Origin of the sequence: Winogradskyella haliclonae, from assembly GCF_014635865.1 — a bacterium.
Taxonomy (GTDB): domain Bacteria; phylum Bacteroidota; class Bacteroidia; order Flavobacteriales; family Flavobacteriaceae; genus Winogradskyella; species Winogradskyella haliclonae.
In genome coordinates, this window is the sequence record NZ_BMDQ01000003.1 from 173,014 (window position 1) to 288,356 (window position 115,343).

Here is a 115,343-nt window from a genome sequence, read left to right on the forward strand (position 1 = left end):
TTTCTTTTTATCTCTAATGATTGGGTTGCTTTATGAAGTGCCTCTTGAAACGAGCGTCCAATACCCATTACTTCTCCAACGGCCTTCATTTGCAAACCTAGAGTCCTGTCTGAACCTTCGAACTTATCAAAATTCCAACGAGGTATCTTTACAATAACATAATCTAACGTTGGCTCAAATAAAGCTGAAGTTGACTTTGTAATTTGATTATCTAACTCATCCAAAGTATAACCGAGCGCTAACTTTGCAGCAATTTTAGCAATTGGATATCCTGTTGCTTTACTTGCTAGTGCAGAAGAACGTGATACACGCGGGTTAATTTCTATTGCAATAATCTCTTCTTGATCATCAGGACTCACTGCAAACTGAACGTTACATCCTCCTGCAAAATCACCAATACTACGCATCATGTGTATAGCCATATCACGCATTTTTTGCTGCGTTTTATCTGATAATGTCATTGCAGGTGCTACAGTAATAGAATCTCCTGTATGGATACCCATAGGATCCATGTTTTCTATAGTACAGATAATAACAACATTATCATTTTTGTCACGGAGTAGCTCTAACTCATATTCTTTCCAACCCATCATAGCCTTATCAATCATGACTTCATGAATTGGTGATATTTCTAATCCTCTTGTTAGTGCTTCATCAAATTCTGCTTCGTCATATACAATTGAAGCTCCTGCACCACCTAAAGTAAAGGAAGCTCTAATACATAACGGAAAACCAAATTCTTGAGCAATTTCTTTTCCTTTTAAAAAAGAGGTTGCAGTTTCTTGTGGAGCCATACCTACTCCAATCTCTAACATTAATTCTCTAAACTTCTCTCTATCTTCAGTAATATTAATTGCATCAATATCTACACCAATAATATCAACACCAAAGTCTTCCCAAATTCCTTTCTCATCAGCCTCTATACAAAGGTTTAATGCTGTTTGTCCACCCATTGTAGGTAAAACAGTATCTATTTGTGGATGTTCCTTTAAAATCTGAATGATTGATTTTGTCGTCAATGGCAATAAATACACGTGATCCGCCATTGATGGATCAGTCATAATTGTTGCTGGGTTAGAATTTATAAGAATGGTTTCAATTCCGTCTTCACGTAACGAACGTAAGGCTTGTGAACCTGAGTAATCAAATTCGCAAGCTTGACCAATGACAATAGGTCCAGAACCAATAAGTAAAATAGATTTGATGTTTTTGTTTTTAGGCATGTTATTAGTTATTTGGTTTACAAAAATAAATATCGTTTGGGTACAAAAAAAGGCGTTACACCTAAGTAACGCCTTTAAAATATTAACAATTGTTAATCATTATTTTTTATGTCTTAAATCTGAAGATACAGATAATCTTTTTCTTCCTTTAGCTCTACGACGTGCTAAGACTTTTCTACCATTAGCAGAAGCCATTCTTTCTCTGAAACCATGTTTGTTTCTTCTCTTTCTTTTTGACGGTTGAAACGTTCTTTTCGGCATGTCTTATATATTTAAAATCTTATATTATTATTGATATTTAGGTGCTATCCCAAAACTGCGTGCAAATATACAACAACTTTTTACTTTACCAAGCTTCAAATTAAAATAATTTTTAATTGTTTTTCTTACCTTTGCCAACCGCAAATTATAACACTATATATGTTTAATAAAAATATAAAACTAGTTATTGCTGCTGCTATTATTGCATTTGCAGTTTATCAATTTACCGAAGGCCAAATAGGTAATGGTATCATGTATATATTACTATCATTGATATTCATTTTCTTATATTTTAAAAATGAAATGATTTTACTTGCTTTTTTAAGATTAAGAAAGCAAGATTTTCCTGGTGCAAAAAAGTGGTTAGATAAAATTAAAAATCCCAAAGGTTCTTTAGTCAAAAAACAGCAAGGTTACTTAAATTATCTATATGGTGTTATGGTTTCACAAACCAATATGAATGAAGCTGAAAAATATTTCAAGAAAGCCATTAATCTTGGTCTTTCTATGGACCATGATTTGGCTATGGCAAAACTAAATTTAGCTGGAATCGCTTTTAGCAAACGTAGAAAGCAGGAAGCACAAAAACTATTAGCTGAAGCTCAGAAACTAGATAAACGTGATATGCTTGTTGACCAGATAAAGATGATGAAGCAACAAATGAAAAAAGCTGCTATCCCAAAACAACAATACGGGCAACCTACTTCTTCAAGACAAAATAGACGCAGTAGACGATAAATAAAAAAGCTCAATTCTATGAATTGAGCTTTTTTATTTTATTTGTAGTATCCTTCTTTAGGAATTTCTACAGTATATAATTTTCTCGACTTATTATTTAAGTGTTTCTCTCGTAACCAAGGATTGTGAATTTTTAGAATCTTATAATTTATCCCAAAACGTTTAGCAAATTGGGCAAAATCTGTAACTGCTGTATCAACTTCAACTTTATAGGTAGGAATATGATTGTATAAATCATTTTTATTGAAGTTGAAGCCATACTTAGATGGATTATTCATAATCTCTTTTAAAGCTAAAATTCTAAAAACATATCTCTCAGTTTCATCTGGTAATAGCGCATCATAATAACTATCGACCTGCTGTGCTTTTAGACGTTTAGACACACCATAAATTCCTGCGTTATATGAAGCAGCAGCTAAAGTCCAACTTCCAAAACGCTCTTTTGCCTTTTTCAAATATTCAGCAGCAACTTTTGTTGATTTTTCTATGTGATAACGTTCATCAACATTTTTATTTATTTCTAAACCATATTCTTTACCTGTTTCACGCATAAAATGCCACATTCCTGCAGCACCAGCACTAGAGGTTTCATCAATAAATCCACTTTCTGCCAAAGCTAAAAATTTAAAATCTTCTGGTATACCATGTTTTTCAAGTAATGGTTCTAACACAGGGAAATATTTTTGAGCTCGTTTTAATAAAAGTAACCCATTAGATTGCCAATATGTATTTACCAAAAGTTCCCTATCCATACGTTCATAGATGTCTGGATTCTCAATAGGAACTGATTCACCTGCAAAATTTAAATCTTCTGGCATTTCTAGAGCATAAACATTATAATCATTAACCAATGGCGCTTTTTTCTCTATCATTACCTCATCTGTGGGTGCCTTCTGCATACCAAAAATGAAGAAACCAGAAACGGCAACTAAACCTATAGCTGAAAGTATATTTTTAATAATTTTCATAAGAATTTCTTTTGTTTTAAATGTATTAAATAAACAGCTGTTTATCAAGATTCTTGCAATATAAGTTTTGGTAAATTTTCGTTAAACCACTTATACTTATTTATAATCATAATATGTGTACCTCCTTTAATAATAATGCAATTATCTTCAGTGGAATGAGGAAACACAAAATCTTTATCACCATGGATATAGATAGCTTGACTATTAGGAGTCTCTTGATTCCAACAAACCACTTCCTTAATGGCCCAATCTAAATACACCTTATCGTTTACGGAAAGGTATTTTTTATAGAGCTCTACACGCTTTTTAATAGTTTCTCCAAAAGCATATTTAGCTAATAAATCTACATTACTAACAAGCTGTGTTGGCAATATTTTATACGCTTTTGTGTATTTAAGAAGTTTCAATCGCTTTGGAAGTTCATGATGAGATTTTACACTTGATACAACCAAAAGCTTTCGTAAAGACATATGCTTACTCATTTCTTGAACTAATATCCCTCCAAAAGAAACACCTAAAAGCACCGGATTATCATGTTTAATGTCCTTAATCATACGTTTTGCATAGGACTCAAGAGATTCGTTTTTAGTGGGTATCTTCCATTCCAACCAATGTATCTTAAATTGGTCCTCAGGTAATTTTATGTATTCAAAAATTGAAGGATTGGCAGCCATTCCTGGCATTAAATACACATGTATGATTTTATTGTTCATCTTAATATTAAAATCCTAAGGTCAATACTTAAATGTTACAAAAAAACAAATAGCTAAACATCTGTTATAGTGACATTTAACACAAAAACCCCTTAAAATTGCTAGATTTTTTGTACATTTGCACAAATCTATCGAAAATATAGAATCTACCCTAGCCAACCGCTAATTTAAAACACAAAAGATTATGACAGAGACCGCTGAGTTAATTGACAATGAATTTTTACGTCAATTTGAATTAAAGGTTGAAAATGAAATGGCAGTTATTGAATATTCTTTGCAAGAACGCAAGATATTCTTAACTAAACTTATTATCCCCGAAACTATTAGAACTAGAGAATTTGAGCTTGAATTTATTGATTTGGTGTTTAGTAACATTAAAGAACGTAACATCTGTGTGGTGCCAACAAGCCCAGAAATAGCAAAATTTGTTAGAGCTAACAGAAAATATAAGCGTATGTTACCTGTAGGTATAAGAATATAGATAACACATAACCTTTAATAAAAAAACCGAAGCTAATACTTCGGTTTTTTTGTTTTATATCAACTTTAGTTTTTTATGTAGTTTAAAACCAAATCTTTAGTTTCAACAGCTTCTGTAAAGTCCGTATTGTAAATAGTTATAGCATCCTTAAAAATACGTGTCAATTGTTTACCATTAAAATGGTATTCTTCTCCATTGGGCTCAATGATGACTTTTTTATCCAAAATTTTATAAGTCGTTGCAAAACCTACACTTCCTTTATTACATTCTACATCGAAGATATACTCATCTTCCTTCTTAGAAATCTTTACTATTGGATTATAAGTGTTAACGGCATTTATAGTTCCATTTGCATAAATGGTTAACACTTCTTTGTTTTTACAATTGGCTTCATCTAGTAAATTAGACGTTCTAATAGTGTCCTTATTTAGGTCCATTTCTATATCTATATACCAAGAAGATAATTTCCATTCTCCTAATAAAGGATTCTCGTCTCGACAAGAAAGATTAAGAAAAATAGCTAAGAGAACAAGAGTAGTTTTAAGAGTGCTTTTCATGGTGTTGAAAACCTACATGCTGTTTTTTTAATTAATCCTTGGCAAATCTAATTTTTAAAATCGAAACGGACCAGTCCGTCATCATCAATTTTTGTAAGCTTTACTTTATGAATGGTATTTACATATTCTGGATTCCACGGTGTCTTTATTTTTACATAGTTTTCAGTAAATCCATGAATATAGCCTTCTTTATTTTCACCTTCGAATAAAACAGTGCGCTCAGTACCTAACTGACTTTCATAAAAAGCACGACGCTTTTTTGCTGAAAGGCCGCGTAACATTTTACTGCGTTTAGCTCTAACATTTTTTGGCACAACACCTTCAAAATTAGCAGCTTCGGTATTATCACGTTCAGAATAAGTAAATACGTGTAAGTATGAAATATCTAATTCATTTAGGTAATTGTAAGTGTTTAAAAATAAGTCATCTGTTTCGCCAGGAAAACCAACAATGACATCAACCCCTATACATGCATGAGGCATGACCTCTTTTATTTTTGAAACTCTATCGGTATATAGTTCACTCATATAGCGACGCTTCATCTTCTTAAGCAATACATTACTCCCACTTTGTAATGGGATGTGAAAGTGTGGTACAAACGCTCTTGATTTTGAAACTAAATCAATGGTTTCATTTTTTAAGAGATTTGGTTCAATGGATGAAATTCTTAAACGCTCTATTCCTTCGACCTTATCTAATTCAGATACGAGGTCTAAAAACGTATGCTCATGTTTTTTGTTACCAAATTCCCCTTTACCATAATCACCGATATTAACTCCTGTTAATACAATTTCTTTAATCCCTTTTTGAGATATCTCTCTAGCATTATCAAGTACATTTTGCATGGTATCACTCCGCGAAATACCTCTGGCTAATGGAATTGTACAATACGTACATTTATAATCACATCCGTCTTGTACTTTTAAAAACGCACGTGTTCTATCGCCTATAGAATAGCTACCTACATAAAAATCAGCTTCTTCAATCTCACAAGAATGGACTTCCCCAAAGTCATTTTTGGACAAGTCATTGATATAATCTGTAATTTTGAATTTCTCTGTTGCGCCTAGCACCAAATCTACGCCATCAACCTCAGCTAATTCTTCTGGTTTTAACTGAGCATAGCAACCCACAGCTGCAACAAATGCGTCTGCATTTGCCTTTTGTACTTGCTTTACTATTGTTTTAAAACGCTTATCTGCATTTTCTGTAACAGAACATGTGTTTATAACATAGATATCTGCTTTTTCTTTAAACTCTACTCTATCAAACCCTTCATTATCAAAATTACGGGCAATCGTAGACGTTTCAGAAAAATTTAGCTTACAACCTAAAGTATAAAATGCAACTTTTTTTCTAGCGTTCATTCTTGTATTTTTACTCGGTAATCGAGTTTTAATATTTTAAAGCTTTTGTAAGTTTTGTAAAGTCTTTTTCTTTATTAATACTTTAGTTAGCTTCAAAAGTTTATTTCAAGGCCACAAATTTACAACTAATACACAAAATGCTAAAACAAATACTAGGCTTTAGTTCTCATAAAACCAATAAAATAATTTTTGCTTTACTATTAGTTTTAGCCTATTCCTGTTCAAAAAGTAAATCGTCTATTGAAGACCACTTAGTTTTTAGATATAACGAACACCGCAATATAAGCTCACTTGACCCAGCATTTTCAAAAGATTTAGCAGACATCTGGGGCACAAATCAACTTTTTAATGGTTTGGTGCAAATGGATGATGCGCTTAATGTAAAGCCGGCTATAGCAAAATCTTGGAAGATTACAGATAGTGCAAAAACCTATACATTTAATTTAAGGAAAGGTGTATACTTTCATAAACACACACGTTTTGGGAGTGATTCTACAAGAGTCGTTAGGGCTTCAGATTTTCAATATAGTTTTAATAGACTAAAAGATAAAAAAATAGCGTCTCCCGGAAGCTGGACCTTAAATAAGGTAGACAGCTTTTATGCTGAAAACGATTCGACTTTTATTATTAAACTCAAGCAACCATTTCCAGCATTTTTAGGATTATTGACTATGAAGTACTGCTCTGTTGTCCCTAAAGAGATTGTTGAATATTATGGTTCTGATTTCAGGTCTAATCCTATTGGCACAGGACCATTTACATTTAAGCGATGGGAAGAAAACATCAAATTAGTCTTAAGACGAAACCAAAACTATTTTGAAAGTTCACCTGATGGAACCCAATTACCTTACCTTGAAGCTGTAGCCATTACTTTTTTACCAGATAAACAAAGTGAGTTTTTACAATTTGCACAAGGGAATATTGATTTTGTATCTGGCTTAGATGCTTCATACAAAGATGAAATACTGACTTCGAAAGGCACTTTAAAGGCTAGTTACTCAAGTGACGTAAATATGATTCGTGGTCCATATTTAAATACTGAATATTTAGGTTTTTTTATGGAAAGTGATTTAAGTGAAGTACAATCTAAAAACATCAGACAAGTTGTAAACTTAGGCTTTGACCGTAAAAAAATGATTACTTATTTACGTAATGGCATTGGTATACCTGCAAATGGAGGATTTATACCAAAAGGTTTACCTGGTTATGACAGCACTATTGGTTATCATTACAATCCCAAAAAAGCAAGAGCATTACTCAATGCATTTAAAAAAGAAACAAACATTACTTCTCCTAAAGTAACATTAACAACCACTAGTAACTACCTGAATTTTTGTGAATATATCCAGAGAGAGCTTCAAAAAATAGGCCTAGATATTACAGTAGACGTTATTCCTGCCTCTAGTTTAAAAGATCTTAAAGCCAATGGTCAGCTAGATTTTTTTAGAGCTAGTTGGATTGCTGATTATCCTGATGCTGAAAATTATTTATCGCTTTATTACAGTGAAAATTTTGCGCCAAATGGTCCAAACTACACGCATTTTAAGAACACTATTTTTGATGAATTATATGAGCAAGCTTATTTAGAAACTAATACTGAAGCACGTACTAAGCTTTATACAAAAATGGATAGTTTAGTAATACAATCCGCACCTATTATTCCTCTGTTTTATGACGAAGTTGTTAGATTTACAAGAAAAAATGTGGAAGGCTTGGGTATCAATGCTACCAACTTACTTGACCTTAAAACTGTAAAAAAGACTATAATTCAATAGAGTGCTTAATCTCTTCTATATTTCTGTGTAATTTCAAATACATGCTCTAAAATAGATTTATCTAATTGCGTAAAGTTAATAGCTCTTCTTTTCATAACCACTTCAGCAACTTCAAAAGCTTTATTGGTTTTGTATGTTACAAAACCTTTGCTTCCGCCCCAAGAAAAGCTTGGCACAAAGTTACGTGGAAAACCACTTCCAAAAATATTAGAACTTACACCAACAACAGTACCTGTATTAAACATAGAGTTAATACCACATTTACTATGATCGCCCATCATTAATCCACAAAACTGTAACCCTGTTCTAGCAAAACCTTCGGTGTTGTAATCCCATAAACGCACCTCAGCATAGTTATTTTTTAGGTTAGAATTATTAGTATCTGCTCCTAAGTTACACCATTCGCCTAAAACAGAATTTCCTAAAAATCCATCATGTCCTTTATTTGAATAGCCAAAAATCACTGAATTATTGACTTCTCCTCCAACCTTACTGAAAGGCCCAATAGTAGTAGCCCCATAAATTTTTGCGCCTAATTTTAATACGCCATTACTACACAATGCAAATGGTCCCCGAACCAAACTGCCTTCCATTATTTCAGAATCTCTTCCTATGTAAATTGGTCCAGAACTAGCATTAAGAGTAGCGAAATTAATTTTTGCGCCTTTTTCAATAAAGATTTGCTCTGAGTTTATTGTATTTACTGTGGATGGAATGGGTTGCGATTTTCTATTTTTAGTGATTAATTCAAAATCGTCCGTAATAGCCTCTCCGTTTTTTGAAAAAATATCCCAAGTGTGTTCTATTTTTACAATATCGTTTTGAAATTCTATAGCTTCAAAATTTGAAAAATCATCATGTTCTGCACCTTCTTCAACACAAAATGCAATAACGTCTTCGTCTTTAAAAATCGCTTGATTGATTTTTAATTCTCTTACTAGAGCAACAATTTCATGATTTGGCAAATAGGAAGCATTTATCATTGTATTAATCTCCATTTCTACCATTGGAAACTTTTCAGATAAATAATCTTCCGTAACTGTAGTTGTCGTATAATCCAGATAAGACTCCCACTTTTCTCTAATAGTTAAGATACCAACTCTTATGTCAGCAACTGGTCTTGTATATGTAAAGGGCAACAGATTATTTCTGTTAGGACCATCAAAAAGAATATAATTCATTGATTATTGAATTTATGTAAAAATAAAAAAGCCTTTCTGTTAAGGAAAGGCTTTTTGTAAATATCTATAAACTAGGCTTATTTTTTAAACTTAGCGTATTTGTTTTTGAATTTATCAATACGTCCAGCAGTATCTACTAATTTAGATTTACCAGTGTAATAAGGATGTGAAGTTCTAGAAATTTCTAGTTTTACTAATGGGTACTCAACACCATCAACCTCAATCGTTTCTGCTGTATCTGCAGTAGATTTAGTTAAAAACACCTCATCGTTAGACATGTCTTTAAATGCTACTACTCTATAATTTTCTGGATGTATACCTTTTCTCATCACTAAATGCTTTATAATATTTTCGATTTTTTCGAGGTGCAAATTTAATTATTTTTTATAATTCTACAATGTTTTTCTCCTTTTTTATTTTTAAGATTTTTGTAACAATTATCTATCTTTGAGTACTAACTAACTGATTAACTAATAAACTCTATCAACTCATGGAAAAATCTTTAAAATCTTCAGCTATTAATTACGGTCTTTATCTTGGATTAACTTTAGCCGTAGTTAATATCATTGCTTATGTCGTAGACATAAAACTCTTTAACAGTATATGGGTACTAGTAGCTATACTTGTTTCTATAATAACATTTGGAATCATATCAATAAACTCATCTAAAAAAATGCTAGGTGGTTTTATCTCTTTTAAAAAAGCATTTACATCTTATTTTATAACTGTAGCACTAGGACTTTTTATAAGTACGGTAGTGTATTTCTTAATTTTTAATGTTGTCGATACCGAATCAGCTCAAGTTTTAGCCGAAATGCAAATTGAAAATCAAGTAAAAATGATGGAAAATTTCGGTGCACCACAAGCATCAATTGATGAAGCAGTAGCCAAACTAGAACAAAACAATCCTTTTTCAATTGGTAATCAATTTTTAGGTTATGCTATATTTTTAACTATAATGAGCTTAATTGGACTTGTAATAGCGGCAGTAACTAAAAAGAATGACCCTAACGAAGCTTAATTATTTTATTTACATTTGATGTCTAAACATTAGATAACAAACACATGAATATATCTATAGTCATTCCGCTTTTAAACGAAGCTGAGTCGCTAACAGAATTACACGATTGGATTGTATCAGTGATGCAATCCAATTCGTTTTCTTATGAAATTCTGTTTATTGATGATGGCAGCACAGATAATTCATGGGAAATTATATCTACACTTTCCAAAAAAGATAATAACGCAAAGGGTATTCGATTTTTACAAAATTTTGGAAAATCCCAAGCACTACATGCAGGTTTTGCAAAAGCAAAAGGTGATGTCGTTATTACCATGGATGCTGATTTGCAAGATAATCCTGAAGAAATTCCAGAATTATATCAAATGATAATCAACGATGATTTTGATTTGGTTTCTGGCTGGAAGAAAAAACGCTACGACTCAGTAATCGCTAAAAATTTACCTTCAAAATTATTTAATTGGGCAGCCCGTAGGACTTCTGGAGTAAAATTGCATGATTTTAATTGCGGTTTAAAAGCCTACAAAAATGCTGTTGTAAAAAATATTGATGTCAATGGTGAAATGCACAGATATATTCCTGTACTAGCCAAAAATGCTGGTTTTAAAGTTATTGGAGAAAAAGTTGTAAAACATCAGGCTAGAAAATATGGAACGACTAAGTTTGGGATGAATCGTTTTATAAACGGTTTTTTAGACTTATTAACCATTTGGTTTATTTCTAAATTTGGTAAGCGCCCAATGCATTTGTTTGGCGCACTTGGAGTTATCATGTTTTTAATTGGATTTACATTTGCATTTTACATGGGTATCGATAAACTTTTTATTAATCCAACTGGCAGATTAATTACTCAACGGCCAACATTTTATATTGCTTTAGCCACAATGATAATAGGCACACAATCCTTTATTGCTGGCTTCCTTGGAGAGCTAATTTTGCGTTCTAAACGAGATAGCAAACGCTATCTCATAAAAGAGAACTTAAATCTCGATTAAAATACATCTACATTCTGCTTACTCATTATTGTAATTATGTACTTTTGCACACAGAATACAATTGATTATGCTATATATAGAACCAGAATTATTAGAAAAAGTAAATGTTTGGTTAACACCAACTTTTGATAACGATACTCAAGAGAAAGTTAACCGTATGATTGCTGGTAACCCCAAAGAACTTAAAGAAAGTTTTTATAAAAACTTAGAGTTTGGAACTGGAGGAATGCGCGGTATTATGGGTGTTGGCAACAACCGAATCAATAAATATACTCTTGGAAAAAACACGCAAGGCCTAAGCAACTATTTAAAGCAAACGTTCTCAGGAGAACAGCTAAAAGTCTCTGTCGCCTATGACTGCAGACACAATAGTAAAGCATTTGGTCAAGTTGTTGCGGATGTCTTTTCTGCCAATGGTATTCAAGTGTATTTATTTGAAGATTTAAGACCAACCCCAGAACTATCATTTGCTTTAAAACACTTAGGATGTCATTGTGGTATTGTATTAACCGCCTCTCACAATCCTCCAGAATATAATGGTTATAAAGTATATTGGCAAGATGGCGGACAACTAGTACCGCCTCAAGATGCAGAGATTATAGCAGAAATAAATCGCTTGGATTATTCTGAAATTAAGTTTGATAGCAATTCTGATTTAATAGCATATATAGGCAAAGACGTTGATGATGTTTTTATCAATGCTTCAGTAAATAATGGAAGCTTCAATACAAGTCAAGATGCTAAAGACAATCTTAATATTGTATTTACATCATTGCATGGCACATCAATTACTTCAATTCCTGAAACCTTAAAACGTGCAGGTTATAACAATGTAAACATTGTTGAAGAACAGGCAGAACCTAATGGTGATTTCCCAACAGTAGCTTCTCCAAACCCTGAAGAACCTGCTGCACTAAAAATGGCTATGGAATTAGCAGAAAAAGTTAATGGTGATATTGTTATTGGTACAGACCCAGATAGTGATCGCGTTGGTATAGCTGTTAGAGATTTAGACGGGAAAATCTCATTACTTAATGGCAATCAAACTATGATAGTCATGACTGAATTTCTTTTAAAACAATGGCAAAATAAAGCAAAACTAAAAGGAAAAGAATTTATTGGTTCTACTATAGTTTCTACGCCAATGATGAGTGTTCTTGCTGATGCTTACAATACCGAAATTAAAATTGGATTAACTGGTTTTAAATGGATTGCCAAAATGATTAAAGACTTCCCAGAATTAGATTTTATTGGTGGCGGAGAAGAAAGTTTTGGTTTTATGGTTGGTGATTTTGTTAGAGATAAAGATGCAGTAACCTCCACATTATTAGCATGCGAAATTGCAGCCCAAGCTAAGGCTAATGGGAGTTCTTTTTATAAAGAGTTGATTCAGCTTTATACTAAGCATGGTTTTTACAAAGAACGTTTGGTATCACTTGTTAAAAAAGGAATTGAAGGTGCAGAGGAAATTAAACAAATAATGATTGATGCAAGAGAAAACCCTCTAAGAGTAGTCAATGGAGAAAAAGTAGTGTTAATTGAAGACTATAAGCTGTCTATAGCGAAGAACCTACAAACGCATGAAGACTACAACCTTGACGTTCCAAAATCTAACGTCTTAATTTACTATACGGAAAATGGAAGTAAAATAGCATTGAGACCTAGTGGTACAGAACCAAAAATAAAATTCTATATTAGTGTTAATACGACACTTGACAATATGTCTGACTTTAGCAAAACGGAGCAGTTATTGGAATCTAAAATTGATGCTATCTTAAAAGACATGAACATTTAGATGAATTATTTCAAACAAATTATTCGCTTTGCGTTACCTTATAAATCATATGCTGTTCTAAACGTCATATGCAATATTTTTTACGCACTCTTTTCTGGACTCTCTTTTATGGTGTTGATGCCTTTATTAGAGGTTTTATTTAATCCAGAAGCGGAAAAACCAACTGTAAAACCTAGCTACGAAGGCTTTACAGAATTTGGTAACTATTTTAGTAATAGCCTTAACTATTACATATCAGAAATGGCAGGTTCTGACGCTTCAAAAGCATTAATATTTGTAATAGCTCTTATAATCAGTGTTTTCTTTTTAAAGAATCTTTTTAATTATTTAGCGATGTATTTTATTACATTTTTGCGCAACGGTGTATTAAAAGATTTACGTAACGACCTTTATGACAAAACTTTAGAACTACCTGTTTCATTTTATTCTGAAAAACGTAAAGGAGATGTTTTGGCACGTTTTGGCACTGATGTGTTAGAGATTCAACATTCTTTCCTTTCAATTTTAGAATTAATATTTAGAGAGCCACTAACTATAATTTTTACCATATTGTTCATGCTCACAATCAGCGTGAAACTCACAATATTTGTTTTCATTTTTATTCCTATTTCAGGGTTTATAATTTCATTAATCGGAAAAAGCTTAAAACGAAAATCAGACAAGGTCCAAAAAGAACAAGGCACATTTCTATCCATATTAGAAGAAACACTTAGTGGTCTTAAGGTTATTAAGAGTTATAATTCTGAACGTAATTTTGCTGGAAAATTTCAAAACTCAACAAGTAGATTCTTTAAATTTTCAAATTCATTATTAAACCGAACTAACCTAGCAAAGCCAACAAGTGAGTTTTTAGGTATTGGTGTAATAGGTATTTTACTTTGGTTTGGTGGACGAATGGTATTGGTTGACGGCTCTCTAGATGGTAAGCAATTTATCGTATTTATGGGCTTAGCCTATAATATTTTAACACCTGCAAAAGCAATAAGCAAAGCGAGTTATAGTGTTAAAAAAGGTAATGCCGCTGCCGAACGTGTTTTAGAAATTTTAAATACCAATTCACCACTAGAAGACAAATCAAAAGCAAAAACGAAAGACGATTTTACGTCAGAAATTGGCATTAATAATATTTCATTTAAATACGAAGATGATTTAGTTTTAAAGAACTTTTCACTCAAAGTTCCAAAAGGAAAAAGTGTTGCTCTTGTGGGGCAATCTGGAAGTGGGAAAAGTACTATTGCCAATTTGGCAACACGCTTTTATGATGTAAACCAAGGCAATATTAGTATTGACGGTGAAGATATTCGAGACTTAAAAAAGTCTTCACTTCGCGGATTAATGGGACTAGTAACCCAAGATTCTATTCTATTTAACGATACTGTAAAAAACAATATCCTAATTGGTAAAGAAGAAGCGTCTGATGATGAAGTTATTGACGCACTTAAAATTGCCAATGCCTGGGAGTTTGTAAAAGATTTACCAAATGGTATTGAAACAAATATTGGTGACGCTGGCGGCAAACTATCTGGCGGACAAAAACAACGTTTAAGTATCGCCCGCGCAGTACTTAAAAACCCACCAATTATGATTTTGGATGAGGCCACTTCTGCTCTCGATACAGAAAGTGAACGTTTGGTACAGGTAGCATTGGAAAATATGATGAAAAACAGAACATCTATTGTTATTGCTCATCGTTTATCTACGATACAAAATGCAGACCAAATTGTAGTGATGTCTAAAGGCGAAATTGCCGAACAAGGGACTCATGAAGAGCTATTAGCAAAAGGTGGCGTCTACAAAAAGCTTGTCGAAATGCAGAGTTTCGAGTAATTCTACAAAAATTCAACATTTTTTAAACCTTTTCTAATTACCTTAGTCAAAGCAACAAATCAAAAGTTTTTGACGGACGAATTAGACCTAATAACGCGCTTAAAAGATACCGCTACCAAAGAGACTGCTTTTAGAGAGCTTTTAAGCCTCCATAAAGAACGGTTATATTGGCATATTCGTAAAATTGTTATTAGTCATGATGATGCAGATGATGTGCTACAGAATACGTTTATAAAAGTCTTTAGAAGTATCGATAAGTTTAAGGGTGAAAGCAAACTGTTTTCTTGGATGTATCGTATTGCTACAAATGAGTCGATTACACATATAAACAAGAATGCTAAGCGATTAAAAATTTCTAATGAAGAAGCACAAACTAATGCTATCAATAATCTAAAAGCCGATGTATATTTTGAAGGTGATGACATTCAGTTAAAACTTCAGAAAGCTATAGCAACTCTGCCCCATAAACAGCAAATGGTGTTTAACATGAAATACTTTGACGATATGAAATACAAAGAAATTTCAGAAATCTTAGAAACAAGTGAAGGTGCATTAAAAGCTTCGTATCATATAGCAGTTAAAAAAATAGAATTGTTTTTAACTTCAGATTAAACCTTTTAGTAATCTAGAAGTCATAGAAATAGAAAATGAAAAAAGATAAATTACATAACATTAATTCAACTGGGTTTAAGGCTCCAAAAGATTATTTTGAATCCTTTGATGAGAAGCTAATGCAGCGCTTAGAAGAAAATATTTCTATAAAAGGTATTACTGCTACTGGGTTTAATATCCCTAAAGATTATTTTGATACCGTCGAATCAAAAATTCTTGATAAAGTTAATGAAGAGAACAAAACGAAAGTCATTAGCCTATTTTCAAGAAAACACATGTATTATGTTTCTGGTATCGCGGCTTCTCTCCTATTCTTATTTGCCATTTTTATAAACAACTCAAATGCTGAGGAATTATCTGTAGAAATGGTAGAAAGCTACTTTGCAGATAGTGATTTGGACAGTTATGAATTGGCCGAGTTATTATCTGACGCAGATGTATTAGAAGATAACTTTACCTTAATAGAAACAGAATACAACGAAGAAAATCTAGAGGAATACCTATTAGAAAACGCAGATATAGAAGCTTTTTTAGAATAAAAAAACAATATTAAAAATGAAACAAATAATTACCATACTTTTAATTTTTACAGGGCTTTTAAGTCTTGCACAACCGCCGAAAGACGGAAAAATGAAGGAACGTATAAGAACTCAGAAAATAGCTTTTATTACTGAAAAATTAGCATTAACTGCGGATGAAGCTCAGAAATTTTGGCCAATCTACAATCAATTTGACGACACTTCGAATAAAATCAAGTCTGAATACTTTAGACCAATAATGCGTAAAATGCGTAGGAATCAAGACGTATCGGATAGTGAAGCCAATTCTTTTTTAGAACAAATAATTGAGGGCGAAAATAAAATGCACCTAGCAAAACAAAAACTTTTGAAAGATTTAAAATCTGCAATCCCTGCAAAAAAAATCATTCGATTAAAAGTAGTTGAAGATGAATTTAATAGACAATTGTTAAAACGTCTCGAAAAGTTTAAAAATAGGAGAAAGAAAGATTAAAAAAGAAGCCCAGTGAGGCTTCTTTTTTTATCTAAATATCAGTTTACTTATACGTCCACGACCTGCAGCATAGGCAATAGAATCGTTTAAAAAACGTATGATATAAAAACCTTCGTCACTAAGGTGTTCCCATGATTTCCCTCCATCATTACTATAATCAATACCTTTAAAACCAACGGTCACCAATTCTTGCGCATTGCTATTAGGTATGTACTGCACACAACTTCTATAACCCGGTGATTGTCCGTCAGCTAAAACTTGCCATGTTTTCCCACCGTCTTGTGTTCTTATCTTGTTAGATAGTGTGTCATTTGGCTTTGTATAATCTCCTCCAATAGCAAATCCGTTTTTAGCATCATAAAAATCCAGAGAATACATTCCGGTAGTTGGTTTGCCCTGTACAATTGGTGTATCATATACTTCCCAAGACTTACCTTTATCAGAAGAATACATAATACGACTAACCATACCACCAGTAGCAATCCAAGTCTCATCACCAACTATAGTGATATTAGTATCGCTTGCAGCAAACGCCGCTTCACCTTCAATTGCTTTTGGTAAATCATCACAAGATAGTTTAGTCCATGACTCACCACCATCACGTGTTATAATTATACTTATACAACCATCTGTTGGGTCACCCATAGCTATACCTTCTTGCTCATTCCAAAAGCTCATAGAGTCATAGAATACGTTTTCATGCAATTCTTCATAAACCAATTTTGGGTTAGTAGACTTCCTAGCAAGCTTATATAACCTTGCGGGATTACCAATAGTTACAGCAAACATAGTTCCGTTAACAATTTCTATAGCTCTAAAATTTAGCGGTTTATCATCATAAGTCATTACATTTTTAAAATGCTGTTTTCCGTTACTTACTTTAAAGTCATCCAAACTCAACTTTAATTCTTTATTTAAAGCACGTTTTCCAATGTGGTCTGAAGCCCCATAAAATAAATACTCTTCATTAAACTCTAATGCTCTAATGCTAACTGTAGAATCTTTGAGAATAGGTGTAATCGCAACCTTCGAAATTTTTTCTGGTCTTTTATAATCGTCTTTACAAGAAACAATTGCAACAAAACATAACAGTAGAATAAGGTTTTTCATCATATAGGATTTTCTGGACTAAAACTACATAAAATAGTTATTAATTAATGTTTCATCATAAACATTTGTGTACCTTTGCACGCTATTATTTAGTACTATGCGACTACACAGAAATTTATGCTTTGCCGTAATTGATGGATTACACCTTATTTTTAATGAAGGTGAATATGCCGATAAGGTTGTACAACAACTTCTAAAGCGTGATAAACGCTGGGGAAGTCGTGATAGAGGTTTTGTTGCAGAAACAGTTTATCAAATTGTAAGATATAAGAGATTATATGCCGAAATAGCAGATGTAAAAGAGCCTTTTCATCGTGATAGCTTATGGCGAATTTTTGCTGTATGGGCCACTTTAAGAGGCATCAAGCTTCCTGATTGGAAATATTTTACAGATACGCCAACAAGAAAGATTAAAGGGCGATTTGATGAGCTTTCAAAAACCAGAAAACTCAGAGAGTCTATTCCTGACTGGATGGAAAACTTAGGTCTTGAAGAGTTAGGTGAAAAATTATGGACTGCAGAAATTGCAATGCAAAATCAGCAAGCTGATGTAATTCTTAGAGTAAACACATTAAAGACCACTAAAAAAGACCTTCAACTCAAACTACAATCAGAAGACATAGAAACAGAGTTTCTATCAAATCATCCATCAGCATTAAAATTAGTGGAGCGTGCAAATGTTTTTAAAACTGAAGCCTTTAAAAATGGTTGGTTCGAGGTTCAAGATGCGTCTTCACAGTTAGTTGCTGACTTCTTGGATGTAAAACCGGGCATGAAAGTTGTAGATGTATGTGCAGGTGCAGGTGGTAAAACATTGCATTTGGCATCTTTGATGGAAAACAAAGGACAAATCATTGCGATGGATATTTACGAAAGTAAATTGAAGAAACTTAAAATTAGAGCACGTAGAAATGGTGTTCATAATATTGAGCTTAAAGCAATAGAGTCTACAAAACCTATTAAGAAATTACATGGTAAAGCCGATAGATTATTAATCGATGCACCGTGTTCTGGTTTAGGGGTTTTAAGACGTAATCCTGATGCAAAATGGAAATTACAACCTGAGTTTATAGATAATATCAAAAAAACTCAAGAGGAAGTTTTAGAGCAATACTCTAAAATGGTAAAAGATGGAGGAAAGATGGTGTACGCTACATGCTCTATTTTACCCTCTGAAAATGAAAAACAAGTTGAAAAATTCTTAACTTCGGAAAATGGAAAGAATTTTAAACTTATAAAAGATAAAAAAATATTAGCCCACAAATCTGGCTTTGATGGTTTTTATATGGCCTTGCTAGAAAAAAACAATTAATTATGAAACACATCTACCTGCTCTTTTTATTAACTATTTCTTTTGGTTTTTCCCAAATACCTTCTGATTATTACGATTCAGCCAATGGTCTAACTGGTTATGCCTTAAAAACACAACTAAAGAATATTATTAGTGCAGGTCATGTTGACCAAGGTTATGGAGCATTGTACACAGGTTATTTAACTACTGATAATGATGACTTTTTTGAAGACGACGATACCGTTCTAGACATGTATTCAGAAAGACCAAGTGCTAGTGACCCATATAACTATGACCATGACACAAATGGTGGTAGTCCAGGAGGTGATGCATGTGGTAATTTTAATGGTGAAGGTCAGTGCTATAATAGAGAACACCTTTTTCCTCAAGGTTTTTTTGACAGTGCTAATCCAATGCGAACTGATATTCATCATGTAGTACCTACTGATGGAAGAGTTAATGGCTTTAGAAGCAATTTTCCATTTGGAGAAGTAGGAACAAATTTAGTTTCACAGAACGGTATTACAAATCCAACTCAAAATGGATCTAAGTTAGGTAATTGTATTTCGCCGGGTTATACTGGGACCGTTTTTGAACCAATTGATGAGTTTAAAGGTGATATTGCTAGAATGTTATTATATTTTGCTGTAAGATATGAAGATAACTGGGATGATTCTGGTTGGGACTCTCATACAGTTCCTAATAATCCTTTAAATGGAACAAGCGACCAATTTTATGAAACTTGGTACATAAACTTATTGTACAAATGGCATACTGAAGACCCTGTTAGTCCTAGAGAAATTGCCAGAAATACTGCAGCATATAATTTTCAAGGCAATGCCAATCCATTTATTGACCATCCTGAGTATGTATTAGAAGCATGGTTTAGTGTTTTGTCAATAGATAACTTCCAACAAGCAGAAATTAAAATATATCCAAATCCGGTAAGTGGAAATGAAATTACAATTACTTCTACTCAGGATATTTTAGTCGAGGTTTACGATGTATTAGGTAAAAGAGTGAAACAACAAAACATCATAGCTAATCACAAAAAGCTAAATATTGCTGGACTTAAAAAAGGCATTTATCTTCTTAGGTTAAAAACTGATAGCGGTACTATAACTAAAAAATTAATTAGACAATAACGTAAAAGCGACCAAATGGTCGCTTTTTTATTTAATAACTTAGTGTATAACTATCCATTTTCATTAAAATAAATTATAATAAATACACTTAAAAAAAGTAAATTTACAGCTTCAAAACACAACATAATCTTACATAATGATTCACTTCTTCGGAAACCAAAACAGTAAAGTATTTGCTGTTCAAGCAACAAAAGAATTATCAACAGAAACCATAGCAAAATTGGTATGGTTATTTGGCGACCAACCAAAATTAGAGCAAGCATCAATCGATGCTTTTTTTGTTGGACCACGCGCCGCTATGATTACACCATGGAGCACAAACGCAGTAGAAATTACCCAAAATATGGGTATTGATGGCATCATCAGAATTGAAGAATTTCAGGCTTCAACAGAAGCTTCAAAGGATTATGACCCAATGATTTCTGAAAAATTCAACGGATTACATCAAGATGTTTTTACAATTAATATTCAGCCTGAAACTATTTTAGAAATTGAAGATATTTCTGCTTATAACAAACAAGAGGGTTTAGCCTTAAGTAATGAAGAAATTGAATATCTAAACAATGTTTCAAAAAAAATTGGTCGTCCATTAACGGATTCTGAAGTGTTTGGTTTTTCTCAAGTCAATTCTGAGCACTGTCGTCATAAAATTTTCAATGGAACATTTATCATTGATGGCGAAGAAAAGCCGACTTCGCTTTTCAAAATGATTAAAGAAACCTCGAAACAAAATCCCAACGATATTGTCTCGGCATACAAAGATAATGTTGCCTTCATAAAAGGACCTAAAGTGGAACAATTTGCACCAAAACGAGCAGATATACCAGACTATTACACAACTGAAGATTACGAATCTGTTATCTCATTAAAGGCTGAAACTCATAATTTCCCAACGACTGTAGAACCGTTTAACGGTGCTGCTACTGGTTCTGGTGGTGAAATTAGAGATAGACTAGCAGGAGGAAAAGGTTCTTTACCTTTAGCAGGTACAGCTGTGTATATGACCTCTTATTCACGCTTAGAAGAAAATCGCCCTTGGGAACAAAAATTTGAAGCTAGAAAATGGCTTTACCAGACACCAATCGATATTTTGATAAAAGCATCAAATGGTGCGTCAGACTTTGGAAACAAATTTGGACAACCGCTTATATGTGGATCAGTTCTAACTTTTGAACATGAGCAAGACAATCGTAAACTTGGTTATGACAAAGTCATCATGCAAGCTGGAGGTATTGGTTACGGAAAAGCTGACCAAGCACTAAAAGACACACCTAAAGAAGGCGATAAAATTGTGATTCTTGGTGGTGAAAATTACCGCATTGGTATGGGTGGTGCTGCAGTATCTTCTGCAGATACTGGCGAGTTTTCAACCGGAATTGAATTGAATGCTGTACAACGCTCAAACCCAGAAATGCAGAAACGTGCCGCAAACGCTATTCGTGGTATGGTTGAAAGCGAAGACAACTATATTGTTTCTATTCACGACCATGGCGCAGGAGGGCATCTTAACTGTTTATCTGAATTGGTAGAAGATACTGGCGGGAAAATAGACTTGGACAAATTACCAGTAGGTGACCCAACTTTATCGGATAAAGAAATAATCGGTAACGAATCTCAAGAACGCATGGGATTAGTTATTGCCGAAAAACATCTAGATACACTTCATAAAATTGCAAAAAGAGAACGTTCTCCAATTTACCAAGTTGGTGATGTTACTGGTGATGACCGATTTACATTTGAATCGAAATCTAATGGAAATAAACCAATGGATTTAGGACTTGAGGATATGTTTGGTAGTTCGCCACAAACGATAATGACAGATAGTACTGTTGACCATAATTATGGAGTAATTTTATACAATCCTGATGATTTTTACAACTATTTAGATCAAGTCCTTCAACTCGAAGCTGTGGCTTGCAAAGATTGGCTTACAAACAAGGTTGACCGTTGTGTAGGTGGAAAAGTAGCTAAGCAACAATGCGCCGGCCCTTTACAATTGCCGTTAAATAATGTTGGTATAATGGCATTAGATTATAATGGAAAGGAAGGTATTGCCACTTCAATTGGACACTCACCAATTTCAGGATTAATTAATCCTGTTGCTGGAAGTAGAAATAGTATTACCGAAGCCTTAACAAACATTATTTGGGCACCGCTTAAAGATGGACTTAAAAGTGTATCGCTTTCTGCAAATTGGATGTGGCCATGTAAAAATGAAGGTGAAGATGCTAGACTTTATGAAGCTGTAAAAGCAATTTCTGAGTTTTCTATTGATTTGGGAATTAATGTTCCAACAGGAAAAGATTCCCTGTCAATGAAGCAAAAATATTCTGATGGCGAAGTCATTTCTCCAGGTACGGTTATCATTTCTGCAGCTGCAAATTGTAACAATATTACTAATGTTATAGAACCCGTTTTACAAAAAGGAAAAGGAAATATCTATTACATTAATATTTCTCAAGACGCGTTTAACTTAGGTGGAAGTAGTTTTGCACAAATCAATAATAAAATTGGTAACGAAACACCAAATGTAAAAAGTGCTACTTACGTTAAAACAGTTTTTAATACTATTCAAAAGCTTATAAAAAATAAAAAAATTGTTGCGGGTCATGATGTAGCTTCAGGTGGTTTAATAACAACATTATTAGAATTATGCTTTGCTGAAAATAATATTGGAGCTGAATTAGATATTACAGGATTGCAACAAAAAGACAGTATAAAAGCGCTTTTTGCGGAAAATGCTGGTATTGTTTTTCAAGCTGAGGATGATTCAATTGAGACCATTTTATCTGAAGCCCAAATTGATTTTTTAAATATCGGAAAAGTCACTGAAAGTGATGTCCTAAGCATTATCAATCATGAAGAAGTCTATACCATGACGGTCTCACGTTTAAGAGATATGTGGTACAAAACCTCTTTCCTCCTCGACCAAAAACAAACGGCTAATGGTTTGGCAACAGCAAGATTAGAAAACTATAAAAATCAGCCATTAAACTATAAATTTCCTTCAGGTTTTGATGGTGTTTTAAAAGATTATAGGTATCATTCAAATAAACCAAAAGCTGCTATTATCCGTGAAAAAGGAAGTAATTCCGAACGCGAAATGGCCAACGCCATGTATTTGGCTGGTTTTGATGTTAAAGACGTACATATGACCGATTTAATTTCTGGTCGTGAAACCTTAGAAAATATTCAATTCATAGGTGCTGTTGGTGGGTTTAGTAATTCTGATGTTTTAGGCTCAGCAAAAGGATGGGCAGGCGCATTTAAATACAACGAAAAAGCCAATAAAGCTTTGAAAAATTTCTTTAAAAGAGAAGACACATTGTCTGTTGGTATTTGTAATGGTTGCCAATTATGGATGGAGTTAGACCTCATTAATCCTGACCATGAAAAACACGGTAAAATGACGTATAATGATTCTGGAAAACACGAAAGTGCGTTTACTTCTGTAAAAATTCAGGAGAATAATTCGGTAATGCTATCATCTCTAGCAGGTACAACTTTAGGTGTTTGGATTAGTCATGGTGAAGGTAAATTTAGTTTACCATATACTGAAGAAAAATACGATATTGTTGCAAAATACACATACGAAGCTTATCCTCACAACCCAAATGGATCAGACTTTAATGCGGCTATGATGACAGATAAAACTGGTCGTCACTTAGTTACCATGCCACATATTGAGCGTTCAACCTTCCCTTGGAATTGGGCACACTATCCAAAAGACAGGAACGATAAGGTTTCTCCCTGGTTAGAGGCTTTTATAAATGCTCGAAAGTGGATTGAAAAAAAGTAAATCTTTGTTAAAAACAATAGTCAAATTTTTAATACAACAAATTCCTAATGTTAATTTTCATATTTTCGTAATATTGCTACGCTAAAATTGAAAATTGACAATGACAGAAATTAAAAGGCTTTTTGACTTCCCTTATCACCAATTAGAACATAACCCAACTGATACTGCATTAGTAACTAAATATGATGGGGAATGGACACCAATGTCTACTAAAGACTATCTTGATAAAGCCAATGCTATAAGTAGAGCGCTTTTAAGGATGGGTGTGCAAAAAGGGGATAAAATTGCACTTATATCTTCTACTAATCGCACCGAATGGAATATTATGGATATTGGCACCTTACAAATTGGTGTTACTAATGTCCCTATTTACCCAACAATTTGTGCAGAAGATTACGAATATGTACTCAATCATAGTGAATCAATCTATTGTTTTGTTTCAGACGAAGAAGTCCTTGAGAAAGTCAATAAAATTAAAGCCAATACAAAACTAAAAGACGTCTACTCTTTTGACCATATAGACGGTTGCAAGCACTATTCTGAATTGTTTGAATTAGGTAAAGACAAAAGTAATCAACCAGAAGTTGAAGCATGTAAAGACAAAGTAAAGCCTGAAGATTTAGCAACCATTATTTATACATCAGGTACTACCGGAAAGCCTAAAGGTGTCATGCTTAGTCATTGGAATATTACTAGTAATGTTTTAGCAAGTTCACCAAGGGTGCCGCTTCCAGATTCAGGAGAAACAAGAGTATTAAGTTTCTTACCAATCTGTCATATTTTCGAACGCGTCCTTATTTATGTCTATCAATATGCAGGCACATCTGTTTATTTTGCTGAAGCTCTAGATAAAATTGGAGATAATGCCAAAGAAGTGAAACCAAATCTCATGAGTGTTGTACCTAGACTTTTAGAGAAAGTGTTTGATAAAATTATGCTTAAAGGTGAAGAACTAACAGGTATTAAAAAAGCATTATTCTTTTGGGCTGTAAGCTTGGGTGAAAAATGGGAGCCTTATGAAAAGAATGGTGCTTGGTATGAATTTAAATTAAAAATTGCTAATAAATTGATTTTTAGCAAATGGCGTGACGCACTTGGCGGAAACTTATATACTATGGTATCTGGCAGTGCAGCTTTACAACCTCGTTTAGCACGTATTTTCGGTGCTGCAGGCATGAAAGTTATGGAAGGTTATGGTCTTACTGAAACCTCTCCTGTAGTTTCTGTAGGCTTTTATGATAATAATATGTATCAAATCGGTACAGTAGGCAAGCCAATACCAGATGTTGAAGTAAAAATTGCTGATGACGGAGAATTACTTATCAAAGGCCCTAATGTGATGATGGGTTATTATAAAGACCAAGAAAAAACAGACAGTGTTATGACTGGAGATTATTTCCATACTGGAGATAAAGGAGAAATCACACCTGAAGGTTTCTTAAAAATTACAGGTCGTAAAAAAGAAATGTTTAAAACCTCTGGTGGAAAATATGTCATTCCTCCTCTATTAGAAAACGATATGAAACAATCGCTTTTCATAGAGCAAATTATGGTCGTTGGTGAAGGAGAAAAAATGCCTTGTGCAATAATTCAACCTAATTTCGACTTTGTTAGAGACTGGATAGAACATAAAGGACATGACATAGCAACAAGTAACGAAGACATAGCTGCTTCAGAAATTGTAATAAAGCGCATCCAAAAAGAAGTGGAAAAATATAATGTCAATTTTGGTAAGTGGGAACAAATCAAAAAGTTTGAATTAACCCCAACAGTTTGGTCTATTGATACTGGTGAATTGACACCTACTATGAAGATGAAACGCAGCGTAGTAAAAGAGATATACATAGATCTCTACGAGAAAATGTACCGCGGTTAGTCGCTCAATTTACTACAACTTAAAATTGATTTAGTAATATTTTATTATCTTGGAATAACTAACAAAATCAATTTTCTTATGAACACTAAATCATTTATTGCCGCCGGCTTAGTTGGTGGTATTGTAGATTGGCTATTAGGATGGCTGTTTTACGGAATCATTTTTGCAGACAAATTTCCTCAACCTGATGCGGAAAGTAATGCAATGATTTACATTACATTAGGCTGTCTTGCCTTCGGTTTTTTCATTTCTTACATTTACAATAAATGGGCTAATATATCAACATTTGGTACTGGCTTAAAAGCAGGTGCAATTATTGGTCTTTTTATGGGTCTGATTTCAAACTTTTTTAGGTTAGCAGAACAAGCTTCAGAAAATTTTGAGATGTTTGGGATTGACTTAGCAATTTCAATCGTAATGGCTGCCCTAGTTGGTGGTGTTGTAGGATTTGTTAATGGCAAAGTAGGAAGTAAATCCTAAACTCATAAAGAACTTATTTAAAACGCCTCAGGTATTCTGGGGCGTTTTTTATTACAAATCCTATCAAAAATAACTTTTTACTATGCATGCATAATTTTTTTAATTTACTATGCGTGCATAGTATTTTTTAGTATATTTGAAATCTAAGAATTTAATATGAAAGATAAAACTATAGATTATGTTCTCAGAACTACATGGTTAGCAGTTAACAAAATGTATAATGAGGAAGCAGCTCAGTTCGATACAACCATGGCAACAGGTTTTGCATTATTAAGTATTGATCCAGAATTTGGGACACCTTCTACTTCGTTAGGTCCAAAAATGGGAATGGAAGCCACTAGCCTATCTCGCACATTAAAAACAATGGAAGAAAAAGGTTTAATTATTCGTAAACCTAACCCAGAAGACGGCCGTGGCGTATTAATTCACTTAACCGAATTTGGTAAAGAAAAGCGTGATTATTCAAGAGATCGTGTATTGACTTTTAATGAAGCAATTAGAGAAAATGTTTCTAGTGACCAGCTTAATGGTTTTTATGAAGTTGCTAAAGTCATCAACCATATGATATCCAATAAAAAAATATATAAACAAAAAGAACATTCATTAAAATAATATGAGTAAGCGTAGAATTAAAAAAGTAGCCATTATTGGTTCTGGAATCATGGGAAGTGGTATTGCTTGTCATTTTGCCAATATTGGTGTAGATGTACTACTATTAGACATCGTTCCAAGAGAACTTAATGCTAAAGAGCAAGCCAAAGGTCTTACTTTAGAAGATAAAGTAGTGCGCAATCGATTAGTAAATGATGCCTTGACTACATCTTTAAAATCGAAACCTTCTCCTATATATAACCAATCTTTTGCATCAAGAATTACAACAGGTAATCTAGAAGATGATATCGCAAAAGTTGCTAATGTAGATTGGATCATGGAAGTTGTAGTCGAAAGACTAGACATAAAAAAGCAAGTTTTCGAAAAACTTGAAAAGTACAGAACTCCTGGTACATTAATCACATCAAATACATCTGGAATTCCTATTAAATTTATGAACGAAGGACGCTCAGAAGATTTCCAGAAACATTTCTGTGGTACACACTTTTTTAACCCAGCACGCTACTTAAAATTATTCGAAATTATTCCTGGACCAAATACTTCTCAAGAGGTCCTTGATTTCTTAAATGGCTATGGTGAACAATTCTTAGGAAAAACCTCAGTAGTTGCTAAAGACACACCTGCTTTTATTGGAAATCGTATTGGTATTTTCAGTATTCAGAGTTTATTTCACGCCGTTAAAGATTTAGATTTAACGATTGAGGAAGTTGATAAATTATCAGGACCAGTCATTGGTCGTCCAAAATCTGCAACCTTTAGAACTGTAGATGTGGTAGGCTTAGATACATTAGTGCATGTTGCAAATGGTATTTATGAAAACTGTAAAGATGACGAGCGTTTAGAGTTGTTTAAACTACCTGATTTCATCAATACTATGATGGAAAACAAATGGTTAGGAAGTAAAACTAAGCAAGGGTTTTATAAAAAGACGGTTTCCGCAGAAGGTAAAAAAGAAATATTAAGTTTAGACCTAAATACTTTAGAATACCGTTCAGCTAAAAAAGCAAAATTTGCAACATTAGAGTTAACAAAAACTATTGATAATGTAGCAGATCGTTTTAAAGTCTTAGTTAAAGGGAAAGATAAAGCAGGAGAATTTTACCGTAAGAGTTTTGCGGCATTATTTGCATACGTATCTAACCGTATTCCAGAAATTACAGATGAGCTTTACAAAATTGACGATGCTATGAAAGCTGGTTTTGGATGGCAACATGGACCATTCCAAATCTGGGATGCTATTGGTGTTGAAAAAGGTATCGAAATGATGCAAGCAGAAGGTTTAAAGCCTGCAGATTGGGTAGCAGATATGCTAGCCTCAGGTAGTGATAGCTTCTACTCTATTAAAGATGGTGCAACATATTTCTATGATATCCCAAAGAAAGAACAAGAAAAAATTCCTGGACAAGATGCGTTTATCATCTTAGATAATATTAGAAAAACAGCAGAGGTTTTTAAAAACTCTGGTGTGTCAATTCAGGATTTAGGAGATGGCATTCTAAATGTAGAATTCCAATCAAAAATGAATACCATTGGCGGTGATGTTTTAGCAGGAATTAATAAAGGTATAGATTTAGCCGAAAAAGATTTCGCTGGACTAATCATAGGCAATCAAGGTCCAAATTTCTCAGTTGGAGCAAACATAGGCATGATTTTCATGATGGCTGCAGAACAGGAGTATGATGAGCTTAACATGGCCATCAAATATTTCCAAGACACGATGATGCGTATGCGTTATTCTGCAATCCCAACAATTTCTGCACCTCACGGCATGGCACTTGGTGGTGGTTGTGAGATTTCATTACATGCCGATAAAATTGTAGCAGCAGCAGAAACTTACATGGGACTTGTAGAGTTTGGTGTTGGTGTAATTCCTGGCGGAGGTGGTTCTAAAGAAATGGCTTTAAGAGCATCAGATACTTTCAAAAAAGGTGATGTCCAATTAAATACACTTCAAGAGTATTTCCTAACTATTGGGATGGCTAAAGTATCTACTTCTGCATACGAAGCGTTTGATTTAGGCTTAATGCAAAAAGGAAAAGACGTTGTTGTGGTTAATAAAGACCGCCAAATAGCAACTGCTAAAGCACATGCTAAATTAATGGCTGACGCAGGTTATACACAGCCTGTGAGACGTAAAGATGTTTTAGTTCTTGGTAAACAAGCATTAAGTATGTTTATGGTTGGTACTGATTCTATGGAAGCCTCTAATTACATCAGTGACCATGATCGCAAAATTGCAAATAAATTAGGCTATGTAATGGCTGGTGGTGATTTATCAGAACCTACCAAAGTAAGCGAACAGTACTTGTTAGATATTGAGCGTGAAGCGTTCTTATCACTTTGTACAGAGCGTAAGACCTTAGAAAGAATTCAGCACATGTTAACCAAAGGTAAACCATTAAGAAACTAAGAAAAATGAAAACAGCATATATAGTAAAAGCATATAGAACAGCCGTTGGGAAAGCACCAAAGGGCGTGTTTCGTTTTAAAAGAACAGACGAATTGGCAGCCGAAACCATCAAATACATGATGAAAGAATTGCCAGCTTTAGACCCAAAACGTATTGACGATGTTATTGTTGGTAATGCAATGCCAGAAGGTTCTCAAGGCTTAAATATGGCGCGTTTAATCTCTTTAATGGGATTAGAAGTGATAGATGTCCCTGGTGTAACCGTTAACCGTTTTTGCTCTTCAGGAGTTGAGACTATTGGTATGGCAACAGCAAAAATCCAAGCCGGTATGGCAGATTGTATTATTGCTGGTGGTGCTGAAAGCATGAGTAGCGTACCAATGACAGGTTTTAAACCAGAACTAAACTATGACGCAATTGTAAAAGCGGGTCATGAAGATTATTACTGGGGCATGGGAAATACAGCCGAAGCAGTAGCTCAACAATTTAACGTATCGCGTGAAGACCAAGATGAGTTTGCCTATAATTCGCATATGAAAGCTTTACGTGCTCAAGCTGAAGACCGTTTTAAAGACCAGATTGTACCCATAGACGTAGAACAAACTTATATTGATGCCAACGGAAAAAAAGCAACAAAATCATATACAGTAACTAAAGACGAAGGCCCAAGAAAAGGGACTAACAAAGAAGCATTAGCAAAACTAAGAGCTGTGTTTGCGCAAGGTGGAAGTGTTACTGCAGGCAACTCATCTCAAATGAGTGATGGTGCTGCTTTCGTTATGGTAATGAGTGAAGATATGGTTAAAGAGTTGAATCTCGAACCTGTTGCACGTATGGTAAACTATGCTGCTGCTGGTGTAGAGCCTCGTATCATGGGTATTGGACCAGTAAAAGCGATTCCAAAAGCCTTAAAACAAGCGGGTTTAAAACAAGATGATTTATCATTAATAGAATTAAATGAAGCTTTCGCTTCTCAATCTCTTGCAGTTATTAGAGAATTAGATTTAAACCCAGATATCATTAACGTTAATGGAGGTGCCATAGCATTAGGTCATCCTCTAGGATGTACAGGTGCTAAGTTATCAGTACAGCTGTTTGATGAAATGCGTAAGCAAAACATGCAAGGTAAATATGGAGCAGTGACCATGTGTGTTGGAACTGGACAAGGCGCTTGTGGATTATTCGAGTTTTTAAATTAAGAAAAAAAGAAATTAAGATTATATAGTAGTTATGGAAGCAACTCAAGAAAAAGAATTATTAAGAGGTGGACAATTCTTAGTAAAAGAAACAAAATGTGAAGACGTATTCACTCCTGAAGATTTTTCAGAAGAACAGAATATGATGAAAGAAGCGGTAATGGAGTTCAACGAACGTGAGATCATTGCGCACAAGCCTCGTTTTGAAGCTAAAGATTACGCGCTAACTGAAGAAGTCATGCGAAAAGCTGGAGAATTAGGATTTTTAGGTGTCGCAGTTCCTGAAGCCTATGGTGGATTAGGAATGGGATTTGTTTCTACATGCTTAACATGTGACTATATTTCTTCAGGTACTGGTTCGTTTAGTACAGCATTTGGAGCACATACTGGTATTGGTACTATGCCAATAACACTATATGGTACTGAAGCTCAAAAGCAAAAGTATGTCCCAAAGTTAGCTACTGGAGAATGGTTTGGGGCTTACTGTTTAACTGAGCCGGGTGCAGGGTCTGATGCTAATTCTGGTAAAACGACTGCTGAGCTTTCAGCAGATGGAAAGTCCTATAAAATCAATGGGCAGAAAATGTGGATTTCTAACGCTGGTTTCTGTAGTGTAATGATCGTTTTTGCACGTATTGAAGATGATAAAAACATTACTGGTTTCATTGTAGAATACGATAAAAACAATCCAAACGGAATCACTCTTGGCGAAGAAGAACACAAATTAGGTATCCGTGCTAGTTCTACACGTCAAGTATTCTTTAACGATACAGTTGTACCTGTAGAAAACATGTTAGCTGGTCGTGGAGAAGGCTTTAAAATTGCCATGAATGCTTTAAATGTTGGACGTATTAAGTTAGCAGCTGCTTGTTTAGATTCTCAAAGAAGAATACTCAATACTGGAGTACAATACGCTAACGAGCGTAAGCAGTTTAAAACACCTATTTCAGATTTTGGTGCTATAAAAACCAAGCTAGCTAAAATGGCAACTGATGCATATGCAGGTGAATCTGCTACGTATAGAGCTGCAAAAAATATTGAAGACCGTATTGCCTTACGCGAAGCTGCAGGAAATACACACCAAGAAGCAGAACTTAAAGGCGTTGAGGAATATGCTATTGAATGTTCAATCTTAAAGGTTGCTGTATCTGAAGATGTACAAAACTGTGCTGATGAAGGTATCCAAATCTTTGGTGGTATGGGCTTCTCTGAAGAAACACCGATGGAAGCGGCTTGGAGAGATGCTCGTATTGCACGTATCTACGAAGGAACTAACGAGATTAATAGAATGCTATCTGTTGGTATGCTAGTAAAGAAAGCCATGAAAGGTCATGTTGACTTATTAGGCCCTGCGCAAGCAGTTCAACAAGAATTAATGGGCATTCCGTCTTTTGAAACACCTGATTATTCAGAATTGTTTTCTGAAGAAAAAGCAATGATTGCTAAGTTGAAGAAAGTATTTTTAATGGTCGCTGGTGCCGCTGTTCAAAAATATGGCCCAGATATGGAGCAACACCAACAGCTATTAATTGCTGCTGCAGATATCTTAATTGAAATCTATATGGCAGAATCGACGATATTAAGAACTGAGAAAAACGCAAAACGTACTAGCGAAAAAGAACAAGCCGTACAAATTGCCATGTCTAAGTTATATCTATATAATGCTGTAAGTATTGTAGAAGGAAAAGGAAAAGAAAGTATCATTTCTTTTGCTGAAGGTGATGAGCAACGTATGATGCTTATGGGACTTAAGCGTTTTACAAAATATACAAACTACCCAGATATCGTTGACTTACGTAACGAAATCGCAGAAAAAGTTAAAGCAGAAGGGAAGTACTGCTTTTAGTTAAGTTTAATTAGATGTAGAAAGTCGGATTGTTTTGTTATAATCCGACTTTTTTATTTGTGTATATTTAGGTCTCAAAATCTAGAAATAAATGAAATCTATACTATATCTTTTTGCATTTGCCTTCACGACCACTACTCTAGCCCAAAACACTGAAGTTTACCTTTTTGACATTTCAAATTCTAATGGAGAATTATCACTAAGCAATCAACGAAATGTGTCTAGTAATGACGGCTATGACAATCAGCCTAGTTTTTATAACGATAATATTTTAGCATTTGCTTCTACAAGAAATGGACAAACAGACATTGCCAAATACAGCATTAGAGACAAAGCCATTACATTTTTAAATAGCACACCAAATGGTGGTGAATATTCGCCATTAAAAATCCCAAATTCTAAAGATATCTCAGCAGTTAGGCTCGATAATGATGGCAAGCAACGTCTGTACCGCTACGATTTTAAAACAGGAAAATCTACAGAAATCATTAAAGATTTGGTTGTAGCTTATTACTCTTGGTATGATGAGAATACAGTTGTTTCTGCAGTTATTGAAGATGATGGATTAAACCTATTTGTAACAGATATCAAAGCCCAAAAGAGTAGAAAATATGCTACAAATGTTGGGCGCTCATTTCATAAAATACCAAATTCAAAACTGGTAAGTTTTGTCTCTAAAGAAGCGGAAGATAAATGGACATTAAAATCTTTAAATCCTCATACTGGAGAAACTAAAGTCATTATGCAATTACCAAATAAAATTGAGGATGTATGTTGGTTAATAGATGGTAGTGTCATTATTCCTATCAATAATGTGGTTTACAAATTCAACCCAAAGAAAGATGAACGCTTTAGTACATTAGCTAATTTTCAAGACGACAATCTTCAAAAAATAACACGCATTAGCACTAACGAGATTGGTACCATGTTAACACTAGTCTCAGAGGTATCTCCAGAGGTAATTGTACAAAAACAATTAGATGCTTACAATGCCAGAGATATCGATGCGTTTATGGCAACGTACTCTAAGGATATAAAACTATATAACTTCCCTAACGAACTACGTACCGAAGGCCAAGAGGCTATGAAAAACTCATACAAAGGCTTTTTTGAAACTACACCAGACCTCAACTGTAAAATTTTAAAACGTATAGTAACTGGTAATAAAGTTATTGACCATGAATTTATAACTGCCAATGGTAATACCTTTAAAGCCGTTGCCATTTACGAAGTTGAAAATGGATTAATAAGCAAAGTCACTTTTGTGAGATAGTGTAACATTATACTATCTTTAAACACAAATAGTTAACCAACCTCAACTACACCATCAACCTAACGTACTTGTTTATTCTAAACAAGTGACTGTACCTTTTGTATCATTTTTTACTTAAATGCATTCTAAATATGAAACTTAATATTTTCTATTTATCAGCTTTCTTATGTTTATTCATGTCTTGTAATAAGACACAAGAGAAAGTAATTACCAAAACTAAAATTATTGATTTAAGTCATACCTTTTCTGAAGAGACCGTGTATTGGGTAACAGCTAAGGAATTTAAATTAGATATCGTAGCCAAAGGAGATACAGACAAAGGTTTTTTTTATGCTGCTAATAATTTTGAAACTGCCGAGCACGGCGGCACACACATAGATGCACCGATTCACTTCTCAAAAGGCAAGCAATCCGTTGAAGAAATCCCATTAAATAAACTCATAGGCCAAGCCATTAAGGTTGATGTTACCGCAAACGCTTCAAATAATCCTGATTATTTAATCAGTGTGAAAGATTTTACCAATTGGGAAAAAACAAATGGCACAATCCCAGAAGGTGCTATAGTACTTCTAGAAACTGGTCATTCTAAGCACTATCCTGATAAGCTAAAATATTTAGGTACTGACCAACGTGGTCCTGAAGCCGTAAAGTTGTTACATTTTCCTGGGCTTTCATCAGAAGCAGCCACATGGCTAGTAGAAAATAGAAACATTAATGCCATTGGTATAGATACGCCTAGTATAGATTATGGGCAATCAGAGTACTTTAAAAGCCATGTTATCTTATTGTCAGAAAATATTCCTGCTTTTGAGAACATCACTAATCTGGATCAACTACCGTTGAAAGATTTTGAAGTTATTGCCTTACCCATGAAAATTAAAGATGGTAGTGGCGCACCATTACGAATTATTGCTAAAGTAAAAGAAGAAATATGATTAAGTTCTTCCGTCATATCCGTCGCTCATTAATTAACCAAAACAAAATAGGAAAATACTTTAAATATGCCATTGGTGAGATATTGCTTGTAGTTATGGGAATACTTATAGCCCTTCAGATTAACACGTGGAACACTCAAAGATTAGATGGTTTAAAGGAAAAGGCAATTCTTAAAGAATTGCATAAGGAGTTTTTAGGTAATAAAATTCAGTTCGATACTGTTAAGTTGGTTCATACAAGATCTATGAAATCTCTTAATACCATTATTGATGCTATGCCTCTCACCAAAGAAAATGTATTTAACTTAATAGATACTTTCGAATATGCTCTACATACGTTTACCTTCAATCCTTCCAGTGGTGTTGTAAACTCTTTGATTGCTTCTGGGAATTATGAACTTATTAAAAACGATACTTTACGAAATTATTTGGTGACTTGGAATGATGTTTATCAAGACTTTTTAGAGGAAGAGCTTAACCATCAAAAATACAGGTATGAAGTTATGGACCCTCATTCTGCACTGAATACAGATGCAATTATGCTTAATAAAGGGGATCAAAAAGCAATAGATTATACTATAGACTATGTAGTATCTCGTGAATTTAGAGGTCATCTCACTGTTATTAAAGGAAGGCTTCAAAATATTATAACCGACTTAGAACAAAAGACAGTAGAAAATCATATAAACGAAATTATTAGACTTACCCAGACCAATGATTAAATTCTTCCGACATATTAGAAAATTCTTAATAGAACAAAACAAAATGAGAAAATACTTTAAATACGCTATTGGAGAAATAATACTTGTAGTTATTGGGATTTTGATTGCTTTACAGATTAATAATTGGAATGAAAAAAATAATCAAAATAATACGCTTCAAAATACATATAGTATGATTGTTAATGATTTAGAGACAGATATTACAAAGGTTAGACAAACTCTAGAGTTCTATAAAGAAAAAGAACCTTATTTAAAGCATGTACTTGATGGTAAACTTACTAAAAAAGACTATTCTGATTCTTCGTATTTTAATTTAATCACCTATTCACCCGATTATTCTGTAACCACCAGAGGATTTAATTTACTCCATAGTTCTGTAGATAATGGTGTAATAAAAGACAGTCTGCAAATTTCTATTACAGAGTTTTATACGTCAACAATTAATAGGTTTGAATTTCTTAGAAATTATATCATAGAAGATATTGGAGATAATTTTGCGTACTGGAAAACTAATTTTGATTGGTATCCTGACTACATCATGCGTAATAATTTAGCTGGATTTACAGAGTATACCATAAACAACCCTGATTATAAGAATAGAATTGCTAACTATTATTTTGTTCATTATGATATTGCCATCAAGTATTTAAATGAATTTTTAGAAAATGCCGATAAAGTCATTAAAGCGCTAAAACAATGATTAAATTCTTCCGTCATATTCGCCGTTCACTCCTAAATGAAAACAAAATGGGTAAACCAGCCTTGCCAGACTCGACGTCAGGCAGACTAGGCAGGTACTTTAAATATGCTATTGGAGAAGTTGTTCTTGTAATGATCGGGATTTTGTTGGCATTACAAATTAACAACTGGAATCAGAATCGTCTTAATGCAAACATAGAATCACTATACTATAAAAGACTTTTAGATGATGTTAGAGAAGAAGAACAAATTCTTCAGGCTATTATTAATTATTCTAATCAAGTTACTTTTCATGCAAAAAAAGCAATAGCAGTTTTCGAAAACTCTTCAAAGGCTTCCGATAATCCTGTTGAAAATATAGTAGACCTGTATCAAGCAAGTCAGTTTACAGATTCATATTCTGCAAAATCAACTTTTAAAGAGTTAATTGCTTCTGGTCAAATTAACCTCCTGCAAAATGACAGTATAAAAACTGCATTAATTAGGTACTATGATGCGGAATGGTCTGAATCTGGAACCTTTACATTTGAAAATAGGTATAGAGAAAATTTGAGAGGAAAAATGCCAGATGATATTCAAACCCAGATTCGATTGAATTGTGGCGATATATATCTAAAAAAAGGTAACAGTTATCTTATAAGCTTACCTGACAAGTGTAATATTGATCTCGATCTTAATATTGCAAAATCCGTTATAGACGAGTTGCGTATGGACGAGAGTTTAAAAAAAGATTTAAGGTATTTGATTGGTAACGAGGTAGGAAAAATGAATGATTTAAAACCAATACAAAAGCAACTGAATAACCTTATTTCACTTTTAGAAGAAATTAATAATGAAAATCAATGATTAAATTCTTCCGTCATATTCGTCGCTCACTTTTAGAACAAAACAAAATGGTTAAACCAGCCTTGCCAGACTCAACGTCAGGCAGACTAGGCAGGTATTTTAAATATGCTATTGGTGAAATACTCCTTGTCGTCATTGGAATTCTATTAGCGCTTCAGATTAACAACTGGAATGAATCTAACAAAGCCAAGAAAACAGAAATTTATGTGTTAACCGAAATTCTAAACAACCTTGAAGAAGATGGCGATATACTTAAACACATGATACAAAAAAGAGAGAAGGCAAAAACTTCTGTATCAAAAATGATATCTTATTTAGAAGAGTCGATTATTTCGCAGGATTCCTTAGAAGCTGATTTACTAAATATGTTAACTTTTGAACGTTATTTTCCAATAAATAATGGTTATGAAATATGCAAATCAAAAGGATTAGAGCTTTCAAACAACTTACTAATTTCAAAAATATCACGCTACTACAATTATGAGCAGCCTAAGGCAAACAAAAGCATTATCGATGTGGAAAATGCTATTTTGGAGATCCTTGAAGACACAAAAAGTATAAGCCGTTATATTGAAGTGTTAACGCTTAACGAAGAAATAAAACTCACAAATTACCAAGACACCCAGTTCTTGGCGGAACTCAAAACAGAAACTGTAGCCTTTAAAAACAATAATGTAGGGACATTGTCAGTCATTAAAGATTTATATGACATTAATAAATCATTGAGAAATGAAATTAGAGATGAAATAGGACATGATTAAATTCTATAGAAAATATGGATGGATTTGACATTGTAATGGTCATTGCCATTATCCTTTTTGCAAGATTAGGCGTTCGCTTAGTTACAGGATATATAAAACTTAAAAAAGACGAAGAAAACTATAAAGAAGACTAAATTGTCCTCTAATAACATTACATAAACGTTATAATAGTAGAACTATAAACGCATTAAAAAAATGAAATCTTTATCCACGCTAATTTTATCGCTATTTACTTTAGCACTATCTGCTCAAGACAAAACCTTAGAACCTAAGCTAGAAAACATCTCTTGGATTGCTGGCACATGGCACGGTGAGGCATTTGGAGGTAAAACCGAAGAAATCTGGAGCAAACCATCTGGTGGCTCAATGATGGCAACTTTTAAACTCATAAGTGAAGGCAAAGTCATGTTTTATGAGATTGAAGTGATTCGTGAAATAGAAAATAACCTCATTCTTCAGTTAAAACACTTTAACAACGATCTTAAAGGTTGGGAAACCAAAGATGAAACCGTAGACTTTCCGCTAAAATATATTACCGAAAACAAAGTGGTATTTGAAGGTATGTCTTTTGAAAAAGTCTCTGAGAACGAAATGAATGTCTATGTTGACGTCAAGGAAAACGGCAAAGTAGAAACTGTAAAATTCAATTACAAAAAAGATTTACCTCTAACAAAGCCTGTGAAACAGCTAATAGAAGTAAAAAAAGCAAAAGCACAACCAATTATAGACGGAAAAGCAAATGAGCCAATCTGGAAGAATTCGCAATGGCATCCAATTGATCAATTGTGGTTAGGTGAACCATATACAAAAGACGATTTTCAAGGACGTTATAAGCTCACATGGACCAAAGAAGCACTTTATTTGTTGGCAGAAATTAAAGACGATAAGCTTGTAGATAACTACAAAGACCCCCTAAAAAGCTGGTGGGATGAAGATTGCTTAGAAGTTTTTATTGACGAAGATAATAGTGGCGGTAATCATCAATACAATCATTCTGCATTTGCATATCATATAGATTTAGAAGGTAATGTGGTAGATGTTACACCACAAAAGGAAGGCAAACTATACAATTCTCATATCGCATCTCAAAGAACTACAAATGGCAATACATCCATGTGGGAAGTCAAGATTCTACTTTTTGACAAATCGTATAAAGACAACAGTAATAATACCTCTGTAGAATTAAAAAGTGGTAAAAATATAGGTTTTGCTTTAGCCTATTGCGATAATGATAATAGTGAACATCGCGAAAATTTTATTGGATCTATACCAGTAGAAGGTGCCGATAAAGATAGAGGTTGGATTGATGCAACTATTTTTGGGACTTTGCTCTTATTAGAACACTAATAGAAACGTAATTAACAAATATTTAAAAGCGATTCTTTAGCTAAAGACTTATTTTTAAGGCTGAAAAACAACCACCATCCTTATGAAAAAAATAATTCTTGCTTTAGCACTAATCAATTTTGCTTTTAGTCAATCGCAAACAGACTCAAAACTATACGATATTATTGATGCTGTTTCTGAAGAGCGTTTAAGAAATGATGTCAAAACTTTAGCAGATTTTGGCACACGTCATACATTAAGTGATACCCTATCAGATACCCGTGGTATTGGCGCTGCACGTCGTTGGATAAAAGGACAGTTTGATGCTATTTCAAAAGATTGCAACAACTGTTTGGAGGTTTTTTACCAACAAGATTTAGTCAAAAAAGGCACAAATCAGCGTATTATTAAAGATGTTATGGTTGTCAATGTAGTTGCCATACAGCGAGGTACAAAATACCCAAATCGTTTTATCATAATGAGTGGTGACATAGATTCTCGGGTATCAGACCCAACAGATTTTACTTCGGATTCACCGGGTGCTAACGATAATGCTACCGGAATGGCTGGAGCTATTGAAGCAGCACGTGTATTGTCTAAATATCAATTTGAGAGTAGTATTATCTATGTTGGTCTTTCGGGAGAAGAGCAAGGCTTATTTGGCGGACAAGGTTTAGCAAAATATGCTCAAGACAACAATTGGGATATTATTGGCATACTTAATAATGATATGATCGGAAACATTACAGGTGTTGATGGCGTAATAGATAACCGTACCTTCCGTATTTTTTCTGAACCTGTTCCAGCAAATGAGAGTGAAAGAGCACGTCGCGCAAGACGCTTTTATGGTGGTGAGGTCGATGGTATTTCGCGTCAATTGGCACGTTATGTTCATAAAGCCGTAAAAACATATATGCCCGAAATGAACCCAATGATGGTTTACCGTTTAGATCGTTTTGGTCGTGGTGGTCATCACAGACCATTTAACGATGTTGGCTTTGCGGGTATCCGTATTATGGAAGCTCACGAAAATTACACACAACAGCACCAAGATATAAGAACGGAAGATGGCATTAACTACGGTGATACATTTGAGCACGTAAACTTTCCGTATTGTAAAAAGTTAACTGCAGTAAATGCAATTAATTTAGCAAGCATTGCTTCTGCCCCACCAGCGCCTAAAAATGTTGGTATTGGTGGTATTGTTCAGCCTTCAGCAAAATTTAGTTGGGATAAAGTAGATGGTGCTGTAGGTTACAAGATTTATTGGAGAGATACCACATCGCCTACTTGGGATAACAGCAGGTTTGTTGGCGATGTATCAGAATATACGTTGGATGGTATCGTCGTTGATAATTTCTTTTTTGGTGTTGCAGCTGTTGGTAAAGACGGACATGAGAGCATGGTCACTTTCCCTAATAAGATTATTAGATAAATGTTTGTTTATTTTCCACAATGGCAAGGCTCCGGTGTAGGTAAATCGATGAAAATTGGAGCTGAAACTGTTCGTGACTACTTAAATATTTCTAATATTGAAACTATTGCCTTATCTGAAAAAGCATTAGTCAAAAACCAAAACATTAATGGCCATAAGGCCTTAATTGAACAGTTATCCGATTATAAAAGCTTACTTGAAAAATCACAACCTACAACATTAAAAACTATTGGAGGTGATTGTGGCTTAGAAATCATTCCAGTAAGTTACCTAGCTTCTAAATATGAAAACATAGGTATTATATGGTTTGATGCACATGCAGATATTAATTTACCTGAGGAATCTCCAAGCCATAATTTTCATGGTATGCCCCTACGCACATTACTTGGTGAAGGTGATGATGAATTAAGGGCTCTGCTGTTTTCAGAAATCAAAGCTTCACAAATTCATTATATAGGTTTAAGAAGTATAGATAAAGCCGAAGAAAGACGTATTAACGAAGGTCATATTTATGCACCTTTAAATTCTAACACTAAAGATTTAATAGACATCTTAAATGCCAAAAGCATTACTCATCTTTACATTCACTTTGATGTAGACTGTCTTGACCCAGAATCTTATAAAAATGCCTATTTTAATGTAAACAATGGTATTACTACTCAAGAGGCCCAAGATTTTATTTTAGAATTAAAAGCTAACTTTACTATTGTTGGATCTAGTATATTGGAATCAGTAGCCACAAATGAAGAAGATTTAAAACCCATAAAGCCTATTATTAATCTATTATTTGATATCTAGTATTATGATTCATAAATTAAAGTGTTATTGTCTTCTCATATTTTGTTTTTTTCTTTTTGTCTGCTCCGAAAAACCTTCCACAAAAAATGAAGTCTTAGTATTAGGAACTATTCATAGTGGTCATAGAACAGAAGAAATCTATAATCTAGATAAGCTTACCGCGCTAATTAAAGAAATAAATCCTGATATAATTCTTACTGAAATACCACCAGATAGATTTGACACAGCCATGGAAGGTTTTAAAAAAGATGATAGTATTTCTGAACCTCGGGTCATGCGTTTCCCCGAATATACTGATGTTATATTTCCACTTTCAAAAACTATGGATTTCAAAATTATTCCAACTGCTGGTTGGACACGCCCAATGGCTTTAGAACGTCAAAAAAAGTTAAGAGCAATTAGTCAAGATTCAACACGAACTTCTGATTGGAATGCATATACAAATGCAAACAAATTATCAGATTCTTTACTAGAAGCAACAGGCAAGCGAAACGATCCCTATTTTATTCACACAAAGGAATACGATAGCCTTTATAATATAAGCTTAAAGATTTACAATAAATTATTTAATGAAGAATTGGGTCTTGGAGGCTGGGATAATATAAATATTGCACATTATTGGAATATAGAAAAAGCCTTAGAAACCTATAGATATCAAAACAAACGTATACTTATTACATATGGAGCTGGCCATAAAGGCTGGTTTTTAAAAGAATTGCAGAAAAGAGATGATATCGATTTATTAGAGTTGAAACCGTTTTTAGATAGTTTAAATGAGTAAATCAATACTAATCATTATCTCTATTTGCTTATTTAGTTGCTCAAGTGATAATTATACTAAACCAAGTTTTATAGATTTTAAAGTAGACAAGGACTCTATATACGTCATTTCAAAAAATAAGTTACACTGTCCTTTGTATGTAAAAGCTATAAATCGTAAAACAAAAAAAGAAACATTTAGGCAATTAGATGCTAAACAAGAATCTGTGATTTTAAGCTATCCAAATACTAAAGCTGATTCAAATTCAATTTTAAAAAAGTATAGATTTTTGGGATATTATGGAGAGTATCCTTTTAAATCTTACGACACAAATCATATCTATACCTTACCATTTCAAAAAGGATATCAATCCTTGGTCATTCAGGGTTATGATGGTGATTTTTCTCATTATGGATCATTTTCTGCTAAATGTTTAGATTTTGAAATGGCAGTCGGAGATACTATAGTTGCTGCAAGAGATGGTGTTGTCGTAAAAGTCAGTATTAAACACAATAAGCAAGGTACTACAGAAGACTATAAAGATTATGGCAATTATATGATGCTATATCACCCAGACAATACCTTTACTCAGTATGTACATTTAAAACAATATGGTAACTTAGCCAAAGTTGGTGATTCTGTAAAAGCTAAACAGCCAATAGCCTTATCAGGATATACGGGTTGGACAACTATACCTCATTTGCATTTTGGGGTTTATAAACCAACTGCAACCGGATTAGTTTCAATTCCAGTAATTTTGGATTCCATACCAGGAAAAGAATTAAAGCGAGGTGATATCTTAACTAAGAAACAAAAATGAGAACATTAAAACACAGACTTTGCATTGCACTATTATTAACCTCGACATTAGGTATTGCTCAAGGATTATTAAATAAAAAAAATGAGTTTACAAGGCAAGACACGTTAAGAGGAAGCATTACGCCTGAACGCGAATGGTGGGATTTAACCTATTATCATTTGGATATTGAAGTAAAACCAGATGAAAAATTTATCTCAGGAAAGAACACTATTCAATATAAAGTATTAAAACCATATCAAGTGATGCAAATAGATTTGCAAGTACCAATGCAGATTACAAAAGTGCTTCAAAATGGTAAAGCATTAGACGTAAAACATAATGGAAATGCACACTTTGTCACATTAAATGACAAACAAAAAACTGGCGCTGTAAATACTATCGAAGTGCATTACAAAGGTAACCCTAGAGAGGCAAAACGTGCACCTTGGGATGGTGGATTTTCATGGAAAAGAGATAGCAACGGTAAACACTTTATTGCAACATCATGTCAAGGCTTAGGCGCTAGTGTTTGGTGGCCAAACAAAGACCACATGTACGACGAAGTTGATAGCATGCTTATAAGTGTTACCATTCCTAAAGGATTAACAAATATATCCAACGGCAGACTAAGAAAGCTTGAAGACAAAGGTAATAAGGTCACATCGCATTGGTATGTTAATAATCCGATTAATAATTATGGTGTTAATGTAAACATTGGAGATTACGTAAACTTTTCTGAGATTTATAAAGGCGAAAATGGAAACCTTGATATGGACTATTGGGTTCTTAAAGATAATCTTGACAAAGCCAAAGAGCACTTTAAAGATGCGCCTAAAATGATGAAAGCCTTTGAACATTGGTTTGGGCCTTATCCATTTTATGAAGACAGTTTTAAACTCGTAGAAGTTCCGTATCTAGGTATGGAACATCAAAGTTCAGTAACCTATGGTAACCAGTATAAAAAAGGGTATTTAGGCAATGATTTATCAAGAACGGGTTGGGGCTTAAAATGGGATTTTATTATTGTTCATGAAGCTGGTCACGAGTGGTTTGCCAATAACATAACCAATGTAGATGTTGCGGATATGTGGATACATGAAGGCTTTACAGCGTATTCTGAAAATCTCTTTTTGGATTATTACTATGGCAAAGAAGCCTCTGCGGATTATGTAATTGGTACACGAGCAAATATTCAGAATGACAAGCCTTTAATTGGCATTTATAATGTTAATAAAGAAGGCTCTAGTGACATGTACTATAAAGGCGCTAATATGTTACATACCTTAAGACAACTCATCGAAGACGATAAGCTTTGGAGAGACATTTTAAGAGGTATAAATACAGAATTTTATCATCAAACGGTAACTACAAAACAAGTTGAAGATTACATTAGCAAAATGACCAAAAAAGACTTAAGTGCTTTTTTTAATCAGTATTTACGCGATGTACGTATTCCAACTTTAGAGTATAAAATTGAAGACAATGCCATTAAATACCGCTATGTCAATATTGTCAAAGATTTTGATATGCCAATTGAAGTAGAAATTAATGGTAAATCAGAGTGGATTTTTCCAAATTCTGAATGGAAGACTAAACAAGTTCAGGTTTCAGAATTTAAAGTAGATAGAGACTATTACATTTATTCAAAACAATTATAATGAAGGCTATTCCTGAGCTTTATTTTGAGCGTGATGTTGAATGGTATGACTGGTTACTAGCCAATCATGACACCCAGAAAGCGGTCTACATAGTCTTCTATAAGCTCGAAACCAAAATTCCAACAATGCGCTGGGAAGAGGCTGTAAAAGTAGCACTATGCTTTGGTTGGATTGATGCCACTGTAAAAAGCTTAGGCGGTGGCAAACGCATTCAATACTTTACGCATAGAAATCCGAAAAGCACATGGAGTGCTCTAAACAAAAAGTACATTGCGGAACTTGAACGATTAGGATTAATTCAAGACGCTGGTTGGAAAATGATTGAATTGGCAAAAGAAACGGGTACTTGGACTGCTATGGATGATGTTGAAAATGGGGTAATACCAGATAATCTTCAACAAGCTTTTGATAAAAATCCACGTGCTTTCGAGAATTATCAGAATTTTTCTAAAGGCTATAGAAAAGGCTATCTATCGTGGTTAAATAGCGCTAAACGCGAAGAAACCAAACAAAAAAGAATCGCCGAAATCATACGACTCTGCGATGCAAATATTAAAAGCAGAGAGGCTTGGTAAGTTAAAAGTTAACAAAGTCCATAGTTACCAAGAAAACTATTTAAAACATTAGTTTTTTGATATTATCCATATAACCACGGCTTACTCTAACAACATCTCCGTTTTTCATGGTGATATCATAGCTTTTGGTATATTTATTTAATTCTTTTACGGCATTTAAATTAATTATAGATGACCTGTGAACCCTAATAAAAATAGTCGCATTTAACTTTTCTTCAAGCGTAGAAATACCATAGTTGCTTACGTAAGTTTTTGCTTCAGTTATAAGTTTAGAATAATCACCGTAAGCCTCAATCCTAATAACATCCTCTAAAGCAACAGTGACCAACTTATTCTGACTTTGTACTAATATACGTTCTGGAGATTTTGGCTTATCCATTAAAAGACTCTCAGTTAAAGGTCTTGCCTTATTTCCTTCAGTATTAGCTTTTAATCGATCTACGGCAACTTTAAAACGGTCTTTGGTATAGGGCTTTAGCAAGTAATCTACGGCATGAACTTCAAAAGCTTTTAAAGCATACTGATCGTAGGCCGTTGAAAATATAATTTGTGGCAATTCTTCCAAATGTGTGAGCACATCAAAACCTGTCATTCCAGGCATTTGAATATCTAAAAACACTAAATCTGGTTTAAATTCATTAATTATTTTAACAGCATCTACGCCATTATTTGCTTCACCAAGTAGAATTAAATCAGGGTAATCTTCTAAGTACTCTTTCATAAGTTGTCTTCCTGCTTCTTCATCATCAATAATAATTACCTTTCTCATATAGCAAAAGATATTTTTAATCCTTTAGGCGAATTATCAGATAAGTTAAGTGTGCTTTGGTACATTTTTTCTAATCGCAGTTTTGTATTGGTTAAACCTATTCCTTTTTCAAAAACTGAGGCTTTATCTTTTATGCCTACGCCAGTATCGGAAATTTCAAAATGTAATTTATCTAATTTCTTAAAGATATTGATTGAAATTTTTCCGCCTTCAATAAGAGATGATAAGCCGTGCTTTATAGAGTTTTCTATTAATGGTTGAAGTAGCATAGGCGGAATAAGTTCGTCTTTTAAATCTTCTTCTACATTAACCTCAATTTCTAAGCGTTCTTTAAAACGTTCTTTCTCTAAATCAAGGTATTTATTTACAAACTCTAACTCTTCTCTTAAAGACACTTTTTCAACCTGTGAAGCCTTTAATTGATACCTAAATAAGTCCGAAAGCTCCGCAATGAGATGTCTCGTCTTTTCATTTTTTGGTGGCACAGACGCACTAATGGTGTTAAATATATTGTATAAAAAGTGCGGATTTAATTGTGCCTTTAATGCTGAAAGTTCGCTTTTAAGTGCAACCGTTCTCAGCTCGCCTTCTAAACGTATCTTTTGTTGATTTTCTAAATAGTAATTATAAGAATGAATAATGCCAAACTGTAATGCATAAAACAAAGCCGGAATATAAATATCCCATACTCTTGCAACACCGCCTAAATGGCCAAAACCTATAAAATCACACACATAGTAATATACTTGTTGCCATACGACTACAAATAGTGGCAATAAAATAATGTGTAACATTATCTTTTTAGTGTATTTCCAATGTTTTAGTTTTCTAATCAGTAACCACCAAATTGGGTAAGTAAGAATAGCTTTCAAAATATAATCTACTCCAACTGTATCCATAAATTCCTTTAAGTCGAAAAGAGAAGTCTCACCTTCATTCCAAGCCCTACTATTAATTGTTATAGCGGCATGATATGCAAATGCCCAAAACAAATAAAACACAATAAAAATAGCTAACTCAACTATTTTAATACCTAATAGACGCTTTTGATAAAATGGTAAATTGGTTTCCATAATTCTATTTTCAACAAACTTAAAGTTAGTATATTTTTTTATCAACTTCTAATCGATGAGTTGACCTATAGTCCGTTAAATGGTCTTTCCAACTCATCGGCTTATTGGTCAACTCATCATTTCTAACGTGCATACCTGTATGCTTATCTAGAGATTTGTGGCATAAATACATATATCATGAAAACGATTACAGTTTACTTACTTTTATTTTTATCATTAATCAATTACGCACAATCTAATGTTATTGGTATTGTTGTCGATGAAAACCTTGAGCCTATTCCTGGAGCTATAGTATCTATCTATAATTCAGACAAAACAGCATTTATTAAAGCTGCAGTTACTGAAAATGATGGAAAATTTACTGTCAAAAATTTAGACAATGGTAAATATACAATGACCATAACTAGTCTTGGATTTGAAAAGTATACGTCTCAGATATTCAGTATTACTAATTCTGAAAAAGACTTGGGCGCTATTAAATTAAATCCTGCAGCAGAATCTCTAGATGAAGTTGTTGTTAAAAGTGAAAAACCAATGGTACAAGTTATGGCAGATAAAACAGTATTTAATGTACAGAATACTATAAACGCTGCTGGAGATTCTGGTTTTGATTTATTGAGAAAAGCACCTGGTGTAATTATCGATAACAATGACAACTTAATCGTCGAAGGAAAAACTGGTGTGCTTATTTATATAGATGATAAGCCCTCTGTACTTAGAGGTGAAGACTTGGTAAATTACCTTAAAACAATTCAGTCTAGTGATATAGATGCAGTAGAAATCATTACGCAACCCTCTTCAAAATATGACGCAGAAGGCAATGCTGGTATCATTAATATAAAGTTTAAGCGCGATAAAAGTTTAGGTACAAACGGTAGCTTAACTTCTGGTTTAACATATGGTGAGTTTGCCCGAGTTAATACTTCCGCATCATTTAATAATAGAAACAAGAAAACAAGTTTCTATGGTACACTAAGCAACCGATTTGGTGAAAGTTTAAGTTACATTAATCTTTTTAGACAACAAAATAATACCATTTTTGATGCACGCTCAGAAACAATAAGTGATGATGTAAATAATAATATCAGAATGGGATTTGATTGGTACGCCGATAAAAAATCTACATTTGGAGTTATCGTATCTGGTAATTTTTCTGATAACGAATCGTTGGCTGATTCTAGAACACCTATTATTCCTGATGGTAATACCAACCCAAATCAAATATTAGTGGCTGGTAGCGATGTTCAAAGTGAAACTTCAAATATTTATGCAAATGCTAATTACAGATATAAAGGAAACAATGATACAAGCATAAACATTGATGTAGATTACGGTCGTTACTCACGCGAAAGAGAAAATCTTCAACCTAATCAATATTTTGATGGTAATGAATCACAGCTTATTAGTGAAATTATCAACTTTATGATCACACCAATTGATATTGATTTATTTACAGCCAAATTAGATTATGAGCAATCTCTTTTAAAAGGAAAATTAAGCATCGGCGGAAAGTTTTCTAAAGTTGTTACCGATAATCAATTCGATTTTTTTGACCGAATCAATGGTCAAGATATACTAAATCAAGAACGCACTAACGATTTTGAATATGATGAAAATGTAAACGCCTTATATTTTAACTATAAGCGCCAGTTTAAAAAATGGAATATCCAGTTTGGTCTACGTATGGAAAATACACAGTCTGATGGTATCTTAACCGCATTACAGACAGATCAAAACGATCGTGTAAAGCGCAATTATACAGACTGGTTTCCAAGTGGTGGTATAACTTATCAACTGAATCAGAAAAATTCTTTCGCTTTAACTTATAGCCGCCGTATTCAACGTCCTAATTATGCAAGTTTAAATCCTTTTGAATACAAAATTGATGAGTTATCTTTTAGCCGAGGCAATCCATTTTTACAACCACAGTATACAGATAATTTAAAATTATCACATACGTTTAATTATAGGCTAACGACATCAATAAGCTATAGTTTTATTGAAGACTATTTCGCAAAAATCACAGAAGCTGTTGGCCAAAACCAAAATTTCTTGACCACAAGAAATGTGGCTAATCAGAAAGTCATAAATATTGGTGTAAGCTATCCTACACGCTTCAACGATTGGTGGAATATATATTTTAGTGTTAATGCCTTCAGAAGTATTTTTGAAGCAACCAACCCAGACTTTAATCCTATTTCGCAGAATACATTAAGCCTTTATGCTCAAAACACGTTCAAATTACCAAAGGGCTTTAGAGCAGAAATTTCAGGATGGTATAGTTCACCGTCTATATGGGGCGGAACATACGAAACTCGAAGCATAGGTTCATTAAATGTGGCATTTCAAAAGCGTTTTTTTGACGATCAATTAACTGCTCGTTTGTCCTTTAATGACGTTCTGTTTACGTCTCCTTGGGAAGGTGTTACAGAATTTGGTAACCTTAGGATAAATGGTGACGGTGGTAGCGATAGCAGACAAGTGCGTTTTAATCTTACCTATAATTTTGGCCGCAATGAAATTAAAAAAGCCAGAAAACGCAATACTGGACTTGACGCAGAAAAAAATAGAATTTAATACCTAAAACTATGAAAACTAAATTATTAACATTAAGTACAATCCTTCTTTTTTGTCTCAGTGGTTTTGCTCAAAAAACGTATCTTAAAGTAACCAAAAGTAATGAGCCAAATGATTATGTGATGTATCCACCAGGAACAAAATTTGAATTAAAAACTAAAGAAGGATATATTGTTTTTAAGAATAGTGATGACCCAGGCAGCATAGACATTGAGGAAAAATACATCTTATACGTCTATCCAAATTGGAAAGATGAAGCTGAAATACTTGAATTAACTGAAGGTAAAGTCGAAAAATTACTGACATATAAGTTTAGAGATTCTCGTAAAACATCCGATGTAAAACGCATACATAACCATGGGGTTACTGCATCATCTAACGTAACTAATTCTAAAACAATAGAAGACAAAAAGAACCTAGAGTTTGTTCTCAGTAATGGCATAAAGTTTACATACAAAGATGGTGTTTATAACGCTACATTAAATGAAGAAAAATTAGCTATTAAATACAACTATATAATCTATAGTGATTTAGGGACTCTTAAATTAAGTTTTAATTCAAACAACGGGAAAGTTTGGTGGATTTTTGAACCAGTTAAATATTAAAAGCTGAGATGTTTAGTGATACATACAATTCCAATAACATATTGAAACTCTCATTTTAATGCTATTCTTTATTCACTAGTTTTCATTTAACTACACTTATGTCACATTTGTAACCATTTATTACATAGCAATTTCATTATTTCTCTTTTCACAAGACATTGGTCATTATTAATAAACTCTAAACGTTATTAAAATGCAGATAAGAAGAGATGACATGAAACACTGTTGGAGAATTTCATTAAGCATAAAAGAGTTAAAAAAAATCCTTTTTTTATTAGCGCTTATCGTATTTTCAATCTTTATGGTATCATGAAACTTGAAAATAAAGCCCTGTATTACAAGCCACTAATATAACTCCCGTAAGGATCTTGAAATTTTAAACCTTCGGAATATCTGTATTTACTCAATTTTTTGAATTGAGCTAATCCCCACAAAATGAATTCTTTTTCAAAATACACATCTTCCTTTTCTATATCTGGCTGATAGTCTGCCAATAATGCATCTAATGGTTTTATTTCATCTAACTTAGATTTATACTGTTCATCATTCATGGTATCTAAAAGCTCAAATCCTTCTCCATTAAAAAACCATGAAATCAAATCGTCATAAGGTGTTTCGGCATCTTGCTTTTCTAGTTTTTCAATCTTAGGAAAATATCTAGGGAACAACGTTTTTATAGCATTTTCTAACAAGGTATTTGCTACATAATCTGCACCTTCTTGTTCACCTTCATAAACCAACTCTACTTTTCCTGTAATCGCAGGAATAATTCCAACAAAATCAGACAAACGTATTGCTGTATTTTTATCACCTGCTAACAAAGAACGTCGCTCTGCTGTACTTAATAGATTTTGGAATGCTGTAATACTCATACGAGCACTTACACCACTCTTTACATCAACATATTCGCTTTCTCTAGCTTCAAAACTAATTTGCTCTAACAAATCCTTAGCTAAGTCAGGTATATGTATCGTTTTAGATTGACGAGCATCTAATCGTGCTTCTTGTGCTGTGATGGTACGTGCAGTATCCACATTTTCAGGATAATGGGTCAAAATTTGTGAACCAATTCTGTCTTTTAATGGTGTAACAATACTGCCTCGGTTGGTATAATCCTCAGGGTTTGCTGTAAATACAAACTGTATATCTAAAGGCAATCTTAGCTTAAATCCTCGAATCTGTATATCACCTTCTTGTAAAATATTAAAAAGTGCCACTTGAATTCTAGCTTGTAAATCTGGCAGCTCATTAATCACAAAAATACAGCGGTTTGCTCTTGGAATCATTCCGTAATGAATGACCCTATCATCGGCATAACTTAATTTTAAGTTTGCAGCTTTTATTGGGTCTACATCTCCGATGATATCTGCAACAGTAACATCTGGTGTTGCTAATTTTTCTGCAAAACGTTCGTCTCTATGCAACCAAGCAATAGGTGTATCATCACCTTTTTCTGCAATTAATTCAGTAGCGAATCTTGAAATGGGTTGTAATGGATCGTCATTAATTTCGGAACCCTCGACAATTGGTATATATTCATCCAACAAATTTACCATCATACGAGCTAGTCTCGTCTTTGCTTGTCCTCGTAAACCTAACAAATTGATATTATGACGTGATAAAATGGCACGCTCCAATTCAGGAATCACCGTATTTTCATAACCATGAATACCTTCAAATGTATTGACTTTGTTCTTTATATTTTCAATTAAATTACCTCTCAATTCATCCTTTATAGATTTTGATTGATACCCTGATTGTTTTAATTCGCCTAATGTTTTTATGTTTTTCATTTTATAGCTTTAGCCTTTAATTCTTCTTTTTCTATTGTTTTCGTAATCTTCAAAAATCATTTCTCCCAAACCTTTCAATCCAGTATAGAATGCTTTTCCTCTATTGGCTTGAGTAAACTCTCTTACAAAACGCATAAGGTATGGGTCTTCTGCAATCATGAACGTCGTTATTGGAATATGCAAGCGTCTTGCTTGTTGCGCCATAGCATAGCATTTATTTGTAATGTATGGATCAAGACCATTAGAGTTTTTATAATACTGTCCGTCTGGTAAACGCAAACAACTTGGTTTACCATCAGTAATCATAAAAATTTGTTTGTTAGTATTACGCTTTCTACGTAGCATATCCATTGCCAACTGTAAACCTGCAACCGTATTGGTGTGATATGGACCAACTTTAAGGTATGGCAAATCCTTAATTTTTATAGGCCATGCATCATTTCCAAAAACTAAAATCTCAATGGAATCTTTTGGGTAACGCGTAGTTATCAGTTCTGATAATGCCATAGCCACTTTTTTGGCAGGAGTGATGCGGTCTTCACCATACAATATCATGCTATGACTAATATCAATCATTAACACCGTGCTCATTTGACTTTTATGAAGTGTTTCTTCGACCACCAAATCATCTTCAGTCAAATTAAAATCTCCTATACCATGATTTACTTGAGCATTGCGTAAACTTTCTGTCATTGATACTTTATCTAAAGCATCTCCAAACTGATATGCTCTAAAATCTCCTGTATGTTCATCGCCTAAACCAATACCTTTACTCTTATGGTTTCCAGCACCACTACGTTTTATTTTTCCGAAAATATGGTCCAATGCTTGCTGACGAATGGCACGTTCGGTTTTTGCCGTAATGGTAAGTCGTCCACGTCCTTCCCCATCACCTTCTCCATCACCAGTTGGGTCAATCTCTTCTCGGATATACCCTTTATTTTTTAAATCTTCAATAAAATCATCTATGGTGTAATCTGGAGTTGTTAATTCATATTCCTTGTCCAACTGCCGTAACCAATCGATAGCCTCATCAAAATCACCGGAAGTATAGGTTATCAACTCTTTAAAAATTTCAAAAAGTTTATCAAAAGGTGATTGATATGTAGCTTCGTATGTTTTAAATACAAAACCTGATTTTCTCTCTTTCATAATTATATAAAAATAATGCTTTTTAGCCTTGTGCTCAAAGAGTAATTATATTCTAACATTTTATTAACTTTACTACAAACAAACCAAATAAATGTCTGAAGAAACTGAACAGCCCAAAAAGAAAATTAATTGGACAACTGATAAAATAATGAGCACTTCTGCTCTGTTTATTAGTGTGATTTCTTTAATAGCATTATTATACCAATCGTATTTAGCAAGAGAGGAAAATAGGCTCATTCAAATGCAACAAAGTGCTAATGTAATTCCTTATTTACAGTTTGAAAACATATATAATGTTCGTTCATTCAGTATACATATGGTAAATAAAGGTGTTGGTCCTGCATTTGTTAAAAAAGTGTCTTTTGCAGTAAATGATAGCTTAAAGTTTGACAACTCAACAAATGCGCTGCTACATATAACTAAAAACAGAATACGTAAAGGTGATTCAATTGGCTACAACGGCTCTATAACAATTAAAGAGAATACAGTTGTCCAACCAGGAGAAAATATAAGTGTTTTTGAGATTTCTTCAACAAATAACAGTGATTTTTCAGGAGTTAAGAGTTTCAAAGATTACATAAACAACTCTCCTCCAACTTTTACTATTGTATATGAGGATATCTATGGAAATCAATGGAAGCTTTCTAACAATGAAAATAAGCAAGATTTTCAATTTTTAACACCTACACTTATCAAAAAAATAGACTAATAGGGTTTAAGTTCTTTAAGATTTTTTTATGACTTTTTGAGAAGAGTAACTTGTACCTTTAAGCCTTACTCAACTAACCCAAAAAATAATGAAACAATTTTTCTCATGTGTTATGCTATTTTGCATAACATTTCTTTCTGCACAAGAATTTTCGATGGACATGGTAAAAAACATGGAGCCACGAAATATTGGTCCTGGTGGAATGTCCGGCCGTGTAACAGCCATTGATGTCGTAAATAATAATCCAGACATAATGTATGTTGGTACAGCTTCTGGTGGCTTATGGAAGTCTACTTCTGGCGGTATTAAATGGGAACCCATTTTTGATAAAGAATTAACTGCATCGATTGGTGCAGTAGAAATCCAACAATCAAATCCAAGTGTAATTTGGGTTGGTACAGGTGAAGGAAACCCTCGTAACTCTCTTAATGGTGGCTATGGTGTTTATAAATCTCTAGATGGCGGAAAGACTTGGATGGCTATGGGCTTGGAAAAAACAAGACATATCCATAGAATTATTGTAGATCCAACAAACCCTGATGTGGTTTATGTAGGTGCTATTGGATCGCCATGGGGTGTTCATCCAGAACGTGGGGTTTTTAAGACTAATGATGGCGGAAAAACATGGAATAAAATCTTGTTCGCTAATAACAAAACTGGTGTAGCAGATTTAGTGATGGACCCCACAAATCCTAATAAGCTTTTTGCCGCTATGTGGGAACATAAACGAGACCCATGGTTTTTTAAATCTGGTGGCAAAGGCTCTTCATTACAAATGACACATGATGGCGGAAAAACATGGAAAAAAATTACAGATAAGGATGGTTTTCCAAAAGGAGATTTAGGACGTATTGGGATTGCTATTGCTCCAAATAAACCAAACATAGTTTATGCCTTAGTTGAAGCTAAAAAGAATGCACTTTACAAAAGTGAAGATGGTGGCTTTAAATGGAAAAAAATCAATGATAAAAGCGATATAGGTAACAGACCATTTTATTATTCTGAAATATATGTTGACCCACAGAATGAAAATCGTGTGTATTCCGTGTTTACCTATGTAAACGTATCCGAAGACGGCGGAAAAAACTTTAAACAGCTCATGCCAGCTTATGGGGTTAGCAATGGTGTACATCCCGACCATCATGCTTGGTGGATACACCCAGAGAATGGCAACTTTATGATTGATGGTAATGATGGTGGAATGAATATTACTAAAGATGGTGGAAAAACTTGGCGTTTTATTGGTAATTTACCTGTAGCACAGTTCTATCATATTTCTGTAGATAACGAATATCCTTATAACGTATATGGAGGTATGCAAGATAATGGATCTTGGCGAGGTCCCGCTTATGTATGGCGTGCCCAAGGTATAAGAAATAGCTACTGGCAAGAAATTAGCTTTGGTGATGGTTTTGACGTTGTTCCAGATAGAGATGATAGTCGTTATGGTTGGTCAATGAGTCAACAAGGCTTTGTGAGTCGATACGATTGGCAAACAGGAAATAACTATGGTGTTAGGCCTACACATCCAGATGCTGATGTAAGACTACGTTTTAATTGGAACTCAGCAATAAACATAGACCCTTTTAATAATAGTACCATTTATTTTGGGAGTCAGTATGTGCATAAATCTACTGATAAAGGTGAGACTTGGACCGTTATATCTCCTGATTTATCTACTAATGACCCAGCAAAACAAAAACAATCTGAAAGTGGTGGCTTAACTATGGATGCTACAGGTGCAGAAAATCACTGTACCATATTAGTTATTGAACCTTCACCTGTTGAGAAAGATATGCTTTGGGCAGGTACAGACGATGGACGTGTACATTATACCATTAATGGTGGTGATAGTTGGACCGAAGTCACAAACAACATACCTAAATTGCCAAAAGGCAGTTGGATAGCTCAGATTAAGGCATCTAATAAAAATAAAGGCGAAGCACTTTTAATTGCTAATGATTATAGACGTTTTAATTACACACCATACGCTTACCGTACTAAAAATTATGGTAAATCCTGGGAACGTATCGTAGATGAAAGAGATGTCCAAAGTTATACATTGGCTATTGTTGAAGATTTAGAAGAACCAAATCTTATGTTTCTTGGAACTGATGATGGCTTATACGTGTCTATAAATGCTGGTGAAAAATGGACTAAATGGACTAATGGCTTTCCTACCACATCGGTTAAAGATTTAGTTATTCATCCGCGTGAACATGATTTAGTGATAGGTACATTTGGTCGCGCTGCTTGGGTTTTAGACGATATTAGACCTTTACGTGAAATGGCGAGAAACTCATCAGTAATGGCTTCAAACATTACATTGTTCGATTCACCGACAGCGTATCAAGCTGCTTATCAACAACCAACTGGAAGTCGTTTTGGTGCTGATGCTATGTATCATGGCGAAAATAGAGGTGGTGGTGCAAGATTAGCATACCTATTCAACAAGAAAGATAATGTAAAATCCGATATAAAATCAGACTCTAAAAAAGATGATAAGGCTATTAGCGATACAAAAGATGAAAATAAAATTAAGTGGGACTCTTTAACGCTAAAGCTTTATGACGGCGACCGTTTAATAAGAACTTTAAAACAAAAAGCACCTAAAGAAAATGGAGTACAACGTTGGACTTGGTTTATGGACGAATCTGGAAAAGAAAGACCTTCCAGACGTATCAGAAAATCAACAAGAGAACCTAGCGGAGTTTCAGTAAAACCTGGAACTTACAAAGCGGTGTTGCATTACGGCGACCAAACTTCTGAAACTATGGTTAATGTTGAATCTGACCCTAGACTTAATGTATCGCAGAAAAATATTAATGAAGTTTACGATGCTGCAAAAGAGTTAGAAAATATATCACAAACGCTCGCTGATGCATCTAAACAATTAATTGAAAGTAAAAATATAGCTTCCAAGTATCAATCCGAATTAAAAAAATTAGATAAAGACGCTTATAAAGAACAGATTAAAGCTTCTGATTCTGTTGTAAAATCTATCAATACCTTACTTGACAAATACTTTGGTAAAGAAGACAAGCGTCAAGGTATTACTAGGAATCCAGAAGTTACTGCTTTACAACGTTTACGTACTGCAGCTGGTTATATATATGGAAGTCAAACAGGTATAACGACTACGGAAACTACATTAATGAAACATGCAAAAGATGCAGTTAAAGAATTACTTAGTGAAACTAATGCCTTCTTTAACAATGAATGGAAATCTTACGAAGCAGATATGAAAGCTTTAAAGACCAATCCATTTAAGGAAACCAAAATATTTGGGATTGATTAAAATCAACTAAAAACAATCATTATGAAAACAAAAATTTTAGGATGTTGTATTGCAGTTTTTCTATTTTCCTGTAAGGATGATGCTAAACAGACCGATTTAGCCAAAAAGGAAGTTAAGCAATACACTATTGAACAATTTATGGATAACGAAGCCATTGGCGGCGGTAGTTTTTCGTATGACAATTCACAATTACTAGTCTCTAGTAATCGTTCAGGAATTTACAATGTTTATACTGTATCTGCTGAAGGTGGAGAAATGACTGCAATTACTGCATCAGATAGTACATCTATTTTTGCAGATGCTTTTTTCCCAGAAGACAATAGAATGCTATTAAATGCTGATGGCAATGGTGATGAAATAGACCATTTATTTGTTAGAGATTTAGAAGGCAACATTAAAGACATTACTCCGGAGAAAGGTGCAAAATCAAGTTTCTATGGATGGTCCGATGACAATAAAAGTTTGTATTACGGGTCAAATAAAAGAGACCCTAGATTTTTTGATGTTTATAAGATGAATTTGGAAGACTATTCGTCCGAAATGATTTATCAAAACAATGATAATCTCTCATTCTCGGGTATGTCTAGTGACGAGAATTACTTTGCACTTTCAAAAAGTTTAAATACAAATGATAGTGATTTATTTATCTACGACTCAAAAACCGGTGAGAAAACAAAAATCAATGAAAACAATAGTGCAAATTCTGCACAAGATTTTTCAAAAGACAATAACATCTTTTATTATACAACAGATGATGGTGGTGAATTTTCGTATCTAATGTCTTATAATTTTGAAACTAAAGAGCGAAAAAAAGTCGTAGAAAAAGACTGGGATGTTAGTGGCGCAGGTTTTACAAAAGATGGTAATTATATGGTTGTTTATGTTAACGAAGATGGCAAAAATGCCATTGAGGTTATAGACACTAAAACTAACACACCTATTGATTTACCTGATTTTGAAGGCAAAAGCATTACTAGTGTAGGTTTTAGTCGTGACGAGAGTTGGATGCGTATGTATGTTGGTGGTTCAAATTCGCCTTCAGATTTATACACTTACAATCTTGAAACTAAAAAACAACATAGATTAAGTGATGTACTAAATAAAGCTATTGATGCAAATGACTTAGTGACTGCAAAAGTAGTGCGTTACAAATCTTTTGATGGCGTTGAGATTCCTGCTATTTATTATTTACCTCATCAAGCATCTGCTGACAATAAAGTACCGGCAATGGTTTGGGTCCATGGTGGTCCTGGTGGGCAAACACGTCAAAATTTCAGTTCTTTAATCCAGTATATGGTTAATCATGGTTATGCAGTGCTAGCTGTTAATAATCGTGGTAGCAGTGGTTATGGTAAAACATTTTACCAAATGGATAACAAAAATCATGGTGAAAAAGATTTACAAGATTGTGTTGAAGGCAAAAATTGGCTAGCCAAACAGACAGAAATTGATGGTGATAAAATAGGAATTATTGGTGGCTCTTATGGTGGCTATATGACTATGGCCGCACTAACGTATACACCTGAAGAGTTTGATGTAGGCGTCAATCTTTTTGGTGTCACAAATTGGATACGTACTTTAAAAAGCATCCCTCCATATTGGGAGTCTTTTAGAGAATCTTTATACGATGAATTAGGCGACCCTTTTTCAGCAGATTCTGTGCGTTTAAAGCGTATTTCGCCATTATTCCATACAGATAAGGTGACAAAGCCTCTAATTGTATTACAGGGCGCGCAAGATCCAAGAGTACTGCAAGTAGAATCTGATGAAATTGTAGCTGGTGTAAGAAAGAACAATGTACCAGTAGAGTATGTTTTATTCGAAGATGAGGGTCATGGCTTTATTAAAAAAGAAAACCAGATTGAAGCTAATGAACGTATTGTACAATTTTTAGATAAATATCTTAAAAAGGATGCTGCTCCTAAAGACGGACAAGAACCTGTTAATGAAAAAATTGAAGCAGAAACAGATTAGAAAAACATTGTATTAAAAAAGCAGAGCCGATACGTACGTATCGGCTCTTTTTACGCTTATAAATAAAGCTTCTACTCTATCCATTTAAGAGAATTATAATTTTCAATTTTTATACGTTTACCTGAGGTACAAATAAGGTTCTCTTTTTTAAATTGAGATAAGATACGTATAGCAGATTCTGTTGCAGTCCCAACAATACTTGCATAATCTTCCCTAGATAGTACAATAGAAAGATAACCATCATAATCTACTCCAAAACTATCATGTATATACATTAATGCTTCGGACATTCTCTTTTTAACTGATTTCTGTGCCATATTAACAAATGAATGCTCAGATTCCTTCAAATCTTCAGTCATCTTTTGTAGAACATCTAAAGTAAAATTTGGATTTTTTTGTAAATCCGTAATGATTTCAGATTTTGGAATAAAACACATTTCCATTTCTGTTAAAGCTGTAGCAGTTAAGCTAGACGAATCATTAGTTACAAGAGACCTTTTTCCTAATAAACCTCCTTTTACGATTAACTTCACGACTTGGTCTTTACCGTTTTCGCTGAGCTTAGTAAGTTTACAAACACCATCTTTAACACAGTAAATACCATTAATAAAATCGCCCTCTTCAAAAATGACATATCCCTTCTGAAATGTCTTACCTGTTTTACAAGCAGAAACTCGCATTAACTCTTGTTTTGTTAAGGCTTTTAAGGAGTTAAACTCCTTAATGATGCACTGCTCGCATTTACTCATATTCTGTAAATTTAGTAAAACCAAAGATACAAATTTAACATGATTTTTATCATGTTTTTTAAGTTAAGAAAGCAAGATATTTGCCCTAGGTATGTCTAAAAATGCAAGTTAATGCAAAGCTCTTTATGTTTTCATTGTGGTGATGATTGTGGTAAATCTTCTATTTACTTTAAAGAAAAATCATTTTGTTGTAATGGTTGCAAAACTGTTTTCGAAATTTTCAGTGAGAATGATTTAACCTCTTACTATGACTTACAACAATCGCCAGGAGCAATTCCTAAGGCAATTGAAGGAAAATACGATTTTCTATCTCAGAAAACTATTATAGAAAAACTCACAGATTTTAAAAGTGATACTATAGAAATTACTACACTCTATATTCCACATATACATTGTAGCTCTTGTATTTGGATACTGGAAAACCTCAATAAACTCAATCCAAATATTACTGATTCACAAGTTAATTTTGGAAAAAAAACGGTTCGTATCACCTATAAATATGAAGAAACAGATTTAAAATCACTAGTAGTATTACTTAGTAAAATTGGTTATGAACCTTATATAAGTTTAGACGATTATAAGTCAAACCAAAAACATATCAATAGATCTTTGATTTATAAGCTTGGCGTTGCTGGGTTTGGTTTTGGAAATATTATGTTTTTATCTTTTCCAGAATATTTTGAAGTCAATGAGTTTTGGTTAGAGCAATACAAACATCTCTTCAGATGGTTGATGTTTGGACTATCCTTACCAGTCGTTTTTTATTCTGGTCAAGATTATTTTATATCTGCCTACAAAGGACTTAAAGCAAAATTATTAAATATAGATGTACCCATTGCCTTAGGTATTTCGGTATTGTTCATAAGAAGTACTGCAGACATAACCTTTGACTTAGGCTCAGGTTTTTTTGATAGCCTTTCAGGCTTAATATTTTTCTTATTAGTTGGGAAATTTTTTCAGCAAAAGACTTATAATTTTTTATCCTTTGAACGTGATTACAAATCATACTTTCCCATTGCTGTTACTAAAATTAAAAATGGAAAGGAAACTAGTGTTCAGGTATACGAAATTAAAAACGGAGATCACTTACTAATCAGAAACCAAGAACTCATACCTGTAGACAGTTTATTAATAAACGGAAGAGCAAAGATAGATTATAGCTTTGTTACAGGTGAATCGCAAACTGTTGGTAAAAGTAAAGGCGAAAAGTTATTTGCTGGAGGTAAACAAACATCAGGAGTCATTGAAATTAAAGCTCTAAAATCTGTAGAACAAAGCTATCTTACCCAATTGTGGAGTAACGATGTATTCAATAAAAATAAAGAAGATGGTTTTACTAACATTACCAACTCTATAAGCAAGCATTTTACGATTTCTATTTTAACTATAGCATTTATAGCAACTGGTTATTGGCTTTTAATAGACCCTTCAAAAGCCATGAATGTTTTTACAGCAGTGCTTATTATTGCCTGCCCATGTGCAATAGCATTATCTGCGCCATTTACTTTTGGAAACTTATTGCGAATTTTTGGTAAGCTAAAGTTTTATATTAAAAACACTAGTGTCATTGAACAATTAGCCCAAATAGATACTATAATTTTTGATAAAACTGGGACTATAACATCTAACAAAACTAGTACCGCTCAATATCAAGGCAAAGCGCTTTCAGATGATGAGGCAGTCGTATTAAAAAACTCTCTTAGAGGCTCCAATCATCCTTTGAGTCGCACACTATACAATATTTTAAAGGATAACAATATTATATCACTCGATATGTTTAAAGAGCATATTGGTAAAGGCATAGAAGCTAAATACGAGGACACAAACCTAAAAATTGGTTCTGCAAAATTTGTTGGTAACACTGACCATAAAACTGCATTAAATACCACAGTACATATAAGTAGTAATGATAACTACAAAGGTAAGTTCACCTTTTACAATAGCTATAGAGAAGGCATCTCCAAATTATTTAATCAACTTAAAACGTATTATAATTTGGCCATACTATCTGGAGATAGTGAAGGTGAACTTGAAAATCTAAAGAAACTCTTACCTTCAAAAACAAAACTGATTTTTAATCAGAAACCTGAAGACAAATTAGAATACATTAAATATCACCAAAGCCAAGGAACAAACATACTAATGGTTGGAGACGGCCTTAATGATGCTGGTGCACTTGCCCAAAGTGATGTAGGTATTGTAATCTCTGAAGACATTAATGTTTTCTCTCCTGCTTGTGATGCTATTTTAGATGCCGAAAAATTTAAAAGATTATTTAGTTACATAAGAGCATCCAAATCGGCTATTTTAATTGTGAGATGGAGCTTCTTACTCTCACTTTTTTACAATATCATCGGTTTATATTTTGCTGTTACTGGACAACTATCTCCTGTTATTGCAGCAATTTTAATGCCCCTAAGCTCAATAAGCATAGTAGTTTTCACTACTATTTCTACAAACATACTAGGTCAACGATTAAAATGAGAAAGTTAATTAGATATGATAAATGTCATGTTTTAAAAAAAGGTTCAAGAGTATTTTTGAGCCATAACTTCAAATAGGTATGGGCGTTATATACATTTTACTTGTGGTAAGCATAATAGTAGCTATTGTGTTTTTTGCTGTGTTTGTTTTAGCTGTAAAATCTGGACAGTATGACGATAGTTATACACCATCGGTACGTATGCTTTTTGAAGATGAAATCGTAAAAAAGAAAAACTAAACTAAATAATATTAATACTGACTATGGAAATTCAACAATTCTATTATAACAACAAAGTCGTTAAAAAATTCCTCTATGCAACTATGCTTTGGGGAGTTGTTGGAATGCTAATAGGGCTATTACTGGCTTTAATGTACTTGTTCCCAAATATTACGGGTGACATATCATGGTTAAGCTTTGGTCGCTTAAGGCCTTTGCATACTAACGCAGTAATTTTTGCTTTTGTTGGTAATGCCATTTTTGCAGGCGTTTATTACTCTACTCAACGATTACTAAAAGCGAGAATGTATAGTGACTTTTTAAGTAATTTTAATTTTTGGGCATGGCAGTTACTTATTGTTGGAGCAGCAATTACTCTCCCATTAGGTTATACAACCTCAAAAGAGTATGCTGAGTTAGAATGGCCCTTTGATATAGCCATTGCCCTTATTTGGGTAGCTTTTGGTATTAATCTCATAGGTACAATTCTTAAGCGTCGTCAGCGCCATCTATATGTAGCCATTTGGTTTTATTTAGCCACATTCGTAACGGTTGCCGTACTACATATCTTTAATAGTATAGAGATACCTGTAAGTGGCTTAAAAAGTTATTCGGTATATGCTGGTGTGCAAGACGCCTTAGTACAATGGTGGTATGGACATAATGCTGTTGCTTTTTTCTTAACAACACCTTTCCTTGGATTAATGTACTATTTTGTTCCTAAAGCTGCTAATAGACCAGTATATTCATATAGACTTTCCATAGTTCACTTCTGGTCTTTAATTTTTATTTACATCTGGGCTGGACCTCATCATCTGTTATATACAGCTCTTCCAGAATGGGCACAACATCTAGGTGTTGCATTCTCTGTTATGCTTATTGCGCCTTCTTGGGGTGGTATGATTAATGGACTATTAACCCTAAGAGGTGCTTGGGACAAAGTCCGCACAGATCCTGTACTTAAATTTATGGTAGTAGCTATTACTGGCTATGGTATGGCAACATTTGAGGGACCAATGCTATCGCTTAAAAATGTAAATGCTATTGCACACTTTACGGATTGGATTATAGCTCATGTACATGTAGGCGCATTGGCATGGAATGGTTTCTTAACCTTTGGTATGATTTACTGGTTAATTCCTAAATTATTTAAAACAAAATTATACTCTGTAGGTTTAGCAAATTTACATTTCTGGATTGGCACATTAGGTATCATTTTATATGCATTACCAATGTATGTTGCAGGATTTGTTCAGGCAAGCATGTGGAAACAGTTCAATCCAGATGGCACTTTAGTATATGGAAACTTCCTGGAAACAATAACAGAAATTATCCCTATGTATTGGATGCGTGCAATAGGTGGAACTCTGTTTATTATAGGTATGCTGATACTCGTTTACAATATAATTTTAACCGTTAAAAGTTCTAAAGAAAAAGTAGTAGATGAATTAGCTGAAGCTCCTGCATTACAACGTGTTTCAAAACGGAGAGTTGCTGGTGAAGGTTGGCACACATGGCTAGAACGTAAACCTGTTCAATTAACAATTTATGCAACAATAGCAATTCTAATTGGTGGTATAGTTCAGATTATACCAACCTTAGTAGTAGAGTCAAATATCCCTACTATAAGTAGTGTAAAACCTTACACGCCATTAGAGTTAGAAGGTAGAGATATATATATCCGTGAAGGTTGTGTTGGATGTCACTCACAGATGATAAGGCCCTTTAGAAGTGAAGTTGAACGTTATGGAGAATATTCCAAAGCTGGAGAGTATGTCTATGATCATCCCTTCTTATGGGGTAGTAAACGTACTGGACCTGATCTACACCGAGTTGGAGGAAAATATTCAGATAGCTGGCATTTAAGCCACCTATATGACCCACAAGCAATGAATGAAGAATCTATCATGCCTAGATACCAATGGTTAATTAGAAATGCACTAGACAAATCAATGACTGAAAAAAAGATGGAAGCCATGGTAACTTTGGGAGTTCCATACTCTAAAGAAGACATTTCCAATGCACAACAATCTATGTTAGAGCAAGGCTCACAAATAGAAAAAAACCTATACGACGACCCAGACTTTGTAAAAAGCTACGAAGCAGACAAAGCAGCTTCAGGTGCTGATTTTGTTGAAATGAAAAATCGTGAAATTGTTGCGATTATAGCATACTTACAGCGCTTAGGCACTGATATTAAAGTAAAAGAAATTATACAAGAAACCGCACAAAACTAAAAACCATGCTAAAATTTGTAAAAGGACATATGGAAAGTATCACCGGTATAGAGATATATCCATTGATATCGTTACTTATATTTTTCATCTTTTTTGTAACACTTTTTTATTGGGTGTTTACCGCAAAAAAAGAGTATATCAATACGGTAAGTAATTTACCATTAGACAACCAAAACGATACTCAATTATGAAAAAGTTAATCCCATCTTACATAAGAGTCCCTTTTGTTTTCTTTATAATTGCTGGACTTACGGAATATTTTGTAGAATCTGGTGATCAACCTGCTTTTATAGAAAAACCTATTGTATTGGCTTTTCTATTGCTAGTACTATTAATACTAATAGCTATTGAAGGTATTGTTAGTGCTATGGAGAATGTGCTCTATCAAAGTCTAGATGAAAAAGCCAAATTACGTTATGATGCCAGTTTAAAAGCACCACCAAGACTATTAGTATGGATAAAAGATATTTACAAAAAACTATTAGGCTCAAAACCAATTGAAGAAGAAGGTGAAATAATCCTAGACCATAATTATGATGGTATAAAAGAACTTGACAACAATTTACCACCTTGGTGGGTGTATAGTTTTTACATCACTATAATATTTGGGGTGATCTATATGATACGCTACCACATATTTAATGCAGATAATCAGTTTGCTGAATACGAAATTGAATATGCTGAAGCACAACGAGCTATAGAAGAGTATAAGAAAAATGCTAAAGATTTAGTAGATGCTAACACCGTAGAGTTACTAACTGATGCATCAGATTTAAAAGCTGGTGAAAATATTTTTGTAGCTAAGTGCGCTGTATGTCATAAAGCCGATGGTGGTGGCGGTATAGGTCCTAACTTAACTGATGAGTATTGGATACTCGGTGGAGGTATTAAAAATGTGTTTAGAACAATTTCTGAAGGTGGGCGTTCAGGTAAAGGAATGGTGTCATGGAAAAAAGAAGGATTAAAACCATCTGAAATGGCGCAAGTAGCAAGCTATATCCTACAATTTCAAGGCACAACTCCTACAGACCCAAAAGCTCCAGAAGGTAAGCTTTGGGTAGACGAGTCTGCTCCAAAAGAAAATCTCGAAACTGATTCAGAAAAAACTACTCTACCGTCTAATACTAATGAAGCAATAGACGAAGTAACAGCTACTGAAACAACTAATTAATAAAACCAATAAAGCAGTTGTATAATAATGGAAACTCCATCAGACGAAGTTTTTAGAGATTCTATAGCTACCATCAACGAAGAAGGTAAACGCAACTGGATATTTCCAAAAAAACCATCGGGTTCTTATTGGGAAAAACGAAAATTAGTAAGCTATTTTTTACTAATATTCTTATTTGCTTCTCCTTTTATAAAAATAAATGGCAACCAATTTTTGATGTTTAACGTCTTAGAACGACGCTTCAATATTTTTGGTTATCCATTTTGGCCTCAAGATTTTCATTTATTCGTTATATCAATGATAATACTTGTTGTCTTTATCACACTTTTTACAGTAGGCTTTGGTCGCATTTTTTGTGGCTGGTTTTGTCCTCAAACCATTTTTATGGAAATGGTATTTAGACGCATTGAGTTTTGGATAGATGGAGACCGAAACAAACAACGCAAATTATCCAAACAAAAATGGAATTCAGAGAAGTTGAGAAAACGTCTGCTAAAATGGTTTATATTCTTAGTTATTTCCTTTTTAATCGCTAATGTATTTCTCGCCTATTTAATAAGTAGTGATAAACTTATAAAATATGTTATTGATGGACCCTTCAAACATTTAGGCACACTAATACCATTACTAATTTTTACAGGGGTTTTCTATTTTGTTTTTGCATGGTTTAGAGAACAAGTCTGCATAATTGCTTGTCCTTATGGACGCTTACAAGGTGTATTACTAGACAAAAAATCTATTGTAGTAGCCTACGACCATAAAAGAGGTGAAGGAAAAAACGGCAGAAAATCGTTCCGAAAAAATGAAGACCGTAAGATCTTAGGTCATGGAGACTGTATAGATTGTATGCAATGTGTACACGTATGCCCTACTGGAATTGATATTAGAAACGGCACACAATTAGAATGTGTAAACTGCACTGCTTGTATTGACGAATGTGATTCTATTATGGAGAAAATAAATCTCCCAAAAGGATTAATTCGCTATGCCAGCGAGGAGAATATTGAAACTAAAACAAGGTTTAAGTTAACGACTCGTATGAAAGGTTATATTGCTGTGCTTATTATTCTTTGTGGAATTTTATTAGGCATGATCGTATTAAGAAATGATGTGGAGGCCAATATTCTTAGATTACCTGGCCAACTTTACGAACAAAAAACTGAAACCATAATTAGTAATGTTTACACCTATAAATTAGTTAACAAAACCTCAGAAGACATAGATAATATTAGTTTTAAGATTAGAAACTTAAATGGTGAAGTTAAACTCGTTTCTAACTCTAATAATATGGTTTTACACGCCCAAGACATCGCAGAAGGGACACTCTTTGTAGAGCTACATAGAAACGATTTATCTGGAGACAAAAATAAATTAACCATAGAAATTTATAGTGGTAATACCATAGTCGAAACGACCACAATAGGTTTTTTGGGGCCTAGGAGTTATAATTAAAACTATTGAAAATGAAAGTAAATTGGGGTACAGCAATCGTATTAGCATTCATAGGCTTTATAGCCTTTATAATGTACTTTGTTATAAGTATGAATATTGACGATAAGTATAATCATGATTTAGTTACAGATGACTATTACCAACAAGAATTAAAATATCAAGAAGATATCGATAAGGTTGAAAATGCAAAGAAGCTACTAGAGAATATAAGCTGGGAAAAAACAACTAAAGGCATACTACTCAACTTTCCAAATAATTTAAGGGTAAAAGATATTAAAGGAAAAGTGTTCCTATATAGACCATCTAATAAGCAATTAGATTTTGACATACCAATCTCATTATCTAATCGCAACTTGCTCATACCTGACAATCGTTTGTTAGATGGTCGTTGGAACATTAAAATTGACTGGAGCTACAATGGCGAAGCTTATATGTTCAAAGACGACATCAACTATTAAATATCATGTTAGTAACAGCATTTGTATTAGGCTTATTAGGAAGCTTGCACTGCGTTGGGATGTGCGGACCAATAGCTTTCATGCTCCCTGTTGATAGAAGTAACTCTATTAAAAAAGTTATTCAAATAAGCATCTACCATTTTGGACGTTTACTTGCCTATAGCTTAATTGGTCTTGTATTTGGCATTGTCGGTAAAAGTCTTTACATATTTGGCATGCAACAACAACTCTCTATTGGTATAGGAGCATTAATGATTATTCTTGTCATACTACCCTATAAAACATTAGCAACATATAATTTATCCAAGCCAATACACCAATTAATATCTAAAATAAAATCTACATTAGGCTCTACTTTAAAAAAGAAAACATCAGATACTTTTTTAACAATTGGGTTTTTAAATGGTTTTCTTCCCTGTGGTCTAGTTTATATGGCCGTTTTTGGTGCTATTGCAACCGGGAGTCTAGTAAATGGTAGTATTTATATGCTTTTATTTGGTATTGGTACGATACCTTTAATGACTACTGCAATTTACTTTGGAAAATTTTTAAACACTACGATAAAACAACGCATTCAAAAAATTGTTCCTGCTTTAGTTATAATCATAGGAGTTTTATTCATTCTTAGAGGTTTAGGTCTTGGCATTCCTTATATTTCACCCGAACCCTTTGTAGAAATGGTTTCAAGTGGAATAGAGTGTCATTGATTTTGTAGATTTGAGATGATGTATTAGTTAATGCTCTATCTTGCCCTATTAAGCCAAATAGATTGGTTATGAAATCTGAATTAAATCTTACAAAAGAAGATACAAGAGCGCTTGATAAAAGCTTTCGGTAAAAAAAACACCAAGACCTTTTCTAATCTTGGTGTAATTACACTTGAATCTAAAAAATACTAACTAAACATTGAAAAAGAATCAAGTATTATATTTTAAACGTCATTACGGGTAATGTAGAGTGGTTTGCAATGTCTTCAGAAATACTACCTTCAAAAAAGTGTGACAAACCTCTACGACCATGCGTGACTATTGCAACTAAATCTGCACCAATATTGTTGGCAAAATTTAAAATACCTTTTTCCACTGAGTAATCAGACACCACATACACATTAGGGTAATTATCTAGGTTACCTTCTGCTCTTTTTAGAAATTTTGTTACCAATACGTCTATCTCAGTACTACTTTTAAAACTATTATCTGGTGTATTGACATAGATAATATGCATGTTAGAGCCAAGCTTTTCAAAAGTGCTTTTTGCTCGTAAATAAGATGCAACAGCATCCTCTGAAAAGTCACTAGCAAATATTACCGAATCAAACTCAACTAAAATAGGGTTATACTTTACAATCAAGACAGGAACATTAGAGTAACGTACCACTTTTTCTGCATTAGAACCAACCATCACCTCCTTTACGCCACTAGCACCGTGTGACCCCATAACTATAAGATCAATAGCATGAGCATCAACTATTTCATTAATTTCTTTAAAAACTTTAAAGTGCTTTACTATTGGTGTAATTTCTATGCCTTCAAGGAATTTTCGGTCCAGAAAAGTGTTCATCTTCTTTTCTGCAAGCTTAAAGTAAAAAACTCCAGCATCACTAAGAGAATCTCTACTTGCGGTATACACTGCACTAGATATTTCTAACATATGCAACACAAAAATTTCTGAGTTGTGTTCTTTGGCTATTGCTGCTGCTGTTTCTAGAGCATATTCTGAATGCTCTGAAAAGTCTATGGGTACAAGTATCTTTTTCATAATCAATTATTTTTAGGTTACTAAATACAGTTATATTGTCATTGAAAACAAGCTGCTCTCTGGGCGTTTTCGCTGCAAAAGCAAATCAAATGCCATACTAATATTTCTTATAAATGGCTTACCCTTTTCATTAACTATTAATGCTCTATCAGTAAACTCAAGTAAACCATCCATTTCTAATTCTTTGAGTTTAATAAGTACTTCTGGCAATTCAGGAAACTGCAATTCTTCTTCTCTCCAAGATGTTTCGAAATGACACATTAGATTTAAAATGTGCTTTCTAATCTTAAGATCTTCAGTATTAAGTATATGACCTCTATACACAGGGAGTATATTTTCATCTAAAAGGTGATAATATTCCTCAATAGATTTTACATTTTGAGCAAATCCATACCAGCTATCTCCTATTGAAGAGACTCCCAGCCCAATCATGACTTGAGTCTTTGAAGCTGTGTAGCCCATAAAATTTCTATGAAGTGTATTATTTTGTCTAGACGTGTAAAGCGAATCATGAGGTAATGCAAAGTGATCCATTCCTATTTCCGTATAACCTACTTGTTGTAAAAGTGCTTTACCTGTTTCGTATTGCTGACGCTTATCCTCTGCTTTTGGTAAATCTTCATCTTTAAAACCACGTTGACCATTACCTTTTATCCATGGCACATGAGCATAGCTATAAAAAGCTATACGATCAGGCTGTAATGCTTCAGTTTGCTTTATGGTATGAATAACATCATCTTCGCTTTGAAACGGTAATCCAAAAATAATATCGTGTCCAACAGAGGTATAACCTATTTTTCTTGCTAAATCCGTAACGCTTTTTACGTTCTCATATGGTTGAACTCTATTAATGGCCTTCTGCACTTTAAGATTATAATCCTGTACTCCGAAGCTTACACGTCTAAAGCCCAAGTCAAATAACGTTTGCAAATGAGACTCTGTCGTATTATTTGGATGACCTTCAAAACTAAATTCATAATTTTCAGCCAATTGAGATGTAATTAACAACTCATCAATAAGGAATTTTAAATTCTCTACTGAAAAAAATGTTGGTGTTCCACCACCGAGATGTAATTCTTTAATTTTTGGTTTTGTACCCATAATTTTTCGATACAAACTCCATTCTTTTAGCAGTGCTTTTATATATGGCAACTCTAACTCGTGGCGCTTAGTAATTCTTTTGTGACAACCACAAAATGTACATAGACTCTCGCAGAATGGTAAGTGTATGTATAGACTTATACCTTCAATTGTGTTAGTCTCATTAAAAGATTGTTTTAATGAGAGTTCCCATTTTTTCTGAGAAAACGTATCTATATTCCAATAAGGAACAGTCGGATAACTTGTATATCTTGGACCTGCTACGTTATATTTATTAACTAATGATTTGCACATATCTATAAATTGATACTCAAAATTACTGGTGTAGCTGTGCATAAAACATGATATTTGTCATATCCATCATCTAATGCCACATTTTATGATTAAAACTCAATCTTTCGAAGTCTCATTAGCAGACAAACAGAGTGTTATTATTCCTGAAGTCTTTGCCGAACAATTTTATAAAGCCAATAAAAAGCGTATAAAAGTAAAAGCCAATTTTGAAGGAAAATTTATAGATTTTCATGCCGCACTTAAGCGCGAAAAAACAGGTGCGTTTAGAATCTATTTCAGTAGAGCCAAACAAAAAGAGCTCCATATATTCCCTAATGATTATTTTGAGTTACAGCTCTTTGAAGACAAATCCAAATACGGCGTAGAACCTTGTGAAGAGTTTGAAGCTGTATTACTTAGTGACTATGAAGCCTTCACCATTTTCGAAAGTTTTACACCCGGAAAAAAGCGAAGTATCATTTACGCCATAGGTAGATATAAATCCTCACAAACCAGAATTGATAAATCTATTCTATTTACCAATAATATAAAACGAGGCGTTTCTGACCCAAAATTGTGGTTAAAAGAAAATTAGAGCATTTGCATAGCCCATACAATCTACTTAACTTTACTTCTAACTAAAACACCGAATAATGAAAAATGTAAAACTCATAGCATTTCTTTTCTTTATTATAATTATGGTCGCCTGTAAAAACGACAAAAAAACAGAAGAAATTATAGAAGAAACTCAAGTTGAAGAGATAAAAACAGAAACGTCAGAAAAAAAGGAAATGACCATTACACTTTCTCCAAAAAGTGAAAGTAATGTAGAAGGTACAGTAACTTTTAAACAAGTTGGAAACCCTGTTATGATGACAGCAAAAATGACTGGCTTAACAGAAGGAACGCATGCCATACACATACATCAAACTGCAGACTGCTCTTCTGCCGATGGAAAATCTACCGGAGGGCACTGGAACCCAACATCTCAACCGCACGGAAAATGGGGAGATGCCGCTGGTTTTCATAAAGGAGATATTGGTAACTTTGAGGTAGGTACCGATGGTAAAGGAGAAGTTCAGTTTTCTACAGACCAATGGTGTATTGGCTGTGGTGACGAAACTAAAGACATTCTAGGAAAAGCTATTATTGTACATCAAGGTACGGACGATTTTACATCGCAACCATCTGGTGCTGCTGGCAAACGTGTTAGCTGTGCTGGAATTATAGAATAGAACTACAGAAAAGACAGAACAAAAGCCATCATTTTAGTGATGGCTTTTGTATTTTTAGACCTGTAAACTAAGGCGAAAGTCTTTTATGAATCACATAGACGCACTTGTAAAACAGTTTCAAAAAAAGGATATAAAAGCCTTTGAAACCCTATACAAAATGTATAGCAATAGCATACATGGTGTGGTCAATACTATTGTAAAAGATACAGTTATTAGTGATGAGTTAATGCAAGATGTGTTTATAAAAGCTTGGAACAATGCTGAGAGTTACTCCTCAAGTAAAGGACGTTTTTTTACTTGGATACTTAATATCGCTCGTAATGCGGCAATAGACAAAACACGTTCTAAAGCGTTTAAGCAATCAAAACAAAACTTAGATGCTAGTTTTTTCGTAGATATTATTGTCAGTAATAGTAACTTAGAGCAACAAACAGATGCCATAGGTATTAAAAAATTTGTAAATCAATTAGGTGAAAAATGTAAAATACTAATTGAGTTCCTTTATTTTAAAGGCTATACTCAAAAAGACCTTGCAGAAACTCTAGATATACCAATTGGTACTGTAAAAACAAGAAATAGAAGCTGTATCCAAAAATTAAGGGAGATTGTTTTATAATATGGATATTAAAGCATACATAAAATCTGGAATTTTAGAGCTGTACGTAGCTGGGCAACTTTCTGAAAAAGAAAATCAGGAGGTGTCTCAACTCATGCAACAACATCCCGAGATACACCAAGAAGTATTAGAAATAGAAGCTGCTATTGTAAAACTGACTGAAGCGACATCACCACATGCTGTAAAGTTTGATGCTTTAAAAGATAAAATAACGGAAACGAAAGTAGTTGCTTTAAAACCAAAGACATCTAACTGGCTATCATACGCTGGTTGGGCGGCATCGATTATTCTGGCGGCAGGATTATTATGGACACTTAATACCAAAAATCAATTAGAAGAAGACATCAAAACTGTTGCCACAGAAAAACAAACTCTAGAGTTACAAATTGAAGATGCACGTCACAGTCTTGCAAAAACTAAAGATTTACTTGAAGCTATTAGAGCAAAAGATATTGTAACGGTGCCACTTAACGGACAAGGTAATTTTGACACTTCTTATGCTAAAGTCTATTGGAATAAAAATGACAATGCCATTTATCTAGATGCACAAGGTTTACCAGAAGCTCCAAAGGGCAAAGTATGGCAAGTTTGGTCATTAACTCTAAATCCTCTAATACCAACAAGTTTGGGTACTATCGATGACTTTAATAGCGATGACAATAAGATTTTTGCGATTGCCAATACCAACGAGAGTCAAGCCTTTGGTATTACACTAGAGCCAGAAGGCGGTAGCGAAACCCCAACCATGGAGCAATTACATACACTTGGTATTGTAAATACTACACCATGAAAACTCAAAATTTAGTTAGGCATCGTAATAGTGCATATTGTATAACAGCCCCTCAACAATTCATGTATTTGATATAACACACATATATCAATACTTAAAAATGTTATATACTATGTCTGTATCTAAAAAATTAAATTTCTTATATATATTGTGCGATTGGGTAAAAATAGTAACTTAGAAAAAATAACCGTATATACAGACCTATATATGAGTTGTAGCCAATTTGACAAAATCGAGAGTTGAAACAAAATGAAAGAATTAACTGAACTAATCAATTTAAATGAACCTGGTTGGGATTTAGTCAATGAGTGGTTAGGAGAAGCGACTAATGAATATGAAATATTACCGAAAAACGATAAGCGGGCTGAAAGAGAATTGATAAATACTCAAGTCACTACACGCTCACCAATGGGAGCTGTCATTTACGAAACAGGCGGAATTTTGATTAGTAAAGGCTGGCTCAGAATTCTGGGTTCAGGAAGCGAAAAACTTGACAGAGGATTGAGCGAATGGAATAAAGGAAAAACTTTTGAAAATTATGGAGAACAACCTTCTCATTTATTAATAGCTGATGACATTATTGGAGGTTATTTTGCAATCAACGCAGGTGGAATTGGAACAGAAATGGGAAAAATATATTATTTACCTCAAGACACACTCGAATGGGAATGTTTAGACATTGGATATTCAGATTTTTTGTATTGGACATTAACTGGAGACTTAGATAAATTTTATGAGCTATTTCGATGGGAGAATTGGGAAAGAGATATTCAACAAGGAAATGGAAATCAAGTGTTTTCTTTTGTACCATTTTTGTGGACTAAAGAAGGTAAGGATATAGAAAAAATCGATAGAAAATTAGTCCCAATTGAGGAAAATTATAGCTTGACACTTGACTTAAAAAAGCAACTAAATGGATAATAAAAAACTGGCTACAACAATGGCTATAATTCATTGTGGTTTTGTGCCACACCAAAGTAAAAGAATAAATTAAACGGCTGGATTTCGGCGGAATAATCCTGCCGATGATTCCACAACGAAATCATAGCCGAGACCGTTGTGGTGCATTTAAGAAAAACATTGTGAGTTTAACGAAAATCCTTTTTTTATCGATTTTATTTCTGATGATTAGTTGTAATCAAAAACAGAAACAAATTGATACGTGGAATGAAAGAGTTGCGGAATTTGAGGAAACTAAAAACTCTGAATCGGAAAATAAAACGCAGGATTTTAAAAAAATCGTGGTTGAATTTTCTCAACAGTACGCACCAAATCGTTTGGAAAAGTTAGACTCAATTCCAATTGGGATTATTAAAGCATTTAAAGAATTACGGAATATTGACAAAGATGCTCACGAAAAATACGTTACGCTTATTTTCACCAAACTTTATGCTGAACATCTACGTTGTTGTCATCAAGGTTATATAATTGCAAGTCGATTTAAAAATGATTTTGACAAAGAAATGGTTTCAATGGTTAACGAATTTGCTTTTATGTCAAACTATGTCGATTATGAAAATGTACCTGAAGCTTGGAGTTCTGGAATTATCGAGAAATGGTTGGCTGAAAATCCAAGGTTATTGGAATTTGAACCAATTGGAAAACACAAGCAAATGATTGACAGCATCTCGAATAAAATTGCCAATGGAGACTATTGGAATAATTAATAAAAAACGACACCACAACAACGGCTATAGTTCATTACGGCTGAAATTCCTAATCGGAATTTCGAGCCTTTTTGCTAAATTTATGGTTATGGCGGAATGATACTCGCGTACCATTCCGTAACTAATCATACACAAACACGTTGTGCTTCATTATAACCAACCACTAACCAATGATAAAAATTTTTAGAAAAATCAGACAAGATTTACTTTCAAAAGGCAAAACTGGAAAGTATTTGAAATATGCTATTGGAGAAATTATTCTTGTGGTTATTGGAATTCTTATTGCTGTACAGATAAATAACGGCTATCAGAATATTAAACAGAAGAGGACAGAAATAGAAATATTAAAAGGAATAAAGGCTGATATTCTAGTCGACAAGATTGACATTAATACTAATATTATAGGACATAATAGGACCAAAGAATTCAGTGTTTTTATAAAAGCATATACAATGTGAAAAGGAATAAAATCTGTTTGGATGCCTTCAATATTAGTCTAAACCGGAAGCAATTAATAAATGTATATTCAGATATCAATGAACAGTGTAATAATATAATTGCTGAAATCGATAAGGAATTACAAATTTTAGAGAAATAACGAAAGCACAACAATGGCTATAAGTAATTGCTAGTTCTCACCTACTTCTGAAAATCCTCGCGGACTTTCTATCTGTGATTTATTTGCTAACTTTAATTCTTAACCACGCAACGAAATCATACACAAATCCGTTAGCAATAATTTGAAAAAGATGAACCATGCAGACTGGATAGGATTTATAGGAGTATTTCAAATTTTACTCGCATATACTCTAAACGTTTCTGGCAGATTAGAAAAGAATAGTTTAACTTTTATTCTGTTAAATCTATTTGGGGGAATATTAGCCTGTTTAGCTTCGGTACTAATGAAATATATTCCATTTATAATACTTGAGGGAGTATGGTCAATCGTATCTTTAATAGCACTAATAAAAAGAAAAAATTAAATGGCTGGAGAAACAAATTTACCTGAATTAATCAAAGGAATGACTCCAAAACTTAATGATGGAGAATATGTGTTTTCGACAATAAACGATATAAGTAAAATCGACCGTTACGATACGATTTGTGAATTCAAAGAAGAGGAAGGAGTAACGATTGTTATTGAGAAAAAAAAGGCAGACAAATTAAACTTGAGTTATGAATACATAGCTTCTTGGATAACACTTATGATCCATTCTTCGCTTGAAGCTGTTGGATTAACAGCAATATTTTCAACTGAATTAGCAAAAAATAACATTAGTTGTAATGTAATCGCTGGATATTATCACGACCATATTTTTGTTGATAAAAAAGATGCCAACAAAGCAATGAATGTTCTGACAAAACTAACCGAAAGTCAACAATAAAACCAGCTGCTAACAATGTATAACCGCATTTGCTTCGCCAGTCGCTGAGCTCGTGTCGGCGGATTCGACTTACGTCCGAATCCACTCGGAATTGCTAACGTCAGTGCTTAACCGAAAATTAACGCACATAAACCCGTAATTGGCGGTTATACGAGACCACTAGGTGTAATTTATCGAAATAGTTGTAACCTATTTTACTTTTGAATCGTCTTATAAAAAGAGCAACTTAATCCCTGAATTATGATTTATGATTAAGCTAAAAATAACTTGGCGCTATTGTTTAGCATTTTATTGTATTATTATGCTCTATGTATCATTACATGAGTTAATTCATCACTTGGCTGGATATCTTATTTGTGGAGATTGGGGAATTAAAACATTCAATTATTTTGAAACAGCTTGCGATAATGATAAAAAATCTTTAGCAGCTACATATATAGGTCCGATTTTCACTTTTATGATGATGTACTTTGGAATGTATTTATTGAAGAAAAGAAATTCAGAGTATAAAAAACATCTTGGTTTTGCTATTATATTTGCACAATTACCTTTTCAAAGAATGATTTCTCCATTTTTCAGAATGAACGACGAATTTTATGCTTCCTCTAAATTATTTGGAAATACGAATATTGTGTATTGGTCAGTAATTATACTTATCTGGTTAATTTGTTTACCACCACTTATAAAAGCATTTCAAGCGATTGGAAATAGAAATAAAATTCTTTGGTTTTTATTTTACTTAATACTCTTTCCTTATTTGTTATGGGGACCCATTTTTGGTGGACTTGAGTATCTTATGGTAGAAAAGAAAATTTTGTCTCAATCTGTAATAGGAATAGGTTTATTATTTATCCTAAACGAAATTGTTACAATCGTTGCTTACTACTTCACTAAAAAATATATAAACCCAAATCAAAAAGATAAAAACTACACACAACACCGTGTATAGCTCTTTGCGGCTGAATTGCTTGCGCCTGTTCGCTCCGCTCGTGTCATTGCAATTTGCTATCTTTCGTTGACGGCGGAAAATTATACCTAAACTGTTATAAGTAATTCAATAAACCTATGAAACATTTATTGATTATATAATTAATTGTCCCTTTTATAGTTTTTAGGCAAAGCTCTAAAGACAATCAGGCAAAAGAATTAGAAAAGTTAAATGAATACTTATTCACGCAATACGTTTTAAAGAAAAATACCCAACACATTAACGACATTGCCAATGAGAACTTTATTTTGATAGCGGCTCCAGGAATAATTGAAAGCAAAAAACAAGTTATTCAGGGCGTGAATAATCTTAACATTTCTTCATTAAACATAACTGTTGACAAAGTTATTGAAACCGAAAATGTCGGAATTGCAATCGGAGTTTTAGAAATGTAAGGAACCGTTATGAATAGACCAGTGCCAGGTAAAATTCGCCATTCTAGCACTTTTATAAAACAAGATGGGACTTGGAGACTTCAATCTCGGACAATGACTCCTATGATAAGAATGAAACAATAACTATACTGTTGACGCAACCTTTTCTATATCTATCATCTAATAGAAAACATTAGTCTTAGTTTTATGAAAAGAATTTTTGCAGGACTATTAATATCTACCTTCATTTTTTCTTGCAATTCAGAAGATGATTGTGAAGAAGTGGCTGCCAATATAGTTATCATATCAGTTAAATTAAACGAAACAAATGGAGTTAACTTATTTGATAATGAGAACTTTGATATGTCATTATTAAAGATTATATCACTTAACGACAGCAGCCAAGAACTTGAATTTTCTACTTTTGAGTTAGGTGGAGAGAATATTATTGAATTTGAATACATTGGAGATATTGTTTTCAATTATAATGGCGAAAATAAATCAGATTTGAAATTTTCCAACACAACTTCTGAATCGAATAAATGTGGTGCTATAACTAATTTTTCTTTCATAGCTGCATCTAATGAGCAAACTATTTGTGAATGTGATTCCGATGACATTATTAACATCGAATTTGATATATGAACTACTAATGCCAACAATTTGTATTGTTCATTGCGTTTAAATTCCGATTAGGAATTTCATACCTTTTTATTATCTTTCGGTCACAACAGGAAATCCTTACTAATTTTCCACAACCAGCCATAGACAAAATCGCTAGGCATCATTTACATATAAAATAACTATTGTTTTAATACTAGTTCATGTTGCAAACCATAAATCTAAATTCAAACTTCCCAAAAGTAAAACTAGGTCATGTATCACATGATTATCATACGATTAAATGTATTGGCATATCTTATATTAAAAACCCTAATAGTTAATACGCCTAGATAGATAATAAATGGAAGGTATACCAAAAAAAGGTTTTAAGGGTCTCATTGAAAATTGGCAAAGTGATTTAATTGCTGCAATAAGTGTCTCTCTTATTGCCTTACCGTTATCATTAGGTATTGCTTTAGCTGCAGGTGCTCCTGCAATGTCAGGTATCTTTTCGGCCATTGTAGGTGGTGTCGTAACTACCCTTTATCGTGGTGGTCACATATCTGTCAATGGGCCAGCTAAAGGCGTTATTGGAGTCATTCTTTTGGGTATTACATTGATGGACGATGGTTCTGGTCAAGCTTTTAATTATGTATTGGCAGCAGTGGTTGTCTCTGGTGCTTTACAAGTGTTATTGGGCATTTTGAAATTGGGTCGATTGGCAGACATTTTCCATTCTTCCGTGATTCATGGTATTTTGGCAGCCATCGGAATCATCATATTCGCAAAACAAATTCATGTGGCTATGGGTACGCATTCCGATAGTCCAAATATTATACAAAACCTTATTGATGCAGTTGTATACTTACATCAAGCAAATCCTTTCGTGGTGATTATTGCCTTGACTGGGTTACTTTTATTACTGTTTCACTCAAAAATTAGCAATCGCTTTTTTCATTTGTTACCAGCACCTATGTGGGTCATAGCGATTTCTATTCCATTTGTCTATGCCTTCAATTTCTTTGACGAACATACACTTTCATTCTTCGGAAAAGCATATGAGGTAGGTCCACAGTTATTATTAAACATTCCAGATACGATTACAGATTCCATTATGCATCCAAACTTTGGGAAAATTAATACCATAGAATTCTGGACAACCGTATTCTCTATGCTAATCATAACAAGTATTGAATCCTTAGCCATTGCAAAAGCAGTTGATAAAATTGACCCTTATAAACGAAAAACGGATTTAAATAAGGATTTAACAGGTATTGGATTAAGCACCATGGTCGCAGGTTTTATTGGCGGTTTACCAATTATTGCTGTGATTATTAGAAGTACTGTCAACATCCATAATGGCGCGAAGACAAAATGGTCTAATATGTATCAAGGCCTTTTGTTGATTCTTTTTATTGCGGTATTGAGTCCAATAATGAGACAAGTACCTCTATGTGCTTTTGCTATTTTACTCGTTTATACTGGGTTTAAATTAGCGTCACCTGCAGTTTTTAAACAAGCTTATAATCAAGGCACTGAGCAGCTCGTATTTTTTGTTGCAACCATGATTTTTACGCTTTATACAAATTTATTAATTGGTTTAATTGGTGGATTGTTATTAGCCTTGATTACCCATATGTTATTAGCAAAACTATCCATACCGCAATTTTTTAAAATGGTGTATAATCCACGTACAAAAGTGGTGAAACGACCAGATGGCACTTTTGATTTAAAAATTAGAGGGATTGCAAATTTTTTAGGTATTATAAAGGTCGATAAATTGGTTGCCCAAATTCCTTCAGGAGCTGACGTCAACATAGATTTATCAGAAACAAGATTGGTAGGTATGACCTATATGGATTACCTAGTGGAATATTTAAAGACTCAGAGGTCTACAGGTGGCAATGTCTTTATATCTGGGTTGGACGCACATGTATCATCATCAACCTATAATAGAGCCTTAAAAATTAGTTTAACCAGTTCTTCAGCTAAATTATCGCCAAGGCAAAAACGATTACGAAATTTAGCCACTGAGAAAAGTTATCAATATACGAGTCAAGTAGATTGGAATACAATTTATTTGAAGAAGTTTCACTTTTTTGAAATTAGACCTATTGAACGTAAATATAATTGTCTTAAAGGCGCTTTTGATGGTTTAAACGCATCCTGGGAAATTGCAGATGTCACATTTAATGAAGGCCAAGCTTTTACAGCAGAAACGTTTAATACGACACTAATGGTCTTAAAATTGAATAGAAAAATACCTGTTTTTACCATGGAAAAAGAAGGCGTATTAGAAAAAATATTTGATCGGATGATGGCATTTACGGGCTATAAAGACATAGACTTTAAGATGTATCCCGATTTTTCAAAAAAGTTCCTGCTTATGGGGAATGATGAAGCAGAAATAAGAGCGTTTTTTACAGATGAAATCATTCGCTTTTTCGAAAACCATCAGATTTATCATATAGAAAGTAATGGTGAGGCTCTGGTTATTTTTGATAAAATAAAACTAGCGAGAACAGATGAAACCATTGCATTTATTGATTATGGTAAGAAATTAGCTACAATCTTAGATGCAACCCATTAGATATAGAAATTAAGCACTTATTGAAGCTCAGAATTACTACACATTAAACAAAAACACCCACTATTTCTAGCAGGTGTTTCAACTAAAAAAACTCAAAAAAATAGCATATAAATAATGCTTGTGATTCCCTTGAAATCACGATTGTTAGTTTTCAAATCAATCAACCAAAAAAACTTTTCTTTTCATTTAAAAATTATAGGTAATCTGCCCTTTAATAAAAAAAGGCGTTCCTGGTGTAAAATGTATTTCTTCAATAGACTGTATTTCATTTTGCAATCTAGATACAGTAGCAAATTGAGTTTCATTCCATTCTACATCAAATAAATTTTCAATTGACAATCCCAGTGTTATAGCATTCCATTTATAATTGATATTAAAGTCGGCTACTGTATAACCTTTAGCTACAATAGAATTATCCTCGTTTGCAGGTCTATCATCAAGATATCGTAATCGTAATCCTCCCGAAAAACCATGGTAATTATCAATAGACAAACCTGTTGTTAGTGTAAAATCTGGTGCTAGAGGAATAAAGTTTTGCCCGTTAGGTGCATCTATACTTCGTGCTTTAGTATAGGTAGCATCTGTATCAAAAAAGAGATAGTCATTGAGTTGGTAACGTATCCCAAAATCGCCCCCTAAACGTTCGGTTTCTCCACTTGGTTCTACAATACCTGCGTCTCCAACATAAACAAACTCTTGCTCTAAAAACAAATACCATAGAGCCGAGTTAATTACTAATTTTGGTATAGGTTTCCAGACTAACCCCAAATCTGTTCCGTAAGACTTGGGCAAAATTTCTTTTCCATTATTAGCAATAACGACTCTTGTATCGTTAGAATGAAAACCTATCCCAGATTTTGAATATAATTGTAAATTACTATTAGCGTTGTAGTAAATATTAAGTTTTGGGCTTAATATGGTTTTAGTTTCAGACTGAGTTTCAAAATGCTGTTGCAAATTGTCATTATATAGGAATTTAAAATAATCTAAACGCAAAGCAGGAACGATACTTAAGTCTCCAAAGTCAAATTCTGCTGATACAAATGCATTGGCATTGGTCTGGTTAATATCACCAAACTGAATATTTTGTAAAGTCTCTGTTCTATTTCTAGTTTTTGACAATTCTATATCATCTACGTCATCATGTCTTAAACCTATACCAGCCTTAAGGTTAAGCTCAGTCTCGCCAAAATATTTTCTATGATTTATACTGGTATTAAGTCCGAAGATATTCCTGTTTTCTTTCTGTCTTATTTGGTCACCATTTATTGGATCTTCTAGAAAAAATGTAAAATTAGAATAAAGCTCAAATGCATAATGCGAATAGAAAGTATTGGCTTTTAGTGTTGTATTATCGTCTAGATATTTGTTTAGAGCTACATTAAAGTTTGTACGCTCGGTGGTACCACCTTCGGTATCATCTATAGCTCCAAATCTAGATATGTTTCCATTTATAACCTCTCGGTTAGGTATTTGCCCAGATGCATCCCAACGACTTGTAAAATGAGACGACGTTAAGGTTATCTTACTATTATTTGGCGTACGTAGAACATACTTACCAAATAGGTTTATACGATTAAAATTTTGAGGGGATTCAAACGGACCATCAGTCTCTATATACTCTAAAGCAATATAAGCGTTTTGGTTTTTTTTATTTTGCAGTAGGTCAAACAAACCAACTGTTCTTAGGGTATTAAATTGTCCTGCCGAAAAAGACACACTACTTTCTTTTAGATAATCTTTAGTCTTGAAATTTACATAGCCAGCGGTATTAAAATCGCCTTTATTAGCATAATAGCCACCTTTACCAAAATCAATATTATTTATCGTTTCAGGTATTACAAAGTGCAAATCACTATAGCCTTGACCATGTGCGTGAGATACCATGTTTACTGGCATATCGTCTACTGAGATAGATATATCAGTGCCATGATCTATATCAAATCCTCTAAGAAAAATTTGTTCGGCTTTACCTCCACCTGCATGCTGACCAATAAATAATCCTGGTACTTTTCTTAAAATATCCTGTGAAGAATTTACAGGAGAAACATTTAAATCTAAACGAGAGACTGTACTTACTGTATTTAACTCTTCTTGTATAACCAGCTCGTCTAATTCAAAAGCTTTTTCTTTTAATACAATCGTTTGGTTATCATTAGATTTTATGACAATTTCTAGAGTCTCATATCCTAATAAACCCACACGTAATGTATCACCGATTTTAGAATTTGAAATAACAAAAACTCCTATTTCGCTTGTATGTGCATGAGCACTAGAATTTTGATTAAAAACATAAGCAGATTCTAAAGGTTGGCTATACGAGTTTATTACTAGACCTTTTATGCTTTGAGCAGACATACTTGAAAAAAGTAGTGAAAGGACAATTACTAATATGTATGGTTTTAACCTCATTATTATAGTTGTACAATTTTAGTTTCCGCTAATGGGCCAAGCTCATAGATACTCGCTAATAATTCTTCTTTTAGAGGAGAGACTTTATCTGTTTTGCCAACAGCTTTGTATATTTCAGCCATATGGTACAAAACGTCAGGCTCGCTTGTCTTACCAGCTATGTGCTTTTCAACAATAGTGTTAGCCTCTTCTAAATTTCCGTCTTTAAAGTAGCTCCAAGCCAACAAATCATAACTCTGAGCTGTAGGTCTATTTTTCACTTCATACATTGCAATTTCAATAGCTTTTTTTGGTTTTTCCATCTCATCTGCATAAAGTAAAGCATTGTATTTGTTATACATATCACCATATAATCTGTTGTTGCCTTCAGACATGTATGTTTTATAAGCCTTTTGCTTTAAGTCTTCATCGCCAATAAATTCAGCAATCTCAGCCTTAAATAAACTATAATCTGGTGCGTAGTAATAAGAGCTAATGTGATTTAATAAGTTTAGTGCTGCTTCAGGATTCTTTTCATGAGAATAAACAATCCAAGCTATCCCTTTTTTGGCATAGGCATCATTAGGGTTTAGCTCAAGCGCTTTTATATAATAGTGATATGATAAGTCTATTTTACCTGCATGACCATAAAAGTCTGCCAAATTAGTATATGACCATTGCTTTAGAGATGTTGTGTTACTTGATTCCGAAATTTTTGTAGCGCGTTCCATATAAGTAATGGCGCTATCTAAATTGCCGTTATGGTCTTCCCATTTGGATAGACGGATTAAATAATCAAAATCTGAAAAATTCTTAATCTTATTAAGGTATTTTTCTGCTTCTGTACTATTACCTAACTCTAGATTTACATCAAAAAGCATTTTCTGTGTTCCTCTAAGTTTTTCGCCTAAAACTTCAGCCTTTTTAAGCAATGTATGGGCTTCTTTAAACCTATGCTGAGAAATATAATTATGTGCTAAAGCTTTTAAACATCCAGACGTATTATAATTCGTTAAGGTATTAGCGTTAACTAAGTCGTTTTCGGCATCAATTAAATAGTCTATTTTTCCTGTAGCACTAAATAAATTAGTATACGCATTAGCACGTTTAACCATATATAGATATTCATTAGGAGTTTTGTCTAATTTGTTTGTCCAGAAAGCAATATCTTCTTTAGCTACAGAGTTATCTCCATTTTGAATTAAAAACGCTTTATAATCTTTAATATCTGTTACTTTTTTTGAATCACAACTGTAAAAAGCTATAAAAAGTAATAGTATAAGTAATTTATAGGTTGACATCATAATTTATTGTTTTGAGTTTTTTTGAAATACAATTCTGAAGTGAGTGTTAGGCCCACTTCAGAATTTTAAATTATCTACCAAGGTGTAGCTAGGTATGGGAAGCTTGATAAGAATGCTTTATCATTAGCATTGACATTGTCATCAGATAATCCAGGGTTTTCAGAGTTAGTTAAACCTGTTTCGCCGCCGAAGATTAAAATCAATTCTACCGTAATAACATCATCAGCCAATGCTCTTCCAGTTAATACATTTGTACCATCAAAAAATGTAGTTGTACCATCTAAAGACACATTTAAGACATCTGTTGCAAGTAATCCAGAGAATTGTGCAGACGTTAATCCTAAGGCATTAGTATCTCCAGGATTTGAATAAGCTGGACTCAAGCCTTCCAAGTTATTCTGAAACATCATCTGAAATGCAGAACTCTGCTGTGATGGCGTTGTTACGTTAAAACTATCCTTACTACCTGAAGACACAAATACTGTCCCCACAGCTGGTCTAGCCATTTGATCTTCTTGTATATAAGTTCCTGTAAAATCTGGACCTGTTGGTACAGTAATATTATCATCATTATTACAATTAAAAGCCATTAAAGCTATTGTGATTGCCAAAGCAATTGTTTTTATTCTATTAAATTTCATGATTTAAGTTTTTGAGATTATTGTCTTCTTTTTGATTCTACCCAAGTATTAATTGTACCAGATCCTCCAACCAGAGATTTAGGCACTTCTACCACTACAGACAGAACATTAGTACCTGCAAACGAGTCATTACCAGGATTGTTAAAACTTGTAGCCATACCATCGATTATTGCATTGTACTGACCTGAGTCGAAGAAAAAAGGGTCATCTCTTGGTCCTGCAAAAAATTGCATACCATTTTCTGTCGCAGTAATAGCATTTTGTCCATAGGCAGTAATCTCTACTGAACCAGCAGCATCATTAGTTAAGATGGTACTATCAAGTCCGGTTTGTAATGGTGCAGCAGGGCCAAAGAAGTACATTATACCATTTCTTGGAGTTGCTTGGATAACTAAGTCCTCAACATTATCATTATTAGTATCAATGTTAAATTCGATAAGTGTATTCTCATCAAATGTTGCATTTGCTGTCGAGCTAGGACTTAGCAAACCTTGAACATTGGCTACCAATACTAAGTTTGATGTATTCTGACCTTGAAAGGCATAAAAATCTGTGATATCATTTGTACCACCAGTAACTGCGGGCGCATCAATATGATCTGCCGCAATAGCAACAATACTGGAAACGCCAATAATAGCTGCTGCAATTAAAAATTTTGTTTTTTTCATAATAGTGAGATTTTGTTAATTTATTTGTTCTCTGGTCTACCTACGAAAAAATGAATAGGTGGGTTTTATTTTATTTTGAAAAAAATTTTAGGTCTTAAAAAATTAGGAGATAAAAACTATCTTTAAGCTTTAATAACTAGTATATGAATCCTTCTGCTTCTGGCTGGATAAAAAAATTGCTAACTGTACTTCCTGATAGTTCTGTTTTAGGACAGGATAGATATCACTTTTACAACAGACTCAAAGAAACAGGCTTTATTTATGGTAGTAATGTTAACTGCTTATGTGGTTTGATTAAAGATGAGGATTTTAATGAAGAAGAACGCTGCAAGGTTAACTTAGTAACCGCTTTCTATTACATACATAATTTAGAAAACAGCCAAAAAAATTTCATAGAAAGTATTATAGAATATTATAAGGTTACTGATGAGCATAAACGCTCTTTTTTGTCTGGCCTTTTTGGTGAACCTGATAAAGACAAACTTCTTGAACAAATTATTCATAAGCGTATTCATATCGATGATAATATCATTACCAAGAATTTTAATTACTTTTTAATTAATGCTTTTCTGTTTATAGATATTATAGGTTATCATCATTACCTTACATCAACAGATAGTACAAAAGCTTATATCACAAACTTTGAAGTTGCACTTGAGAATATTGTGTTTACAGTTTTAGATTCTAAAACCGATAAAACAGAATATGATTATAACTTAGTAAAGCTTTTTGAAGCTTCTTTGGGTCATAAAAATTCTAAGCGAGATAATTGTGAAGACATTGTCAAAACAATAACAGAACCTCTGGAAAAGCTCTACATTATTGATACAGTTTGTATGGCATCTTGGAGTGACAAACAAATTGACAAGGCGGAATATCTTTACCTCAACAAACTAAGAACAGATTTAGATATTGACACAGATGTACTCATAAAATCCGTTGATGATATTAATCTCTTCTATGAGAAAAATAAAGATGATATTGCCTTTTTAAGTGCTAAAAACTTAGCACAAAGTTTCTATGATAATAGCAGTAGTATTGTAACTAGGCTTATAAAACGAAATAGTAAACGTTTATTAAAAGAACTTTCTCAAAGTAAAGAGGCAATGCTATTGCTTACACAATCTACAACTAGAAATCTTACGGATGAAGAGCAAAAGAAAATTCAGAATCAATTATTAGATATTTTTAAGTCTATTCCTAGTTTAGCCATATTTATGCTGCCTGGCGGTATGCTACTGTTACCCCTTTTTGTAAAATTTATCCCTAAATTATTACCATCTGCTTTTGATGAAAATCGTATTGAAGACGATTAAGTTGTAACATTTTATTAGAATTTGTGACTTACCAATAAAGCCTTCTAAGAATGATAACTAACTACTACTCTATTCTTGATATAGAAAAGAATGCAGATATAGAAACTATTAAAAAAGCATTTAGATCACAAATTGCTTTATACCACCCTGAAAATAACACATCGCCTGAAGCCAAAGAGAAATTTGATATCCTGATTGAAGCTTTCAACGTACTATCTGATGAAAAAAAGCGCAAAGAATACGATATAATATTAGAAAAAAGTTTTTCTAATAAACCAATGGTAATTACTCCCAAAGAAGAAAAAACCTATACAGATTGGAAAAAAGAAGCAAAAAAGAAATCTAAAAAATCTTGGGAATCTGATTTAACAGATTTATTGCTTCTAGATCTATTTTTTGATGTTGGTATGTTTGGTATGTTTGATGATTTTGGAGATATAATTGGCGACACCATTGGTGATGTCTTTGACCTATTCTAACCAATTTTTAAAGTCTTTAACTCGCTCTCTTGCCACAATAACGTCTTGCTCATTGTAGGTGTTTAACTTTATTTGCAATCTAGAATTGGTATAGCTTACCATATCTTTTATAGCATTAACATTGACATAAAATTTTCGGCTAATACGAAAGAACACATGTGGCTCTAATTCATTTTCAAGTTGATCTAATGTAGAATCCAAAAGATAGTTTCTTCCTTCTTTAGTAAAAGCATAAGTCCCTTTGTTTTCACTATAAACACATTCAATATCTTCGATATTAATCAGTTTCAAATGCTGTCCTACTTTTACCGAAAAACGCTTTTTATATTCACGTTCAATAGGGTTTACTAAAAGATTTTTTATATCATTAAAATCAAGTGTAACTGCTTGTTTTTGTGGCGCTCTATTTTTAAACTTATCTACCGCAGTTTTCAAATCTTGATCATCTATTGGTTTTAATAAATAATCAATACTATTTAGCTTAAAAGCCTGGAGCGCATACTCATCATAAGCTGTTGTAAAGATGACCGCAGATTTTATATCCACAGCGTCAAAAATCTCAAACGATAAGCCGTCGCTTAATTGAATATCTAAGAAAATTAAATCTGGATGTGCATTATTTTGAAACCATTCTACTGCCTCTTCAACAGAATGCAGCATAGTTTCTGCATTAATATCTATAGCATTTAACATACGCTGCAAGCGTCTTGCAGATGGTTTTTCGTCTTCAATGATTATGACATTCATAATTCCTTTATGTAATTTAAAATTTTATGATACTTTATTCCCAAGTTTTATGATTATCTCCCATAAACTCTTGCATCTTTTTCTCTTCCCATTTTTTATTAAAAATGCTACGACCTCTAAAAACTTTAATCGCATTAAGCACAACAAAAAATCCCCAAATACCAATAGTAGAATAGTTTATAGCCAAAATTGCATCGGTATATGGCGTATCTTCAATAATTATAAGATTCCAAATAACGCAAGCAACTACGACTAAATAGGCTGCTAAATGGATGTAAAACCATTTGAGCTTGGATACCTTTTTTTGGGCTTCTATATAAAATAATTCTTCTTGTTCTTTCCTATTCATGACTACTCAAATTTTCTATCCTTTTCGCGTTCTTTATCCATAAATTCTTGGATTTTACGTTGCTCCCAATTATTACCTAAAATAAAATTGAAGCCAAATACACCAATAAAATGAAACAGTAATCCAATACCCCAGAAAAAAGCTGTTGCATAAGGTCCAAATCCTCTAAATCCACTTCCAGAGTTTAAACCAATAAGTAAGATTAAAAAGATATTAACTACAATATATGACGCCAGATGCCAGTAAAATCCTGTGATAGCTTCTACACGTTTTTTTGCGCGTAGATAAGCTTCTTCTTTTCTATAATCTCTATCATTAGATTGATTATCTTTATAGGGTTCTATACTATATTTTTCCATGCTATTATTTTTTTGATTTTAATTCTTCTTCCATATATTTCTGAATCTTCCGTTCTTCCCAATCGTAGCCTAATAGTGATGGTAAAACAAATACTGTGAATGCATGTATAACTAGTATAATGCCCCAGATTATCCAAGAACTTAAAGTACTGAAACTTAACAAATCTGCTTGAAAAGCATCCCAACTGTCTAAATTGTTAGACACTTTAAATCCTGTAATGACACTATTAATGATAAAATAAATACCTAAATGTGTGTAAAACTTCTTTAGCTTTTCTACACGACTTTTTGCCCGTTGCAATTTTGAAATTGAATCTTGACGTTCCATAACTCCTAATTCCAGCGGTTATTATTTTCTTCTTCACGCATAAATTCTTCGATTTTACGTTCTTCCCATTTGGCTCCAAAAGCACCGTCATTAACAAAAACTCTATATGCTTGAAAAGCTAAACCTAATCCCCAACCAAACATCGGAAACCAAAACCATTGAATGGTATGGCTAGAGTATTTGTACCATATAAATATTAGAAATGGTATAACTAAGCAATAGGAAACTAAACTCCCATAAAATCCTTTAAGTTCTTCTAAACGTTTACGTGCTTTGACGTAATTATCGTCTAATCTGTTTTGCGGTAATTGTGATGTTCTCATGATTGATACTTGTTTTGTGAGCATTGGTATTGCTACTGCAAAATCTTCTGCTCGTTGATTGATGATGACTTTTTTATTTGATAATAGTCTGTAGCGCTGCTTAATGTTTTCTAATCCTACACCACTACTCTTTTTTATAATTTGCTTTGGTTGCAAATTATTCATTACTACTAGATAACCTGCATCTTCATATATTTTGATATGTAATGGTTTACTAGAAGTTACCATATTATGTTTTACTGCATTTTCTAAAAGTAATTGTAATGATAATGGTACAACACGACTTTCAGGATTTGAAGCTTTTTCTGGTATCTCGAAAATAATACTGTCTTCAAATCTCATTTTTAATAAAGACATGTAGGTTTTCGCAAACATTAACTCTTCATCTACAGTAACTAAATCCTTACTCTTTTGCTCTAAAACATATCTATACACTTTAGATAAAGAAGTTGTAAACTTCTGGGCACTATCCGGGTTTTCTTCAATTAAACTTGTTAATACATTTAAGCTATTAAATAGAAAATGAGGATCTAACTGGTTTTTCAAAGCATCAAACTTGGCACTTGCGGCACCAGCGATTACTTTTTGTTCTTTAATTTTACTTTTTTGATAGCGATTATAAAAGTAAATGATATAAAAGCCAGAAATAATTGTCAGTGTAATCCAAAGCCCAAAAGAATATCCCTGCCAGCTTTCAAGCTCAATAAAACTCTCTAAGGTCCTTCCATATATTAGTGTCGTAATGGTAGCTCTTAATATAAATATTGTGGCTAGTGTTATTACTGTTGCCCCAGATATGCCAAATACGATTCGTTTAATAATTTCATAGCTGGTAAAATTAAGCTTAAGTATATAGTTAAAATAAAACGAGTTGGTATAGCTGATAGAAAAGGTGTAAAGTTGATATAATGAAAACTCAATTAAAAACTGATTTAAATCAGTATAAGTAAACATGTCTTTTGATAACAGCTCGCCAATAATAAATATTAAGCAACCTATAAGAAAAGTTACGGCTATACTTTTAATCGATTTTAGATTATACATGTTTTACTTTTTAAATTATTCTTTACACTCTTTTACGACCTGTTCTGCTCTTTTTCTTCCCCAGTTTGGGTGATATTCGGACTCAGGTTTATAGCTATCGAACATTGCAATAGAAGCTACTACTTGTTCACAGAATGGTTTTGTGTCTTGTCCAAAATATCTCGCAGAACCCATTGCCCAATCTGCTTTACACATTGCAACTCTTGGGTTAGTAGCATCTATACTATAGGCTTTATTATAAAGTTCTGTAATCTTTGCTGCATACTTCATACCATATGTACTGCCATCAAAAGCAACCCAATTGGTATATATCTGACCTTGCATAACTAACAATTCAGGATTGTTTTTGCTTAAACTCATGGCTGTATTTAAATGTTCTTGTGCTTTATCTAGTTGCACTTTAAGTACAGTCTCATTTTTCTCATTCCAACTTTTTAAACTATTAATTTGAGCAATGTAATAGTGAGGTAGCCAATTGTCTTTTTCTGCATTGGCAATACGCTCAAACAAATTTACGGCTTCGTCTACTTTATCAGATTGCCATAATTCAAAAGCTTTGTCCATTCCTTTTTCAAAATTGGATTGTGCTTTTGTAAAGCTAAAGATTCCAACGCATATAATTAATACTATTTTTTTCATAATTTCGTTTTTAGTGATTGATGAATTATAATGTAATATTTATAGTCTTGTCTTCTTTAAGTTCAAATTTGGCATCTTCCCATTTTGGCGGTCCTATAAATCCCTTGGCATTATTTGAACAGCCGTAATCTTCTTTTGGAATTCCCATAAAATTAGTATCCATTTTACCATTATCATTTTCATCGTGAACAAAAGAAATGGCATAAACACCTTTAGGAACATCCTTAAATATTATTGTGCTTTTTTCTTTATTTATAGTACCAATAGTATTTCTATAACGTTTCTTTAAAAATTTGCCCTCAGAGTCATAAAGGCCAATTAAGATTTTACCTTCGTCACTATCTAAGCCACTTATATTTACAGTAATATCGTGAGCTTTTGCGTCCTGTAGCATTATAAAAGTTGCCTTAAGCACTAGCATGATTAATAGTCTTACGATTGTTGCCATGATGGTTGATTTTTTATTTGATTCAAATATCCGAAGACCCTCTTGATATAAAAATCAAATATTACCCAATTGTAGTTTTTTAATGACGAATTGTAATATACTAAAAAAAGCACCTTTAAAAAGTGCTTTTCGGATACTAAGAAAGCAGCCTAAAAAGCTGCTTTAGCTTATTTATTTACTTGTCTTCATAAGCATCAATGTATTTTTTTGCTCTACGGTTGCCATTATCAATTTCGAGTGCCTTTTTGTAGTTTTCATAACCTTTAATGCTATCACCACTAATCACATAGGCATCGGCTAGACTATCATAAACATTATCACTTTTTGGATGCAACTTGGTATTCATTATAAACACACCAATAGCATCATCAAAATTATTATCTCTTAAATACCTATAGCCCAATCGATTAAATTTATATTGATTTATAAACTCACTAGTAGAATCTTTCTCCTTTATCTTTAAAAATCCTTCTAAAGCTTTTTCAAAATCTTTTTCATCTAAATACTGGCTTGGTGTTTTGTAATTATCTGCAACTTTGAGATAATCATAACTCAAACTATCTGGGTTATTTTCAGATATTACAGCGATATATCTTTCTTTAGTATCTGGGTGCACAACAAATCGTAATTTCTTGTATAAATCTGGGACAAAAAACTCATTTGTATCTGTAACAACTGGCTTTGTCTTTAAGCCACGCCATTTCATGTAAAGCTGACTATCCTCATAAGATATAATCATCACATCATCGGCATTGAATAAATATTTACCGGATGTTTCTTTTTTAAATGCTTCTGAATAGTCCACTGATGAGGAACAAGCAAAAATAAAAACTGAAAGCAGTAAAAGTGGGAATAGAGTTTTGGTTGTCATACTGAAATTAATGATTGATTGGTTATAGAGCAAAAAAGTCTCACTTAATAGTGAGACGATTTTATATTAAAAATGTTACCACAAATAAAATACTAATCGCCATCTTCAGTAATTTCTTTATTCCTAGCCCAATTAATAGCAGCATCTAGACTATTAAAGCGTTGAATTTTTTTATTAAAAAATAAATTTTCTATCATGGTATTCATCACACCACCTCTAGTTCTAGAAACAACACCATAACCTCTTATGCTATAACTATGAGAAAAGAACTTTAACCAATCATTTGGCTTTACCGCATAAGAATTAATACGATTAGAAATATAAACTAAGTTATTGCCTGTTTTTCCGAAAAAATTTACAATATCATCGACAACCTTCTTTCCGTGGTCATCCCATGTGTATGTAATACCGTAATTGTTTTCAGAGATAACAAATCCATCAAAAACGAAAACGTCTCCATGGTTATAATTAAACTCTTTTAGAACATCCTTATAATAAGGAGAATCTTTTACACTTATCATTATTTGGGGGTTATAATGAGATACTAATTTAGATAAATTTTAAATATTTACACAAAAAAACGCTCTGACACGTGAGTATCAGAGCGTTACATATCATTAAAAGTATATTGCTACTTAACTCCCATAAGCTCAACATCAAACACTAATGTTGCATTTGGAGGAATAACGCCACCAGCGCCAGCACTTCCATAACCCAAATCACTAGGAATTACCAAACGCGCTTTGTCACCAACATTAAGCAAACAAATACCTTCATCCCATCCTGCGATAACTTGTCCTACACCAACTTGAAAATCTAATGGCGCATTTCTTTTATATGAAGAATCGAATACCGTACCATCAGCTAACTGACCCTTGTAATGAACAGAAACCATATTACCTTTTTCTGCTTTTTTACCTTCACCTTTCTGGATGATTTGGTAACGCAAACCAGAGGCAGTTTCTTCAAAACCTGCAGATATTTTATCTAACTCAGCTTTTTTTGCTTCACGCTCAGCTGCTATTCTTTTTTCTCTTGCACCTTCAAATGTTCTAAACGCTTCAACAGCATTAAAACTTTCTGCATCTGCACCCACTCTTACAATCTCTAAACTCTCAATTACATCGCCTTGTGCAACTGCATCAACAACATCTTGACCTTCTACAACATTACCAAAAACAGTATGCTTACCATCCAACCAGTCTGTAGCAATGTGCGTGATAAAAAACTGACTTCCGTTTGTACCTGGACCTGCATTTGCCATTGATAATACACCTGGACCATCATGTTTTAAATCTGGGTGAATCTCATCATCAAACTTATAACCAGGATTACCTGTTCCAGTGCCAAGAGGACAACCACCTTGAATCATAAAATCAGGAATTACTCTATGGAATTTTAAGCCATCATAGTAAGGTGTGCCTTGAGGCTTAGCTGAATTTTCTAAATTTCCTTCTGTTAAAGCTACAAAGTTACCAACTGTACCTGGTGTTTTTTCGAATTCTAGATTAACTAAAATTGCACCTTTAGAGGTATTAAATTTTGCGTATAAACCGTCTTGCATTGTTTTATGTTTTATTTAAGGCTGCAAAGATAAGACTATAAGTAGTAAGTAAAAAGTTGAACGTAAAAAGTTTGAATTGAATAATAATCTTAGATTTACTGAAAATTTAATTCATGGCATTTTCATTTTTAAAAAATAAAAAAAACAAATCTACAGATACTATTGAAGCTATTATAAAAGATATTGAAAGTACACCTTTTGGTGTCTCTGAAAACAATGTATTATATGCTGGTTTAAATGAATTAGGTGGGTATTACTTTTTCCAAACCGTAATTGTTGGGCAATTAAATATCAAAACCATGAATGGTGCAAAATTAAACTTAAAAGGAGAAGGCATTGAATTAGAATTAAAGTCCGATTCGCCAGAATTTGAATCTGACCCATCTCCGGTAAAAAGTAGACGCATTACTAAAATAGATTTTCAAATTGAAGAATCTGATATTAAAACATTAGAGAATAGTAGAATCACAAGTATTCAGTTGAAAGCAAAAAAACAGGAAATTATGTTTACGAAGTATGTTAAGTAACAAAAAAATAATCTGATTATTTAGTTAGCAACCTCACTAATAAACTTAATACGATACAAGCGTAGTTCTTCGTCATCGTAATCGCCATCAAACTCGTCAATAGCTACATCGATTTTATCGGTTTCAGATTCCATGAAATAGTCGTGGATTTCTTCTTGTTGATCTTCATCTAGGATATCATCAATCCAATAACTAATGTTTAGTTTTGTTCCAGAAAACACTATGGCTTCCATCTCTTTTATAAAATCTGGCATTTCCATACCTTTTGCAGACGCAATATCAGATAAGGGTAGTTTTCTATCTACATTTTGTATAATATAAAGCTTTAAAGCAGAATTGCTTCCTGTAGACTTCACAACCATATCTTCTGGACGTATAATATCGTTTTCTTCTACATACTCACTAATCAATGCAATAAAATCTTTACCATATTTTTTAGCTTTGCTCTCTCCTACCCCATGAACATTAGATAATTCTTCAAGAGATGTAGGATATTTTAACGCCATATCTTCTAAAGAGGGATCTTGAAAAATAACAAATGGTGGTACACCTAATCGTTTTGCGTTAGACTTTCGTAAGTCTTTAAGCATATTCATTAAATTCTCATCAGCAACTCCGCCACTAGATTTTGCATTGGTTATAATACTATCATCAGTAGCTTCATCAAAGACATGATCTTCTGCCATCATGAATGATGTTGGTGCAGTCATAAATTTTTCGCCAGCTTCTGTTATTCGTAAAACACCATATGTTTCAATATCTTTTTTAAGCAGTTTACCTACCAAAATCTGACGTATAAGTGCCATCCAATGTCTAGCATCTTTGTCCTTGCCAACTCCAAAAAATGGCTGCTGGTCAGTTTTATGTGAAGAAATCAAGGCATTAGATTTCCCTATAATAACTTGCACTAAATCCTTAGCCTTATATTTTTGGTTTGTTTTTTGTACAACATCAATAACCTTTATGACATCATCCTTAGCTTCTTTCTGGGGCTTTGGAAAACGAACATTATCGTCCATATCGCCACCTTCACCCGTTTCGTTATCAAATTCTTCCCCAAAGTAATGCAGTATAAATTTACGTCTTGAGACAGATGTTTCTGAAAATGCAACGACTTCTTGTAACAAAGCATGACCAATTTCTTGCTCAGCTACAGGTTTACCTGCCATAAATTTTTCGAGCTTTTCAATATCTTTATAAGCATAATACGCTAAACAATGACCTTCACCACCATCACGACCGGCACGACCAGTTTCCTGGTAATAACTTTCAATACTTTTTGGGATATCATGATGAATTACAAAACGGACGTCTGGTTTATCGATTCCCATTCCGAAGGCAATAGTAGCAACTACAACATCTGTGTCTTCCATCAAAAACATATCTTGATGTTTTACACGTGTTTTAGCGTCCAAACCTGCATGATAAGGCACGGCTTTAATACCATTGACTTGTAACACTTGTGCTAATTCTTCAACACGTTTACGGCTTAAACAATAAACAATACCTGATTTGCCTTCATTTTGTTTTACAAAACGAATAATATCTGCATCTACATTTTTAGTTTTTGGGCGTACTTCGTAATATAAATTTGGTCTGTTAAAAGACGCTTTAAATTTCACAGCATTAGGAATACCTAGACTTTTTAAGATATCTTCTTGCACTTTCTCTGTTGCCGTAGCTGTTAAACCTACAATAGGAATATTGTCGCCAATACGCTTAATGATATGCCTTAGATTTCGGTATTCTGGTCTAAAATCATGCCCCCATTCGCTAATACAATGTGCTTCATCAACCGCCATAAAAGATATGGTGACTGATCTTAAAAATTCTACATGTTCTTCCTTAGTTAAAGATTCAGGGGCAACATATAACAATTTAGTTATACCATTTCTGATATCCTCTTTTACGCGCTTTACTTCGGTTTTATTAAGTGAAGAATTTAGAACATGAGCAACACCGTCATTTTCAGAGACACCTCTTATGGCATCTACCTGATTTTTCATTAAAGCTATTAATGGAGAAACGACTATTGCGGTACCTTCTTTTATTAAAGCGGGCAGTTGATAACAAAGTGATTTTCCACCTCCAGTTGGCATGATAACAAATGTATTGTTTCCAGCAACTACATTTTTTATAACGTCTTCTTGCAGTCCTTTAAATTCAGAGAATCCAAAGTATTTTTTTAGTTCAACATGCAAGTCAATTTGTGCAACACTCATTAATCCCTATTCGTAATTTTATATTTACCTTTGCGTGAAGTTTAAAGATAATAAAAATCTTTAGAAAAAAAGTATTTATAAAATTACATGTCTACTTTGAACACTAAAACATCTATTCTAGAAATTGCAAAGTCTACCATCACTATGCAACGTGATGCTATTGCTAATCTTATTAACTTACTTACAGACGATTTTGCGAATGCTACAGAGCTCATTTACAACTCTAAAGGTCGTGTTATTATTACAGGAATTGGCAAGAGCGCTATAATAGCAAATAAAATTGTTGCAACGCTTAACTCAACTGGAACACCTTCTGTTTTTATGCACGCTGCAGATGCTATTCACGGAGATTTAGGATTGATACTCAAAGATGATGTGGTCATTTGTATTTCTAAAAGCGGAAATACACCAGAAATCAAAGTTTTAGTTCCACTTATAAAGAATGCTAAAAACAAAATGATTGCCATTACTGGTAATAAAGATTCGTTTTTAGGGCAACAAGCAGATTATGTTTTAAATGCATATGTAGAACAAGAAGCTTGTCCTAATAATTTGGCACCTACGACAAGTACAACTGCTCAGTTAGTTATTGGAGATGCATTAGCAGTCTGTTTGCTAAAACTTCGTGGGTTTTCAAGTAAAGATTTTGCTAAATACCACCCTGGTGGTGCATTAGGAAAGCGACTTTATTTAAGGGTTAACGATTTATCTTCTGTAAACAAAAAACCTCAGGTATCTCTGGACGCAAGTTTAAAAGAAGTGATTATAGAGATTTCTGAAAAAATGTTAGGTGTCACTGCAGTGACCAAAGACTCAAAAATTGTTGGAATTATCACAGATGGTGATTTAAGACGCATGCTTAGCAAAAGTGATGACATTACTCATCTTACTGCAAAAGATATTATGGGTAGTAATCCAAAGCGTATAGATAAAGATGCTATGGCTGTGGATGCCAAAGAAGTTATGGAAGAGTTTGGCATCTCTCAATTACTAGTAGAAAAAGATGGCAAATACGACGGTGTTGTTCATTTGCATGATTTAATAAAAGAAGGCATTATATAATGGCAAAAAAATCTGTTGACGATATGTCTTTCTTAGACCATCTAGAAGATTTAAGATGGCACCTTATTAGAAGTACAGTAGCAATTTTGATTGCCGGAATTGTGGCATTTTGTATGCCGGGTTTGTTATTTGACACTATTATTTTTGGTCCAACAAAGATGACTTTTCTAACCTATCAATGGTTGTGTGAAATGTCACAGTTAATAGGTATTGAAGACACTACATTTTGTGCAGACCGATTCCCTTTTGATTTACAAAATAGAACAGTAGCTGGTCAGTTTTCTGCACATATATGGACTGCAATATATGCTGGTTTTATCATTGCATTCCCTTATGTTTTATATCAATTGTGGAAGTTTATAAGTCCTGGTTTAAAACAGAATGAACGAAGAAACTCTAGAGGTTTTATAATTATTGCCTCAATCCTGTTTTTCATAGGCGTGCTATTTGGTTATTATGTTATTACACCATTATCATTCAATTTTTTAGCAAATTATAGTATTAGTGATTTGGTAGTTAATGACTTTGACCTCAACTCGGTAATTGCTGTTGTTAGATCTTCAGCTTTAGCATCAGGAATTGTATTTGAGTTACCAATAATTATCTATTTCTTAACAAAGGTAGGTTTGGTTACGCCACAGATTTTAAAGAAATACAGAAAATTTGCTCTTGTTATCGTATTAATTATTTCTGCAGTTATTACACCACCAGATATTGCTAGTCAGGTAATTGTAGCTGTACCAATTTTAATATTATATCAAGTAAGTATATTTATTTCACGAATAGTTGTAAGGAATCAAAAAAGAAAAGAACGAAAAGCAAAAGCATCATAAAAATGTCAGACGTTGTAAAAGAATTTAATGAGTATCGTTCAAAAATGAACGACAAAATATTAGCAGATAATAACAAGATTGTAAAACGCATATTCAACCTAGATACTAATGCTTTTCAAGCAGGTGCTCTAGATGTAAAAACAAAAGAATTACTAGGCTTAGTAGCTTCAACAGTTTTGCGATGTGATGACTGTGTGCGTTATCATCTAGAAACATGCTATAAAGAAGGTATTACCAAGGAAGAAGTAAGTGAAACTTTAGGCATTGCTACTCTAATTGGTGGTACAATAGTCATCCCACATTTAAGACGCGCTCATGAGTATTGGGAAGCTCTTGAAAATCAAAACAATTAGCCTTAGTACGAAAATTGTATTTTTACCGTTCTTGATTTAGAATTTAGTATATGAAACATCTTTTAAAAAATTCTTTAACAGTGCTACTGGTTTTTGGATGTTCCATTCGACAAATTAAACGCAGTAATAACTAACAAATGAAATTACACGCCGAAAATTTAATGAAGTCCTACAGCGGACGTAAAGTGGTAAAGGATGTTTCTCTTGAGGTTAATCAAGGTGAAATTGTTGGTTTATTAGGTCCAAATGGCGCTGGAAAGACCACATCATTTTACATGATTGTTGGAATTATAAAACCCAACGGCGGAAAGATTTTTTTAGATGATAAAGAAATTACCAAATACCCCATGTACAAGCGTGCACAAAATGGTATAGGTTATTTGGCCCAGGAAGCTTCAATATTTAGAAAATTAAGTATTGAAGATAATATTCTCAGTGTTTTGCAAATGACTAAGCTCAGTAAAAAAGAGCAACATGATAAAATGGAGTCTCTTATTGAAGAGTTTGGTTTAGGGCATATTAGAAAAAACCGTGGCGATTTATTATCTGGTGGTGAACGTCGTCGTACAGAAATTGCACGTGCTTTAGCTACCGACCCTAACTTTATCTTACTAGACGAACCCTTTGCAGGAGTTGATCCAGTTGCTGTAGAAGATATTCAGCGTATTATTGCCAAATTGACTAAAAAGAATATTGGTATTTTAATTACTGACCATAACGTACAAGAGACACTTGCAATTACAGACCGCACGTACTTAATGTTCGAAGGTGGTATTCTTAAAGCTGGTATCCCTGAAGAGCTGGCTGAAGATAAAATGGTACGTAAAGTATATCTAGGTCAAAACTTTGAGCTTCGTAAAAAGAAGTTAGAGTTTTAGACGCTAAGCGTCATTTGAAATTTTCTTCTTCCCTTATTCTGAAGCTGATTTCTCTTTCATTAACTTCTTCTGATATCTTCCTTGTACAACATCAACAACCACAAGTACTACAATAACAAAATAGAATGTTGTCTTACTCATAGGTACAATCTCATCACCAAAGATTTTAAGGTGTGCCAAATGCCCGCCTTCAGTAACCAACATTATTCCTACTATAAAAAGAATAAAAAGACCTAAAACTTCGTACATTCTGTTCTTTGCTAAAAACTCTGAGATACGGTCGGCTAAAAAGAGCATTAATAAACCGCTAGCTACAATGGCGATAGCCATAACAATAAATGCTGTCGTAGAATTCTCAATTTCACTTGTTAGACCAATAGCAGCTAGAATAGAATCGAAAGAAAACACTAAATTCATAATCACTATACTTACGATTACAGCATTAGAAGATTTTGTGCCTTTAGACTTATCTTCTACATCAATAGTTAAGTCTTTTAAAGAAATCATATGCCAGATTTCTTTTATAGCTGTATAGATAATAAAACCACCGCCAGCAAGTACAATAAGACTATGACCATTAAAAGCAAACTCTAAAACGTTTTCAATTTTCCCCGTCATAAAAGAAAATGGGTTCTGGAAGTATCCTATTAAAGATACTAATAGAAATAATAACACAATACGCAATGCAATAGCAATTAAGATTCCTATTTTTCGAACACGTTTCCTATCATTTTCAGGTGCTTTTTTTGACTCTAATGAGATATAAAGCAAATTATCGAATCCTAAAACTGCTTGTAGCATAACAAGCATGAGCAATGTAAAAATAACTTCAGCCATGTGTGATTATGAAATTGATTGTTGTGTAAATAGCGATACTAAAATGTATAACAATATGATAATTGGTATAGCAATAAAATGAAATACGACCAAAAGAATAATACTTATAATCAAGAATGCGTATCTAATCTTATTTTCCTTAAAACTCCAAGTCTTAAATTTTAATGCAAATAACTTGATATTAGAATTAAGCAAATAACAACTCAAAAGTGTAAAGCCAATTAAAAACCAAACATTACTAAATAAATTTGAAACAGTAATATTATACTGAAAATGCAAAATTAATGGTATCGATAGTATTAGCAAGGTATTTGCAGGAACGGGTAATCCTTTAAAATAAGTCTGTTGATCTTCATCTAAATTAAATTTTGCCAAGCGATACGCAGAGGCAACCGGTATTAAAAACCCTAACAATGCAAGAGGGCGTATTTTTAGACCATCCCAGCTCATGGTTTGGTTCCATGCATTTTCAACAACAAAAATAGTTCCGCCTCCAAGTGCATCATTTATTAGACCGTACATGATAATACCTGGTACCACACCACATGTTATCATATCTGCTAGCGAATCTAACTGTATACCTAGAGGACTCTGCACATTGAGTTTTCTTGCTAATAATCCATCAAAAAAATCAAAGAATATTCCCAAAAATACAAATAATGCAGCGCCAACATAATGACTATTAACTGCAAATAATATGGCGATACAACCAGAAAATAAATTAAGTCCAGTAACAATGTTAGGTATATGTCGCTTCATAAGATGAGTTAGTAGTTTCCGTAAAAATATAAAAGTATTTTAGTTCTGTAGCCATGGCATGCAATAACTCAACCTTTTTATAGTTTAATAGAAACAAAATATTGTGCATCTTTGTAAAAAAATTGACTTGAAAAATTACTTAGTAATTCTTTTAGCGTGTTTGTCATTGACAATATCAGGGCAATCAGCAAGAAAATACTCCAATGAATTTATGAATATTGGTGTTGATGCTGCTGCGCTTGGAATGAGTAATGCCGTAACTTCACATACTAATAATGTTAATTCTGGTTATTGGAATCCTGCAGGTTTGGTAAATCTAGAAGATAACCAACTAGCCTTAATGCACTCCAGCTATTTTGCAAATATTGCCAGTTATAATTACTTGGCATACGCAATGCCTTTAGATGATAGAAGTGCTGTTGGGATTTCGGTAATTCGATTTGGAGTGGATGATATATTAGATACAACAAATTTAATTGATTCCGGAGGAAACATAGTTCCTTTTGAACTTTTGCCACGATTTTCTACTGCAGATTATGCAGTGACATTATCATATGCTCGTAAATTACCAATTGAAGGTTTAAATTATGGTATAAATGCAAAAGTGATTCGTAGAGTCATTGGTGATTTTGCTTCTGCATGGGGTTTTGGTTTTGATGCAGGTATACAGTTTGAAAGCAAAAACGATTGGAAATTTGGCTTTATGGCCCGTGATATTACAACGACCTATAACTCTTGGGCTATTGACGAAGATAATTTTGAAGAAATTAGTGGTGCTATCGCAGGACAAAATCAAACTTTACCAGAAAAATCTGAAATAACCCTACCCAAATTAGAAATAGGCATGTCTAAGTCATGGACTTTTCATTATGATTATACATTGCTTGCTGCCTTTAATCTTAATATGCGTTTTGCTGAAACTAATGATATCATATCAACATCCTTTGCTAGTATTGCACCTGCATTAGGATTTCAGTTTGGTTATACAGATTTGGTTTTTTTACGTGCTGGTGTTGGAAATTTTCAAAATGAATTACAAATTGACAACTCTGAAAATTTAACGTTTCAACCTAATTTTGGTGTTGGTTTTAAATACAAAGGTATTGAGATAGATTATGCATTTACCGATATAGGTGACCAAAGTGCTGCATTATATTCTAATGTTTTCTCCGTGAAATTAGATTTCAGTATTTTTAGATAGAATTTTCGGAATTAACTATGAAGCTCAAACTATCTGTATTTACTCTACTTTTCTTTTTTAATTATAATTTTTCGCAACAATTACAACTATCTCCACAAGCAGAAGTCTCTGTATTAACATTTGGACCAGGAACAAATCTCAATGATGCTTTTGGACATAATGCCTTTAGAATAAAAGATAGAACTCAAGGTCTTGATGTGGTATATGGCTATGGTGGATATGATTTTGAAGCGCCAAATTTCTATTTAAAATTTGCACAAGGCAAGTTGAATTACCTCATCAACAGAAGAAAGTTTTCAGATATATTTCAGTTATACCGCTATTACGACAGAACAATAGATGAGCAAACATTAAATTTTAGCCAAAGTCAAAAACAAAAGCTATACAATTACTTAGACAACAATTATAAGCCTGAAAACAGGAGATACCTATACGACTTCTTCTATGATAATTGTGCAACTAAAATTAGAGATGTAGCAAATATTAGTGCTAACCAAAGTATACGTTTTTCTGAAATAAAAGGCGAAGAAAAAAAGACATTTAGAACTCTCATTCATGAACAAGTAGGTATAAATACTTGGGGTAGTTTTGGTATTGATATTGCATTAGGTTCTATAATAGACAAGCAAGCTACTGACAAAGAATATATGTTTTTGCCTAAATATATTTTCAAAAGTTTTGAAAATGCACAGATAGACTCTAAACCCCTAGTTAAAGGTACCAACACCATTTACAAATCGAGGCACAATACGGGTTATAAAACTAATTCTATTTTTAACCCAATTGTAATACTGTTGTTAGTATCTGCTCTTATTATTTACCTTACTTATAGAGATTATAAATCTAAAAAAAGAACTAAGTGGTTAGATGTTATATTGTTTAGCATTACTGGTATAATTGGAGTTATGCTTCTTCTTTTATGGTTTGGCACGGACCATACTGCAACAGGATACAACTATAATTTACTTTGGGCATTTCCTATTAATCTATTTGTTGTTAGGCAACTCTTAAAAAAACAAACAAAAAATTGGTTTAGAGCTTATCTTAAATTTTTAATCATCATGCTAGCTCTCATGACCATGCATTGGCTTATTGGCATTCAATTTTTTGCCATTGCACTACTACCGCTTTTAATAGCATTGTTAATACGATACGTGTACTTACTCCACTACTACAAAACAGCTTGATTATTGTCCTCTGTAGTATAGAACTGTACTTAACGTTTTTAAAATAATATTAAGATCTAAGAACGGACTTCTGTGTTTTATATAATACAAATCATATTGGAGTTTTGTAAGACTCTCTTCCACAGAACCACCATAACGTGAATTCACCTGAGCCCAACCCGTAAGTCCCGGTTTTATGATATGGCGTGTTTCATAAAATGGAATTGATTTTGACAATTCTGCCACAAAAAATGGACGTTCTGGTCTTGGTCCAATGATGCTCATCTCACCTTTTAATACATTAATAAACTGAGGAATCTCATCTAATCTAGAACGTCTCAAAAACTTACCAAAAGTAGTGACACGGGCATCATCTTTAGTTGCCCATTGCGCTTTTCTTGCCTCTGCATTAACAACCATTGTTCTAAACTTATAGATTGTAAACAAGGTACTATTTCTCCCTATACGTTCCTGTGTATAAAATAGAGGCCCTTTATTACCAAAGGCATTACCTATAGATACAAATGGTATAATTAATAGCATGAAAAGCAATCCAAAAAATGAAAACACAATATCAAAAGTCCTCTGAAAGAATCTATAAAGTTGATTTTCATTATTACGGCTAAATGGAAAATATTTATAGAAATCCTTACCTACATATTGAATAGGTACTTTATTAGTCACTTCTTCATATACCTGAGTATATTCTCTGATTTTAAAACCTCGCTCTAATAACAACATTAATTCGTGATACAAATCTGGAGTGATATGCTCAGCATTATTAGCTGCTACGATAATTTCAGAAATCTGCTCTTCAATAATTACATTAGAAAGATGTTTAGTGGTATACTCCTTTAAACCTTTATATTTTATTGAATCTCCATTATTGCCTTCACTATTTATAAAACCTATAAATCTATAATTAGAGTCTGCAGATGTTAGTGTATTTACTACATTATCTATATTAGGTAATTCACCAACTAAAAGTATATGCTTATAAAATCTCGGAGATGCAATTAGAGTATTATAAAGTACACGCCACAAAAATACAAATGCTATAAGCGCTATGTAAAAATATATGATTTGTAGACGCGCTTCGGGTAAAAAAGGCGTAACAATAGGTGTTAAAAGATAGAATAAAACCACTGTTGACATACAGAGTACAATATTCTTAAAGCTTACATCTAATTTGCTAGCTTTTTGTAAATCATATATTTCAAAAATAGTTCCAAAAATGGATATGTAAACAACCAATACAATAAGAGGAAGAGTATTCTCAGGAGTAATCTCTAGATACTCAAAACCAAAATAAGTAGACAAAACAAATATTCCTAAAAATGCCATGAGTACATCTACTATGCGCAATAAAACCTTGCGCTCTGATATCTCAAAGTGAATGGCACTATTTTGTTTCATGTTAGGGGATCGATTGTTACTGTAAAGATAGACCTCTTATACAGAAAACAAAACAAATCTTAATTAGGTTTAAAAATTGAATACCACTGTGTCTTTGTTACTTCCCAGTCAAAGCGCTTTACTTTTTGTCTTGCACTCGTAGAAAGTTGATGTCTTAAATCTTCATTATTAAAAATTTTTAAAATAGCTTTTACCATTGCATCAACATCATTTACGGGTACTAACAGACCATTTTTATTATCATCTATTAAAAATGGTAATCCTCCAACTTTGGTAGATACAATAGGAAATGCTAGTGCCATAGCTTCGATAACACTTACAGGCATATTATCATAATTTGTGGTATTAATAAAAATATTATAGTCTCTAGATAATTTTATCCATTGTTCTTTTGAAAGCTTACCTGTAAACTTTACATCCACATTTAGTGTTTTAGTTAAGGTTTTTAAAGTTCCTAAACTCCCATCAGAATCTGGACCAACCATACATAGCTCAACACTATACTCCAAGTCTTTTAACTGCTTTATGACTTTTATAGCCATTTGAGGGTTGTATATTTCTGAAAAAGAACGTACCCAAAGCAGTTTTATAATATCATATCGTTTAGGTATGGCATCATACTTATCTAATGGTATACTATTGGGTATATATATAACGTTATCAAATCCTTTCTCTTCAAAAATTGATTTTAGGTACAACGAAGGTGAGATATTTAATCTGCTATTATTGAATATCCAAGCAGACATCTTTGGATTCTTTTCTAATCGTGAAGGAAGATTTCCGCCATGAAGAATAGGAAAATAAGGCACCGCAAAAAATCTACATACTTGACTGCATGCAAAAGCATAATAGAAATTTTGCGTACTGTAGGTATCTATAAGTACACCATTTGCCCATTTAGAAAAACGTATACAACACCATGCCATATGCAAAAATCGGACGAACTTATTACTATAAGATGATGCATAACGCAGATTATAGCCTTCGGATTCAAGCAAACCTCCTAAAACCTGAATTGATGATACATTAGTTTTAGTTGTATTTAAATTGTTGCCTATATATAATAGGTTCTTCATCTATAAATCTTATTTATTGCTCTGAAACAATTTGGGGTTGAGCATTCCTATTATTAGGTATTTGACGTTTATTATGACTTGTATCGTATGTTACATTTAATAAGGCTAGCGCATATAAAACTGCTGGTGCTGCAATACGAATCCCTGAATGATTTATTGTTGCGAACCAAAAAGCTAAAAAGGAAAAGAAAAATATATTACGCCGATTATTTGTTCGTAAAGTTAGTGGCTTAAATACTAAAATTAAAATACATATAATTCCCAATATTCCATGTTCAGATAATAATCTACCTAATTCATTGTGAGAAGGTAGTTGTTGACCTGTTTCTTGAACTCTTTTGTTTTTTACACGAGAAGCTCCAATACCTAAAAACGGGCTCTCTAAGAAACCATCAACTTCTTCTATAAATAAATCTAATCTACCAGTGGTTAAATCTTTCTTCTCTCTCCCTAATGCATCTTGATTGGCGTAACGCTTATCTATTAAACCACGCGTTTGATTTGAGCTAACAACCCAGGTTATAGCAAGTATACTCACCAATAAGAATACCGAACCAAATAGAGGAACAAGGCGTTTTACTTTTAAACGGAAAACAACCGTAGCAAAAAATGCAGCAATTACTAATCCTGCCGCTAAAACACCACCGCGACTAAAGGTGACAATAGCCCTAAATGTCATAGCAGCCAACAGAATAAGGTTAAGTGATTTTAAGAATACATTAGGTGACTTTAATACCAAACGCACCACAACACAAAAAATACCCAAACCTAATATTGTAGATACCTGATTTGGCCCAAACCCACCTGAAAGTGCGGCATTAGAAGCTGTACCACTTAACCTATCTTTTATTGATGGTGTGTATAAAAACAAATAAGTCGTTGTCGAAATAATAGGGAGCAAAATGTATAGAATGAGTTTATGCAATTGCTGATAAGTTACTTTCCTATCATAACAAAATAGCGCTGCTAAACCTAAGCAAACTGGGCCACTTAATACAAAAGTAATATTAGATCTAAACTTAGCATCTAAAGTAAGAGTTACGGATGCCACTACAATAGATGGTATTAATAAAACGAGATAAATAAAATAGGCATATCCTTTTCCAGAAACACCTCTGTAAAACATACCAATAAGTACAAAAACAACAACTAAATACTTTGAAGCCTCATATGCTAGACCTCCTTTGGTCATACGAAACAAAATCTCAATACCAGTAAAATAAGCACAGCCCAAAAGTACATTCATAGTTAATTTGGAAGGCGTAGACATTACTATGCGATATAAAAAATATCCCATAATAATAAGAAAGAAAATCTTTGAAAATGGCTTAAAAATAAAGAATATCAAGCCTAAACCTATATGCAATAATACAAGTTGAATGTAAGAATCGTTTTGTAATAATCTTCGTTTCAATCTAAGCTTAAGATAATATTTCTGTTAGAATTCTATTGATATAATGATTAAAAGTAAATTGTTTTACAAAATCTTGACTATGTTTTAGCAAATTTTGATATTGAGTATCATCTAGATTAAAAATAGCATCTAATTGAAGCTTTAACCCTTCAGCTGATATTGGTGATACTATTAAACCATTTTCTCCATGCTTTACATATTGTGCAATAGCAGAAACTGATGATACAACTGGCATGCACCCAAAATTTGAAGCTTCAGCTATAACCTTAGGAAAACCTTCTGAGGCGCTTGTTGGCATTAAGAAAAAATGATTCTTCTTATAAATATCAAACACTTCAGAACGTGACAAATAACCATGAAATCTAAAATCAATATCAGATAGCTTCGTTATTTCTTCAAAATGCGCTTTTTCATTACCATCACCTATGAGGTGTACTTGCCCTACTCTACTTTTTTCATTTTTCGACAAACTCATAAAAGCGTCTATAATTCGCCCAACCCCTTTCGGAGTTTCTAAACGCCCTACATAGCAGAAATTTAGCTTATCTTCTAAGCGTCTTAGTGTCACTATATCTTTTCCGTTTAATACATCCTCATCCGTAAGGCATGGATTCTCAAAAGTCAAACATTGTCTAGGTTGGCCTTGCCATTGCCCATTAATCGTTACTAATCTTGATTGTTTCTTTAACAACCAACGTTGCAATCTGTACCCCAAAGGTGGATTTTTTTGATTCCAATTACCAGCATATTTATACCAACCCTTTTTCTTTGAAAATAATGTCAAGTATGGGATTAAAAAGACACCTATACCAGTTGGTGTTCTTAGTTGAAAGGCATCAGCCTCTTTTAATAGTCTATTGACTATACCGATTACTTTTGGAATATGGCCAATAGTTTTCAGTTTACTTAAAACACTTGTACCACCTAAAGCTGGTAGCACTTCAAAATGGATATTATTTTCTGTATACTCAGCAGCACTTGGAGGTGCTTTAGACTTATGAAGCATCGCCACATGAGTAATAGACTCAAAATGAGGGGCTAGATGATTAATTTCTCTAATCGTCGGACCCCAACCTACTATTTTACCGTCTGTGGTTTTATAATGTTCTGTATGTGAAATGATGACGAGTCTCAAGAATCTATAAAATCTATATAACGTTTAATAATATATTGCCATTGGTGCAACTCGGACCAAGATTTTGCTGCTTCTTCAAATCTAGATTTATCATCTAGAATTGTAGTGACTGCATCAATAAATTCTTGGGTTTTATGACCGTTAACAAGTAATCCTGATTTACCATGAGACACAGCATCTTCAATACCACAGCCTTTTGCTCCAATGGTTGGCAAACCAAAATGATTAGCTTCAATTAATGCAATTCCAAAACCTTCAACATCTCCAGTTTTCGTTGTTTCACTCAGCATTACACAAATATCGGCATTTGTATAAAAGCTTTTTATTTGTTGATGCGTCACATGTCCATGAAAGGTAACATGTTCTAAAACACCTAAAGACTTTGCTAAATCTTTACAAGTATCGGCTTCTGTTTTAAAACCCACACAATGGTAATGCACATTTGGATATTTTTCTTTTAAAATAGGCAAATGCTTAATCACATTTGCTTGTCCCTTTCGTTCTGTAACATTACCTACAGTAAGTAATTTGGGTGACCCTTTTAATGGCATAGAATTATCATCTACATCTTTTAATGTTGAAGCTGAAAACCCATTAGAAATCACAGTTAAAGACTTCAGTTTTAAATCTTCAACTAAGGCCTTTGTAAAATTTGAAACCGCAATAACTTTATCAAATCTTCTCAAGGAAGAATTAATAGACTTTCTTAAACGGGCATTTGTAAAATTAACTTCAGTACCATGGATAACAGCAATAGTTCTAGCAGAAATTATGGGTTTTAAAATAGCACCTATCCATAATGGGAATTTGCCAGAGCATATTAAAAAACTAGCAGATTTAGACAGCTTAAAACACAGCCAAATTCGTTTTAAATACATCAAATACCTTGAGCGTTTTAATGCTATGCGGTATACTTTGCTTTGCAATTCTGAATCAAACTTTGCTTCATTCTCAACAGCGTCTCGTTGGTCTGCAATCACCGAGACTCTATAGCCAGATTGCTGGAGATGTTCGGCTAAATTATAGGCATGATTTCCTATGCCGCCTGGTAAAGGGGGAAACTCTGAAGTTAAAAGAACGATATGTTTCTTGCTTTTTGACATTAAAGCATTTCAATTTTTGGTCCATCTTTTAGTTTTTTCGATGCCAAACGCCATGATTTTGCGACTTGCACTATAATTAATGGACTTAACAGTATTGCTATAAAACTACTCAATAATAGCATAACCCTATTACTCTTATACTTATACGGTACAACTGAGATTGGGACTGTACGTAAAACAGACAACAAGCTCCTTTTTGCACCAAAATAATGCCTATAAAAATAAAGCACACTTGGTATAGGTCTTGGTTGAAACAAGTTTTTTGTACGGAAGGCATCCCAGCTTCCCATTTCTCTCAAGCCTCCAGAACCTACTTTTAAATGTAACCGTTTAGCATATGGGTTAGAGATGTTTTTGTAACCATTTAAAAACGCTCGAAGCCCAAATTCACCATCACCCATACGCTGTTTCTCAAACTGCCTATCGAATAAGCCTATATTCTTAAAAATATCTTTTCTCAATAACACATTACCAGTATCTAACTGGTCGCTAATTTTAAAATAAGCATAATGTGTTGGCACTTTGTCTCCGACTTTTGAAATAGATACACCGGAAGACATATCTGCATTAAAAAAATCTAGAGTTTTTAGATGTTGGCTAATCCAGTTTTTTTCTACTCTGCTATCGTCATCAAACAGTAAAATATAGTTGCCGTTAGATTGCTTAATAGCAGTATTTCTGGCTAACCAAAGTGCTTTTTCTTCTTGATATTCCACCCTTAAATCTAAATTAAAACCTTTATAAAACTCAGCTTGATAGGGTTCGGATTGGTCAATAACTATAACTTCAAAATTGGTGTAATCTTGTTGTTCTAAATCGGTTAAAACGTCCTTTAAATATCGATATCTATTTAGTGTAGGAATAATAACCGTAACTAGTGGCTGTTCTCTTAAAAGTTGACTTTCAAAATTTCGATAGTCATTAAAATTTACAATTTCGTTTCCAAAAATATAGCGTTTAACATGTTTTGTTTTAATAAATGCTGAAATCTCCTTAATAGGGTTTTTGAGGCTTAAAATCCGAATTAAGCACACATAAAATACCCAGGCCTTACTGAAATATTTTCTTGAAAAGATATAATTATCAAAAACAGATAACTCAACAGTTTCAGTAATAGGGTTAGAAAAATTTACACATCCATTCTGAATAGCTCGCCATGATTGGTCATAGTGCTTAGCCTCTTGCGATTTATACCTGATATCTTCTTCGAATTGTGAAGAAATCCAAGTATCAACTTTCGGAAAAATCAAATGCCCATTTTTGGTTTTTAATCCAAAATAATGAGTTGGCTGTAAATATTTAAGAAAATTAAACAGCATGATTATCTAGTTTTTTTGGGACACAGAAAATATTTAGTGGTAATGCTTGATTAGCAGCAAAAGTATTGAGTTTCATATCGTAAATTCTGTAGTCTAGTTCTTTAAAAAACGTTGCGATACGCATATCATTATTAGTTTCTACAATGACTATAGAATTATTCTGTTTTAATAGATTAATTGCTCCTTTTAAAATATCTAACTCGATACCGTCTACATCTATTTTTATAACATCTACTTGTTGAATGCTCTTTTTATTTAAAAAATCATCTAAAGTTACCATCTCTACTTCGTAGGCTTCAATAGCAGTTTCCATAGATTCCGCATTTGAAGAAAAGTTACTTGCGTTAATTGTTATGGTTTTATTTTCAGCGCCAACTGCAAGATTATGTATTTCAAAGTTGTTTTTGAAATGTGCATTAGCTTCAATCGTCTTAGTAATCGAAGCGAAGAGATTTTTATTAGGTTCAAATGCCAATACTTTGCCATTTTTTGCAATTGAATCTGCCCAAACAGCACCTAAATATCCAAAATTAGAACCTACATCTAATACCGTTAAATTAGTTCTATTTGATTTGTAATTTTCTATCAAGGAAAAACTATTACGAAGCAAGGTATTTTCAATTCCCAATCGTTTTGCTTTAGCTGCCATTTTTATGGAAGCCACAAACTGAAAATTAACTTTATAAGTTCCATAAACTCTGTTTACTACAACTTTTGCTGTTTTAAATCCTTTTGAATCATACAACAAACGTCTTCTAAGTCCTTTAGACCATTTAGATTGTCCGATTTTAAGCCTTAAGCTTTTGGGAATGGTATCGTATATTTTAACTAAAAGGTTATTCATAAAAATCTATAAAAGATTGTATCTGATGCTTAATTGTAAAATCAGTTAGAACCCTTTTTCTAGCTTTAGTTCTTATAGCTTTCAAAGCTAGCGCATCCCTATTTAAAACCCTAAAAATAGTTTCTGCTAATGCTTTTGAATCTCTCTTAGGAACTACCCAACCTGTCTCATTATCTAAGACATTTTCTGGTAAAGCGCCTCCATCAGAGACGATACATAAACAGTGCATAGCTTGAGCTTCTAAAACTGCATTACAAAAGCCTTCGGATTGACTGTACTGAATGTATAAATCTGTACTTTCTAATTGCTGTAATGTTTTATGATGTGATAATTCACCAACAAAGCTTACAGAATCTTCTAGCCCTAACTCATGTATCGCAAAACGCAATGCTTCATATTCGGTTCCAGTACCAATGATTTGATATTTAAATTTAATGTCTTTGGATTTTAATAATGCTAAAGCTCGAAGTGTATAGTCTAATCCTTTTATCCAATGCAATCGTGCTATCGTTGTGATCTGTATTGGCTTTGTCTCATCTATTTGCTTTTCTATATCCTTTTCAAATCGTGCTGTATTTATAGCTGGAGTAATGATCATCGTTTTGGTAGCATCTAGCATTCCATTAGCATTTGCTTTGGCCAACATGTATTTTGAAATAGTATGAACCTTATCTACATTTTTCCATACTAAATCATAAGAATTTGGGGTTTTTAATGGATAGACATCCATATCATAGCCACGACAACTCACAGCCATCTTGGCGCCAATACTTTTGGCTACATGTTCACTTTGCAAGGCCATAGTTGTGAATCCAAAATGCAACCAATCTATATTTGCTCTAAGCAGATGTGAGTTAGTGTATACATTTTTAAAAATTTGTGCTCTTAAACGACCTGCAGATTTTTCAAGTCTAATAAAACGTAGAAGTCGTTTTAAACTAAACAATAAGACAAGTAATACAAATACTGTCTTAAAAAGTTGAATAATTCTGTTTTTACTGACTTTTGGAGCTGTAAAAACTTTACAATTTTTATAGCCTGAAGACTTCTCTCGTACATAAAGCTCTACAGTATAGCCATGCTCTAAAAGCCCTTTTATTTTTGAATTAAAAAAGGTCTCTGAATACGATGGTGGCTGAGCAAGTACAATACCTATCTTCATGCTCTATTTTTATTCATTTTTAAATACAATATTTCATGCATCTGTATACTTTTTTCAATGGTGTAACTCTCTGAAGCAATTTCGAACATACGTTTAGCTAATTGTCTTCTCTCTTCTTGATGCAACTGCATTACAGATTCTAGTTTCTTTTTTAAATCACTGACTGAGCCAGACTCAAATAACCAATCTTGGAAAGATGACAAAACATCTTTCACTCCAGAAATCCGCGAGCCTATGACTATGCGCCCTGACAACATGGCTTCAATAGGTGCTATAGGTTGTCCTTCTTTACGACCTTCGTCTTTCGTAGGAATAACAAATACATCTGCCAAAGCTAAATACGATTTTATATCCTGCTTTTTTCCAGTGAATATGACTGTTGAATTTGCATACTGTTCTTTTAAATCTATTGCATAATCAGAAGCATCATCACCAACTATAAATACTTTAATTTTTGAATTGTCAATTTGCTTTACAGCTTCTAATAGTACTTCAATGCCTTTTACCGCGACTAAATTGGCAATACTCACAATAACAAAATCATCTTTATCAATAGAATAACCGTCTGAGTTGTTATACCGCTTCTCCAAAATACCAAAATCATTGATGTTAAGTCCTATGGGTATTGATATAACTTTATCAGTCATATTGGAGAAAAATTGAGCCTTCATATCTGAATTAATTGTCACAATCTTAGTGCTTAATTGCGAACGCCATCGCCAAGCCTTATTACCCCAACTCATCGCTTTTTTTGTATACAAAAATGGAATCCCTGCAAGTTTAGCTGCCAATGGTTCTGTGAAATCACTACTCCAATGCCATGAATGAATAATATCAAACTGATGATGCTTAAAAAACTGTCTAATCTTCCAAACTCTATAAGCTAATGTTACAAAAGGACGATACGTTGCAGCGACTCTAAACATATGGATAGGCACATTCAGAGCCTCAACCTGTTTAAAGAATTCACCTTTGTTATGCATACAACAAATGTGCGGTTCAAATTTGGTTTTATCAATGTGTTTGACCAAATCATAAACCACTTTTCCGCTACCTGCAGTATCAAAATTTGGAATAGTATATAGAACCTTTACCCGCTTAGCCATTGTTCTGTGTTTGATTAAACTTAGCTAAGGTGAGCAGCATATTCATAGGGTGTGCATTTCTTAAAGCATCTTCATTGTAAAAACTCTTGGTATATTTTGTTATAATTTCTTCAGGAATTAATTCTGATAACTTTGAATTTAATAGCACAGCTTCTAATTGTTGCTTATTGGTATCCCCTAAAAATTGAAGCTCCCAATTACGCTGTATGTATGGTTTACCGGATAGTCTTGAAGCAGTTCGCTTTAATTTATTAATCACCTTATAACTCAAGGTTTTTGTAGTACTTGGATTTGTATAATTATATAAATTATATGGGCGTTTATCTTGCCAAACGAGAGTTGCCAGCTCTGGATTACGCATTTTTACATATTCAATTTGAAGTTGTCTATCTTTCAAAAATGCCTCTGGTACAGCACAGATAAACTCACACATTCTATTATCGTAATAGGGCAATGTTATGGGTTTTGAATTCTCGAATACTGA

109 protein-coding genes (2 of these 109 only partly in view) are annotated in these 115,343 nt (G+C 33.4%); 66 read left to right on the forward strand and 43 right to left on the reverse strand.

The genetic code is table 11. The annotated features are described in order from the left end of the window. On the reverse strand, positions 1 to 1,223 hold the start of the coding sequence (gene carB, locus IEV10_RS11295; RefSeq protein WP_188374839.1) for a carbamoyl-phosphate synthase large subunit. 1,633 nt of this gene lie to the left of the window's left edge; only the first 1,223 of its 2,856 coding nucleotides appear in the window; it begins with the start codon at positions 1,221 to 1,223; its stop codon lies off the left edge, out of view. A 99-nt stretch (positions 1,224 to 1,322) separates the two neighbouring features. Then, the gene (rpmH, locus tag IEV10_RS11300) at positions 1,323 to 1,484 is read right to left on the reverse strand and encodes a 50S ribosomal protein L34 (protein WP_087491454.1); all 162 of its coding nucleotides are present in this window, start codon (positions 1,482 to 1,484) and stop codon (positions 1,323 to 1,325) included. A 159-nt stretch (positions 1,485 to 1,643) separates the two neighbouring features. On the opposite strand from rpmH, the gene IEV10_RS11305 reads away from it, so the two are divergent. Then, positions 1,644 to 2,222 (forward strand): tetratricopeptide repeat protein, encoded by a 579-nt coding sequence (locus tag IEV10_RS11305; protein ID WP_188374840.1) that lies wholly within the window; start codon positions 1,644 to 1,646, stop codon positions 2,220 to 2,222. A gap of 38 nt (positions 2,223 to 2,260) precedes the next feature. On the opposite strand, the gene IEV10_RS11310 is transcribed toward IEV10_RS11305, so the two are convergent. Both IEV10_RS11310 and IEV10_RS11315 read right to left on the reverse strand, forming a co-directional pair. Continuing rightward, on the reverse strand, positions 2,261 to 3,190 hold the full coding sequence (locus IEV10_RS11310; RefSeq protein WP_188374841.1) for a lytic transglycosylase domain-containing protein: 930 nt from the start codon (positions 3,188 to 3,190) through the stop codon (positions 2,261 to 2,263). Between the two features lie 44 nt (positions 3,191 to 3,234). Further along, the gene (locus IEV10_RS11315; protein WP_188374842.1) at positions 3,235 to 3,903 is read right to left on the reverse strand and encodes an alpha/beta hydrolase; all 669 of its coding nucleotides are present in this window, start codon (positions 3,901 to 3,903) and stop codon (positions 3,235 to 3,237) included. A 184-nt stretch (positions 3,904 to 4,087) separates the two neighbouring features. On the opposite strand from IEV10_RS11315, the gene IEV10_RS11320 reads away from it, so the two are divergent. Continuing rightward, positions 4,088 to 4,384: an N-acetyltransferase gene (locus tag IEV10_RS11320; protein ID WP_188374843.1), complete on the forward strand. Its 297-nt coding sequence runs from the start codon at positions 4,088 to 4,090 to the stop codon at positions 4,382 to 4,384. A 65-nt stretch (positions 4,385 to 4,449) separates the two neighbouring features. On the opposite strand, the gene IEV10_RS11325 is transcribed toward IEV10_RS11320, so the two are convergent. Further along, positions 4,450 to 4,941, reverse strand: coding sequence for a hypothetical protein (locus tag IEV10_RS11325; RefSeq protein WP_188374844.1), 492 nt, complete (start codon positions 4,939 to 4,941; stop codon positions 4,450 to 4,452). Positions 4,942 to 4,988: 47 nt separating this feature from the next. Beyond that, on the reverse strand, positions 4,989 to 6,308 hold the full coding sequence (mtaB, locus tag IEV10_RS11330; protein ID WP_188374845.1) for a tRNA (N(6)-L-threonylcarbamoyladenosine(37)-C(2))-methylthiotransferase MtaB: 1,320 nt from the start codon (positions 6,306 to 6,308) through the stop codon (positions 4,989 to 4,991). A 137-nt stretch (positions 6,309 to 6,445) separates the two neighbouring features. On the opposite strand from mtaB, the gene IEV10_RS11335 reads away from it, so the two are divergent. Beyond that, the gene (locus IEV10_RS11335; RefSeq protein ID WP_188374846.1) at positions 6,446 to 8,083 is read left to right on the forward strand and encodes an ABC transporter substrate-binding protein; all 1,638 of its coding nucleotides are present in this window, start codon (positions 6,446 to 6,448) and stop codon (positions 8,081 to 8,083) included. 5 nt (positions 8,084 to 8,088) lie between these two features. On the opposite strand, the gene IEV10_RS11340 is transcribed toward IEV10_RS11335, so the two are convergent. Together IEV10_RS11340 and IEV10_RS11345 are read right to left on the reverse strand one after the other, a co-directional pair. Then, complete coding sequence (locus tag IEV10_RS11340) at positions 8,089 to 9,264, reverse strand: GlmU family protein (RefSeq protein ID WP_188374847.1); 1,176 nt, start codon at positions 9,262 to 9,264, stop codon at positions 8,089 to 8,091. A 77-nt stretch (positions 9,265 to 9,341) separates the two neighbouring features. After that, a complete protein-coding gene (locus IEV10_RS11345; RefSeq protein ID WP_188374848.1) occupies positions 9,342 to 9,593 on the reverse strand; it encodes a type B 50S ribosomal protein L31 in 252 nt (83 codons plus the stop codon). 161 nt (positions 9,594 to 9,754) lie between these two features. Here IEV10_RS11345 and IEV10_RS11350 point away from each other — a divergent pair, with 161 nt between their 5' ends. The 7 genes from IEV10_RS11350 (at position 9,755) to IEV10_RS11380 (ending at position 16,525) form a co-directional block, all read left to right on the forward strand. Then, entirely contained in the window at positions 9,755 to 10,285 is a 531-nt protein-coding gene (locus tag IEV10_RS11350) for a DUF4199 domain-containing protein (protein WP_188374849.1), read from the forward strand. Between the two features lie 44 nt (positions 10,286 to 10,329). Then, positions 10,330 to 11,280 carry a glycosyltransferase family 2 protein gene (locus tag IEV10_RS11355; protein WP_188374850.1) on the forward strand — a complete coding sequence of 317 codons (951 nt, stop codon included), beginning with the start codon at positions 10,330 to 10,332 and terminating at the stop codon, positions 11,278 to 11,280. A gap of 67 nt (positions 11,281 to 11,347) precedes the next feature. Continuing rightward, positions 11,348 to 13,075, forward strand: coding sequence for a phospho-sugar mutase (locus IEV10_RS11360; RefSeq protein WP_188374851.1), 1,728 nt, complete (start codon positions 11,348 to 11,350; stop codon positions 13,073 to 13,075). Continuing rightward, a complete protein-coding gene (locus IEV10_RS11365) occupies positions 13,076 to 14,902 on the forward strand; it encodes an ABC transporter ATP-binding protein (RefSeq protein WP_188374852.1) in 1,827 nt (608 codons plus the stop codon). It abuts the gene before it with no gap. A 69-nt stretch (positions 14,903 to 14,971) separates the two neighbouring features. Next, the gene (locus IEV10_RS11370; protein WP_188374853.1) at positions 14,972 to 15,514 is read left to right on the forward strand and encodes an RNA polymerase sigma factor; all 543 of its coding nucleotides are present in this window, start codon (positions 14,972 to 14,974) and stop codon (positions 15,512 to 15,514) included. Positions 15,515 to 15,549: 35 nt separating this feature from the next. Next, entirely contained in the window at positions 15,550 to 16,053 is a 504-nt protein-coding gene (locus IEV10_RS11375) for a hypothetical protein (protein ID WP_188374854.1), read from the forward strand. Positions 16,054 to 16,069: 16 nt separating this feature from the next. Beyond that, positions 16,070 to 16,525 carry a sensor of ECF-type sigma factor gene (locus tag IEV10_RS11380; RefSeq protein WP_188374855.1) on the forward strand — a complete coding sequence of 152 codons (456 nt, stop codon included), beginning with the start codon at positions 16,070 to 16,072 and terminating at the stop codon, positions 16,523 to 16,525. 27 nt (positions 16,526 to 16,552) lie between these two features. Here the strand turns inward: IEV10_RS11380 and IEV10_RS11385 are convergent, their stop codons facing one another. Further along, positions 16,553 to 17,635 carry a WD40/YVTN/BNR-like repeat-containing protein gene (locus IEV10_RS11385; RefSeq protein WP_188374856.1) on the reverse strand — a complete coding sequence of 361 codons (1,083 nt, stop codon included), beginning with the start codon at positions 17,633 to 17,635 and terminating at the stop codon, positions 16,553 to 16,555. A gap of 97 nt (positions 17,636 to 17,732) precedes the next feature. Between IEV10_RS11385 and IEV10_RS11390 the strand changes: the two genes are divergently transcribed. The 22 genes from IEV10_RS11390 (at position 17,733) to IEV10_RS11495 (ending at position 44,877) form a co-directional block, all read left to right on the forward strand. Then, positions 17,733 to 18,947, forward strand: a complete 1,215-nt coding sequence (locus IEV10_RS11390) for an RsmB/NOP family class I SAM-dependent RNA methyltransferase (protein ID WP_188374857.1) — start codon at positions 17,733 to 17,735, stop codon at positions 18,945 to 18,947. A gap of 2 nt (positions 18,948 to 18,949) precedes the next feature. Next, the gene (locus tag IEV10_RS11395; protein ID WP_188374858.1) at positions 18,950 to 20,071 is read left to right on the forward strand and encodes an endonuclease; all 1,122 of its coding nucleotides are present in this window, start codon (positions 18,950 to 18,952) and stop codon (positions 20,069 to 20,071) included. Positions 20,072 to 20,207: 136 nt separating this feature from the next. After that, on the forward strand, positions 20,208 to 23,870 hold the full coding sequence (gene purL / locus IEV10_RS11400) for a phosphoribosylformylglycinamidine synthase (RefSeq protein ID WP_188374859.1): 3,663 nt from the start codon (positions 20,208 to 20,210) through the stop codon (positions 23,868 to 23,870). Between the two features lie 100 nt (positions 23,871 to 23,970). After that, positions 23,971 to 25,746: an AMP-dependent synthetase/ligase gene (locus tag IEV10_RS11405; RefSeq protein ID WP_188374860.1), complete on the forward strand. Its 1,776-nt coding sequence runs from the start codon at positions 23,971 to 23,973 to the stop codon at positions 25,744 to 25,746. A gap of 78 nt (positions 25,747 to 25,824) precedes the next feature. Next, positions 25,825 to 26,226 (forward strand): hypothetical protein, encoded by a 402-nt coding sequence (locus IEV10_RS11410; RefSeq protein WP_188374861.1) that lies wholly within the window; start codon positions 25,825 to 25,827, stop codon positions 26,224 to 26,226. Positions 26,227 to 26,382: 156 nt separating this feature from the next. After that, complete coding sequence (locus tag IEV10_RS11415) at positions 26,383 to 26,838, forward strand: MarR family winged helix-turn-helix transcriptional regulator (protein WP_188374862.1); 456 nt, start codon at positions 26,383 to 26,385, stop codon at positions 26,836 to 26,838. A gap of 1 nt (position 26,839) precedes the next feature. Beyond that, positions 26,840 to 29,248, forward strand: coding sequence for a 3-hydroxyacyl-CoA dehydrogenase/enoyl-CoA hydratase family protein (locus IEV10_RS11420; RefSeq protein WP_188374863.1), 2,409 nt, complete (start codon positions 26,840 to 26,842; stop codon positions 29,246 to 29,248). Between the two features lie 5 nt (positions 29,249 to 29,253). Beyond that, entirely contained in the window at positions 29,254 to 30,447 is a 1,194-nt protein-coding gene (locus tag IEV10_RS11425; RefSeq protein ID WP_188374864.1) for an acetyl-CoA C-acyltransferase, read from the forward strand. A gap of 31 nt (positions 30,448 to 30,478) precedes the next feature. Further along, complete coding sequence (locus IEV10_RS11430; protein WP_188374865.1) at positions 30,479 to 32,290, forward strand: acyl-CoA dehydrogenase FadE; 1,812 nt, start codon at positions 30,479 to 30,481, stop codon at positions 32,288 to 32,290. A 91-nt stretch (positions 32,291 to 32,381) separates the two neighbouring features. Then, positions 32,382 to 33,563 (forward strand): nuclear transport factor 2 family protein, encoded by a 1,182-nt coding sequence (locus tag IEV10_RS14355; RefSeq protein ID WP_229719695.1) that lies wholly within the window; start codon positions 32,382 to 32,384, stop codon positions 33,561 to 33,563. 131 nt (positions 33,564 to 33,694) lie between these two features. After that, complete coding sequence (locus IEV10_RS11440; protein ID WP_188374866.1) at positions 33,695 to 34,498, forward strand: cyclase family protein; 804 nt, start codon at positions 33,695 to 33,697, stop codon at positions 34,496 to 34,498. Further along, the gene (locus IEV10_RS11445; protein WP_188374867.1) at positions 34,495 to 35,220 is read left to right on the forward strand and encodes a DUF6090 family protein; all 726 of its coding nucleotides are present in this window, start codon (positions 34,495 to 34,497) and stop codon (positions 35,218 to 35,220) included. The genes IEV10_RS11440 and IEV10_RS11445 overlap by 4 nt, the downstream gene beginning before the upstream one ends. Next, positions 35,213 to 35,920 (forward strand): DUF6090 family protein, encoded by a 708-nt coding sequence (locus IEV10_RS11450; protein WP_229719696.1) that lies wholly within the window; start codon positions 35,213 to 35,215, stop codon positions 35,918 to 35,920. Before IEV10_RS11445 ends, IEV10_RS11450 begins: the two co-directional genes overlap by 8 nt. Continuing rightward, positions 35,917 to 36,765, forward strand: coding sequence for a DUF6090 family protein (locus IEV10_RS11455; protein WP_188374868.1), 849 nt, complete (start codon positions 35,917 to 35,919; stop codon positions 36,763 to 36,765). The genes IEV10_RS11450 and IEV10_RS11455 overlap by 4 nt, the downstream gene beginning before the upstream one ends. Beyond that, complete coding sequence (locus IEV10_RS11460; protein WP_188374869.1) at positions 36,762 to 37,526, forward strand: DUF6090 family protein; 765 nt, start codon at positions 36,762 to 36,764, stop codon at positions 37,524 to 37,526. The genes IEV10_RS11455 and IEV10_RS11460 overlap by 4 nt, the downstream gene beginning before the upstream one ends. A 195-nt stretch (positions 37,527 to 37,721) precedes the next feature. Continuing rightward, positions 37,722 to 38,873, forward strand: a complete 1,152-nt coding sequence (locus IEV10_RS11465; RefSeq protein ID WP_229719698.1) for a DUF6265 family protein — start codon at positions 37,722 to 37,724, stop codon at positions 38,871 to 38,873. 82 nt (positions 38,874 to 38,955) lie between these two features. Then, entirely contained in the window at positions 38,956 to 40,287 is a 1,332-nt protein-coding gene (locus IEV10_RS11470; protein WP_188374870.1) for a M28 family metallopeptidase, read from the forward strand. Then, positions 40,288 to 41,085, forward strand: a complete 798-nt coding sequence (locus IEV10_RS11475; RefSeq protein WP_188374871.1) for an arginase family protein — start codon at positions 40,288 to 40,290, stop codon at positions 41,083 to 41,085. Between the two features lie 4 nt (positions 41,086 to 41,089). Continuing rightward, positions 41,090 to 41,866 (forward strand): hypothetical protein, encoded by a 777-nt coding sequence (locus tag IEV10_RS11480; RefSeq protein ID WP_188374872.1) that lies wholly within the window; start codon positions 41,090 to 41,092, stop codon positions 41,864 to 41,866. Next, the gene (locus IEV10_RS14395) at positions 41,859 to 42,665 is read left to right on the forward strand and encodes a M23 family metallopeptidase (protein ID WP_188374873.1); all 807 of its coding nucleotides are present in this window, start codon (positions 41,859 to 41,861) and stop codon (positions 42,663 to 42,665) included. The genes IEV10_RS11480 and IEV10_RS14395 overlap by 8 nt, the downstream gene beginning before the upstream one ends. After that, a complete protein-coding gene (locus IEV10_RS11490; RefSeq protein ID WP_188374874.1) occupies positions 42,662 to 44,302 on the forward strand; it encodes a M1 family metallopeptidase in 1,641 nt (546 codons plus the stop codon). The genes IEV10_RS14395 and IEV10_RS11490 overlap by 4 nt, the downstream gene beginning before the upstream one ends. Next, positions 44,302 to 44,877 carry a YdeI/OmpD-associated family protein gene (locus IEV10_RS11495; protein ID WP_188374875.1) on the forward strand — a complete coding sequence of 192 codons (576 nt, stop codon included), beginning with the start codon at positions 44,302 to 44,304 and terminating at the stop codon, positions 44,875 to 44,877. The genes IEV10_RS11490 and IEV10_RS11495 overlap by 1 nt, the downstream gene beginning before the upstream one ends. 40 nt (positions 44,878 to 44,917) lie before the next feature. Here IEV10_RS11495 and IEV10_RS11500 read toward each other — a convergent pair whose 3' ends face one another. Together IEV10_RS11500 and IEV10_RS11505 are read right to left on the reverse strand one after the other, a co-directional pair. Beyond that, positions 44,918 to 45,646, reverse strand: coding sequence for a LytR/AlgR family response regulator transcription factor (locus tag IEV10_RS11500; RefSeq protein ID WP_188374876.1), 729 nt, complete (start codon positions 45,644 to 45,646; stop codon positions 44,918 to 44,920). Then, positions 45,643 to 46,719: a sensor histidine kinase gene (locus IEV10_RS11505; RefSeq protein ID WP_188374877.1), complete on the reverse strand. Its 1,077-nt coding sequence runs from the start codon at positions 46,717 to 46,719 to the stop codon at positions 45,643 to 45,645. Before IEV10_RS11505 ends, IEV10_RS11500 begins: the two co-directional genes overlap by 4 nt. A 177-nt stretch (positions 46,720 to 46,896) precedes the next feature. On the opposite strand from IEV10_RS11505, the gene IEV10_RS11510 reads away from it, so the two are divergent. After that, positions 46,897 to 49,296 carry a TonB-dependent receptor domain-containing protein gene (locus IEV10_RS11510; RefSeq protein WP_188374878.1) on the forward strand — a complete coding sequence of 800 codons (2,400 nt, stop codon included), beginning with the start codon at positions 46,897 to 46,899 and terminating at the stop codon, positions 49,294 to 49,296. Positions 49,297 to 49,307: 11 nt separating this feature from the next. After that, entirely contained in the window at positions 49,308 to 49,901 is a 594-nt protein-coding gene (locus IEV10_RS11515; protein ID WP_188374879.1) for a hypothetical protein, read from the forward strand. A 335-nt stretch (positions 49,902 to 50,236) separates the two neighbouring features. Here the strand turns inward: IEV10_RS11515 and IEV10_RS11520 are convergent, their stop codons facing one another. Both IEV10_RS11520 and IEV10_RS11525 read right to left on the reverse strand, forming a co-directional pair. Further along, positions 50,237 to 51,694 (reverse strand): MoxR family ATPase, encoded by a 1,458-nt coding sequence (locus IEV10_RS11520; protein ID WP_188374880.1) that lies wholly within the window; start codon positions 51,692 to 51,694, stop codon positions 50,237 to 50,239. Positions 51,695 to 51,703: 9 nt separating this feature from the next. Continuing rightward, the gene (locus IEV10_RS11525; RefSeq protein ID WP_188374881.1) at positions 51,704 to 52,846 is read right to left on the reverse strand and encodes a vWA domain-containing protein; all 1,143 of its coding nucleotides are present in this window, start codon (positions 52,844 to 52,846) and stop codon (positions 51,704 to 51,706) included. Between the two features lie 91 nt (positions 52,847 to 52,937). Here IEV10_RS11525 and IEV10_RS11530 point away from each other — a divergent pair, with 91 nt between their 5' ends. The 3 genes from IEV10_RS11530 (at position 52,938) to IEV10_RS11540 (ending at position 58,827) form a co-directional block, all read left to right on the forward strand. Further along, positions 52,938 to 53,555 (forward strand): DUF8453 domain-containing protein, encoded by a 618-nt coding sequence (locus IEV10_RS11530; protein ID WP_188374882.1) that lies wholly within the window; start codon positions 52,938 to 52,940, stop codon positions 53,553 to 53,555. Between the two features lie 88 nt (positions 53,556 to 53,643). Next, complete coding sequence (locus IEV10_RS11535) at positions 53,644 to 56,853, forward strand: VPS10 domain-containing protein (protein ID WP_188374883.1); 3,210 nt, start codon at positions 53,644 to 53,646, stop codon at positions 56,851 to 56,853. 21 nt (positions 56,854 to 56,874) lie between these two features. After that, complete coding sequence (locus IEV10_RS11540; RefSeq protein ID WP_188374884.1) at positions 56,875 to 58,827, forward strand: S9 family peptidase; 1,953 nt, start codon at positions 56,875 to 56,877, stop codon at positions 58,825 to 58,827. Positions 58,828 to 58,898: 71 nt separating this feature from the next. Here the strand turns inward: IEV10_RS11540 and IEV10_RS11545 are convergent, their stop codons facing one another. After that, positions 58,899 to 59,576, reverse strand: coding sequence for a Crp/Fnr family transcriptional regulator (locus tag IEV10_RS11545; protein WP_188374885.1), 678 nt, complete (start codon positions 59,574 to 59,576; stop codon positions 58,899 to 58,901). Between the two features lie 111 nt (positions 59,577 to 59,687). Between IEV10_RS11545 and IEV10_RS11550 the strand changes: the two genes are divergently transcribed. The 8 genes from IEV10_RS11550 to IEV10_RS11585 all read left to right on the forward strand — a co-directional run bounded on the left by IEV10_RS11550 (position 59,688) and on the right by IEV10_RS11585 (position 68,302). Continuing rightward, positions 59,688 to 62,060: a heavy metal translocating P-type ATPase gene (locus IEV10_RS11550; RefSeq protein WP_188374886.1), complete on the forward strand. Its 2,373-nt coding sequence runs from the start codon at positions 59,688 to 59,690 to the stop codon at positions 62,058 to 62,060. Between the two features lie 79 nt (positions 62,061 to 62,139). Further along, the gene (gene ccoS, locus IEV10_RS11555; protein ID WP_188374887.1) at positions 62,140 to 62,298 is read left to right on the forward strand and encodes a cbb3-type cytochrome oxidase assembly protein CcoS; all 159 of its coding nucleotides are present in this window, start codon (positions 62,140 to 62,142) and stop codon (positions 62,296 to 62,298) included. Between the two features lie 23 nt (positions 62,299 to 62,321). Beyond that, positions 62,322 to 64,514 (forward strand): cytochrome-c oxidase, cbb3-type subunit I, encoded by a 2,193-nt coding sequence (gene ccoN, locus IEV10_RS11560; protein WP_188374888.1) that lies wholly within the window; start codon positions 62,322 to 62,324, stop codon positions 64,512 to 64,514. A 5-nt stretch (positions 64,515 to 64,519) separates the two neighbouring features. Continuing rightward, a complete protein-coding gene (locus tag IEV10_RS11565; protein ID WP_188374889.1) occupies positions 64,520 to 64,705 on the forward strand; it encodes a CcoQ/FixQ family Cbb3-type cytochrome c oxidase assembly chaperone in 186 nt (61 codons plus the stop codon). After that, entirely contained in the window at positions 64,702 to 65,685 is a 984-nt protein-coding gene (locus IEV10_RS11570) for a cbb3-type cytochrome c oxidase N-terminal domain-containing protein (RefSeq protein ID WP_188374890.1), read from the forward strand. Before IEV10_RS11565 ends, IEV10_RS11570 begins: the two co-directional genes overlap by 4 nt. Positions 65,686 to 65,712: 27 nt before the next feature. Then, a complete protein-coding gene (ccoG, locus tag IEV10_RS11575; RefSeq protein ID WP_188374891.1) occupies positions 65,713 to 67,137 on the forward strand; it encodes a cytochrome c oxidase accessory protein CcoG in 1,425 nt (474 codons plus the stop codon). An 11-nt stretch (positions 67,138 to 67,148) separates the two neighbouring features. Then, a complete protein-coding gene (locus IEV10_RS11580) occupies positions 67,149 to 67,595 on the forward strand; it encodes a FixH family protein (protein WP_188374892.1) in 447 nt (148 codons plus the stop codon). A gap of 5 nt (positions 67,596 to 67,600) precedes the next feature. Continuing rightward, positions 67,601 to 68,302, forward strand: a complete 702-nt coding sequence (locus IEV10_RS11585; RefSeq protein ID WP_188374893.1) for a sulfite exporter TauE/SafE family protein — start codon at positions 67,601 to 67,603, stop codon at positions 68,300 to 68,302. A 217-nt stretch (positions 68,303 to 68,519) separates the two neighbouring features. On the opposite strand, the gene IEV10_RS11590 is transcribed toward IEV10_RS11585, so the two are convergent. Both IEV10_RS11590 and hemN read right to left on the reverse strand, forming a co-directional pair. Further along, positions 68,520 to 69,353, reverse strand: coding sequence for a universal stress protein (locus IEV10_RS11590; RefSeq protein ID WP_188374894.1), 834 nt, complete (start codon positions 69,351 to 69,353; stop codon positions 68,520 to 68,522). Positions 69,354 to 69,383: 30 nt separating this feature from the next. Beyond that, positions 69,384 to 70,748, reverse strand: coding sequence for an oxygen-independent coproporphyrinogen III oxidase (hemN, locus tag IEV10_RS11595; RefSeq protein WP_188375104.1), 1,365 nt, complete (start codon positions 70,746 to 70,748; stop codon positions 69,384 to 69,386). An 85-nt stretch (positions 70,749 to 70,833) separates the two neighbouring features. Between hemN and IEV10_RS11600 the strand changes: the two genes are divergently transcribed. The 12 genes from IEV10_RS11600 to IEV10_RS11650 all read left to right on the forward strand — a co-directional run bounded on the left by IEV10_RS11600 (position 70,834) and on the right by IEV10_RS11650 (position 80,975). Further along, a complete protein-coding gene (locus IEV10_RS11600) occupies positions 70,834 to 71,322 on the forward strand; it encodes a YdeI/OmpD-associated family protein (protein ID WP_229719700.1) in 489 nt (162 codons plus the stop codon). A gap of 58 nt (positions 71,323 to 71,380) precedes the next feature. Further along, positions 71,381 to 71,962: a superoxide dismutase family protein gene (locus IEV10_RS11605; RefSeq protein ID WP_188374895.1), complete on the forward strand. Its 582-nt coding sequence runs from the start codon at positions 71,381 to 71,383 to the stop codon at positions 71,960 to 71,962. 85 nt (positions 71,963 to 72,047) lie between these two features. Then, a complete protein-coding gene (locus IEV10_RS11610) occupies positions 72,048 to 72,578 on the forward strand; it encodes an RNA polymerase sigma factor (RefSeq protein ID WP_188374896.1) in 531 nt (176 codons plus the stop codon). A 1-nt stretch (position 72,579) separates the two neighbouring features. After that, positions 72,580 to 73,368 carry an anti-sigma factor gene (locus IEV10_RS11615; RefSeq protein ID WP_188374897.1) on the forward strand — a complete coding sequence of 263 codons (789 nt, stop codon included), beginning with the start codon at positions 72,580 to 72,582 and terminating at the stop codon, positions 73,366 to 73,368. A gap of 249 nt (positions 73,369 to 73,617) precedes the next feature. Next, positions 73,618 to 74,289 carry a DUF2625 domain-containing protein gene (locus IEV10_RS11620; protein WP_188374898.1) on the forward strand — a complete coding sequence of 224 codons (672 nt, stop codon included), beginning with the start codon at positions 73,618 to 73,620 and terminating at the stop codon, positions 74,287 to 74,289. Positions 74,290 to 74,393: 104 nt separating this feature from the next. Next, positions 74,394 to 75,035 carry a hypothetical protein gene (locus tag IEV10_RS11625; protein ID WP_188374899.1) on the forward strand — a complete coding sequence of 214 codons (642 nt, stop codon included), beginning with the start codon at positions 74,394 to 74,396 and terminating at the stop codon, positions 75,033 to 75,035. A gap of 233 nt (positions 75,036 to 75,268) precedes the next feature. Next, positions 75,269 to 75,493, forward strand: coding sequence for a DUF6090 family protein (locus IEV10_RS11630; RefSeq protein ID WP_188375115.1), 225 nt, complete (start codon positions 75,269 to 75,271; stop codon positions 75,491 to 75,493). Positions 75,494 to 75,784: 291 nt separating this feature from the next. After that, on the forward strand, positions 75,785 to 76,018 hold the full coding sequence (locus tag IEV10_RS14470) for a CBU_0592 family membrane protein (protein ID WP_443098488.1): 234 nt from the start codon (positions 75,785 to 75,787) through the stop codon (positions 76,016 to 76,018). Beyond that, the gene (locus tag IEV10_RS11635; RefSeq protein ID WP_188374900.1) at positions 76,019 to 76,420 is read left to right on the forward strand and encodes an ACT domain-containing protein; all 402 of its coding nucleotides are present in this window, start codon (positions 76,019 to 76,021) and stop codon (positions 76,418 to 76,420) included. Between the two features lie 247 nt (positions 76,421 to 76,667). After that, the gene (locus IEV10_RS11640) at positions 76,668 to 77,369 is read left to right on the forward strand and encodes a hypothetical protein (protein WP_188374901.1); all 702 of its coding nucleotides are present in this window, start codon (positions 76,668 to 76,670) and stop codon (positions 77,367 to 77,369) included. A gap of 620 nt (positions 77,370 to 77,989) precedes the next feature. Continuing rightward, positions 77,990 to 78,427, forward strand: a complete 438-nt coding sequence (locus IEV10_RS11645) for a hypothetical protein (RefSeq protein ID WP_188374902.1) — start codon at positions 77,990 to 77,992, stop codon at positions 78,425 to 78,427. Positions 78,428 to 78,746: 319 nt separating this feature from the next. Continuing rightward, a complete protein-coding gene (locus tag IEV10_RS11650) occupies positions 78,747 to 80,975 on the forward strand; it encodes a SulP family inorganic anion transporter (protein WP_188374903.1) in 2,229 nt (742 codons plus the stop codon). 186 nt (positions 80,976 to 81,161) lie between these two features. Here IEV10_RS11650 and IEV10_RS11655 read toward each other — a convergent pair whose 3' ends face one another. From IEV10_RS11655 to IEV10_RS14405, 4 genes are all read right to left on the reverse strand, one after another. Then, positions 81,162 to 83,333 carry a TonB-dependent receptor gene (locus tag IEV10_RS11655; RefSeq protein WP_229719701.1) on the reverse strand — a complete coding sequence of 724 codons (2,172 nt, stop codon included), beginning with the start codon at positions 83,331 to 83,333 and terminating at the stop codon, positions 81,162 to 81,164. A gap of 56 nt (positions 83,334 to 83,389) precedes the next feature. Beyond that, positions 83,390 to 84,670, reverse strand: coding sequence for a tetratricopeptide repeat protein (locus IEV10_RS11660; RefSeq protein ID WP_308694214.1), 1,281 nt, complete (start codon positions 84,668 to 84,670; stop codon positions 83,390 to 83,392). 74 nt (positions 84,671 to 84,744) lie between these two features. Next, positions 84,745 to 85,311, reverse strand: a complete 567-nt coding sequence (locus tag IEV10_RS14400) for a DUF4331 family protein (RefSeq protein ID WP_188374905.1) — start codon at positions 85,309 to 85,311, stop codon at positions 84,745 to 84,747. A gap of 17 nt (positions 85,312 to 85,328) precedes the next feature. Continuing rightward, positions 85,329 to 85,979 (reverse strand): DUF4331 family protein, encoded by a 651-nt coding sequence (locus tag IEV10_RS14405; RefSeq protein ID WP_188374906.1) that lies wholly within the window; start codon positions 85,977 to 85,979, stop codon positions 85,329 to 85,331. Positions 85,980 to 86,122: 143 nt separating this feature from the next. Between IEV10_RS14405 and IEV10_RS11675 the strand changes: the two genes are divergently transcribed. Together IEV10_RS11675 and IEV10_RS11680 are read left to right on the forward strand one after the other, a co-directional pair. After that, positions 86,123 to 87,295, forward strand: a complete 1,173-nt coding sequence (locus IEV10_RS11675) for an LETM1-related biofilm-associated protein (RefSeq protein ID WP_188374907.1) — start codon at positions 86,123 to 86,125, stop codon at positions 87,293 to 87,295. A 50-nt stretch (positions 87,296 to 87,345) separates the two neighbouring features. Next, positions 87,346 to 87,774: a J domain-containing protein gene (locus IEV10_RS11680; protein WP_188374908.1), complete on the forward strand. Its 429-nt coding sequence runs from the start codon at positions 87,346 to 87,348 to the stop codon at positions 87,772 to 87,774. Here IEV10_RS11680 and IEV10_RS11685 read toward each other — a convergent pair. The 10 genes from IEV10_RS11685 to IEV10_RS11730 form a co-directional block, all read right to left on the reverse strand. After that, positions 87,766 to 88,521, reverse strand: a complete 756-nt coding sequence (locus IEV10_RS11685) for a LytR/AlgR family response regulator transcription factor (protein ID WP_188374909.1) — start codon at positions 88,519 to 88,521, stop codon at positions 87,766 to 87,768. The genes IEV10_RS11680 and IEV10_RS11685 overlap by 9 nt on opposite strands. Before the next feature lie 34 nt (positions 88,522 to 88,555). Further along, complete coding sequence (locus IEV10_RS11690; protein ID WP_188374910.1) at positions 88,556 to 88,870, reverse strand: 2TM domain-containing protein; 315 nt, start codon at positions 88,868 to 88,870, stop codon at positions 88,556 to 88,558. Positions 88,871 to 88,872: 2 nt separating this feature from the next. Next, on the reverse strand, positions 88,873 to 89,229 hold the full coding sequence (locus tag IEV10_RS11695) for a 2TM domain-containing protein (RefSeq protein WP_188374911.1): 357 nt from the start codon (positions 89,227 to 89,229) through the stop codon (positions 88,873 to 88,875). A gap of 4 nt (positions 89,230 to 89,233) precedes the next feature. Further along, a complete protein-coding gene (locus IEV10_RS11700) occupies positions 89,234 to 89,557 on the reverse strand; it encodes a 2TM domain-containing protein (protein ID WP_188374912.1) in 324 nt (107 codons plus the stop codon). Positions 89,558 to 89,562: 5 nt separating this feature from the next. Further along, positions 89,563 to 90,924, reverse strand: a complete 1,362-nt coding sequence (locus tag IEV10_RS11705) for a histidine kinase (protein ID WP_188374913.1) — start codon at positions 90,922 to 90,924, stop codon at positions 89,563 to 89,565. Positions 90,925 to 90,939: 15 nt separating this feature from the next. Next, on the reverse strand, positions 90,940 to 91,563 hold the full coding sequence (locus IEV10_RS11710) for a tetratricopeptide repeat protein (RefSeq protein ID WP_188374914.1): 624 nt from the start codon (positions 91,561 to 91,563) through the stop codon (positions 90,940 to 90,942). 25 nt (positions 91,564 to 91,588) lie between these two features. Then, a complete protein-coding gene (locus tag IEV10_RS11715; protein ID WP_188374915.1) occupies positions 91,589 to 92,011 on the reverse strand; it encodes a DUF2141 domain-containing protein in 423 nt (140 codons plus the stop codon). Between the two features lie 175 nt (positions 92,012 to 92,186). Further along, complete coding sequence (locus tag IEV10_RS11720; protein WP_188374916.1) at positions 92,187 to 92,882, reverse strand: tetratricopeptide repeat protein; 696 nt, start codon at positions 92,880 to 92,882, stop codon at positions 92,187 to 92,189. Between the two features lie 92 nt (positions 92,883 to 92,974). Beyond that, positions 92,975 to 93,403 carry a hypothetical protein gene (locus tag IEV10_RS11725; protein ID WP_188374917.1) on the reverse strand — a complete coding sequence of 143 codons (429 nt, stop codon included), beginning with the start codon at positions 93,401 to 93,403 and terminating at the stop codon, positions 92,975 to 92,977. Between the two features lie 110 nt (positions 93,404 to 93,513). Next, positions 93,514 to 94,446, reverse strand: coding sequence for a peptidylprolyl isomerase (locus IEV10_RS11730; protein WP_188374918.1), 933 nt, complete (start codon positions 94,444 to 94,446; stop codon positions 93,514 to 93,516). 113 nt (positions 94,447 to 94,559) lie between these two features. Here IEV10_RS11730 and IEV10_RS11735 point away from each other — a divergent pair, with 113 nt between their 5' ends. Next, on the forward strand, positions 94,560 to 94,973 hold the full coding sequence (locus tag IEV10_RS11735) for a hypothetical protein (protein ID WP_188374919.1): 414 nt from the start codon (positions 94,560 to 94,562) through the stop codon (positions 94,971 to 94,973). 20 nt (positions 94,974 to 94,993) lie between these two features. Here IEV10_RS11735 and recQ read toward each other — a convergent pair whose 3' ends face one another. Further along, positions 94,994 to 97,195 (reverse strand): DNA helicase RecQ, encoded by a 2,202-nt coding sequence (gene recQ / locus IEV10_RS11740; RefSeq protein ID WP_188374920.1) that lies wholly within the window; start codon positions 97,193 to 97,195, stop codon positions 94,994 to 94,996. 96 nt (positions 97,196 to 97,291) lie between these two features. On the opposite strand from recQ, the gene IEV10_RS11745 reads away from it, so the two are divergent. From IEV10_RS11745 to lptB, 4 genes are all read left to right on the forward strand, one after another. Further along, positions 97,292 to 98,257 carry a KpsF/GutQ family sugar-phosphate isomerase gene (locus IEV10_RS11745; protein ID WP_371862949.1) on the forward strand — a complete coding sequence of 322 codons (966 nt, stop codon included), beginning with the start codon at positions 97,292 to 97,294 and terminating at the stop codon, positions 98,255 to 98,257. Continuing rightward, positions 98,257 to 99,090, forward strand: coding sequence for a twin-arginine translocase subunit TatC (gene tatC, locus IEV10_RS11750; RefSeq protein WP_188374921.1), 834 nt, complete (start codon positions 98,257 to 98,259; stop codon positions 99,088 to 99,090). Before IEV10_RS11745 ends, tatC begins: the two co-directional genes overlap by 1 nt. Before the next feature lie 2 nt (positions 99,091 to 99,092). Beyond that, on the forward strand, positions 99,093 to 99,443 hold the full coding sequence (locus IEV10_RS11755; protein WP_188374922.1) for a carboxymuconolactone decarboxylase family protein: 351 nt from the start codon (positions 99,093 to 99,095) through the stop codon (positions 99,441 to 99,443). Between the two features lie 137 nt (positions 99,444 to 99,580). Further along, positions 99,581 to 100,321: an LPS export ABC transporter ATP-binding protein gene (gene lptB / locus IEV10_RS11760; protein ID WP_188374923.1), complete on the forward strand. Its 741-nt coding sequence runs from the start codon at positions 99,581 to 99,583 to the stop codon at positions 100,319 to 100,321. Positions 100,322 to 100,354: 33 nt separating this feature from the next. Here the strand turns inward: lptB and IEV10_RS11765 are convergent, their stop codons facing one another. After that, entirely contained in the window at positions 100,355 to 101,158 is an 804-nt protein-coding gene (locus IEV10_RS11765; RefSeq protein ID WP_188374924.1) for a TerC family protein, read from the reverse strand. Positions 101,159 to 101,164: 6 nt separating this feature from the next. Then, positions 101,165 to 101,917 carry a CDP-alcohol phosphatidyltransferase family protein gene (locus tag IEV10_RS11770; RefSeq protein ID WP_188374925.1) on the reverse strand — a complete coding sequence of 251 codons (753 nt, stop codon included), beginning with the start codon at positions 101,915 to 101,917 and terminating at the stop codon, positions 101,165 to 101,167. A 127-nt stretch (positions 101,918 to 102,044) separates the two neighbouring features. Here IEV10_RS11770 and IEV10_RS11775 point away from each other — a divergent pair, with 127 nt between their 5' ends. Together IEV10_RS11775 and IEV10_RS11780 are read left to right on the forward strand one after the other, a co-directional pair. Continuing rightward, positions 102,045 to 103,118 (forward strand): putative type IX sorting system protein PorV2, encoded by a 1,074-nt coding sequence (locus tag IEV10_RS11775; RefSeq protein ID WP_229719705.1) that lies wholly within the window; start codon positions 102,045 to 102,047, stop codon positions 103,116 to 103,118. Positions 103,119 to 103,135: 17 nt separating this feature from the next. Continuing rightward, entirely contained in the window at positions 103,136 to 104,305 is a 1,170-nt protein-coding gene (locus IEV10_RS11780) for a lipoprotein N-acyltransferase Lnb domain-containing protein (protein WP_188374926.1), read from the forward strand. Here the strand turns inward: IEV10_RS11780 and IEV10_RS11785 are convergent, their stop codons facing one another. From IEV10_RS11785 to IEV10_RS11830, 10 genes are all read right to left on the reverse strand, one after another. Further along, positions 104,306 to 105,700: a sugar transferase gene (locus IEV10_RS11785; RefSeq protein WP_188374927.1), complete on the reverse strand. Its 1,395-nt coding sequence runs from the start codon at positions 105,698 to 105,700 to the stop codon at positions 104,306 to 104,308. Positions 105,701 to 105,759: 59 nt separating this feature from the next. Then, positions 105,760 to 106,776 (reverse strand): glycosyltransferase family 4 protein, encoded by a 1,017-nt coding sequence (locus IEV10_RS11790; RefSeq protein ID WP_188374928.1) that lies wholly within the window; start codon positions 106,774 to 106,776, stop codon positions 105,760 to 105,762. A gap of 13 nt (positions 106,777 to 106,789) precedes the next feature. Next, positions 106,790 to 108,046 carry an O-antigen ligase family protein gene (locus tag IEV10_RS11795; RefSeq protein ID WP_229719707.1) on the reverse strand — a complete coding sequence of 419 codons (1,257 nt, stop codon included), beginning with the start codon at positions 108,044 to 108,046 and terminating at the stop codon, positions 106,790 to 106,792. Positions 108,047 to 108,197: 151 nt separating this feature from the next. Beyond that, positions 108,198 to 109,325, reverse strand: a complete 1,128-nt coding sequence (locus IEV10_RS11800; protein ID WP_188374930.1) for a glycosyltransferase family 4 protein — start codon at positions 109,323 to 109,325, stop codon at positions 108,198 to 108,200. Further along, positions 109,322 to 110,428, reverse strand: coding sequence for a glycosyltransferase family 4 protein (locus IEV10_RS11805; RefSeq protein ID WP_188374931.1), 1,107 nt, complete (start codon positions 110,426 to 110,428; stop codon positions 109,322 to 109,324). Before IEV10_RS11805 ends, IEV10_RS11800 begins: the two co-directional genes overlap by 4 nt. Next, positions 110,428 to 111,747, reverse strand: a complete 1,320-nt coding sequence (locus IEV10_RS11810; protein WP_188374932.1) for a glycosyltransferase family 2 protein — start codon at positions 111,745 to 111,747, stop codon at positions 110,428 to 110,430. The genes IEV10_RS11805 and IEV10_RS11810 overlap by 1 nt, the downstream gene beginning before the upstream one ends. Then, entirely contained in the window at positions 111,737 to 112,591 is an 855-nt protein-coding gene (locus IEV10_RS11815; RefSeq protein WP_188374933.1) for an FkbM family methyltransferase, read from the reverse strand. The genes IEV10_RS11810 and IEV10_RS11815 overlap by 11 nt, the downstream gene beginning before the upstream one ends. Continuing rightward, a complete protein-coding gene (locus IEV10_RS11820) occupies positions 112,584 to 113,753 on the reverse strand; it encodes a glycosyltransferase family 4 protein (protein ID WP_188374934.1) in 1,170 nt (389 codons plus the stop codon). Before IEV10_RS11820 ends, IEV10_RS11815 begins: the two co-directional genes overlap by 8 nt. Then, entirely contained in the window at positions 113,750 to 114,859 is a 1,110-nt protein-coding gene (locus IEV10_RS11825) for a glycosyltransferase (protein WP_188374935.1), read from the reverse strand. Before IEV10_RS11825 ends, IEV10_RS11820 begins: the two co-directional genes overlap by 4 nt. Beyond that, on the reverse strand, positions 114,852 to 115,343 hold the 3' portion of the coding sequence (locus IEV10_RS11830; protein ID WP_188374936.1) for an asparagine synthase-related protein. The gene runs 894 nt beyond the window's last position; 492 of the gene's 1,386 nt are visible here — the last part of the coding sequence; its start codon lies off the right edge, out of view — the gene reads right to left on this strand; the stop codon is at positions 114,852 to 114,854. The genes IEV10_RS11825 and IEV10_RS11830 overlap by 8 nt, the downstream gene beginning before the upstream one ends.

Bases quoted from the DNA above. Each gene is read 5' to 3' on its own strand.
- rpmH (WP_087491454.1), bottom strand. From the start codon at position 1,484: ATGCCGAAAAGAACGTTTCAACCGTCAAAAAGAAAGAGAAGAAACAAA.
- IEV10_RS11305 (WP_188374840.1), top strand. From the start codon at position 1,644: ATGTTTAATAAAAATATAAAACTAGTTATTGCTGCTGCTATTATTGCA.
- IEV10_RS11310 (WP_188374841.1), bottom strand. From the start codon at position 3,190: ATGAAAATTATTAAAAATATACTTTCAGCTATAGGTTTAGTTGCCGTT.
- IEV10_RS11315 (WP_188374842.1), bottom strand. From the start codon at position 3,903: ATGAACAATAAAATCATACATGTGTATTTAATGCCAGGAATGGCTGCC.
- IEV10_RS11320 (WP_188374843.1), top strand. From the start codon at position 4,088: ATGACAGAGACCGCTGAGTTAATTGACAATGAATTTTTACGTCAATTT.
- IEV10_RS11325 (WP_188374844.1), bottom strand. From the start codon at position 4,941: ATGAAAAGCACTCTTAAAACTACTCTTGTTCTCTTAGCTATTTTTCTT.
- mtaB (WP_188374845.1), bottom strand. From the start codon at position 6,308: ATGAACGCTAGAAAAAAAGTTGCATTTTATACTTTAGGTTGTAAGCTA.
- IEV10_RS11335 (WP_188374846.1), top strand. From the start codon at position 6,446: ATGCTAAAACAAATACTAGGCTTTAGTTCTCATAAAACCAATAAAATA.
- IEV10_RS11340 (WP_188374847.1), bottom strand. From the start codon at position 9,264: ATGAATTATATTCTTTTTGATGGTCCTAACAGAAATAATCTGTTGCCC.
- IEV10_RS11345 (WP_188374848.1), bottom strand. From the start codon at position 9,593: ATGAGAAAAGGTATACATCCAGAAAATTATAGAGTAGTAGCATTTAAA.
- IEV10_RS11350 (WP_188374849.1), top strand. From the start codon at position 9,755: ATGGAAAAATCTTTAAAATCTTCAGCTATTAATTACGGTCTTTATCTT.
- IEV10_RS11355 (WP_188374850.1), top strand. From the start codon at position 10,330: ATGAATATATCTATAGTCATTCCGCTTTTAAACGAAGCTGAGTCGCTA.
- IEV10_RS11360 (WP_188374851.1), top strand. From the start codon at position 11,348: ATGCTATATATAGAACCAGAATTATTAGAAAAAGTAAATGTTTGGTTA.
- IEV10_RS11365 (WP_188374852.1), top strand. From the start codon at position 13,076: ATGAATTATTTCAAACAAATTATTCGCTTTGCGTTACCTTATAAATCA.
- IEV10_RS11375 (WP_188374854.1), top strand. From the start codon at position 15,550: ATGAAAAAAGATAAATTACATAACATTAATTCAACTGGGTTTAAGGCT.
- IEV10_RS11380 (WP_188374855.1), top strand. From the start codon at position 16,070: ATGAAACAAATAATTACCATACTTTTAATTTTTACAGGGCTTTTAAGT.
- IEV10_RS11385 (WP_188374856.1), bottom strand. From the start codon at position 17,635: ATGAAAAACCTTATTCTACTGTTATGTTTTGTTGCAATTGTTTCTTGT.
- IEV10_RS11390 (WP_188374857.1), top strand. From the start codon at position 17,733: ATGCGACTACACAGAAATTTATGCTTTGCCGTAATTGATGGATTACAC.
- IEV10_RS11395 (WP_188374858.1), top strand. From the start codon at position 18,950: ATGAAACACATCTACCTGCTCTTTTTATTAACTATTTCTTTTGGTTTT.
- purL (WP_188374859.1), top strand. From the start codon at position 20,208: ATGATTCACTTCTTCGGAAACCAAAACAGTAAAGTATTTGCTGTTCAA.
- IEV10_RS11405 (WP_188374860.1), top strand. From the start codon at position 23,971: ATGACAGAAATTAAAAGGCTTTTTGACTTCCCTTATCACCAATTAGAA.
- IEV10_RS11410 (WP_188374861.1), top strand. From the start codon at position 25,825: ATGAACACTAAATCATTTATTGCCGCCGGCTTAGTTGGTGGTATTGTA.
- IEV10_RS11415 (WP_188374862.1), top strand. From the start codon at position 26,383: ATGAAAGATAAAACTATAGATTATGTTCTCAGAACTACATGGTTAGCA.
- IEV10_RS11420 (WP_188374863.1), top strand. From the start codon at position 26,840: ATGAGTAAGCGTAGAATTAAAAAAGTAGCCATTATTGGTTCTGGAATC.
- IEV10_RS11425 (WP_188374864.1), top strand. From the start codon at position 29,254: ATGAAAACAGCATATATAGTAAAAGCATATAGAACAGCCGTTGGGAAA.
- IEV10_RS11430 (WP_188374865.1), top strand. From the start codon at position 30,479: ATGGAAGCAACTCAAGAAAAAGAATTATTAAGAGGTGGACAATTCTTA.
- IEV10_RS14355 (WP_229719695.1), top strand. From the start codon at position 32,382: ATGAAATCTATACTATATCTTTTTGCATTTGCCTTCACGACCACTACT.
- IEV10_RS11440 (WP_188374866.1), top strand. From the start codon at position 33,695: ATGAAACTTAATATTTTCTATTTATCAGCTTTCTTATGTTTATTCATG.
- IEV10_RS11445 (WP_188374867.1), top strand. From the start codon at position 34,495: ATGATTAAGTTCTTCCGTCATATCCGTCGCTCATTAATTAACCAAAAC.
- IEV10_RS11450 (WP_229719696.1), top strand. From the start codon at position 35,213: ATGATTAAATTCTTCCGACATATTAGAAAATTCTTAATAGAACAAAAC.
- IEV10_RS11455 (WP_188374868.1), top strand. From the start codon at position 35,917: ATGATTAAATTCTTCCGTCATATTCGCCGTTCACTCCTAAATGAAAAC.
- IEV10_RS11460 (WP_188374869.1), top strand. From the start codon at position 36,762: ATGATTAAATTCTTCCGTCATATTCGTCGCTCACTTTTAGAACAAAAC.
- IEV10_RS11465 (WP_229719698.1), top strand. From the start codon at position 37,722: ATGAAATCTTTATCCACGCTAATTTTATCGCTATTTACTTTAGCACTA.
- IEV10_RS11470 (WP_188374870.1), top strand. From the start codon at position 38,956: ATGAAAAAAATAATTCTTGCTTTAGCACTAATCAATTTTGCTTTTAGT.
- IEV10_RS11475 (WP_188374871.1), top strand. From the start codon at position 40,288: ATGTTTGTTTATTTTCCACAATGGCAAGGCTCCGGTGTAGGTAAATCG.
- IEV10_RS11480 (WP_188374872.1), top strand. From the start codon at position 41,090: ATGATTCATAAATTAAAGTGTTATTGTCTTCTCATATTTTGTTTTTTT.
- IEV10_RS14395 (WP_188374873.1), top strand. From the start codon at position 41,859: ATGAGTAAATCAATACTAATCATTATCTCTATTTGCTTATTTAGTTGC.
- IEV10_RS11490 (WP_188374874.1), top strand. From the start codon at position 42,662: ATGAGAACATTAAAACACAGACTTTGCATTGCACTATTATTAACCTCG.
- IEV10_RS11495 (WP_188374875.1), top strand. From the start codon at position 44,302: ATGAAGGCTATTCCTGAGCTTTATTTTGAGCGTGATGTTGAATGGTAT.
- IEV10_RS11500 (WP_188374876.1), bottom strand. From the start codon at position 45,646: ATGAGAAAGGTAATTATTATTGATGATGAAGAAGCAGGAAGACAACTT.
- IEV10_RS11505 (WP_188374877.1), bottom strand. From the start codon at position 46,719: ATGGAAACCAATTTACCATTTTATCAAAAGCGTCTATTAGGTATTAAA.
- IEV10_RS11510 (WP_188374878.1), top strand. From the start codon at position 46,897: ATGAAAACGATTACAGTTTACTTACTTTTATTTTTATCATTAATCAAT.
- IEV10_RS11515 (WP_188374879.1), top strand. From the start codon at position 49,308: ATGAAAACTAAATTATTAACATTAAGTACAATCCTTCTTTTTTGTCTC.
- IEV10_RS11520 (WP_188374880.1), bottom strand. From the start codon at position 51,694: ATGAAAAACATAAAAACATTAGGCGAATTAAAACAATCAGGGTATCAA.
- IEV10_RS11525 (WP_188374881.1), bottom strand. From the start codon at position 52,846: ATGAAAGAGAGAAAATCAGGTTTTGTATTTAAAACATACGAAGCTACA.
- IEV10_RS11530 (WP_188374882.1), top strand. From the start codon at position 52,938: ATGTCTGAAGAAACTGAACAGCCCAAAAAGAAAATTAATTGGACAACT.
- IEV10_RS11535 (WP_188374883.1), top strand. From the start codon at position 53,644: ATGAAACAATTTTTCTCATGTGTTATGCTATTTTGCATAACATTTCTT.
- IEV10_RS11540 (WP_188374884.1), top strand. From the start codon at position 56,875: ATGAAAACAAAAATTTTAGGATGTTGTATTGCAGTTTTTCTATTTTCC.
- IEV10_RS11545 (WP_188374885.1), bottom strand. From the start codon at position 59,576: ATGAGTAAATGCGAGCAGTGCATCATTAAGGAGTTTAACTCCTTAAAA.
- IEV10_RS11550 (WP_188374886.1), top strand. From the start codon at position 59,688: ATGCAAAGCTCTTTATGTTTTCATTGTGGTGATGATTGTGGTAAATCT.
- ccoS (WP_188374887.1), top strand. From the start codon at position 62,140: ATGGGCGTTATATACATTTTACTTGTGGTAAGCATAATAGTAGCTATT.
- ccoN (WP_188374888.1), top strand. From the start codon at position 62,322: ATGGAAATTCAACAATTCTATTATAACAACAAAGTCGTTAAAAAATTC.
- IEV10_RS11565 (WP_188374889.1), top strand. From the start codon at position 64,520: ATGCTAAAATTTGTAAAAGGACATATGGAAAGTATCACCGGTATAGAG.
- IEV10_RS11570 (WP_188374890.1), top strand. From the start codon at position 64,702: ATGAAAAAGTTAATCCCATCTTACATAAGAGTCCCTTTTGTTTTCTTT.
- ccoG (WP_188374891.1), top strand. From the start codon at position 65,713: ATGGAAACTCCATCAGACGAAGTTTTTAGAGATTCTATAGCTACCATC.
- IEV10_RS11580 (WP_188374892.1), top strand. From the start codon at position 67,149: ATGAAAGTAAATTGGGGTACAGCAATCGTATTAGCATTCATAGGCTTT.
- IEV10_RS11585 (WP_188374893.1), top strand. From the start codon at position 67,601: ATGTTAGTAACAGCATTTGTATTAGGCTTATTAGGAAGCTTGCACTGC.
- IEV10_RS11590 (WP_188374894.1), bottom strand. From the start codon at position 69,353: ATGAAAAAGATACTTGTACCCATAGACTTTTCAGAGCATTCAGAATAT.
- hemN (WP_188375104.1), bottom strand. From the start codon at position 70,748: ATGTGCAAATCATTAGTTAATAAATATAACGTAGCAGGTCCAAGATAT.
- IEV10_RS11600 (WP_229719700.1), top strand. From the start codon at position 70,834: ATGATTAAAACTCAATCTTTCGAAGTCTCATTAGCAGACAAACAGAGT.
- IEV10_RS11605 (WP_188374895.1), top strand. From the start codon at position 71,381: ATGAAAAATGTAAAACTCATAGCATTTCTTTTCTTTATTATAATTATG.
- IEV10_RS11610 (WP_188374896.1), top strand. From the start codon at position 72,048: ATGAATCACATAGACGCACTTGTAAAACAGTTTCAAAAAAAGGATATA.
- IEV10_RS11615 (WP_188374897.1), top strand. From the start codon at position 72,580: ATGGATATTAAAGCATACATAAAATCTGGAATTTTAGAGCTGTACGTA.
- IEV10_RS11620 (WP_188374898.1), top strand. From the start codon at position 73,618: ATGAAAGAATTAACTGAACTAATCAATTTAAATGAACCTGGTTGGGAT.
- IEV10_RS11625 (WP_188374899.1), top strand. From the start codon at position 74,394: ATGATTCCACAACGAAATCATAGCCGAGACCGTTGTGGTGCATTTAAG.
- IEV10_RS14470 (WP_443098488.1), top strand. From the start codon at position 75,785: ATGAACCATGCAGACTGGATAGGATTTATAGGAGTATTTCAAATTTTA.
- IEV10_RS11635 (WP_188374900.1), top strand. From the start codon at position 76,019: ATGGCTGGAGAAACAAATTTACCTGAATTAATCAAAGGAATGACTCCA.
- IEV10_RS11640 (WP_188374901.1), top strand. From the start codon at position 76,668: ATGATTAAGCTAAAAATAACTTGGCGCTATTGTTTAGCATTTTATTGT.
- IEV10_RS11645 (WP_188374902.1), top strand. From the start codon at position 77,990: ATGAAAAGAATTTTTGCAGGACTATTAATATCTACCTTCATTTTTTCT.
- IEV10_RS11650 (WP_188374903.1), top strand. From the start codon at position 78,747: ATGGAAGGTATACCAAAAAAAGGTTTTAAGGGTCTCATTGAAAATTGG.
- IEV10_RS11655 (WP_229719701.1), bottom strand. From the start codon at position 83,333: ATGTCTGCTCAAAGCATAAAAGGTCTAGTAATAAACTCGTATAGCCAA.
- IEV10_RS11660 (WP_308694214.1), bottom strand. From the start codon at position 84,670: ATGATGTCAACCTATAAATTACTTATACTATTACTTTTTATAGCTTTT.
- IEV10_RS14400 (WP_188374905.1), bottom strand. From the start codon at position 85,311: ATGAAATTTAATAGAATAAAAACAATTGCTTTGGCAATCACAATAGCT.
- IEV10_RS14405 (WP_188374906.1), bottom strand. From the start codon at position 85,979: ATGAAAAAAACAAAATTTTTAATTGCAGCAGCTATTATTGGCGTTTCC.
- IEV10_RS11675 (WP_188374907.1), top strand. From the start codon at position 86,123: ATGAATCCTTCTGCTTCTGGCTGGATAAAAAAATTGCTAACTGTACTT.
- IEV10_RS11680 (WP_188374908.1), top strand. From the start codon at position 87,346: ATGATAACTAACTACTACTCTATTCTTGATATAGAAAAGAATGCAGAT.
- IEV10_RS11685 (WP_188374909.1), bottom strand. From the start codon at position 88,521: ATGAATGTCATAATCATTGAAGACGAAAAACCATCTGCAAGACGCTTG.
- IEV10_RS11690 (WP_188374910.1), bottom strand. From the start codon at position 88,870: ATGAATAGGAAAGAACAAGAAGAATTATTTTATATAGAAGCCCAAAAA.
- IEV10_RS11695 (WP_188374911.1), bottom strand. From the start codon at position 89,229: ATGGAAAAATATAGTATAGAACCCTATAAAGATAATCAATCTAATGAT.
- IEV10_RS11700 (WP_188374912.1), bottom strand. From the start codon at position 89,557: ATGGAACGTCAAGATTCAATTTCAAAATTGCAACGGGCAAAAAGTCGT.
- IEV10_RS11705 (WP_188374913.1), bottom strand. From the start codon at position 90,924: ATGTATAATCTAAAATCGATTAAAAGTATAGCCGTAACTTTTCTTATA.
- IEV10_RS11710 (WP_188374914.1), bottom strand. From the start codon at position 91,563: ATGAAAAAAATAGTATTAATTATATGCGTTGGAATCTTTAGCTTTACA.
- IEV10_RS11715 (WP_188374915.1), bottom strand. From the start codon at position 92,011: ATGGCAACAATCGTAAGACTATTAATCATGCTAGTGCTTAAGGCAACT.
- IEV10_RS11720 (WP_188374916.1), bottom strand. From the start codon at position 92,882: ATGACAACCAAAACTCTATTCCCACTTTTACTGCTTTCAGTTTTTATT.
- IEV10_RS11725 (WP_188374917.1), bottom strand. From the start codon at position 93,403: ATGATAAGTGTAAAAGATTCTCCTTATTATAAGGATGTTCTAAAAGAG.
- IEV10_RS11730 (WP_188374918.1), bottom strand. From the start codon at position 94,446: ATGCAAGACGGTTTATACGCAAAATTTAATACCTCTAAAGGTGCAATT.
- IEV10_RS11735 (WP_188374919.1), top strand. From the start codon at position 94,560: ATGGCATTTTCATTTTTAAAAAATAAAAAAAACAAATCTACAGATACT.
- recQ (WP_188374920.1), bottom strand. From the start codon at position 97,195: ATGAGTGTTGCACAAATTGACTTGCATGTTGAACTAAAAAAATACTTT.
- tatC (WP_188374921.1), top strand. From the start codon at position 98,257: ATGGCAAAAAAATCTGTTGACGATATGTCTTTCTTAGACCATCTAGAA.
- IEV10_RS11755 (WP_188374922.1), top strand. From the start codon at position 99,093: ATGTCAGACGTTGTAAAAGAATTTAATGAGTATCGTTCAAAAATGAAC.
- lptB (WP_188374923.1), top strand. From the start codon at position 99,581: ATGAAATTACACGCCGAAAATTTAATGAAGTCCTACAGCGGACGTAAA.
- IEV10_RS11765 (WP_188374924.1), bottom strand. From the start codon at position 101,158: ATGGCTGAAGTTATTTTTACATTGCTCATGCTTGTTATGCTACAAGCA.
- IEV10_RS11770 (WP_188374925.1), bottom strand. From the start codon at position 101,917: ATGAAGCGACATATACCTAACATTGTTACTGGACTTAATTTATTTTCT.
- IEV10_RS11780 (WP_188374926.1), top strand. From the start codon at position 103,136: ATGAAGCTCAAACTATCTGTATTTACTCTACTTTTCTTTTTTAATTAT.
- IEV10_RS11785 (WP_188374927.1), bottom strand. From the start codon at position 105,700: ATGAAACAAAATAGTGCCATTCACTTTGAGATATCAGAGCGCAAGGTT.
- IEV10_RS11790 (WP_188374928.1), bottom strand. From the start codon at position 106,776: ATGAAGAACCTATTATATATAGGCAACAATTTAAATACAACTAAAACT.
- IEV10_RS11795 (WP_229719707.1), bottom strand. From the start codon at position 108,046: ATGTCTACGCCTTCCAAATTAACTATGAATGTACTTTTGGGCTGTGCT.
- IEV10_RS11805 (WP_188374931.1), bottom strand. From the start codon at position 110,428: ATGTCAAAAAGCAAGAAACATATCGTTCTTTTAACTTCAGAGTTTCCC.
- IEV10_RS11810 (WP_188374932.1), bottom strand. From the start codon at position 111,747: ATGCTGTTTAATTTTCTTAAATATTTACAGCCAACTCATTATTTTGGA.
- IEV10_RS11815 (WP_188374933.1), bottom strand. From the start codon at position 112,591: ATGAATAACCTTTTAGTTAAAATATACGATACCATTCCCAAAAGCTTA.
- IEV10_RS11820 (WP_188374934.1), bottom strand. From the start codon at position 113,753: ATGAAGATAGGTATTGTACTTGCTCAGCCACCATCGTATTCAGAGACC.
- IEV10_RS11825 (WP_188374935.1), bottom strand. From the start codon at position 114,859: ATGGCTAAGCGGGTAAAGGTTCTATATACTATTCCAAATTTTGATACT.